The following is a 114,328-nucleotide window of genomic DNA, read 5'->3' as shown; positions in this document are numbered from 1 at the left end:
AGCTTGAGAATGACGTGCAATATTTGTTAGCCCCTCACTTATAATGTGTTTGGCATGTTCTACAAACATGGGAGACAAAGGCATAATAGCGTCTGCCGTTAGTACACAGTTTATCCCCGTTGTTGACCTGAAACGCTGAACCTCTTTCTCCACACTTTCTATAAATCCTATTTCCTCACCTGATTGTGTACGTAAGTCATCTATTGCACTACGGGCATCGGCTAATGCCATACGTGCTCTTTCCATTGCCTGTTGGACAATCTCTTGGCTTCTTTTAACATTTTCATTACTCAAATGTGCATTAATCGCTTCAAGTTGCATAATGAGACCTGCTAATCCTTGAGCTAATGTATCATGTAAATCACGCGCCATTCGTTGACGTTCATTCGTAAGAGTCAGCTGCTCAACTTTTTGATGCGCAAGCTCTAGTTCATGAAGAGATGTTTGGATACGAACTCTAGCCTGTACTTGCCTAAAAAACATAACAGCATATCCTACTATACTTATTATGAGAGGAATCATGATTATTAAATAGATAACTAATAAATGCAAATGCCCCATTAGAATAGTAGCAAGGCACATTAAAAGGATACAGAATAAGGAAACCATTACTACTTTACTTATTTGATAATAAATTCCTACGCTTTGTCCTATCAAAAGTGAATATAGTCCAATGAGTGTTGGTTGAAAACCATCGGGCATTATAAGACCGCAAAGAAAGGCTAAACCTCCTTGAACAAGGATGTAAATCCATGGCCTAAACATTTTAAAAACATTAATAAATGAATTTAATACAAAATATAGAGAAAAAAGAAACGTAAATAACAAGCTATTTAACAACAGGGGATGATCTAATGTTTGAAGTATCATCGTAGCTGAGTATGTTAATAGCAACCATGTAAAGATGGGTAGTCTACCTGCAAGCGATTGTTCTGAATCATAAGGGATTTTAGATACGGGTGGTGTATGTAAAGAGTCCATTTTTCCCATTACTTAACCTCCTTTTCAGTTGTTTAAAATTAGGGTTTTCTTTTGATATATACATTTACACTTATCTAATAGTAAATGCCAATTAATTTTAATGCAATTTTGTATTACAAAACTTCTATACTGACCAATCAAAAGTTGTTATCGAAGAAAGGGAGATTGAAGAAATTATTTTTTCATCAAGAAGATAGCAATAATCGGGAAAACTTTAGAGTTTTTATTGAATAAAGAACGTTTGTTCTTGTATAATAGGGAACAAACGTTCTTTTTATAAGGAGTATTTTCAATGAATGATGGGTAACTACCAAACAGAGTCATTATTTGTATCGACATGAAAGCGTTCTTTGCTTCGGTTTCCTCTGTCATATGAGGGTTAGATCCGCTGAAGACAAAGCTTGCAGTTGTAGGAGATATTAAACGTCGGGATCTGTTGTGTTGGCTGCCGCACCTTTATTAAAGAAAGAAGGGATCAAAACAGGAAGTCGTCTTTTCGACATTCCTAAAAGGAAAGATATCCATGTAGTGAATCCAGCCATGGAGAGGTATATCAAGGCTTCGGACTATATTTCGAGTTTGGTGTTACAGTATGTGGCTCCTGAAGATTTTCATGCGTATAGCATTGATGAGTTGTTTATTGATGCGACAGCTTCTTTGCATTTATTCGCTGAAACACCAGAAGAATTAGCTCATAAAATCATTAATGAGATTTATCGCAAAACACGGCTGACAGCTACCGCAGGAATCGGCCCTAATCTCTTACTGGCTAAGGTTAGCTTAGAACATGAGACCAAGAATAGCCCAACAAGGGTTGCGTATTGGCGATATGAGGATATTCCCTTTAAGTTGTGGTCCATTCATCCGATGAAGGATTTCTGGGGAATCTCGTCAGCTACGGAAAGACGCCTAAACCGTTTAGGCATTCATCCCATAAAAGAACTCGCTCTTTCTTCGAAGGAAATCTTACAAAAAGAATTTGGCATCATGGGGGAAGAATTGCACCAACATGCGAATGGGGTTGATTTTAGTCGCATTTCAGATGTGTACATTCCTAGTTCTCATTCCTTTGGAAAAAGTCAAATTCTATTTCGGGATTATACAAACCGAAAAGAAGTGAAGTTATTGTTGTTAGAACTTTTGGACAATGTGTGTTTTCGTTTACGCATGCATCAAGTGGTGGCTCAAACGGTCCATTTATCGATTGGCTACAGCAAACAAGCAGGTGGAGGCTTCTCAAGACAAAAGAAAATGGGACGAGCTTCGAACTTAAGCCAGGATATCTTTCCATATTGTTTAAACATTTTACATACATTTGATAAGGGCATGCCTATTCCTTCTATTGGGATTTCACTATCGAACACAAGTATTCAAGAAGAAGAGCAAATGAGCTTATTTGAGGATATTGATCAGCGTGAAAGAGCCTATGCTCTTGCGAAAACGATTGATGAAATCCGGATGCGTTATGGAAAGAATAGTTTACTACGGGCTTCAAGCTACCTGGATCACTCAACAGCTCGTTATCGAAATGGCTTAATTGGAGGTCATAAAAAGTAAGGAGGATGATAATATGAAAAAATGGCGCCCGCCCATTTGCCAGTATGCCAGAGCAACACATTGGATTACAGGAAGTCATAAACAAGCAACTGGAAGCAGCTAAGCCTTTTAACAGAAGAGAAAATGGAACAGATTAATTTCACCTTAATTGAAGCCTTACATACAAATAAACAAGTGTACCTTACATATTATAAGCAAGGCCAATGCATAACAGAGACAGGGTTCATTCAGCTTGTTGATTCGCTGGGGGGAACTATTTATTTTCATTGATGACGTATTTGAATTTAAAAATAAAATGATATTGAGTGAACCTATTGGTATTGGATTCATGTAAAATTAGAGTAGAATGAAAAACTGTACCGTTCAAAATATTTTTATTCTAGGAGGAAATGGCATGGAAGTTTTGGCAGAATATTTGGCGCATATTGATAACCCTAACCACCGCGACCGAACAGAGGAAGTTTTGGCCTGGGTTGCTACTAATTTTCCGAATTTAAAACCGCAAATTAAGTGGAATACACCAATGTTTACCGATCACGATACATTTATCATTGGCTTTTCCACAGCCAAGCATCATTTGAGCGTTTCACCTGAAGAAGTAGGTATTGCTCAGTTTGCTGATGACATTGCCCAGGCTGAATACAGCGCTACAAAAGGCTTGTTCCGAATTCCATGGACTGATTCGGTAAACTATGAATTACTTAAGAAAATGATCGAGTTCAATATTTTAGATAAAAAAGACTGTTCAACTTTTTGGCGAAGATAAAAAAACAAATGAGGAAGAGTAAACTGATGCCCAAGTAGCTTAGAAATCGTAAGGTGAAGTAGAAGCCCGATTAAAAGGAAAAAGTGCTCCAATTTATGAGTGGTAGAGGAGGAGAGTGTAAAATGATGAATTTCGAAATGGTTATGAAAGAACTTGAAGCACTCGGTACGGAACGAGCTAAAAAGACTTACATAAACAATGGTGCACACGAGCCACTTTTTGGAGTGGCGACGGGCAAAATGAAGCCCATTGCAAAGAAAATCAAAAAAAACCAGCCTTTAGCCGATCAGCTTTATGCCTCTGGTAACTACGATGCTATGTATTTTGCTGGTGTCATTGCAGACCCAACAAGGATGACCGAGGAGAATTTCGAGCGTTGGATAGATGCAGCGTATTTTTACATGCTGTCTGATTATGTAGTTGCAGTAACTTTGGCGGAAACCGATTTTGCGCAAGTTGTTGCTGATAAATGGATTGCAAGCGGTCAAGAACTTAAAATGTCAGCGGGCTGGAGCTGTTACTGTTGGCTTTTGGGTAATCGTCCGGATGATGAATTTAGTACAACTAAAATTTCCAATATGCTTGACCAAGTGGAAAATACGATTCACGCTTCTCCAAATCGAACGAAATCAGCTATGAATAATTTTATCTATACAGTCGGAATCTCATATTTGCCACTTCATGATAAGGCGATTGAAATTGCAAAGGCAGTAGGTCCAGTGGAAGTTAAGAGGGACAAGAAAAAAAGTAGTATTCTTCTTGCTTCTGAAACTATTCAAAAGGAGATAGATAGAGGTCGGATTGGTTTCAAACGCAAATACGTAAGGTGTTAGCATAATTTGTAGTGTCGCTACACTAACTGAGACAAGGTGATAAAGTATTCGGATGATTAATAATAGCCTAAGAAAGAATAATATGCCAAGGGCTTCACGTTATTCTGATCATTCAACACCTTGTTATCGAAACGGTATTGTAAGAGGTTATAAAGCCTAACGGAGAAGATTTTATGGGCAGTATTAAAAAAACGTTAGAAATGACTCCCTTCACTTCCTGCATAAGGAAATGAGGGAGTGCCTTATAAAAAGCTTTCACATTACTAATTATGACCAACTATTGGGTGTGGTACATAGGGCTCTTCAAGAAACGCAATTTCTTCAGGTGCCAGCTTAATCGATAAAGCACCTACAGCATCTTCAAGATGTGATAGTTTCGTAGCACCAATTATAGGAGCTGCTACTAGTTCTTTCTGTAGTAACCAGGCAAGTGCGATGTGTGTACGAGGAATACCATGTTTTTCTGCGATGAATGCTACTCGTTCCACAACCAATCGATCTGCGTCCGCAGTCGCATCGTATTTAGATTTTTGAATTTGATCTGTCTCGGAACGATGTGTTATTACTGACCAGTCACGTGTTAATCTTCCTGATGCGAGAGGGCTATATGGGGTGACGCCAATTTTCTCTTCCTTACAAAGGGGTAACATTTCTCGTTCCTCTTCACGGTATAGTAGATTTAAATGGTTCTGCATGGACACAAACTTAGTCCAACCATTTTTTTCAGCCACATGTAATGCCTTTTGGAACTGCCAAGCGTACATGGCAGAAGCACCAATATATCTTGCTTTTCCGGCCTTCACTACGTCATGTAATGCTTCCATCGTTTCTTCAATAGGGGTATTGTAATCCCAACGATGAATGATATAAAGATCTACATAATCAGTTTCCAACCTCTTAAGACTCTTATCGATTTCACTTATAATTGCTTTTCGGGAAAGACCAGAGCCGTTTGGACCTCGATGCATTTGTCCGTGTACTTTAGTTGCTATTACAACCTCATCACGATTAGCATAATCCTTAAGAGCTCGTCCAAGATATTCCTCGCTTGTACCCAGTGAGTATACATTTGCTGTATCAAAAAAATTAATCCCTAAGTCGAGGGCTTTTTTTATAACTGGGCGAGAGTCCTCTTCATTAAGCACCCATTGATGAAGCCATTTGTTAGCATCCCCAAAACCCATACATCCAAGACAAAGTCGAGATACATCTAAGCCTGTATTACCAAGTTTTACATATTCCATTTAACTGCTCCCTCTCTCTTAGTTATTTGTCACATTTATCGTGACTTATTTACAATTAATTATGTCATAAATAATAAAGAAACCCTTAGCACATTACTACCAAGTTTTTGCCTAATCCTCTCAAATCCTCTTACTCAATCAATGGATATCAGATATAATGAACCGAAAATGAGGAAAAGGAGAATCAGTTATGACTAAGAAATTCTACAAACAGCAATATGAGCTTGCTAAACTCATTGAACGCCTTTCAAAGCAGGACGGTGTTCACTCTACCACTATTCCATCTTTATTTCTCATCCGTGAATCCATTATTACTGAACCAATTTCAAGAGTTAACGAGCCATCTTTTTGCATGATACTCCAAGGAGAGAAGGAAGTATTAGTGGGAGAGGAACGTTTTTTATACGGGCCTGGTCATTATATTGTGGCATCCGTTGATTTGCCAGTTACAGGTCAAGTCATTAAAGCCTCAGCTGTGTCCCCATATTTAGCCATCAAATTTGAATTTACCTCTAGTCAAATTTTAGAGGTTTTAAATGGCACAGGTATTAAAACGGGGCAGGGAAAGAGCTCAAAACGAGCTATGTATATTAGCAAAGTAGAGCCATCTTTGTTGGACGCAGTAGTAAGGTTAGCATCTTTGCTAGACACTCCAAAACATATCCCTGTTCTTGCTCCATTATTAAAAAAAGAAATTCTTTATTGGATTTTGCAAGGTCCACATGGCGAAGCGCTTGAACAAATGGCAATAGAAGGTAGCAATGCCTCTAGAATAAGAGAGGTTATAGATCATATCATCAATAATTATGAAGAGTCTTTTCGTATTGAAGAGCTTGCTGAAATAGCGAATATGAGTGTTTCATCACTACACCGACATTTTAAAGAGGTGACAGCAATGAGTCCTATTCAGTTTCAAAAACAACTGAGGTTGCAGGAAGCGAGGCGCTTGTTATTAGCAGAGTCAACAGATATAGCTTATGTCGCGTTCAAGGTGGGATACGAAAGTCAATCGCAATTCAGTCGAGAATATTCCCGAATGTTTGGCTTACCACCCAGAGTAGATATAAGCCGAATGAGAGAAAACTACGTTTAAATGAAGAAGGATTGTAGGTTGCGTATTGGATCTTTTGTGCAAAATTAGTTCTAAACTTTTACTACTCATTAATTTATAATAAAAAGGGGAAAATCACGTCTTATTTTTTCCTTCATTGGAGTATATTGGAGATATAATGCGTAGATAATCTAAAATTAGTTTTCTTGGGGGAGAAACAACGATGAATCCTACATACAACCATTTAAAAGATACAAAAAAAGAAGAAGGACAAAAAGAGGTACTTGAAAGAAGCCTTGAAGCTCATAGAAATAGAAGATGGGTAATCAACGCCGTTTACGCTATGTTCCTACTTATAGTCATACTGTGTTTCTATTTTCACGTACGACAAGCTGCAATTATTACTGTAATCTTATTTTGCATATGTACAACTAGCGAAATACTATATAGAGCGTTAGATAAAAAAATAGAGCTACGCTTAAAACGGGTTAAACAGGAGAAGAGAAAGAGCATATTTAAAGGAAATAAGTCCTAACAGCTTTTCTACAGGTTTCAGATGTTTTTTCACATAGAAATGAAAAGGAAAGAAGGGTATGAATGCCTCATCTCTTAAGCTATATTTTTAGACGAAATCTAAAGATAAAAGAGGTAGCCTTGTGCGCAGAATAAAGAGAAAAAGCAGTCCTTTAAATGTATAAGGACTGCTTTTCTAATTGTGATAATAAGTGTCATAGATAATGTTGAAAGTACTTCCATTAAAATAACACAACGTTTAGCATTTAATTTACTCCTTTTGTTCAAAACCCGTTTATTTAACGCTTAATAATCCGCCAAGATAAGCTTACCTTAGTTTTTAAAATCCTCTTTCTCTTTCTGTTCCTACATGCAATTGTTCTTCTTTTAGCTCGTTACGATCTTCTGCACTTGTTGGTACATTTTTTCCATGTTCACGATGTTCTCCATATAATGATTTCTCATAAATGGAGTCGCCTTTCTCAAAAGGAGAGTCCTCTCTCTTTTCTAAGAAAGAATTTGTTTTTCTGTCGCTATTAGCTCTTACTAACAATAACACTTTTCCTTCTTGCAGATCATCTGCATAAGGCTCGGCTTGAGTAACAGGAACGCCTAAGTTAATTAAACGTCTTTCTACTTTTTCTTTATCTCTATGATTACCTTTATGCTGCTCTGGGGAAAACACATGTTTAATCTTATCCATAATCGATTCATCTTGACGGCTCTGTTTCGTTGTTTCAACCTTTTTTACGTCAATTCCTTCTTTGCTTTCTACTTCTAAATAATCCTCTTCGTCTATGTCTTTACTTGTTACTAAAGAAAGGTCCTCCTCTTGAAATCCCTGTGTTTTTAAATTTTGAATAGCTGTGATAACAGCTTCTTCATTTTCATACGCGCCTATCACGTTCTTTGTCATGAGTAGTTCCTCCTTTTATTATAGAGAATGTTTTATATGAATCGATTCATTTATGTTATTTTTAATACCACAATTCCTTTTTCTGAAACGTTCAAAAAATTAATTAATTGGTGTTTAAATGGAAATGAGCTGGGAATATAATTCACAAGTTAAAAAAATTAAGGAGGAATCAAGCATGGAAAAGAATAAACAAAATGAAAAAATGAGTAGAGAGGAAGCTGGACGAAAAGGTGGAGAAACTACTTCGAAAAATCATGACAAGGAATTTTTCCAAGAGATTGGAGAAAAGGGTGGAAAAGCTACATCTAAGAATCATAACAAAGAGTTTTTTCAGGAAATTGGTGAAAAAGGCGGAAAAGCTTCCAGCAAAAATTCTAACAATTAATCAGTCTGCAAAGAAAGTTTATCTAGGTGCTGCTTTGTACGCATAATTTCTGCAAATACAAATGATGACAAGGAGGAATTGGGCCATGACCAAAAAATTAGCCATGCATGAGACGTTAGAAGTTCATGAAATCTTAACGCTCAAGACGTCGTGTGTAACGAAAGGGACAGCTATGCTGGAATTAGTAGAGGATAAAAACTTAAAAAAGATTCTTGAAGAGGATGTCCAAACATCTACTGAAGCAATTAATGAATTACAAAAAATCTTAAAAAAAGCTCAGTAAATAGGAGGAAACGAAGAATGGCTACTAAAAGTACTCTTACTAAAACATTAGATGATCTTACTATTGCAACAGATTTATTACTATCGGCTAAAAACGGTGTACGAACATATGCAGTAGCGCTTACGGAAACTGCAACACCAGAAGTGCGCAAGGTATTGAAAAAGCAATTAGATGAGACTATTGAACTTCATGGGAAAATTGCTCAATATATGATTGATAATGAAATGTACCATGCCTATGATGTTGAAGAACAAGTAAATCACGATTTGAAAAAGGCAGATAAAGCATTAGATTTAGCGAAAGGTTAAAAATACTCTCCCAGTAATGGGAGAGTATTTTTTACGTAAGATCCAATTTGACATTGAATTTTCTATTGATAGAAGGTTGATATATAAAATCAAAAGCCGGCTTTATAGCCTATAACTAGAGCTATGCCTTTCAAAAACGAGAAAAATCATTAGTTACTGTTTATTTCGTTAGGACTAACACATTTCTAGTCGTTGAAGTGAGCGCGTGAAGCAAATTTATTGTTACTTTTATGATTTATTTTCAAGATGTATTCTTTTCTCACCTAATTAATGACCGAATAATTGCTTCTTAAATAGAGAAAAATAAGAAAAAAAGAGGTGCGACATGAAAGAAAAAAAAGAACCACAATTCAGAAGTGGTGAGCTAGAAAATGCGAAACTGAAAGGCTATTATGGAATGGATCCTGAAACTAGTCTTCAATCTGTTAATTTTGCCACGACAGAGAACCCATACTTAAATGAGCATTACCAGGAAGATTCTAAAGAAAATGAATAAACGTTAAAGAAAATAAGTGGGCTTTATTTCTTTTCTGGAGTTACACATTTTTATTAAGTTGACAATAGAAGAAGATGCAGATATCGTGTTTCAATTTTCCTTATTGTAACTTCTGCACCATTCTTACTCAACACATAGACACTATAAAAAGCCACTTGTTTAAAACAAGTGGCTTTTTGCTACGTTGAATACATTACATCATTCACGTATTACTCTATTACTCCCATCACTATTATATAGTTGATTAAGAATACAATATTAGCCCTCTATATTTTATAACCTTGTTTGCTCAACTAGACATCTTCTTCGTTATTCATATGGGCATATGTTATTTTTATTTAAAAATAGAACTTTAAACAAAAAAAGGGATGACAGCTTTAACTGTCATCCCTTTTCCTACACATGGCAAGTGTATAGATTTTATAACAAGGAAATGAAACATGTAATTTCACTTTTTACAGCGTAATTGTTTCTTCCTTTTATTATAGTTATGGGTTAAGAAACTATACATCCATCATTTACCATGTATACACCTCTCCTATAATAGGAAACTTAAAAGAAACAAGGAGGTGACACAACATGGCAAACAACAAAAGCAGCAACAACAACGAATTATTAGTATACGGGGCTGAACAAGCAATCGATCAAATGAAATATGAAATCGCGAGCGAATTTGGTGTAAACCTTGGTGCTGACACAACTGCACGTGCAAACGGATCAGTAGGTGGCGAAATCACAAAGCGTCTTGTACAAATGGCTGAGCAACAACTTGGCGGCGGACGTTTCTAAGACAACTTTATAACGTGATGGCTAAAGGAAGAATGGGAAACCATTCTTCCTTTTTTCCATGAGTGAAAAAACTTAACCATTCTGGCTTATGGTCTTGTTTTCCAGAGAATCTCATTCTTCTGTAATTGATACGCGTAGAGTCTTACAAGCTGTTAATGGGAGATAAACACTCTTCCACATCGTTTTTCGGCGAATTAACTAGTGGAGAAACAGGGTATGACTTCATTTTTTCTGCTGGAAAAGGAATAAGCAATGATTTAAGATATTCTGTATCATTCATTTTCGCATCTATCCATAAATCATATGCATCTTCTTCAAGAATCACAGGCATTCTATTGTGAACTTCTTGGGTCATTTCATTGGGAATTGTGGTTATAATTGTGCAAGAATAAAGAGGTTCACCATCTTTATCCCACTGATCCCAAAGTCCAGCAAACGCAAACGGTCTATCATCTTTCATCATAAAGCGAAAAGGCTGCTTTTTCTTCTCTTCTTTTTTCCATTCATAAAATCCATCTGATAAAATTAGACATCTTTTACGTTTAAAAGGGGTCTTAAAACTTGGCTTTTCATCGATACCTTCAGCACGTGCATTGATCATCTTATATCCAATTTTGATATCATTAGACCAGTAAGGCACTAATCCCCACTTCATCATTGTTCCAATTCTTTTTTCTCCATCAGATCCTATAGTTAAAATTTGTTGGGAGGGAGCTACATTAAACCTCGGATTAATCGTTATTTCATTGCTCCATTCAAAGTTAAACTGTTCTTGAAGAACGGATATATCTGTCGCTAAAGAGAATCTTCCACACATATTCTCACCTCTTATTTGTTTTACAAGCGTCTTTGGCAAACGAAATTTCCGTAGGCTGTTCTAATGAAAAAAGAAAGCTGCTTATATGAAAGCAATATACCCGTTTTCCTCTTAAATATGTACTGAAAGAACTTTATACGAGATGTTTTGCTTTCTCTAATGGTATCGTTACTCTACTGGACATCCCCCGATTTCTAATCTATTTCATTAGTTGTATCAATTTAAACGGGATAATATATAATCATACTTAATCTAGTTAATGTTTTTCCCCGATTATAATAAGAATGAGCTCTATCAGCTTTGAACCTAATAGCGTTTCCACTCTTTACTGTATATTCGTTGCTATTTACACGTATAGTGAGTTCTCCTTCAAAGACAGTTATGAACTCTTCCGTTCCTTCTCTATGCGAATTAGCCTCTACAGATCCTCCTTCTTCTATCTCTATAGAATAAACTTCAAAGCGTCTATCGTCCTCAAAAGGAAAATAAGGATAAACCCGATATTTCCCGTTGTCTTCAGATAATATTTGAATTTCATCTTTTGAAATGACTTTTGTATCCGGCTGCGGATCATCTATTAATGAAGTAAAGGGGATTTTTAATCCATTGGCTATTTTCCAAATGGTTGTAATTGTAGGGCTTGATTCTCCTCTTTCAATTTGTCCAATCATAGTCTTGCTTACTCCAGTTAATTCTGAGACTCTTTCGAGACTTAATTTTTTACTTTCTCTAAATCCCTTCAAATTTTTAGCGATAATAAGATTTATGTCCTCCATAATTACACTCCTAAAGCTATGTACAATATAACGACTGTGTTGTAAAATAAAAAACACGACGTTATATTGTCCTTTTCGAACATTATAATATACATATTAGAGGAGGTTCAAATATGCCAGTATTATCATTCTTGCTATATGTCTTTGTAACCAGTTTTACCCCTGGTCCTAATAATATTATGGCCATGTTATTCGCTAACAAATATGGTTTGAAAAAGACATTAAAGTTTTGTGTAGGAGTAGGGGCAGGTTTCCTTATAGTCATGTTGTTGTGTAGTTATCTTAATCTTTTGCTCAAAAATTTCATACCACAAATTGAATTCTTTATGACTATCCTAGGGGCAGGTTATATGATGTATCTAGCGATAAAAATTATTCGTAGTAGAGGTGATAAGGAAAATAACAATGAGGACCGGAACAACAGTTTTTTCATGGGGATGCTTTTACAATTTATAAATCCAAAAGGCATTTTATATGGTATAACAGCTATAGCAACCTTCATCCTTCCATATCACAATTCAAACTTTAGTTTACTAATGTATTCGCTATTTCTAGCTTTTATTGGCTTTATGAGTACGTTTTGTTGGAGTTTATTTGGTTCATTTTTTCAAAAATTCCTCTCAAAGTATAGAAATCAATTTAATATAGTTATGGCTTTATTATTAATGTATAGTGCAGTCTCAATTCTTATAAAATAAGTTTCTGATTTATATTAAAAATAAAGTTTAATCTTGGAAGAATTTTAACGTTGTAAATGTCTATTTCGTTAAAGAGTCAGGGTTACGCAAAATAATAACACCCTATCGGTCGTTATAGCGTACATTTTGTGCTTTATTATAATTCTAGTAGGAGAGAAGAGGGGTTCCTTTTCTTTTTTATTTTTCAAGTAAACGGGGCAAGCTTACTGCAGTAGCTACATAGTATCTAAAGGATTTTGACTTCATTACCTAATTGGTATCTATTTGGTAGCATAATACATTAACATTTGTATAATTAAAGCCACCCTGAAAGGGTGGCTTTTTAGAAGAATTTTAGGTTTTTAAGTCCAAATAATAGGTTAATATTGACTTATAGAGCGACTGAAGAGTGTAGAAATATGCATAGCTCTCAGTGAATTAAAGTGAAATTATTTATTTAACCTTGTTGATTTAGAAGTGAACTGCTCTTTATTTTTAAACATGTTAACTCCATAACCTGCAAGACCTCCTATAAGTGCAGGGAATATCCAGCCTAATCCAATATGGTAAAGAGGAAGGTAGTAAGCAAATAATTGATCAATACCAGGGATGTGTAAGCCAAAATCATTTAATCCATCTACTAGGCTTACAACGAATGTTAAGAATAGGCTACCCTGGTATACTTCAGCATGTCCTTTAAATAAAGAATGAAAGAAAGTCAAAAAGATTAGAACAATTGCTAATGGATAGAGAACTGTTAAAACAGGTACTGAAAAAGAAATTAATTGATTTAATCCAACGTTTGCGATGATTGCGCTAAATACAGATAAGCTAATCGCAATTTTCTTATAAGAAATAGACGGTAATAATTTATGGAAATAAGAAGAGCATGAAGTAATAAGCCCTACGCTAGTTGTCAGACAAGCTACTGTGATCATTAAGCCTAGTAGTACTCCGCCATATTCTCCAAAATAATAATCAGATACTTTTGCTAGCACCGCACCTCCGTTATCTAAATGTCCAAGCTTTTCTACACTTGAAGCGCCCATATATGAAAGGGCAGAATAGATAGTTGCGAGAATAACAGCGGCAATTCCCGTAGCTTTTAGGCAAACAGTTATAATTTGTTTCTTTGTTTTAGCGCCTTTCTCTTTAATTGCATTAATAATAATAATTCCGAAAACGAAAGATGCAAGAGTATCCATTGTTAGGTATCCTTCTTGAAATCCATTAAAAAAAGAGTTTGTCATATATTTTTCTGTAGGTGCTTGAAATTTTCCAATAGGATGAATAAAAGCTACTAGAACTAGAATTCCAATGAATGTTAATTTAATTGGTGTTAAGAATTTTCCGACAATATCGACAATTTTCGCCGGATTGAGAGAAAAAAAGCATGTAATACTGAAAAATATAATGGTAAATACGAGTAAAGCTATAGAACTAGAGCCTTCAGAAATAAAAGGTTTAAGTCCGATTTCAAAAGAGACGTTACCTGTTCGTGGGATAGCAAATAAAGGCCCAATAGCTAGATAAAGAACAGTTGTAAATAATAAACCAAAGATAGGATGTACGCGACTTGCTAATGATTGTAAATCTTCCTTTCCGGAAAATCCAAAAGCTAGTACACCAAGTAAGGGTAAACCTACTCCAGTAACTAAAAAACCTGCATTTGCTGACCAGATATTTACTCCAGCTGACTGACCAAGCATAGCGGGGAATATTAAATTTCCAGCTCCAAAAAATAATGCAAATAACATTAAACCAATGATTACTACAAAGGAAAACGGTACTTTGTTTGACACGGTGAAACCCCCATTAATAATATTCTTTGTAAAAAATTAAATTTTCAGACATCTTACATTACAAATAACTTATCTTTTTTTGTATTATAAACAGTCAAATTACATATTTCAATATAAAAAATAAACTTTTTTGAAAAAATTTAAAAAATTATTAATTTTCCGTTCGTTACCCATTATTAAAATAAAGATAATATTACAAACCAAGATTTTTATTCAAAACGCGTACATTAAGTATTTCGATAACAAAAATTTTAAATAAAATCATAAATCGTATTCAAAACGCGTATATTATCCTTTTAATTGATTTGATTGAATAATATGTAAGTAAGTCAAGAAAGTTTATAAATATAGTAATGCGAAACTTATAAAGCTTTTTAATGTGAACTAAACATCTAAAGAAGATCTATATATAATTTCTATAAAAAAGATTACAAAAGAAAAAGATTCCCTTTCTCTTTTTTTATTTAATCTTGTTTCTTTCCTTTCTAGAACTTGAAACATACAATTTACAATGCTGCTGTGATGGATTCTTGATATTTATACTTCGATTTGTTGTCTAGCTTATAAGATATAAGGCCAACGAGGCCAATTAAGGTGACTTAACACTAAAATTTTTTCAATTTACTATAGAAAAGCATAAAAGCATAAAAACAAACAAGCGTTAATTGGCTTCATTGCTAGAAATTTATTTAAGACTTATAATCTCTTAATAATAGAAAGGAGAAAAATTTTATGAACCATTTTAAGTATTACATATTTTTGTTAGTAGGTACGTTTATTATTGCTTTATCCTTTACTTTATTACAAAATCCCAATCAAATTGCCTCTGGCGGTTTGACAGGTGCAGCTCTTATTCTTGGTTCCATATTTCATGTCCCTACAGTTATTGTTTTATGGGTAATCACGTTGGTTTTATTGGTGACATGTTGTTCTTTTTTAGGCGTGCGGTCTATTATAAAGTCGGTGATTGGTTCTTTATCAATTCCCTTTTTTGTTTACCTCACGAGTGAATTACCTCCCCTTACAAACGATCCTCTATTAGCCTCTATATACGGTGGAGTAGGGGTGGGAATAGGATTAGGTTTGGTATTTAGAGTGGGTGGGAATACCGGTGGCTTTACTTTAATTGCTCAGATTTTACATAAGCTGAAATCCGTTAAGCACAGTAAATCCATATTGATTATGGATGCAACTGTGATGATTGCAGGAGGACTTATTTTTTCGCCTGAAAAAGCCTTGTACGCTCTAATTGGAGCATTTTTGACGCGAAAGACGATGGATATTATTTATGGGAAAAGTAAAGAATTCAAAGTAGCATATATCATATCGTCTAAGGAATTTGAAGGAAGAATATCCGAGTCTGTCCTGCATGAATTAGATAGAGGTCTAACAAAATTATCGGGAGCAGGAGGTTATACAAACAATGAAAGAATTATTATGATGACGGTCCTAGATTCCTTAAGAATAAATGACCTTAGATCTATGGTACAAAAAATTGACCCTGGTGCGTTTATCATTTTTTGTGAGGCGAATGAGGTGTTTGGTGAAGGATTTACTCAACCTTTTCAGCCTGCCTCTAGTAAAAAAACGATTTCTTCTAGTACCATTTAGAATGGAGAAAGCCTATATGTGTCGAAGTTATACTAAATAGAAGAAAATCGTCAAAAAGAAGCCTTTGCAGAAACAGCAGAGGCTTTAGTACTATACTTGAGCAGGAAGCCCATTTATAATCTGTTTTTGCACATTAGTATTAAGCATCAGGACATGTTTTTACCGAGATTATAAAAGAAGATTTTGGTGTTAAGTTTATATAAAATTTATTTCTTCACAACATCATGATCGATTTAACGAATTTGATTTTCGAGAAGCAGAATCCCTCTCAAAAAGCGAATACCCGCTAAATAAAAAGAGAGCAGCATTTGACCAAAATATAGGAAAGAAGCCAATGATGGACCCAAGGGAACCAAATAAAATTGGAACAAAAAATTGTACCGATATCGGTTCATAACTAAATTGTCTTGTGTAAGGTATAAATATTTATTTTCAATTTGAGGTAATACGCTTGTCGGAGTCGCTGCTAGCTCCTTCATAACAAAACGGTACATTAACCATCTTTTTGAATGGTTTACAATCAATTAAAGGAAAAGGTTTTCCTTAAAATGATTAATTTTATAAGAAATAAAATTAATCTGTGTTTAAAAGTGAACCAATATACTGATGGTTAATCAGCGGTTATAAGTATTTATTTACTGTTAAATAAGGATTTTTATATTTAAATTAGAAAAATGTTGACTTTGTTATAAAAAGCTAATTATAATAAAAAACATAAGGAAAACGTTTTCTTTTTATTTTTATATTTTTATTTCTGAATATTCTAATTAAATTCTTGAAAGGTAGTGATCAATAATGAAAAAAGTTAAAGTTGGAATCGTCGGATTAGGGAGATTGGGAAGAAAACATGCAGAAAATTTAGCATTTCGAATCCCAAATTGTGAATTACTGGCCGTTTGCAGTGTGATCAAAGAAGAGGCTGAACAGGTACAGGAAGAATGGGGAGTTAAATACGCCTATACTAATTATGACGATATGATACAGAACAAAGAGCTAGATGCCATTCTTATTGCTTCGCCGTCGGGTTTTCATTGTGAACAAATTGAAAAGGCCTTAAATGCTAATCTACATGTTTTTAGTGAAAAGCCTCTTGGTTTGTATCTAGAAGAAGCGTTACAAGTACAAGAAGTGGTTGACAAACATACGGATAAGATTTTTATGGTTGGCTTTATGCGAAGATATGATAAATCGTATGCATACGCGAAAAAACAAATTGAAGAAGGGAAAATAGGAGATCCCGTTTTGATTCGTTGCTATGGTCTTGATCCTACAAAAGCAATTGATGGGTTCATGACATTTGCTAAGAACAATTATAGTGGCGGTCTATTCCTAGACATGGCTATCCATGATTTGGATTTAGCTAGATGGTACTTAAATTCAGAAGCTAAACAAGTGTGGGCTATTGGCGGATCTTATGGTTATCCTGAAATTAAAGAATTAAATGACGCGGAGACGGGTGCTGCCTTAGTGAAATTTGAAAATGACACAATGGGTATTTTTGTTGCGGGCCGTAACTGTGCGCACGGCTATCATATTGAAACTGAAATTATTGGTACAAAAGGAACCTTAAGAATTGGAACAATCCCAGAAAAGAATATGGTAACTGTATTTGATGAAAATGGAGCAATAAAAGAATGTTCAGATGGATTCTTAGAGCGATTTGAGCAGGCATATTTAAGTGAAGTTGAAGAGTTTATCTCTTGTATTAGAGAAAATAGACAACCAAACGTCACAGTAGAAGATGGAGTATTATCCACTGCTTTAGGCTACGCTTGCAAAGAATCATTTGAAACAGGAGAACTCGTTTCAGTACAGTCGCCTTATAAAATTGTGCCATCATCTTTATAATTGAATAGCCATACTGTTACCTATTGGGGCACTAGTATGTGTTTCCCGGAGTCCTTCTAAATAATAGGAAATTGGTTCTTTTAATATTGTAAGCGTTATCTAACGTTGGTTTTCTACTAATTTTATAAGCTCGTAAACATTACTTTTTATGTTTAATAGGAGTAGGAGGAGAATGGATGTACATAGAGACAAAAGGGAAGAAACAGGACCCTAAAAGAATGGTTAGGAAAATTGCCTTTATCTCCACATTCGGTGGTCTGCTCTTTGGATATGATACTGGCGTTATAAATGGGGCATTACCGTATATGTCAGAAGCAAACCAGCTTGATTTAAATCCGTTTGCACAGGGACTCGTCGCTAGTTCCCTTTTATTGGGTGCAGCTTTTGGTGCATTATTTGGCGGACGTTTATCAGATTATAACGGTCGTCGCAAAAACATCTTATATCTAGCGCTGCTATTTTTTATAGCAACTCTTGGATGCACCTTTGCTCCAAACACTACGTTAATGGTCATTTGTCGGTTCGTTTTAGGAGTTGCTGTGGGTGGTGCATCTGTAACTGTCCCAACTTTTCTAGCTGAAATGTCACCAGCTGAAACAAGAGGACAGATTGTTACACAAAATGAATTAATGATTGTTACAGGGCAGTTTTTAGCTTTTACGTGCAATGCAATCTTGGGCAATGTATTAGGGGATGTAGGGCATGTCTGGAGATTCATGTTAGTTATTGCGTCATTACCAGCTGTTGTATTATGGTTTGGAATGTTAATCGTTCCAGAGAGTCCTCGTTGGCTTGCATCAAAAGGCAGAATAGGTGATGCCTTAAGAGTGCTTAAACAAATCCGGGAGGAAAATCAGGCAAATATAGAACTGAAGGAAATTAAATCGTCAGTTGACGAAGAGTCCAAATTAGAAAAGTCTAGTTTTAAAGATTTGTCTATTCCTTGGGTGCGCCGCATTTTATTTTTAGGAATTGGAATTGCTATCGTTAATCAAATTAACGGTGTGAACGCAATTATGTACTATGGAACAGAAATACTTAAGAATACGGGATGGGGAACCAAAGCAGCGTTAATTGGAAACATTGCTAATGGTGTTATTTCGGTAGTTGCGATGCTGGTTGGAATCTGGTTGCTTGGTAGAGTGAGAAGACGGCCAATGTTGATTATCGGTTTATGCGGTACTACCACGTCTCTTTTTCTCATTGGTTTTTTCTCTTTTATTCTCAATGGTTCCGCGGCACTTCCTTACATCGTTCTCTCTTTAACGGTTGTGTTTTTAGCTTTCATGCAAGGGGCCATAGGACCTGTAACATGGTTAACACTGGCGGAAATATTTCCGTTAAGGATGCGTGGTCTTGGTATGGGTTTTAGTGTATTTTGGATGTGGATTGTTAATTTCTTAATCAGTTTGTCGTTCCCTGTGTTACTTAGCACTATAGGCTTATCTACTACTTTTTTGGTATTTGGCGTATTAGGATTAGTAGCAATCGCATTCGTGAATAGGTATTTACCAGAAACGAAAGGAAAATCACTTGAAGAACTGGAATACTATTTCCGTTCCTATGATGATCAAGAATTAGAGAGCAAACAGGCAAGATAATTTCTTAAGGATCACTCTTTAATATGTATAAAAATTATAAATGACGGACGGATAATGGCAGACAGCTTTGCTTTAGGCAAAGCTGTCTATTTATTAAAGGGTATAATTTATATGCTATAATAAATAAAATTAATCTATTGTAATACATACCTATTTACAAACTAAATATCTGATTGAAAGGAGGAATTTTATGAAAATAACTATTCGCAGTGTGGCTCAAGAAGCAGGTGTTTCCATAGCAACGGTTTCAAAAGTCATCAACCATACAGGAAAGATTAGTGAAAAGACTAAAAAGAAAGTACTAGTCGCAATGGAGAAACTTAATTATAAGCCTGATGCAGCTGCCGCTTCTTTAAGAGGGAAGCGAACAAAATTGATAGGCTTGCTTGTTCCGGATATATCTAACCCTTTTTACTCTGAAATTGCGAGAAGTATTGAAGATCGCAGTCATGAAATAGGATTAAACGTTATGATGTGCAATACAGATAACGATGTAAAAAAGGAAAAGACATACCTATCTTTGTTGACTAGTCAAAGAGTAGATGGCGTAGTGGTTGCCTCAGCTTTTAGAAGTACACATTTACTTGAAGAGATGATAAATAAGGGAGTACCTAGTGTCTTGATAGCTTCAGAAATACCTAGCTTGTCTATGAATACCGTAACAGTTGATGATTATAAAGGTGGATACTTAGCTACTTCATATTTATTATCTTTAGGACATAAGAAAATTGGGATTATTTCAGAAGATGTGCGAAGTAATACACCACGTTTAGCAGCATACAGAGATACAATTCAAGAAGCAAGTCTTCCTATAAGAGATGAATACATAATAAAAACAGAAGCTACCATCCAAAAAGGATATGAGAGTGCCAAGCAGCTTCTTTCATTGGACGACAAACCTACTGCTATCTTTGCTTGTAATGACTTATTAGCAGCTGGTGTCATACAGGCTGCAAAAGAAGCAAATCTAAATCTTCCAGAGGATTTATCAATTGTGGGATTTGATAATACTGTGCTGTCTACTACCACTTCTCCCATGCTTACTACGGTTTCTCAACCTATAAAAGAGATGGGGGCAAAAGTAGTTGATCTATTAATTCAAGAAATGGAGGATTCTAAGCCTTATAAAGAACGCTTGCTTCTATCTCCTGAGCTAGTTATTAGACAATCAACTGCTTATCTTTAATCAAAGTACTTTTCTAATGTAAAATTACTCTCTAGAACCACAAATGTTTCTGTTTCCTTTGAATCATTATCTTATGGTACTCAACTCAAGCGTTTAGCGGATAAGTAACAATGGTCATTTTTTCTTTTTTTAAATACGTCATAAATCTTATATATACTGAAAAGACCTTATTAACAAATTAATTAAGGTCTTTTTATCTTTATTGCTTTTATATTCAACCAATTGCATCGTGGGTATCAATCCCTTTTTATGGGCTAATATAAAATTTCTATTAATGTATAGAGTATTTCTATAATCGATCCTTCAAAACAAAACCTATAATAAAGAAAAATAGCTCAAATAAATTAATTCTCTAAAGAGCAGGATTGGCTAAAATATTTTATTTAAAATAACTTTAAAGTGGTGAAGAAAATGCCAAAAGTAGTAGGGATTATAGGTGGAATGGGTCCATTAGCAACCGTAGATTTAATGAAAAAAGTAGTTTCTTATACACCCGCAACAAAAGATCAAGATCATATCCATGTCATTGCTGACAGTTTTTCTCAAATACCAGATCGAACAACAGCAATTTTAGGAAAAGGTATAGATCCTTCTCCATATATGATCCAGTCAGCGCAACGTTTAGAGAAAGCGGGCGCAGATTTTCTGGTAATTGCATGTAATACAGCTCATTTCTTCTTTGAAGCAGTAAAAGAATCTGTTCGTATTCCAATCCTACATATGCCTGTAGAAACAGCTAAATATCTAAAAGAAAATCATTTAAAAAAAATAGGCTTGTTAGCTACGGATGGAACGATTAATACAAAATTGTATCAACATAGTTGCCAGAACTTTGATATAGAAGTTCTGGAGCCAGATAAGGTCATACAAAAAGAAGTGATGGAAGGGATATATGCTATTAAGGGTGGAAAAGCAGCAAAAGGGTTTCTGAGCCTTTCCACAGTTGCTAACAAGTTGATCGAAGAGGGAGCAGAGGCGATTATAGCAGGTTGTACGGAAATTCCTCTTGTACTTAAATCATCTGATGAAATGATTATTATTGATCCAACGGAAATTTTAGCTAAAACCATCATTAAAACAGCTAATGAGGCAAGTAATAGGATTCAATTAGTGTAATATTTAAAATGGCTTCCTCTCTTTCTTTTAAGTCCTGCATAGGAAAGGGTTATAGTAGATAAAAATAATGATGAACGAAACTAAGGAGCAGTTAAAGATGAATATTGAAAATATTGAGGCTTTCATCTATGTGTGTCAACTAGGTAGTTTCAATAAAGCAGCAGAAGCTCTTTATTTAACTCAACCCTCTGTAACAGCACGGATTCAGTCTCTAGAACGTGAAATTAACATAAAGCTTTTTCATCGAAACGGAAATAAGATTTCTTTGACTGAAAAAGGGGAGTATTTTTTTCCACACGCACAAAAAATTCTTCAGTCTTATCAGGAAGCAAAGTATGGTTTGCAGCAAGTGAATATCCCTTATGAGTTGGTGATTGGAAGTGCTTCGTCAATCTCTAATAATATGCTTCCAGATATTTTGCCAGCATTTATTTCAGAATTTAAGGACGTTCGAATAAAGATTTTAACAGGCCATTCTAAAGACATTTTACACAAGGTGATTAATGAAGAGGTGGATTTTGGTATTGTGCGAACAGAAACCCATCCTCAAGTAGAATCAATTCGTCTTTATAATGATCCTATCAGTCTTTTTGTTCCTAAGAACCATGCTTTTTTAAAAGAAGAGAGTGTAACAGTTGAAGATGTCAGTAAGCAGCCACTTATCTTTTTTGATTATGAATCGATAGATTGGCTTGCCATTCATCGCTTATTCTTAAATAAGGGATTAAATCCAAATGTATATTTAGAAGTGGATAATATGGAAACAGCCAAGAATCTTGTACTCCAAGGCGTAGGCATCTGCTTTTTACCTGAGCATTGTGTCAAAAAGGAATTAAAAAATGAAGAGTTATTCCGAGTAGAAATGACTCCTCCTGTGAAAACAAACATTAGCATTGATTTCATTTATTTAAAAGGGAAACCTACATCTGTTTTCATGGATTTCTTAAAAGATAAAATGTTTGAACAGCACTAAACCCATTTGTACTTAATGGGTTTAGTGTTTTTTATGTAGAAAATAATTACTTTATCTAAATACCATTAATATCTTCTATAACCTTATAGCTTTCTTCTATAACTCAACTTGCTAAAAGGAATTTATAATAATTACATTGGATAATTAAATTTAAAGAAAATTATAATTATTAACTTTGGAAGTATCCAATATTCATCATAAATATTATCAACACTAAAAGAAGGGGTTGACCAATAGTTATATCCATACTGGAAATTATTGTTGCTAGTTAAACGGTAAGTTAAGTGATAAGTTTTATGGTGAAAGTCCTTGCTTCATCAAGAAAAAGAAAAATGAAAGGGGTTTCATTTATGAGAAAGTTTGGATTAGCTACACAGATATTTATTGGGCTTGCTTTAGGTATTATCGTAGGTGCAGTTTTCTATGGTAATGAAACAGCAATGTCTATCCTTCAACCAATGGGTGATATCTTTCTTCATTTAATCAAAATGATTGTTATTCCAATTGTTGTAGCCGCCCTTGTGGTATCAATAGCAGGTGTAGGTGATATTAAAAAACTAGGAAAACTAGGTGGGAAAACGATTCTTTATTTTGAAATCGTTACTACAATTGCATTAGCTATTGGTTTACTTGCTGCCAATATATTTCATCCAGGTACTGGGATTGATATGGGGAATCTGGAAAAAGGTAATATCTCGACATATGAGGAAACAGCTAAAGCAAGTGAAAGTGGTAGTATTGCTGATAAATTTGTTCATATCATACCAAGTAACATCTTTCAATCGATGGCAGAGGGTGATCTACTTGCTATAGTCTTTTTTTCTGTACTGTTTGGAGTAGCTATTGCAGTTATCGGAGAAAAAGGAAAGCCTGTGTTGAGTTTCTTTGATGGTGTATTAGAAGCCATGTTCTGGATGACAAACTTAGTTATGAAGTTTGCTCCGTTTGGTGTATTTGCATTAATTGGTGTGAACGTAGCAAAGTTTGGAATTGGTTCATTAATACCTTTAGGGAAACTGGTATTAGTTATATATGCTACAATGTTTTTCTTTGTATTTATTGTACTAGGAATTATTGCGAAATTTGCTGGTATAAACATATTTACCCTTATGAAAATTTTAAAAGATGAGCTAATTTTGGCTTTTACAACTGCAAGCTCAGAATCAGTATTACCAAGGTTAATGGCTAAAATGGAGAAGTTCGGATGTCCAAAGGCTGTTACTTCCTTCGTTATTCCTACAGGTTACACTTTTAACCTTGATGGATCGTCTATTTATCAAGCAATTGCTGCAGTCTTTATTGCTCAAATGTACGGCATTCATTTATCTATTGCAGAACAGATTACACTTTTACTCGTATTGATGTTGACTTCTAAGGGAATGGCAGGCGTTACAGGTGCTTCGTTTGTGGTGGTGTTGACAACACTCAGCTCAATGGGTCTTCCATTAGAAGGCATGGCCTTCATTGCAGGTATCGATCGCATCTTAGATATGCTTCGTACATCTGTAAATGTAATAGGAAATGCATTAGCTACTATTGTAATGTCCAAATGGGAAGGCGAGTTTGATCAAGAAAAGGCAGAACGTTATGCAGCATCTATAAAACAATCTGATGTCGCATAACTAGTAATAATGACTAACAAATAGGAGGAAACATCGTGGTGAATACTGAAGTAAAAGAACAACAAGATGTACGGATTGAAAAAGATTTTTTAGGTGCAAAGCAAGTTCCAAATGAAGCATATTATGGAATACAAACACTACGTGCGGTTGAGAATTTTCCAATAACAGGCTACAGAGTGCACGAAGAGCTTATTAAAGCTTTAGCCATTGTAAAGAAAGCTGCAGCTCTTGCTAATATGGATGTGAAACGTTTGTATGAAGGACTAGGAAATGTAATTATCAAAGCTGCGGATGAAATCATTGAAGGAAAAAGAAATGATGAGTTCATCGTTGACCCTATTCAAGGTGGAGCCGGTACATCAATGAATATGAATATAAATGAAATGATTGCTAATCGGGCTCTTGAGTTACTTGGACATGAAAAAGGATCATATGTGCATCTAAGCCCAAATAGTCATGTAAATATGTCGCAATCTACAAATGATGTATTCCCGACTGCGATTCATATAGCAACGCTCAATTTACTAGAAAAGCTAGTAAAAACCATGAGCGAGATGAAATCTGTATTTCAAAAAAAAGCCCAACAATTTGACCATATTATAAAAATGGGTCGTACTCACTTACAAGATGCTGTTCCAATCAGACTCGGTCAAGAGTTTGAGGCATATAGTCGTGTTTTAGAGCGTGATATAAGACGTATCAAGCAATCGCGTGAGCATTTATACGAGATAAATATGGGAGCAACAGCCGTAGGAACTGGGTTAAATGCTGATCCTCGTTATATCGAAAACGTTGTGAGACATCTAGCTCATATTAGCGAGTTACCATTGCATGGTGCGGATCATCTTGTAGATGCTACCCAAAATACAGATGCTTATACAGAAGTCTCTGCTGCCTTAAAAGTTTGTATGATTAATATGTCTAAAATCGCAAATGATATTCGATTAATGGCATCAGGTCCTCGTGCGGGATTAGCTGAACTTATATTACCAGCTCGTCAACCTGGTTCATCTATTATGCCTGGAAAGGTCAATCCAGTTATGCCTGAAATGATTAATCAAGTGGCTTTTCAAGTAATAGGTAACGATCATACAATATGTCTAGCTTCAGAAGCAGGGCAGCTTGAGCTAAATGTAATGGAGCCTGTTCTCGTGTTTAACCTACTTCAGTCAATCAGCATTATGAATAACGCATTTCATGTTTTTACAGAACATTGCTTAGAAGGCATCGAAGCAAATGAAGAACGCTTAAAAGAATACGTAGAAAAAAGTGTAGGGATTATTACAGCGGTAAATCCACATATCGGATATGAAGTAGCAGCACGAATAGCTAGAGAAGCTATATTAAATGGAAGGTCGGTACGAGAACTATGTTTGCAATATGACGTATTGACCGAGGAGGAACTTGAATTAATTTTAAATCCGTATGAGATGACGAATCCGGGTATATCTGGAAGCTCTCTTTTTGATAGAATTTAATTTAGAAAAATCCCTCCATGTTTAATTCATTTTATGGAACTTCCGAAACTGTTAATTAAGTGGCGTCATAGAGAGGTAGATCCATGAGAAGATTAACTTGTACGATGGTTATTATTACTTAAAGCATCTAAAGATGAAGAAATCACTCAGGTATTGCAGGAGTTGTGATGCAAGAAAATTAAGTACTAAAAAAGCGATAGACGAATGGAAATGTGTGAGTCAAGATTCAGAACAAGATGAAGAGCTGAGAATCTTGGGAAAATAGAAGGAGAAAAGATTGGCGAGAAAGGAGGAGGAGAAGAAGCCATTAAAGCTATGGCAATTAGAATGGTTCAAGAGGGTGTAGCTAACCAGACAATAAGTAAATTGACAAGCTTCGACATCAATAAATAGAAAAAAGAGCCTTATCTTTAAGATACGGTTCTTTTTTTTAAACATGGCAAATGTTTAATTTTTATACAAGGAAATGAAACATGTAATTTCACTTTTTACAGCGTAATTGTTTCTTCCTTTTATTATAGTTATGGGTTAAGAAACTATACATCCATCATTTACCATGTATACACCTCTCCTATAATAGGAAACTTAAAAGAAACAAGGAGGTGACACAACATGGCAAACAACAAAAGCAGCAACAACAACGAATTATTAGTATACGGGGCTGAACAAGCAATCGATCAAATGAAATATGAAATCGCGAGCGAATTTGGTGTAAACCTTGGTGCTGACACAACTGCACGTGCAAACGGATCAGTAGGTGGCGAAATCACAAAGCGTCTTGTACAAATGGCTGAGCAACAACTTGGCGGCGGACGTTTCTAAGACAACTTTATAATGATGGCTGAAGGAAGAATGGACTCCATTCTTCCTTTTTCTGTTCCTAATCTTTTTATCTTTATAATAACTTAAAGCATCCATGATAATGGTTATTTAAAATTAGGAAAAGAATTATACCTTAGCTGATTTTATATTTTTAGAAGTTATAAAAGGAATAACTATACATCTTACATCATTATTAACTCCTTACCTACTGAAGTAAAGGTTCTTTTTTATTCTTTGAGTGGAAAGGCAAGCTTACTGCAGTAGCTACATAGCATCTAAAAAATCCAACTTGATTCAATAATCAGTACCTGCTTACAATATTATGGTTAAACATGGATGGTTAGAAAACTAACCTGAAGCGATTGACAGAGGGTCCCTGGCAAAAGAATCAAAGAACTGAGATGAGGATGGTGAGATGTTCTACCGTACATTATCTTTTCTTTTAAATATTAGATAGAGTCAGTTGAAAAGTCCTTTCAAAACTTCATCAAGTAATCACACATATTGGAACATCTTTTGATTTCTCGCCTAGTTCATGAAAAATACAGGTATAGCATAACTTATCTATTTGTTTAATATATTCTCGTCTTATTACAGCTAAAAACATTTCGTGGTTTATATAAGTATTTTAAAAAATATTTTATTAAAAATGGGTTTTAAAAGCTGAGGGAAGACTGGGAAACCATTCTCGCTTATAGTCTTGTTTGGTAGAGAACTTCCTCCTTGTACTTAATTGATACGCGTAGAGTCTTACGAGCTGCTAATGGGAGATAGACACTCTTCAACATCATTTTTCGGCGAATTAACTAGTGTAGAAACAGCATATGACTTCATTTTTTCTGCCGGAAAAGGAATAAGCAATGATTTAAGATCTGAGTTCGTGTATATATAGATTTGAATTCATAGTGTGAGAGATAAATTATGAAAAGTTCAATATTATTGAATATATTTACCAGTAAAGGGAAAAAGATTAAAGTGATTATTCGAAGGAGGTTTTCATTTTGGCAGAGAATAAAGATGTCAATGCTTCAAACAAAGATGATATGAAACGTGAAACACTGACTACACGTCAGGGACACCCTGTAAGAGATAACCAAAACATTCGTACAATTGGAAATCGAGGTCCAGCAACACTTGAAAATTATCACTTTATCGAAAAGATTTCTCATTTTGATCGAGAAGAAGTTCCGGAGCGAGTCGTACACGCACGAGGATCTGGAGCATTTGGCTATTTTGAAACATATGGGAAAGTCGGGGATGAACCAGTAGAGAAGTATACTCGTGCGAAAGTATTTTCAGGTGCCGGCAAGAAAACACCTTTGATGGTTCGTTTCTCTACAGTTGCCGGAGCAAAAGATTCTCCGGAAACAGCTCGGGATCCACGTGGATTTGCGGTAAAAATGTATACGGAAGAGGGAAATTGGGACTTGGTTGGGAACAATCTAAAGATTTTCTTTATTCGTGATGCAATGAAATTTCCTGATATGATTCATGCGTTTAAAGCAGATCCAGCTTCAAACGTGCCAAATCCTGAAAGAATGTTTGACTTTGTTTCGCGTACACCTGAAGCTACTCATATGATTACATTTTTATTCTCTCCATGGGGGATTCCAGCGACATATCGTCACATGCAGGGATCTGGTGTAAACACCTATAAATGGGTGAACGATAAAGGTGAAGCTGTGCTAGTGAAATATCACTGGGAACCGAAGCAGGGAATTCGGAACTTAACACAAGAAGAGGCAAATACGATACAAGCAAAAAACGTGGGGCATGCAACACAAGATTTATACGAAGCAATTGAAAGCGGAGATTATCCAGAATGGGAGCTCTTCGTACAGATTATGGAGGATGATTACCATCCAGAGCTTGATTTTGATCCCCTCGATGATACGAAACTTTGGCCGGAAGATAAGTTTCCATGGTTGGCAGTCGGGCGTATGGTTCTAGATCGTAATCCAAAGGATTTCCATGCAGAAATCGAACAAGCTGCCTTCGGTACAGGAGTTCTTGTGGATGGAATGGACTTCTCAGACGATAAAATGCTACAAGGTCGTACGTTTTCTTACTCAGATACGCAGCGCTACCGTGTAGGTGCGAACTATTTAAAATTACCTGTGAATGCACCAAAAGTGCCTATTCATACGAACCAGCAGCGCGGTCAAATGGATACTCGTGATCCAAAAGAATCTGGTGATAATCCACATATTAACTATGAGCCTTCAATGCTTGGTGGCTTTCAGGAAGAAAGTAAGAAAGACCGTGTTCCACATCAGCCAATGTATAATGCGGCCGCAATGAGTGCGCCAATTGATCGTCCTAACAACTATGGTCAAGCAGGTCACACGTACCGTAGTTTTGAAGATTGGGAGCGTGATGAGTTGATTAAAAATCTATCTGATGCACTTGCGATTTGTGATAAACAGATCCAAGAAACGATGATTTCTCATTTTACGCAAGCTGATGAAGAATATGGCCGCCGTGTGAAGGAAGGTATTGAAAAGAAACTACATGAAATGCAGGATATGAAAACTGCAAACGAGCTGCCTGGTCGTGAGGCAGGGCAATCAAAATATGGGCAAGGTACATTAGCTGCAAATGAAGCAACAAAAGATGCTGTAAAGAAAAGTCACGAAGTCGATCCTTATTAATCGAATTGCTCCATTAAAAATGGGGAGATGACGGACGGATATAGCGTAATTTTAAGGGGATATCTTGCCTAAAACTACATCATTTCAGAGATTATTCCAGTAGATACCTCTCCTAATTGATAGGAGAGGTATCTTTTACTTTACTTTTTAGTGCTTTCTACAGACATCCTGAGCAATTTTAATTATTCTTTTTCAGCTATGGTAAAGTATTGGACGTTTCTCTTAACAATGACTAAATCATTTGCTAAATCTAATACTTTACTTTTATCTTCAAACCTGTACTGTATGTAGTTCTTTGCACGAATAAGTGATTTAGCCTCAACTAAATGACCTACTTCACCATTAATTAGATGAAATGTTATTTCATATTTTTTCATAAGAAAACACCTCCATATTATTAACTTTTACTATTACTTAATTTCTGATACCGTTTCTTTTAACTGTTGATTCAAAATTTAGTTTACAAAAGGAGTTATTTTTTGTTCTATTAGGACGAACACCACAAAAAGCATTTCTCTTGATAGAGAAATGCTTTTTGTTTGAAGATTTTTTGAATGGTAGCATGAATTAACGTTTTAAAAAATAAATCAATTTCACATCGATTGAAGCACTGCATACCAATAGAAAAGTTAATCTTACATACTATAAGCAAGGACGTATATAACAGAAATAGAGTTCATTCAGGTTTTACGTTCTTCGAATTATAAACAAAGAGAGTGATTTAATCATGTAAATAGTAAACATTCATGATAAAGACTTATTTACCTAAAGTTTTTTAGAAGCAACATCGTCAAAATTTTATACTTCTACCTTGTGAAAGAACTGAGGTAAATGTTCTTTATGAGCTTCTAGCATCTCATCCACAATTTTTTTTGCAATTGTATCAGAAGGAGTAAGGGGATTAATGGTTAAAGCAAGAATCGCTTTATTATAATCTCCTGTAACTGCAGCTTCTGCTGAGATTCTTTCAAATGATTTAATTTGTTGTACTAATCCTCGAACTTGCACTGGGAGATCTCCTATTACAATTGGCTTAGGGCCATCTTTTGTAATGATACAACTTACTTCTACTGCGGAGTCATTTGGAATGCTGGCGATAGCACCATTATTTCTTGTATTAACTGGCTGGATATCTCTTTTATCTGTGTAGATAGAAGTAATCAAACGAACAGCGGCATCTGAGTAATATGCTCCGCCTCGTTTTTCTAGCTGAGGTGGTTTAATAGCTAAATTTGGGTCTTTATATAGCTCAAATAACTCTTCTTCTAGCTTTTGAACAACTTCAGCACGAGTGCCTTCTGCTTGTGAATTCTTTAAATCCTTTTCAATCATATCGTTCGTTTTGTAATAATACATATGGTAAGGACATGTGAGAACATTAAGTGATTTGATAAACTCTGGTTCCCAACCTAAACCTTCAACATTTTTTACGAAGCTACTATTAGCTGGGTCTGTTAATAAATCGATGACTTTGTCTTTAACACTTTGACCGTCTACATACACATCTAAACCATAGACCATATGATTTAGCCCAGCAAAGTCGATGCGAATACGAGAGTGATCGACATCTAATAACTTTGCAATTCCCATTTCCATCCCGATTGGAACATTACATAATCCCACAACTTTCTTGATATTGGAGTACCGCAATACTGCTTCAGTCACCATACCAGCAGGATTTGTAAAGTTAATTAACCATGCATTAGGGCATAATTCTTCTATATCCTTGCAGATGTCTAAAATAACTGGTATTGTACGTAATCCTTTGAATAATCCCCCGGGACCATTTGTTTCTTGTCCAAGAACGCCATATTTTAGAGGAATTCTTTCGTCTTTTGCGCGAGCCTCAAGTAACCCTACACGAAATTGGGTTGTGACAAAATCAGCGTCTTTCAACGCTTTTTTTCTATCAAGGGTTAAATGAACGTCAATTGGAAGACCTGCTTTTTCAATCATACGCTTTGCCAGGTTTCCTACAATCTCTAACTTTTCTTTTCCTGCTTCAATATCTACTAACCATAGTTCACTTACTGGTAATTCATTATATCGCTTGATAAAACCTTCTACTAATTCAGGTGTATAACTGGATCCTCCACCAATCGTTACAATTTTAATACCTTTCGTCATAACCTTAAGCACCTCCATATAATGTACCAATATTCTTTTGTTCGTTATCCGAATAAACGGAGTAAGCGTTTGAAATAGAAATATTCGTTTAATCTAACGTCCCTTAGCTTTCTTAATCTATAAAGGAGTAGAAGAGAGATTAAACTTTATAAGACGATTCTATCTATACGGAGTAAAGGCGTAAATACATCAAGCACATTTAGGTTTTTATCACATGAGAAGGAATTTGTTACATACATGTAACGTCTTGTTTCACTAATTAGATATAGTAACATGCCTAAAAAAGAGTAAAATAAAAGAAAGAAATATCTTTTTTAATTGAGGGAGAGTTATACATGTTTACAGCTGAAATGATTGCTTCGTTAAATGAATTAGAAACATCTTTATATAATTACATTTGTGAAAATGAGGAAAAAGTGGCTTATATGCGCATCCGTGAACTCGCAGATGAGACTCATGTATCCACTTCTACCATTTTACGCTTTTGTAGGAAATTGAATTGCGAGGGATTCTCGGAGTTTAAAACGAAGCTTAAATTACATCTCGAAGAAATTAAAAAGACAACTATAAAAAGTGTTGAACATTCTGTATTAGAATTTTTCGAAAGAATATCACAGGGCAATATAAATGAAAATATTAAAAAGGCTGCACACTTAGTAGCAGAATCCAATAATGTACTCTTTATAGGTACAGGAAGCTCAGGGATTATGGCTGAATATGGAGCACGATATTTTTCAAGCGTAGGTAAATTTTCAATGTATATAAATGATCCGTACTTCCCTATTCATGCAAAGCTCCTCTCCAACAGTGTGGCGGTAGCTCTGTCTGTATCTGGGGAAACTCCTGCTATTATTACGCATATTAACCGATTAAAAGAGCAAGGAATTAAGGTTATTAGTATTACCAATAGTAAATACTCAACTATTTCTAAGATATCTAATATAAATATCCCGTATTATGTAACAGAAGAGAGGTTTGAAACTTCCCTTGGAAGAAATGCACGTTATGAAACGGAGGAGCAATTTAAATATTCAGATATAACTACACAAGTCCCCGTTGTCTATATCTTGGAATCCATAGCTCGTGAAGTATATAAGATGGATATTTGAAAAAAATTGATTCCTATTTTAGTGAATTTCTTTTGATATAAAGTCTCCAATTTTATTATTTGTATAGTCTCAAATAGTAGTTCTGCCACTTAAACTAAAAAGAAAATTTAGTTCAAAATACATTCAAAGATAAGCCTATCGAAAATTTGAGGAAGCAGGATTGGTTATATTCATACAGCGAAAAAGGAACGTTTATAAATGCCGAATATAAGGGAAATGGAAGGGAAGGTCATCATGGATTTTTAGATTGGCAATTATCTGCTCAGGATTATTTACCCCGATCTCAGTTTGCTTAATTTCATCAGGTTTCTGAAAGATTAACACTAAAATTAAAAAGGGATTAAAAAGTGAAAAAGGCCTTTATATTAAAGGTCTTTTTCAGTAACAGTAATTGGCATTATAATAGCTAACTTTAGATAGCAAGAAAACCGAAGTTTCTCCAGCATTGAAATTTGCATAAAATGATTCGTTATAAATAAAAATAAAGTTAACTTCCTGAGAGAGCGTTTCTCTGCATATTTGTATTGATTACACATGCATATTAGGGTGGTGGAATAATTCACCAATTGATAACTTCCTTTTTATTCAATTATATTTTCACTTGTGCTGTAGGTACTATCTTACTTATTGATTATACATTTCATGTAGAATGATAAAACAACTATACCGAAGATTTGTTGATTACTTAAAATGAAATTGAATTTTTGCCTCAATATCTTCTGTTTACGAAGTAACACCGCAAATATATTTAAAATTATATTAATGGGAGCATTAGCATGTCTAAATTTCCTATATTTTTGCTGTTTTGATCTCTTATTTCTTTAAGTTTACTGATATTTTTAATATAGATCTTTTGATTAGATAGCTCAATCAATTTTTCTTTACTCCATTTTTGAATAATCTTATTTACAGTAATACGAGAAGTACCAACATAACGGGCAAAGGAGGTTTGATTAAAGGGAAATTCCTCATTTTCTTTCACGAGCTTTAATAAATAATGGGCCATCTGTTGCTCAACGGGGAGATTAAGAAAAGTAATGATTTCTGCTAGTAGTCTAAACTTATAGAGAAGAGAATTTGTAAAGAGAATTACTGCTTTAGGTTCCTCCTCATATATTTTTAACATTACTTCATTAGTAAAATAATATAAAACGGATGGAGTTATAGTTATTGCAGTTGTTAAATAAGGCTCTTTATTAATACCATTTTCACCTAATAACATGCCCTCAGGTACATAATTAACCGTACGTTCTGCTCCTTTCTCAGTCAAGAGAGTAATCTTTACACTTCCTTTATCTAAATAATAAAATCCTTTACCATCTTCTCCTTGATAATAGATAGTAGTGTTTTCTTCTAATTTTATCATCTGTCCATACTTTAAAAAAGGACGCCATATGTATCGAAGGTTTACCATTTAATCACCTTTCTATAAAAGTGTATTTTAAACTTGTAGAAACATTTCATACACGAAGCATTATTGAACCTTTATTTTGATAACGTGACCACAGCGTTTATCAATGAAAGAGATAATTTTTTAACAGATCCGGGTTCCTAATTAGAAATCTTTTATTTTTACTATCTATTAGTTTTTTTTCTTTCCATTTTTTTAATGTTTTATAAACTGTAACTCTTGTTAAACCGGTACACGTTGCTAAGTCCTTTTGTGTTAAAGGAATTTCATAATTTTTAAAGTCATGATAGATGTTTAAGAGCACAGTGGCGATTTGTTGTTCCGTAGTTAATGTATGTAAGTTAATTTGTTCGGCTAGGATATGCATTTTTTGAATAATACTCTTTGTAATAAGGTTTAGTATGGGCGGGTGGAGAGTTATAAGCGTTTTGAAATCGTTATAACTAAAATAATATAGTACGGAATCTTTTACCGTAGTAGCGGTAGTGAAATGAGCTTGTTGGTCCATTGCTTGAACTCCCAACAATTGACCTGGCAATACAATGTTTAACACACGTTCTTTCCCTAAGGGGATAGAGGTATGGACTTTAATTAATCCACTGTCCAAGTAATAAAATCCTTTTCCTATGTCTCCTTGTTCATATACCACATTTTTTTGTTTTATATATTGCCTTTTTCCGTACATTAAGTAGTTTTTGAAATTATTTTCGTGATTGAAGAGAATAGCCATGATACTCACTCCTTAAACAAAATATAAGATACGCTTAAAAAATTGAAAAGACAATTGAAAGATCAAGTAACACACTATAGAGTGGGGCATTTTATTTACTTTGATATAAAAAACAAAAATAAGTAAGCGCTTACAATAATGTGCGCTTTATTTCATCTATTTTTTAAAAAGCCAATATTTTTATAAAAACGTTAAGCTCTTTACAATATCTTAAAGCGAAAGATGCTTAAATGCAATAATATAAATTTCTTATTCTTATTCGAGTTACTTTTTCTATTCCAAAAATAAAAAACTCCAAAAAAATGTTAACCAGACTACACCCCTGAAAAAAATCAAATACTATAATTCAATTAATTACTATTAAACCTTAAGGGGATGAACAAATATGGGGATTCGTACAGGTGCTCAATATATTCATGCACTAAAATCACGCCAGCCAGAAATTTGGTTAGGGGGAAGAAAAATTACGAATGTATTTGAAGAAAAGGTATTTCAACAACCTATTTTAGAAATTGCTAAGTTGTACGATATGCAGCATGACCCGGCTTACCAAGAGAAAATTACTCATATTTGCGAAGAAACAGGAGAGAGAATATCAAATGCTTTCTTAATTCCTAAAAGTTACGAAGATTTAGTAGCTCGCCGAGAAGTGTTTGAAGCATTTGCAAAAGCTACCTTTGGGCTGATGGGACGAACACCGGATTTCTTAAATGTTGTGGTCACTTCTTTATTTCATAATGCTAGTTTCCTAGATAATTACAATGAACAGTGGGGCAAAAATATAAGAAATTATTACCGTTATATTCGTGATAATGACTTGTTTTTAACTCATGCTATTATCAACCCGCAGAATGACCGAAGTAAAGCCTCACATGAACAGCAAGATCTCTTTACTCATTTAGGTGCTGTCAAAGAAACACCAGATGGACTCGTTGTAAAGGGGGCTAAAATGCTAGCCACACTCTCACCTATTACCGATGAAGTTATTGTTTATTCGTTCCCAGGGTTTAAACCTGGAGATGAACGTTATGCACTTGCTTTCGCGCTGCCAATCGATACACCGGGACTTCGAATTCTTTGCCGAGAAGCTATGCAAGACGGAACGAGATCCGTGTTTGATCATCCACTAGCCTCTCGATTTGAAGAGATGGATGCCGTATTGATTTTTAATGATGTGCTGATTCCTTGGAACCGAGTGTTTTTATATAACAATATTGAAGCTGCGAATCTTCTTTACCCTAAAACAGGAATCGCTCAACAGCCCGCACATCAATCTGGTGTAAGAGGATTAATCAAACTTCAATTTGCAACGGAAGTAGCTTGTAAAGTAGCTGATGCAATCGGTGTAGACGGATATCTAAACGTTCAAGAGAGCTTAGGGGAATTGATACAGTCCGTAGAATCCATTAGAGCTTTGCTTCGAACATCAGAGTATGAGTATACGATTAACGACAAAGGAGAAGCTCTTCCAAATGAAACAGCTTTAGAAACAATTCGTGGATTGCTTCCTAAAATGTACCCTCGTGCTATTGAAGTCATGCAAACAATTGGTGCAGGCGGTTTGCTTATGTCTCCTACAGGAGCCGATTTTGAAAATCTTGAATTAAGAGAGGATTTAGATCGTTATTATGGAGGCCGAGAAGGGGTACCTGCTATAGATCGTGTTCAATTATTTAAATTAGCATGGGACTTGTGTGGAGAAGCATTTGGCCAAAGGTTACTTCAATACGAGCGATACTATACAGGGGATCCAATCCGTAAAAGAGCTATTTTCTACAATAGCTATAAGCGCAGCCATTCATTTGCAATGGTAGATGCTGCATTAAATACAGGAGCTAAGAAGGAAGAAGTAACAAATAGCTGATACCCACACTTCTTTTATCTAAAAATGAACTCCTTTAATAGATATAGAAACTAGGTTCGTCACGTTCTTAATAAGGGAGGTGTAAAGTTGCAGAGGTATGAGGATGGAATATTAACTTTACCAGCATCAGTAATAGCTATAGGTGCATTTGATGGGGTGCATCAAGGACATCAAGCAGTAATTAATCGAGCTGTAACTCGAAGTAAAGCTTTAAAAGTACCTAGTGTTGTTTATACTTTTGATCCTCCTCCTCGTTTTCATTTCCAAAGAGATCAAGTGTTAACGCCTATTGATCAAAAGGTAAATCTGATAGCTCGGTTAGGGGTAGACTACGTAGTTATTATCCATTTTGATGAGTTATACGCTAAGCGCCCATCAATCGATTTTATCAATAACTTAAAAAAGCTTAATCCATCGGAGATCATAGTAGGTAACGATTTTCGTTTCGGGCGAAATAGAGAAGGAGATATTAAGCTGCTGGCAAAGCACTTTCTAGTTGATATCATTCCACCTGTCTGTTGTGCAGAGGGAACAAGAATCTCTTCTACTAGAATTCGCCAGTTACTCCAGCAAGGCGCAATTGAACAATCAAATGATTTATTAGGCTGGTCTTTACAAAAGGAATATGTATAAAAAAATTAGTGTTTAAAGGTAAGTATGAGACTTCTTTAAAAGGAGGAAAGTGGAAATGAAATTATTAGGCATATCAGGCACGATTATAGGTTCTAAAACAAGCGTTGTTGTTCAACAAGTACTTGAAGAAGCTAAATTGCAGCATCCAGATATCGAAATTGAATTTTTAGATTTACGAGATTATAATATCCAATTTTGTGATGGTCGCGATCCCTCTACTTATTCAGAAGATACTAAAAAAGTCATTGGGGTTATCTCTAGTGCTGATTTTTATGTAATTGGTTCACCTATCTTCCAAGGGTCAATCACTGGTGCTCTTAAGAATGTATTTGATTTAATACATCCCCAAGTTTTCCGAAATAAAGTAATGGGGTTCATCGCCACAGGCGGGACTTATCAGCATTATTTAGTGATTGAAAATCAGTTAAAGCCTATTGCGGGTTACTTTCGCGCTTTTGTGGCACCAAGTTATGTATACGCTCATACCACTCACTTTAATCAAAAGAATGAGGTAGGAGATCCAGAAGTGTTAGATCGCATTAAGAATTTAGCAAATGAAGTCGTCTACATGCAGAAAAAATTAAAAGTAAGCGAGCTGGAAATCCTTAATTAATAACATTTTAAGGTTTCAGTATTTTCAAGTGCATTAAAAATAACTTTTATTTTTTGAAAATTAAAATTTTTAAAAGGAGCTTATCTCAATGACAAATACCATTCAATCATCTAAACCATTAAATCTTTGGAAGTTTATCGAAGAGCATAAAGACCAATTGAAACCACCTGTAAACAATAAAGTGGTATGGAAAGACTCAGAATTGATGTTCATGATTTTGGGCGGACCAAATAAACGCCGTGACTTCCACGTAGATCCTTCTGAAGAGATCTTTTATCAATTAAAGGGTGATTGCTATGTTGAAATCATTAATGAAGAAGGCAAGCGCGAAGTTGTAACAGTGAAAGAAGGAGAAGTGTATTTACTTCCTCCAAACGTTCCGCATTCTCCACACCGTGTAGCAGATACAATCGGTATTGTTATCGAGCGAAACAGAAGTGAAGGGGAGTTAGAAGACTTTGTATGGTTCTGTGATGAATGTGATGCGGAGATGCATCGTGTGAAAGTTCAGCTAACCAATATTGAAATTCAAGTAAAAGAAGCCATTCAGGAGTTCAACAGCAGTTTAGAATTACGCACATGTAAAAAGTGTAATCATGTCATGGCACCGGAAGCGAGTGAATGGAAATGCGAATAGATTTTCATACACATATCATTCCAGAAAGTTTCCCTGATTTTGCTCAAAAATATGGTGGTGAACGTTGGCCAGTGCTAGAACGTACATGTACATGCGGCGCCTCGATTATGGTTGGAGGGAAAAATTTCAGAGACGTAACAGACCAAGTATGGAGCCCTGAAAAACGTATAGCTGACATGGATAAAGAAGGAGTAGATATTCAAGTGTTATCTCCTATCCCTGTTACTTTCTCTTATTGGGCTCAGCCCGAACATGCATTAGAAATGGCTAAAATCCAAAATGATTTTATTGCAGAAACAGTTGCTAAGTACCCTGATCGCTTTGTTGGGTTAGGGACGGTTCCTATGCAAGATGGACCTACGGCTATTAAAGAAATGGAACGGTGCATAAATGAATTAAAACTGCATGGAATTGAGATTGGGACAAACGTCAATGGTCAAAATTTAGACCATCCATCTTTCATTGAGTTTTTTCAAATGGCTGAAAGGTGGGAAGTGCCAATTTTCATTCACCCGTGGGAAACGTTAGGCCGTGATCGAATGCCAAATCATAACTTTATGTATACCGTAGGAATGCCAAGTGAAACAGCACTAGCTGCCGCAACTCTTCTATGGAGTGGCATTATGGAGAAATTCCCTAAATTAAAAGTCTGTTTTGCACATGGAGGAGGATCTTTCCCTTATATTCTTCCTAGATTAGATAAAGGGTGGGAAGTATGGCCGCACCTCAGACTGACAACACATCCTCCTAGTTACTATGCAAAGCAATTTTATTTTGATTCGTTAAACTACGATCCACTAAACATAAAGTACATGATTGAACGTTTTGGACATGAAAAAGTCTTTATGGGGTCGGATTATCCATTTTTACTACGTGAAGTTGTTCCCGGAAAAGTTCTCGATGAAACGCTGGATTTAACTGAACAACAAAGGTTAGATATGTTAGGTGGAAATGCCGCGAAGTTTTTAAACATTGAGCAAGAGAAAAGGAGTGACATTTATGCCAACAGTACAAACACCAGAGAATAGATTACAAGAACTTGGCTTAACACTGTCAGAGGTTCGTCCTTCAGTAGGAAACTACGTCAGCTGTGTACGAACAGGTAATTTATTGTTTACTGCTGGCCAAGGTGTAGATCAATATCACGGCAAGTTAGGTAAGGATTTAACAATTGAAGAAGGGTATAAGGCCTCTCAACAATCCATGTTGAATTTATTGAGTGCGGTAAGTTATGAGTTAGACGGGTTAAGCAAAGTGAAACGTGTCGTTAAAATTCTTGGTTTTGTAAATAGTACAGAGGACTTTACGGACCAGCCTAAAGTAATGGATGGCGCTTCAGACTTACTCGTAAAAGTATTTGGGGATAAAGGAAAACACGGCCGTTCAGCTGTAGGAATGGCCCAGCTCCCCAATAACACAGCTGTAGAGATTGAAATGGTTTTAGAGATTGAGGATGAGGAGGATATCCGATGAATAAAGAGGCAGTTATTGAAAAAATGACAGTAAAAGATGCAAAGCTTTTTATTAATGGAGAACATGTAGATGCTCTATCCGGTCAAACCTTTGATACCTTTAATCCAGCAACGAACGAGAAATTAGCTTCTGTAGCTAATGGCGGCACAGAAGATGCAAAGCGCGCTATCGACGCAGCTCAACGTGCATTTGAAAGCGGTATTTGGAGCAAGATGTCTGTTGAAGAGCGCTCTGCCATCCTTTGTAAAATGGCTGACTTAATTATGGAGAAAGTAGATGAACTTGCTTATTTAGAAACTCTAGATGTAGGAAAACCTATTAAAGAAAGTCGAGAGTTTGATATTCCAAGAGCAGCTCAAAACTTCCGTTTTTTTGCTGAGATGGCTAAATACATGGTGCATGAGCATTATGAAAAATATAATGTTATGTCCTATGCTAAATATTCACCAGCAGGAGTTACAAGCCTCATTATCCCTTGGAATCTACCTTTTATGCAGATGACATGGAAAGCTTCAGCTGCTTTGGCATCTGGTAATACAGTGGTTATCAAGCCCGCTTCTTATACACCATTAAGTGCAGTGATGCTTGGAGAAATTGCTAATGAGGCTGGCTTGCCTCCCGGTGTGCTAAATATTATTACGGGTCCAGGGAATACGGTAGGGACTACTATGTCTACTCACCCATCCGTTCGTCGTATTTCATTTGTAGGGGAAAGTAATACAGGAAAAACGGTCATGCGAAATGCAGCAGAAAACCTAATTCCTGTTTCGCTAGAACTTGGAGGCAAATCAGCCAATATTGTATTTGAAGATGCAGATTTAGATGAAGCAGTAAAAGGATCTATCGAAGCAATCTATCGGAATCAAGGAGAGATATGCTTAGCAGGTTCTCGTTTACTTGTACAAGAAAGCATTTATGAGCAATTTCTTGAAAAGTTCACAGCAGAGGTAAAAAATATTAAAGTAGGCGATCCTCTAAGTGAAGAGACAAACATGGGAGCACTTGTATCACAGAGTCACTTAGAAACGGTCGATGAATATGTCCGAATTGGTTTGGCGGAGGGAGCTAAGCTAGCATGTGGAGGAAAAAGAGTAGAAGGTTTAGAAACAGGAAACTTTTATGAGCCGACTGTTCTTTATGACGTAGATAACAAAATGCGTGTAGCTCAAGAAGAAATTTTTGGTCCTGTACTTGTTGTCATTCCATTTAAAACAGAAGAGGAAGCGATTCAAATTGCTAATGATTCTATTTATGGATTAGCAGGGGTCGTTTGGACAAATGATTTACGAAGAGCACAAAGAGTTGCTTCTCAAGTTACTGCTGGATTGCTATGGATCAATTGCTGGTATATCCGTGATTTAAGAACACCATTTGGTGGAGCAAAAGCAAGTGGAATTGGTCGTGAAGGCGGCCGACACAGCTTTGAATTTTATACAGAAGCTAAAACAATTACGATGAAACTTTAACTCTATATTTAGAAGTAACTAACTAGACTTTACTCTAACAACCGCCATTCTAAAGAGTTTCATCATTCTTTTATATGTATAGAACTTTAGTTTAAACACATAACTTACTTCTTTCTCCTGTTGAGTTATGTTGTATCAAAAAAAGAGGTGGTTAACGGATGCGTACACTCGTTAGTGAGCTTGCAGAAGAACTTTTAGAAGCAGAAAAGACTAATCAGCCAATTTCTCCCATTACAGAACGACATGCTTCCTTATCAGTAACTGATTCTTATTATATTCAATTAGAGATTGTAAAAAGAAAGCTGGAAGAAGGAAAAAAAATTATTGGTAAAAAAGTTGGTCTAACAAGTAAAGCAATGCAAGATATGTTAGGAGTTAGTGAGCCTGATTATGGACACTTATTTGATGATATGAAGGTAACTGATAATGAAACAATTAACATTAATTCAATGGTGGCTCCAAAAATTGAAGCGGAAATTGGATTTATTCTAGAGGAAGATTTAAAAGGGCCAAACGTTACCTACTTAGATGTCTTAATGGCAACAAAGTACGTGGTGCCGACCATTGAAGTAATTGATAGTCGTATTGCCGATTGGAAAATCAAATTAGTGGATACAGTTGCAGACAATGGCTCCTCTGCCAAAGTAGTAGTAGGGAATAAATATTCCACAATTGAGCAGGCCGATTTACGTACAACTAGTATGATCCTCTACAAAAATAAAGAGCTTGTTGCAACAGGAGCTGGAGCAGCTGCCCTTGGACATCCAGCACATGCGGTTGCATGGCTAGCAAATAAGCTATCTGATTTCGATATTTGTCTAAAAGCGGGCGAATTAATCTTACCAGGCGCTCTATCTGCAGCAGTACAAGTCACGAGTGGGGATGTAGTAAAAGCAGAATTTGGCTCTCTTGGTTCAGTATCTGTACGTTTTGAATAATATCGAAAAGAAGGTGAAGAGGGTTGGAGAAAGTAAAAGCAGCCATTATTGGCTCAGGAAATATCGGAACAGATTTGATGTATAAGCTTCATCGTAGCGAATTTATTGAGTTAACAGCTGTTCTCGGAATTGATCCGGAGTCGGATGGTTTAAAGAAAGCGAGAGAAGAAGGATATAAAACATATAGCAATGGAATAAAAGCTCTTACTGAAAATCCAGACCTGGCGGAAATTGTTTTTGATGCGACATCAGCCCAGGCTCACGTTAGACATGCAACGGTTTTAAAGGACTTAGGGAAAATGGTTATCGACTTAACTCCTGCTGCTAAAGGACCTTTTGTGTGTCCTCCTGTCAATCTTGGAGAAAATCTTGAATCAGAAAATGTAAACATGATTACGTGCGGTGGCCAAGCGACTATCCCTATTATTTATGCAATCAATCAAGTGGCAGATGTAACATATGGGGAAATTGTGGCTACTATTTCTAGCCTAAGTGCTGGGCCAGGAACACGAGCAAATATTGACGAGTTTACTGTTACCACAAGGAAAGCTATCGAAAAAGTAGGAGGAGCAGACTGCGGAAAAGCTATTATTCTCTTAAATCCAGCTGATCCACCTATCTTAATGCGCGATACAATTTATTGTAAAGTGAAAAATATGGATAAAGAAGCTATTCACAAGGCTATCAAGGATATGGTCAAGAAGGTACAAGAATATGTACCAGGCTATAATTTAAAGCAAGAACCATTATTTGATAATAATCAAGTAACAGTCTTTTTAGAGGTAACTGGAGCTGGAGATTATTTTCCTTCTTATGCCGGTAACTTAGATATTATGACGGCTGCTGCAGCGAAGGTTGCAGAAGATTATGCTCGCTATAAACTCGAAGAAAGCTTATATGGAGGAATAAAGAAAGAGAGGGCTATGACGAATGAAACGTAATAGTGATAAGCCTATTAAGATTACAGAGGTCAGCCTCAGAGATGGGAGTCACGTAGTCAAACATCAATTCACTGAAGCCCAAGTAAAAAGTGTAACGAGAGCGCTGGATGATGCAGGGATGCACTATATAGAGGTCAGTCATGGGGATGGGTTAGGAGGCTCGACTCTACAATACGGAAAGTCCCTTGTTGACGAAATGAAATTAATCGAGGCTGCGGTAGAAGAAGCTAAACAAGCCACCGTTGCTGTTCTTTTAATTCCGGGAATTGGAACAGTACATGAGCTAAGGCAAGCAAATAGCCTTGGGGCAGGCTTGGTTCGAGTAGCTACACATGTGACGGAAGCAGATGTTTCTGCTCAGCACATTGAATATGCTCGGAAACTAGGGATGGAAACTTTTAGTTTTCTAATGATGGCCCATTCAGCGCCCGTAGAAAAGCTTGTGGAGCAAGCAAAGTTAATGGAAAGGTATGGTGCACAAGGGGTTTACATAACTGATTCAGCAGGAGCCCTTTTGCCTCATGAAGTTCGTGAACGTGTTAGAGCACTCCGTCAGTCTCTTCAAGTTGAAGTGGGTTTTCATGCTCATAATAACCTTTCGTTAGCTATTGCAAATACGCTTGTTGCTATTGAAGAAGGCGCCACGAGAATAGACGGAAGTGTTCGTTGTTTAGGGGCCGGAGCAGGTAATACTCAAACTGAAGCACTAATAGCCGTGTTAAACCGTTTAGGAATAGATGTAGGTATTGATCTGTATAAAATAATGGACCTGGCTGAAGAAGTAGTAGGACCTATTCTGCCGGGCTCTCAAGAGATTCGAAAGGGCAGCCTCGCAATGGGTTATGCAGGCGTGTATTCCAGTTTCTTACTTCATGCAGAGCATGCTGCAAAGCGTTTTAATTTGGATTCACGTGATATTCTACTTGAACTTGGTAAAAGAAAAGTAGTCGGCGGGCAAGAAGATATGATTCTAGACGTGGCTGCTGAGTTAGCTCAAAGAAAGGTGGAAATGTGATAATGCCTTTAACGAAAAGTGGAAATTTAGAAATTGTTGACTATCTTCTATCTGCAGAAAGAGAAGGGTATGAAGTAACAAGAGTGACGGAACGCTATCCTGATTTGACAATTGATGACGCTTACACCTTGCAAAAACAATTGATTGAACGAAAAGTACAAGACGGTGTAAAACGAGTAGGTGTAAAACTTGGTTTAACAAGTAAAGCTAAGCAGGAAATGATGGGGGTACATGAAGCGATTTATGGATACCTAACAAACGACATGCTAGGACTTGAATGGGAACCAATAGTATTTAATCAACTGATCCATCCAAAAGCTGAGCCTGAAATTGCTTTTCTAATGGGGGAAGACCTCTGTGGAACCAATCTAACTGAAGAAGATGTTTTAAAAGCAGTAAAATATGTGGCACCAGCTCTTGAAATTATCGACAGTCGTTACTTGGATTTTAAATTTACTCTTCCTGATGTAGTAGCTGACAACTGTTCGTCTTCACGTTTCATTGTAGGGAGCAATTGGATAAAGCCTGACCAAGTGAATCTAGCTAATATCGGAATGGTGATGTCTAAAAACGGAGAGGTTGCTACGGTAGGGGCAGGTGCTGCCGTGCTAGGACACCCCGCTAAAGCTGTCGCCTGGGCGGTTAATAAACTAGGTGAACATAAAGAAGGATTGAGAAAAGGAGATATCGTATTAACTGGGGCAGTATCTGAAGCAATTTCTTTTAGGGCAGGGGATAGTATTCATGCACAGTTTGCTAATTTAGGAAGTGTATCATTCAGTTGCAGCTAACTAGAATTTTTTAATAATTATTTTGTTTTTAAAATAGAAATAAAGACCTTTTGTTATATAGAAAACATTAAGGGAAGGCGATAGTATGCCGATTGTACAAGTTCACCTTCTGGAAGGAAGAGAAGAAAAAGATATTAAAAACATGTTATTAGAAGTAACCGAAGCAATTTCCAACAGTCTTCACGTTGAAAAGGAGAGAGTAAGGATCATTGTCAACGAGGTCCCATCTTCACACTGGGGGATTGCAGGAGTATCGAAAAAAGAAATAGATATAGATAAGGTTAATAAAAAATGAGTTAAAAAAATTTGATTAGCTATAATAAAAGAGTGGTATGTTTATATACCACTCTTTTTTGTATACATCGGAAACTATCTAAGGAAAAAGATTCGTCCTTTCAATAGTCGATTTAAGTTAGTTGATTTTTTTTAGCAATGCGCGCACAGGACTCCCATCAGCTTCAACTAAAGGAAGGGGAATTGCTATTAGTTCATAGTCTCCTGAAGGGATTTTATCGAGTATAACACCTTCTAAAATATGAATTTCGTGGTATGCAAGTTCATGGTGAGCAGCTAGTTCTTTACTGTCCAGTGGATCTACTGAAGGTAAATCAATTCCTAGTAGGCGAATTCCAAGCTTAGCAAGGTAAGGAGCTAAGTTTGGTTCAATATAAGGGATGGTTTCAGGGAAAACACCTCGGTCTTGCCACGCTTCTGTTCGAATCAATAAGCGTGTAACACCTTTTAAATCAATATCTGACAATTCATTTATTCCAATGCTCTTATTAGCTGGGATATAGACAACTTTTGTACGTCCAATATATAAATCTAAGTCTAAATCTATAACCTTTTTTCCATTATTATCGAAATGAAAAGGTGCATCGATATGAGTACCGGTATGTATACTCATTGTTATTTTTCCAACATTTACGGAACCGGTCTCTTCTTTACTCCAACTCACTTCATAAGAAAAGGGAGTATCACCAGGCCATCCTGCTATTTTTTCGTCTAGAGGTTGTGAAATATCAATCCATCTGCTCATTTTTACTACCTCTCTATCTTTTTATAGAATATTTATAACTTAGTTCGCAGGCTCCATAATTCTGGGAAGAAGTGCTGATCCAGAGCTCTCTTTAAGTAATTCACTCCAGAAGATCCCCCTGTACCTTGTTTGTTCCCAATAATTCTTTCTACTGTACTCATATGACTAAATCGCCACATTTGTTGTTGATTTCCAATATCGACTAATTTTTCTGCTAATTCGTATAAGTCCCAATACTGATCTACATTCCGATATACAGTTAGCCACGCATCCTCTACACTGGCATTCGGTTCATAAGGCTGTGAACAATCTCTTTGTAAGATTTCTTGATCTATAGGCAATCCGCGTTTCATAAGAGCATTAATAGCAGCATCATAGATACTAGGCTCATGAAGAGCCGTTTGCATTTGGTTATACAAATCTGTATCATGTTGGTAAACAGATAGTGTATGAACATTTTTATTTCCTAGAGCAAATTCTATTAGGCGATTCTGATAAGATTGAAATCCAGAAGATTGACCTAATTTATCCCTAAATTCCATGTACTCTGCTGGTGTTAATGTAGAGAGAACACTCCAAGATTGAATTAATTGCTGCTGAATTCTTGAAACACGTGATAACATTTTAAAAGAAGGTTCCAGGTTATTAGCACGAATGCACTGAATAGCAGCTGTTACCTCATGTAGAATTAATTTCATCCATAGTTCACTAGCTTGATGGATGACAATAAACAGCATTTCATCATGGTGATTAGAAAGTCTATGCTGACTAGATAATATTTTATCAAGGTGCAGGTAATCTCCATACGACATAGCTCTCTGAAAGTCCGTTTGAAGTTCTTTCTCTAGTTCAATTGCATTTGGTTCCTTGTTATTTGTCGTTTTCATTTTGTATCCCCCTTATTTTTATGTAAAACAATTTTTTAATGACGAGCGTTAACGTAATTCCTCTAATTCCTCTTTCAAGTTGCTATTAGTCATATCTTCTACAAAGTGAGGGTTAACTTTTTTTCTCTTAGAAATAAAGTAAACAATTGATAAGAATGCTAACCAAGGAATTCCAAACTGAAGCATAATTTTAAAATCTGTAAACCAAGTTGTAATCATCAAACCGAGTAATAAGATAGCTCCTAAAATCGTTAAATATGGGAACCCAAGCATTTTTACTGGTAATTTCCTTCCACCTGATTTCTCCCATTTTTTTCGAAAGTATAGGTGAGAAACAAATATCATAAGCCATGTGAACATAGCTCCAAACATTGAAATGCCCATCATAAAGGCATACGAAGAGTTGGGGAGCAATCCATTAACTGCTGCAGCAAGAAAGATTCCCAACGTTGATACAGCAAGGGCCCGTAGCGGTACACCTTTCTTGCTTAGTCTCCCTAAAAAAGTTGGTGCATGTTTACTTTGAGAGAGTGAGAACATCATACGTGTTGAAGCATATAACTGACTATTCATAGCTGATAAAGCAGCCGTTAAAATAATAAAATTCATGATTCCAGAGGCAGCCGGGATATTCAGAATTTCCATTACTTTCACAAATGGACTTTTATCAACTTGAGCTAACTTCCACGGAACAATCATTAACATGATGCCTATAGTCAAAACGTAAAAAGTAGTTAAACGAAACACAGTTGCTTTTAAAGCCTTCGGAACGGCTATATCAGGCTCTTTTGCTTCTCCTGCTGTAACTGCAATCATTTCTGTTCCTAAGAAACTAAAGAGGGAAATAAAGACAGATACCCACATTCCCCACCACCCGAAAGGAAGGAATCCACCATCATTTACAAAATTACCTGTACCCATATTAGGACGTGTATCTGTTCCAAATAGAACATAGGACCCTAAAAGAATAAAGCCCACAATTGCACTAATTTTTATCATAGAAAACCAATACTCAAAAGTAGCAAACGTATTAACACTAGTTGCATTTACATAGATTAGTATAGTAGCAAACACTAAAATCCAGACAATACCCGGAACGCTTGGAAACCAGTACTTCATATACACGGCTATTGCACTTACTTCTACTCCCACAGCGAGAACGTTGGCTATCCAATATGAATAGCGAACCAAAAAACCTGCCATGGGGTGTACATATTTTTCAGAAATCGTTCCAAACGATCCAGAAGTAGGGTGAGCAACAGTCATTTCTGCCAAACACCCCATTAAAAGTAATACAACAAAAGCTCCTAAGGCATAACTAACCAATACACTAGGTCCAGCTGTTTGAATCGCAAGTCCACTGCCTAAGAATAGTCCAGTGCCAATTGCACAGCCCATTGAAATCATTGTCAATTGACTTGTTTTTAAATTTCGTTTTAATCCCTTTTCTGCTTCATCCTTGTTTGGCAATTGAGTATTGTGGGTTTTCATATTTCATCTCCCTCATAGTTTCAAAATAATGTTTTGGTTGCATATCTAAATATTTTTACGTTTTATAAATAGCCCACTCAAAATTTAGAAAGCGCTTACTTTATTGCTAAAAAAACAAGCAGTTTAGGTTTTATGCCACTACTTCACGTTCATTTTTAAATTTTTCATACTCTTTATCATTCATAATTTTCTTTAGAGTTTGTACTACTTCCCAGACTTCTGTATAAGAAGTGTAAAGGGCAACAGGAGCAAGACGAATAATATTTGGAGCACGAAAATCTGGAATGATACCATTCTCTTTTAATGCTTTACAAATGCGCGCTGCTTCCTTATGTTCAAGACTTACGTGGCCTCCACGCCTTTTATCGTCTTTAGGGCTTCCAAGGGTAAAATTGAAGCCACTCAGCTCTTCTTCTAATAAATACATTAAATAATGATTGATTTTAAGAGATTTAACTCGAATATTACTTATACCAGCCTCAGTGAAAATTTCTAGCGATCCAATTAAAGGCGCAAGACTTAAAACATGGGGTGTTCCAATTTGATAAGCACCGGCTGAATCAGCAGGTGTTAATGTGTGCTCCATATCAAACTGCTTTTCTTTTTTTGAACTAAACCAGCCTGCTAAACCAGGTGCTGTTCCAAAATGTTTTTTATTTACATATAAACCGCCTACACAGCCAGGTCCACCGTTTAAGTGCTTATAATTACACCAATATGCAAAGTCAACATCCCATTTACTAAATGAGTGAGGAATCGCACCAATAGAGTGGCAACCATCAAATCCAATCAAAATTCCACGTTTGTGTGCTTCAGCCGTCAATCGTTCCATATCTAATATTTGGCCACTACGATAGAGTACAGTTGGTAAGATAATTAAAGCAATCTCATCCGTCATAGCCTCAATAATATCATCTTCTTCCAAAAAACGACCATCGCGGCTTTTTACACGTATAAGATGAGTATCTGGGCTGTATCCATGGATTCGCAGCTGACTTTGAAGCGCATAAATATCAGATGGAAAGGTCAATTCATCAGCTAAGATCTTTGTGCGTGTTCCTTTTGGGTTGTAGAAAGTAGCTACAAGCTGATGAAGATTAACAGTTGTCGAACCAGTTATAATGACTTCTTCACTGGAAGCCCCAACTAATGGCGCGCTCATTTCACCTAATTTTTCGGACAAAGAAAACCATGGGTGTTTCCCCTGAGTCCATCCATCGATTCCTTGTTCTTTCCAATCATTTAAAACTTCTATAAGTCTGTGTTCAGCTCTTTTAGAAAGAAGTCCCAATGAGTTTCCATCCATATATATTGAATGAGGCTTTAAATAAAATTCATCCCGAAAACTTGAAAGTGAGTCTTCTTGATCTAACTGTTTTGCATACTCTAATGTGGGTTTAAAGGTATTTAATTGCATAATTTTCCTCCTCTGCATTACTTAATATGTATCCTAGAAGAATCGTAACAAAGAATATGACACAGTGTCAATAATATAATTTTGAAAATTTAAAAAATAATTTTTGTAATAAATTCTCTTAATTTCTTTTAGTTTTGTGAAAACTTCTATATCCTAGAGATTAAAACGGATAGGGAGGACTGAACCTTAATGAATGAAAATAAAATTGCAGATAAACGACATTTACGTTCAATAAAGACTCGACAAAAATTATTAGAAGCTGCAAGAGAAGTGTTTATACAAGAAGGTTTTCACAAAGCAACTATCACTCAAATAATAAAAAGGGCAAGGGTTGGGTATGGTACTGCATATGTTCATTTCGAAGGAAAAGAAGACTTTTTAGTCGTATTAATGGAGAATGTTATGGAGAAATTTTATGAAATTGCCGAGGCTGAATTTTTACCCGCATCTATAAATGAAGCAGAAGAAATGATTCATAAACAAACAAATGAGTTTTTAAAAATGGCTGAGGATGAACGGAAAATGTTGCAAGTGTTTGAGCAGGCTATTGGCATTTCTCCTCTCGTTTCAGAGAAATGGAAGGACATTCGTGAAAAGTTTATTCAACGAATTTCACAAGACATTGCCTATGCGCAACGCAATGGATTAGCACGTAAAGAATTACATAACGAGCTAGTAGCAAGAGGTTGGTTTTTTACTAATGAAATGTACCTTTGGGAAATTGTTCGTAATGAATATGAGCACCCTGTAGAACAGATTGCTAAGAATATCGCGTCTATTTATATTAAAGGACTCTATTTATAAATTTGATGCACATATTGCAGTTGTTTGAAACAAGTATATAATATCCCATTAATATTCAACTTTATGAAGCTAATCCAAATAGTTGATGAATGAATTTGCCTTGATTTTAGACAGGGGGATTCAAAAAATATTTCCTCATTACTTAACGATTATCTAATGTGGTGTACTTTCTTTTTTATTTTAATTCTGTTTTCATAATAGAACCCAAATTCTCTTTAGCTTGGTGCCTCTTTTGCACATAAGTCTTCCTCACTCTATAAAAGAAATCTCAGTTCAAGTCATAAATTTGAACTGAGGTTTCTTATTATCCTCGAAAGATTGAACTTACTTTTTATTTACTTGACGTCCACTTTTTTTCTGGCTCTGGGAACTTGTGTTGCCAATTTGAAATTCATTACCTAATTCAACATCATTTCTTTTATCTTGCTTCTCTATTTGCTCTCTTGTCTGATTCTTTTTCTGTATCCCTTGTTCTGACATTACTTATCTCATCTCGCTTTCATCTAGTATTGTTTTTAATATGTACAACTACAAGAAAAAAACATATAAATTAAATAAATAATTTGTTAGTTGCTTTTGAATCAAAGCCCTATTTACCACTAGGCTAACCCCAGCATATAAACAACTGAGCACATTTTACATTACTGCCTACTCCTCACCTAATGCAGTAATTTTACTTTTTCAGTTTTAGGATGGACAGACAAACTTTATGGGAGTATTTTGATGTTGGAATAAGCGAGAATAGTATTGTGAAAAGGACACATAATTAGTAAAACAGTTACTGTTTTTTAATGTGTCAAGAGATGAAGATTTTACTCATTTTTGGAGGAAGTTGTAATGGAGAAAGATCAAACTTTGAAAAATGCGATGAATGAATGGGCACGTGTAACTCAGGACCCAGAAATGTTAATGACTTATGAAGTAAACCAGGAATTCCAAGTAGATGAAAAATTGACATTAAAAAAAGCTGAAAAACAAGGGGGAAAAAGAGCTGTTAAGAGAGTAGCGTTAAGAATGCTAGAAAAAGGTATGGATAACCAAACAATATCTGAATTAACGGAGCTTACAGAAGAAGAGATTGAACGGATTCGTGAATAACGAATGTAAACCGAGGATAGGAAGGAATATATCCAAAACAAAGATTTTATGTTGTTACGATTAAAAAAGGGCTACCTCAAAATAGGAAAGTGGCAGCTTGCTCTACTCAAGCGAAAAATTGAATACATTGGTTCAGTTAAAACAACTAAATTATTTTAACATGTATAAAATTTTTAATAAAACGCTATCATTTCCAGTTTTATTAGCTAATTTCCTCTGCTAAAATGGAATCATAGGGATGAAGATAGAAGGGTAGATGAGGCACATGAGTACGAGTTTATTGATAACTTTAGGGGTTATATTTTTGACAACAATAGCTATTGCCATTTTAATTAAGATTCCAGAAGAAGATTACACTGAATAATAAAATAAAAAGCTATCTCAAATAATGAAGGAGATAGCTTTTTTAGTAAGTAATGATTAACTTACTAACCGACTGGTAAATTATTTTCTCGATTCTATATCTAATAAAGAGGCATTATTTCAAGTAGCAAAATAAATTGTTTGACTACAAGGTAAATAATAAATGGATCTTTTACAAATAAAATATTTTCAACGTTATTTTCATATGTAAGATAAAAGGGTCTTTTTCCTGGCTTACATTGTTCTTTTTCAATTTGAACTATATACGATAAAATCCACTACTATTAAGTGTTTTAGTCCATGTATCTAACCTTTTATTTTTATCCTCTGAAATTAATTTTATATGTAATATATCTGACTCTCTTATCCCTAAGATATTCATCTCTTCTCTTAATGTCATTCTTTTTTTTATTTTGATGGTTCGCTCACTTCCATCTACCAAGGTGTAAACTCTGATTTTATTCATGTAACCGCTCTCCCTTTAATCAACTCATCAGTAAATGACACAATGATTTTATGAAATTATAGATTTTACCACAACAAAAAACAAGCCTCACTACTATGTTTCTGATTTTTATTCTTCTTCATGTTCTAAATATCATTTTCCTGATTCTGAAGGAACAAAAATAATGAAACAACTCTTCCTCAACGGCCTTTTTATTTAAATAATTATAATCCCTTCCCGTTATGCTTTCTCTTTATATCTAGTCCATTTTCTTTAAGGGAACCTGTACAAAGATCGATCCACTCACCATAACTATTTTGCGATTCTTCAAGTTCTTGTTGAAGACTTTTGGACAAGGGAAAGGGTTCTATCTCAAGATTTTCGCCACACTCATAACACCATATAGGATCACCATGAAAATCAACATAATTTATATAAATTATGCTGAAATTCGTTTGTATTAAATAAACTAGTTGGAGACATTGAATACCGCCTGCTTTATGCTTTATATACTACACTAAAAGTTTTGCAAATCCTTTAATAAATTTTATTCATTTATCAAAATTTCCTTTACTACTTAATGTCTCATTTAAAAAATTAAAATTGATTTTATATAGAGGAATTAGATGTATAAAAATTAATTAAAAACAAATACTGTCACTGTCATAAATAAAAAGGAGGCTAGATAAAGGTGGATGCACAAAGAGCACAAGAAATTGCCGATTCAATGGACATGGCCAAAGTAATATATAATGGGAAAAGTATTTACATTGAGCATGTAGACCAACAAAATGGAGTAGCTACAATTCATAACCTGGATGAACCAAATAATAAGCAAAGTGTTTCTATATCTGAACTAACAGAACAATAATTTACTCTTAGAATAAAAAAGCCGTTTTACTTAGGCTTTTTTTATTTCCCCCCATTTTTATGTATAGAGGATGGGAAGAAAAAATAAAGACATCAGAAAAGCTCTCATTAATGGGAGCTTTTCTGATGTGTGTGGTTTCTACATATATTCGATAAAAGATGAAACATGTGGAAATATAAAATACCCTATAATCTTATATTTTGTCCAGATTAAAAGATGGCAAAATAAAAAGCTACCTTGGGTGCGATAGGTTTTTCTATTTTGGGCTGTATATAGTACACACTCTTAGTTAAAATAATATCTCTTATAAGAATCAAATACAAAAAGAACCCTTGCGGCAGTAGGGGCAGATTCAGGATTCAGCTAAGGGTTCTTTTGTTTACTATGCAGCTTTTTATCCAAAACAACCACCCAAAACACAAAAAAAGCACTCACCAAAGTGAGTGCTTTCTCCTTAAATAAACAATCCAACCATAATACCTGTTAAAATAGAGCCCATTGTTGCGACTAACAGCATTTTTAAGCCGAACTTTGCAACGCGTGAAGCTTGTTCGCCATTGATTGCTTGGATGGTACCAAGGACAATCCCGATTGAGCTGAAGTTCGCAAATGAAATTAAGTAAGCTGATACGATACCAATTGTTTTTTCAGAAAGGTGAGGCATCATTTTTTGGAAGTCAAGCATGGCAACGAATTCGTTTGCTACTACTTTTGTTCCCATAACGCCGCCGGCTCTCATTAATTCATCTGCCGGAATACCCATGATAAAGGCAATTGGGTAGAAGATATAGCCTAAAATATCTTGAACGGTTAATCCGATTATGCCGTTTAATACGTAGTTCACTAATGCTAAAAGACCAACGTACGTCACAAGCATAGCTGCTACGATTAACGCAACGCGTCCGCCGTCTAGTGCTCCGTCACCGATTGCTTCAAACAGCGTACCTTGCTTAGCAGGCGCTTTGATATCGACTTCGTTTTCATCTTCCACTTTTACAGGTGCAACAATAGAAGAAACAATCAAACCAGAGAATACGTTTAGCGGAAGGGCAATTAATACGTATTCAGCCGGAATCATCTGCATGTACGCCCCTAGAATCGAACAAGAAACGGATACTAAAGATGTTGTTGTGACGATAAATAAGCGGTTTGGCGTTAAGCCTGCAATGTGATTTTTAACCGCGATTAACGCCGTTGTATCACCAAAAATCATCGCATTCACAGCTGTGAAGCTTTCAATTTGGGGAAGTCCGGTAATTTTTGAAACAAGTCCTCCGATATATTTAATCCCAAGGGGTAAAATACGAGAGTAGTTTAAAATACTTAATAATGCTGAAACGAATACAATCATAACTAACGTTTGGATAAAGAAAATGCCTTTTCCTGCAAGATCTCCAAACACGAACGAAATTCCGTCGTTACCAAATGATAAGATCTTTGTAAATACACTCGTAATAAAGTCAAGCACCTTGCGACCAATTGATGTATTCATCATAAAAGCAGAGATGGCGAGCTGAATGACAAGCATAACTGCGATACCTTTGTAGTTGATAAGTTTCTTGTCGTTTGACATTAGGAAAGCAACTGCTAAGACAATTACAATTCCGATAATTCCCATTAAAATTGACATTTACTTTTCTCCTTACATGTACTCTATATTTATAAAAGAGGGACGTGCATAGAAATGACTATGTAAATCGGCCTCTATTTTATATGAAAATCAGGACTTTCACGCTAGTATTAGTAAAAATGGGCAAAATTTTTTAGGCCATTTTAAAAAAATGACGTAATTGTAAAATAATATTTACTATGTGCTATTATGTAAAAAAACATGCAGATCTGACATAATAACTTATATTTCGACAGCTTCTACTATCTTAAATCATTTTGAACAAAAGAAAAAGAGGAAATGAAGATATTTTTAATATAATTGTGAAATATTTTTTAAACTTTCATGATATTGCCAAGATTTTAGTGGAATACACGAAAAATAAGAGGTTCATCTTTAAAATGTGGTAAAATATGACGTAATTAGTAAGGGAAAACGGGGAAGGGAGAGGAATGAATGAATCAACGTAAAATTATTCATTTAGCAACCGGCATGCCTGAACAAATGGCATATAGTCCGGATAAAGAAATGCGCACAGGCATATGCAAGAAACAAGTAGACGAAACCTTTTTAGCAAAAGAAGGGTTTCAAGGTGACGGCGTAGCGAACTTAAAGTATCACGGCGGACCGGATCGTGCGGTCTGCGTGTATCCGTATGAGCACTATAAAAAATGGAACGAAGAGTTTGATATGGAGCTGCCGATGTCTGCGTTTGGAGAAAATCTGGTTGTCGCAGGCATGGTTGAAAAAGAGGTATGCATTGGAGACATTTACCAAGTGGGAGACGCCGTTATTCAAGTTACGCAAGGACGAAATCCATGTGACACGATTACAAAGCGAACGGGCGTTAAAGGGCTTTTAAAACGAATGATTGAAACAAGCTATACCGGCTATCTTTGCCGCGTGCTGCAAGAAGGTACCATCACGCAGGACACGGAAGTGAAATTGATTCAAGCTCATCCAAACCAAGTATCCGTTTGGTTCACGCTTGATTTATATTTCCATCGCTCAAAAGATGTAGAAGGGATGAAGCGGGCCTTAGAAGTGGCTGAGCTTGCCGAGGACTGGAAGCATAAATTTCAAACGCGCATTGAAAAGGCGCCTTCAGCAGCGCAGTGATAAAAAGTAAATGCCCTCTAATCGTTAGATACGTTCTAACGATTAGAGGGCATTTTTTTCTTAGAAACGTCCGTATCCTAAGAAATGATCTTGATAGTAAGAAACATTTAAGTCAGCTACAGCTACACCGTGTGAACCAGCATGAATCATTTGGCCGTTTCCGATGTAGATTCCCATGTGAGATGGACCGCTTGTATATGTGTTTTGGAAGAATACTAGATCGCCTGGTTGTGGAGACGAAATTTTTGTCGCCATGTTCCAGTAGCTTGCTACGCTAGTACGTGAAATGCTGTGACCGCTATGGTTGAACACGTACGCGATAAAGCCTGAGCAGTCAAAACCGCTTGGTGTGTTTCCTGCCCATTGGTAAGGTGATCCTACTAAACTACGTGCAACACTTACTGTGCTTCCAGAAGCCGTGCTTGTTGTTGGCGCCGGTGCTGGTGTGCTTGTTTCTTGTGCTGCAGATGTAGACGCAGCTGCTGTAGAAGTAGAAGGAGTTGATGTGCTTACACCTTTTACTTGGCTTGTTGTGTTTGGCTTACCTGATGCAATTGTTACATAGCTTGAGCTTTTTGAAATCCATTTGTTTGGTGCGATTTCAACTAAGCCGTTTGCTTCTTTTAAAATAGCAAACTCTTGGCCTTGTGTTGCAGTTCCAACCACTGGAGATGAAAAGCTAGCTCCTTGACGAATATTTAACGCACTTACGTTTACGATGACTTTTTGATTAGTAGTGGTTGTTGCTTGTTGTTGAGGTACGCTTGTTGGCGTTACCTTTTCTTGTACGGGTGCTGGTGCAGCGCCTCCGTCATTTGCACTTGCTGAAGTTGTGCTAAATGTTAGGGCAGCGGGAACAAGTAATGCTGCTAACCCCATATTCATAACTGTACGATTTGCTTTCTTTAGCATGTTCTTTCTCCCTTTCCATAACTTGTTTTATTCACAACTGTGAGTCTATCAATCCTGACAGGAAAAGTAAACATCTAATTCCAAATTACGACATTTTGTAACATAGTTTTAATATTAAAGGGCGATATAAGTAGAATTGTCACCCTCTCTGTAATAATTCTGACAATTTGTCTAGGTAGAAATGTTTAGGAGATTCATAGATTTATTAGAAAATATGTAAGTTGTATGGAATTTTTCTATTTTTACGTTAAAAAAGGAGGGGAAATTAAAAAACAGCGGCTATTTAACTGCTGTTTCTAGTGGGTATAGTTCGATAGTAATATAGTTTACTGTTTCATTAAACGAATAACAGGGTACAAATTTCAACTAATGTATATGAAGAGAATATCAAACCTAAATAAAAAAACCGTATTCGCAACTCGAATACGGTTTTTCGTTTATTCAGCAACTTCTCCTTCATTTGCTTTTAGTTTTTCATAAAACACGCCAAGCGAAGTCGTTACATACGGAACAAGCCATAATAACCCGATGCCAAGCGTAATCAAGCTTAAAATTCCCCACCCAATAAAGCTTAAAAGGAGTAAAAAGTAGGTCCATTTATAGCCGTTCATTAATCGTCTGCTTTCAGTAATAGACTGGTTGACCGAATAATTTGGGTTATCGCGGAATACGTAGTAAGCCTGTGAATACGCAAGACTTTTGATGATGCCTGGAATGATTAATAAAATACTCCATAATACGGTATAAATAATGGTTAGCAAGTAAAGCCCGAGTGTTCTAAAATATAATCTTGCAGATGAAAACGAATCAAACACATTTCCTACACGGACGCTTTCTCCTCTCACTAAACGCAGCAGTACCCAGTAGTAAGAAAAGAAGAGCGGTACGAGCAGCAGAGATACAATATTTGACAAGGTAGACTGCGAGTATTCGGCTTCGGACCCGCTTGGAAATCCGTTGATCAAAAGGTCAATAAGTGCTGGAATACCGGCAGCAATTAGGTACGTAACGAACGTAAGCAGTACGGCAAATCCCCAGCGGTTTTTCAGCGCTGCGAGTGCACCTCGCTTCACTTCTTTTATTCTCATAACGTGATGTCCCCCTCTAGATGAGTTTATACAGAGAATTTAACCTGTACATTAGTCAATATATTAGCGATTTTTGAATATATGAATGCTTGCACCAATAAGTTGTATAAAGATTTTTTATAACCTTGAAATTTGTGGAAAGTTCTCGAAAATGGAATTATAAGGATATTTTGGTCGGAAGGAGAAATGGAAATGACACTTGTGTATTTGCTGATTCTGGCAGCTGTTTATATCTTTCTGGACTTTTGCCTACGAAAAAAGCTAAATACAAACGTTAAAAAAAGCTATTAGAGAAGTTTTAAAGGAAGGCGTCCGCTTTTTATTACAATCGAAATAGTGATGCTTGCTTCGTTTTTAGTTTTGGTCTTTGTCATACCTCCAGCTTACACCTCCTTTTTTATGTTTCTTTTCTTGTTTCTCCTATATGTGCTTGGAGGGTTTGAAGAATGGAAGTTTGAAAGAAATCAAAAAGAGCACTACCACTCGTGGTTTGGTGCAACTTTTTTCTTATTCGGGACGCTTATATTACTGATAACAGATATGTAAAACAAGATTGAGGCATAATGAGGCATAACGAAATGAACCGCGGTTGATTTCCGTGCAAGACTTCGCTTTCCGCGGGCGGCCGGTGAGCCTCCTCGTCGCGTCCGCTCCTGCGGGGTCTCACCTATGCAGCTTTTCACGCAGTAGTCTTCGGCTTGCCCTCCAGAAATAAATATATACATAAAATCTACGTTCACCATTAGCGTGAAAAAATCCGAACGAGTTTGATTCTCCATCAAGAATCAAGCTCGTTCGGATTTTCCTTCAACGAAACTACTTTTGTCACGACCTCATTTTTTACGTAAAGTATTGGACGATGGTGCCTTTATTCTCCTCTACGTTAACACGGGCATATGCGCCGTTAATAAGCGTGAGCTGAGGAGGGAGGTGCGCGCAGTCGATATCATAAACAACAGGAATATGTAAGTCAGAGGCAAGGTCATGATACACATCTTCAGCACTATAGAAATCAACGGATTCATTAGCGCTGCTTCTTCCGAATAAAATACCCGAACAGTTGTCAAACCAGCCCGCTAGCTTGAGATGAAGGAGTGAACGGCGAAGGTCAGCAGTTGTCAGCTCTCAGTTGTCGAAGTACCAAATGACCGGTTCTGAAGGAATATATTTTTCTCGAAAAGCCTTTTTCCTCCATCCGTTCACACGATAAAGAAAACATGGAATGAAGAGGTTCGGGTATACCAGAAGACGGTGCCGTTACGCCAATAGTAGGGGGGGATGCAAGAAAAGGATAGGTAATCATAGCGGCCTCCTTCAAAGGTCTTAGCTTATTTTACCAATGAGAAGAGTCGTGAAGAAGCTTATTTTTAGTTTAATTTAGAAATATTGGTAGGTTTTGCAAAAAATGCGTATTAATAGATGTAAAAGCAAGCGGAAAGGGGCAATACCATGGAAGATGACTGGATTGTTACGTGTATATTGCGTAAAAAAGAAAAAGGGCTGGAGCTGTTAATTGATCAGTACGGAGGGTTAATCACGTCTATTATACGCAAGTATTTAGGCACGCTGAAAAGCTATGAAGAAGAATGTGTAAACGACGTGTTAATAGCGGTTTGGCATCATATTCATCGCTTTGATTCGGAGAAAAATACGTTTGAAAATTGGGTGGCGGCTGTTGCGAAGTACAAAGCGATTGACTACCAGCGCAAATACATAAAAACGCAGCGCGAAGCGGAAAGTAGTGAAGTAGAAGGAGTTCATAACGTTCAAGCAAACGACGTGGAAGAACTACTGTGTCACTTAAATGAAGGAGATCGCGAGCTGTTTAAAGCGTATTGCTTACAAGAAGTTGAGCTAAAACAAATTGCTCAAAAGCAGCAGACAAGCATCAGCAATTTATATAACCGGCTGTCACATGGACGAAAAAAGCTTGACGACGGGCAGGTGCTGCTTGGGCTAACGATTGGCGCAGATGAATTTAGAAGAACCGCACTAGGTCTTAACCGTGACCCGCCAATTCGACTGGGAGAGCTGCGCGTGAAAATTGGCAAGATGTCGTTTTTTGATTCAGCTTCAAGCATTACAAATGAAATCATCAAAAACAAAGACGGAAGCTGGAGCTATTTGTACGCATTAAAATTAACGCAAGCAGACACGGACGGAGACGGGAAAATCGATGTTCATGGCTACAACGTGCTAGATCATATAGATCCAAACAAAACTATCAAATTAACGCTCAGTTCACAAGCCTCGAGTTTAAAAAGAATCCAGCTCATCCTAAAAGCGGGGACCACCGGGATTCTTACGGAGAAATTAAAGGCAATTGGACCATACACACCAGCGTAAACGGCTCTAAAATTATAGCTGATACTAAAGTGTATCCGTTAAATAAAGAAATTCCGATTAAACTGCACTATACGTTTACAGCATCAAAAGGAAATGCGCAAACTGGGGCACAAATCGGTGTTAATGTTAAAGGTCAAATGGAAGAGACCTGTTTGAAAGCGGAAGCGGAGGAGGAACAAATACAGTGCTAGAAATGGACGAGGAGTATCGGAATGATAAAGAAGTGACTATGCTTCAGTTCGTTCCGTATGTAAGTGATCACGAAAAAGACTGGTCAAAGGACTTAACCTCGGACACCTTTAATTTAAAAGTAAATAACAAAGCACAAAAATAAAAAACAGATGCCTGCTACGCAGCGGGCATCTGTTTTTTATCAAACATCCATTTTATTTAACAAGCGAAGAAACATCTGTAATTCTTCATCCGTAAAATGTCCAAGCTTTTCACCATATTCTTTGGTGAGTACTTTTTCCATTTCTTCTGCAAACGCTTTTCCTTTATCTGTAACCGATAAGTAGACAACGCGGCGGTCTTTTTGACTGCGTACGCGCGTGACGAATTCTCGCTCCATCAGCCGGTCGCTGATGCACGTCATGCTGCTGTTTGAGATGTGCATATGCTCTGCAATCTCAGAAACAATATGCTCGCCTTCTTTATACAGCAGGTGAAGCGCTAAAAATTCATTTAAAGGAATATATGATTTTAAAGTGGGAATAACAGACATCTGCATTTTTTTTGTTTGGTTTCGCATAGTTGAAACCACATCTTGTATAAGTTCATCGCGTGTATTCATAGAGGTTGTGTGCTCCTTTTTCCGTTCAAACAATTCTTTTTCTCTTCTATTGTACCATATTGTTCATTAAGAGAAGGGGCAGGTTTTTTAGAAGGGAAAAGAGAAGTAGTACATATCTGTTGCGATAGAAAGGGGCTTGAGTGATGGAAAAGGTAATTGAATTTAAAACGACGCTTCTTCCTTTTGATGGAGCAAAAAAGCTTGTGAACGCAAACAATTCTGAAAGTGACTTATTATACAGAGAATATTATGATCTCGGAGACGGCAAGCAGCTGTGCACGCTTGTGTTTGAACGCTATTTCTTTCGCACCGGCGGTAGAGGATCATTGACGATCATTTTAGAAAACGTGTCCGGTCCAAACAAAGTAAAGTGTATTCCTTCAAGAAGCACAGAAGGTATGTTAAATATTGACTGGGGAGCAAGCAAAGATTTTGTACGGTGGGTAGAAAATGCACTGTCGTCGTACATGCTAGAAGAACCGCAGAGATAAAGGCAAGGCTGGAGAAGTAAAAAGCTTCTTCAGCTTTTTTTGTGAAGGGAATGACGAGTAAAGGGATGAAAAAATGTGAAAACTACTGTGGAAATAAGAACTTTATGTGGACAATGAGCATTTCTTCTCTTTTTATCTGATAAATGGGTATAATATGAAATTGCAGGAAAGCTTCAAACTTACATAACAAAGGAGAACATAATGAAAAAACTCAGCATCGTATTATTTGTTTTAATTATAGCTATGGTAGGCTGTTCAAAAGGAAATGATTCAAGTTCAAAGGAAGTAAAAGGAACAATTGAAGTACCTCAGTCGATTCAACCAAATGAAAAAGTGAAGCTTGAAGTCCTTGTGACACAAGGAGATAAAAAAGTTGAAAACGCCGATGATGTACAGTTTCAAGTTGAAAAAGAAGGCTATATCAATCAAGAAATGACAAAAGCACCGCACGAAGGAAAAGGCGTATACAGCACGGACTATACGTTTAAAGAAGACGGCGAATATACGATTACGGCTCACGTTACGGTAGATGGTAACATGAAAATGTTCACGAAAAAAGTGATGGTAGGCAAGCCTAAAGAGTAAAGCTTACAGTTGAAGAAGCGGCTTATATAGCCGTTGTTAAAAGAGAATGCTTCGTGCATTCTCTTTTTTTATAAATTAAAAGTAGCTGAAAATCAGCTGTAAGTTCCTCTAGACTAAAAAAGTTTCCTATGGTAAACTTTCAATATCATTATAATTAAAAACTAAAAATTAAAAATAATTAATGCTGACATGTTCATTTTTTTGCATAAACAGAATAGCCTATTACAAATCAACGAACTTATCTTTTGTATTTTTTTACCTTAAAAGTTGGTCTTAGGAAAAAATATAACCTCAGATAAAAAAATGAGAAGGGATGAAAAATAGATGGTTAGTACAAAAACCTATCCGTTGTCTACATTTACAACAGGTGAAACCGTACAGCTAGAGCGAATTGAAATCGAAGGTACGTTAAAGCGCCGTTTGTTAGATTTAGGGTTTATTCCAGGAGCAATAATCAAAGTGCTTCAAAAAAGTCCGTTAGGAGATCCTGTTGCTTATCAAGTAAGCCATACGACTATTGGGCTTAGAAGGGAAGAAAGCTCAAAAATGTATGTTAAAAAAGTGGGTGACGACGTTGGATAAGTATCGTATCGCATTAGCAGGTAATCCAAATACAGGAAAGAGTACGTTATTTAACAGCTTAACCGGCCTCAAGCAGCATACAGGAAACTGGACGGGGAAAACAGTAGCCAAAGCAGAAGGGACATTTGAACATCATCATCAGCTCTATACCATTGTCGATTTGCCAGGAACGTATTCACTGTATTCAAATTCAGCAGACGAAGAAGTAGCGCGTGATTATATTTTATTTGAAAGACCGGATGTTACGGTTGTTGTTGTGGATGCAACGGCGATGGAACGAAATCTCAACTTAGCGCTGCAGGTGATGGAGATGACTGAAAACGTCGTGATTTGCGTGAACTTAATGGATGAAGCGAAGAAAAAAGGAATTGTAATTAATGAAAAAAAGCTAGCCGAATCGTTAGGCGTACCGGTCGTTCCAATATCAGCCCGTAATAAAAAAGGAATTACGAATTTGCTAGACGCGATTGAACAAGTCGTACGCGGGCAATTAAAGCTTAATCCGTACCAGGTGCAGTACACAAAAGAAATTGAAGCGTCACTAAAGGAGCTAGAGCCTCAAGTCGCCTCTATTGTTGGAAATCAATTTCCTTTGCGCTGGATTGCTTTGCGGGTCCTTGATGGAGACACGTCGTTTTTAGAAACTATTCAACAGCGTCAGCAAAAAGATATCAGTCACACAGAAAGGAGGAACAGCGCATATGGGAAATCCGTTAACTCCTGAAAACTCATTAGCGATGGAACAGCTAACTCGCTATGCGCAGCAGGCAAAAGAAAAAGATCATCGTTCGAATATGGTCGCAAGTATTTATCAGGCGTCACAGCAAATATGTAAAAATTCAGTTGTGTACGAAGACCGCTCAAAACTTCAGCGCACAGAAAAGCTAGATAAAGTTTTTACCTCGCCAATCTGGGGATTTCCGATTATGCTTGGCATTTTATCGGTCATCTTTTATATCACAATAGCAGGCGCAAACGTTCCTTCCGGGTTAATCGCACAAGGTTTTGGCTGGGCAGAAGGATATTTAACAGCTTTCTTTCAAGCTATGCATGCACCAGAATGGCTGCACGGGATTCTTGTATTAGGACTATTTCGGGGCACAGGATGGGTCATTAGCGTGATGCTGCCTCCGATGGCAATCTTTTTCCCTGTTTTTGCGCTTTTAGAAAACTACGGCTACTTGCCTCGCGTAGCGTTTAATATGGATCGTTTGTTTAAACGAGCAGGCGCACACGGCAAACAGTCGCTAACGATGGCGATGGGGTTTGGATGTAACGCCGCAGCGATTATGTCGACGCGTATTATTGAATCGCCGCGTGAACGCATGATGGCGATTTTAACGAATAATTTTGTTCCGTGTAACGGCAGATGGCCTACGTTGATTTTGTTAGCTTCTTTATTTATGGCGACCGGCTTTACAGGGAGTGCTAAAACCTTTGTAACAGCGCTTGTTGTAGTGGGAACAGTGTTATTTGGAATCGTCGTGACGCTGTTGGTATCGTGGGCACTGTCTAAAACGGCACTGCGCGGGGTGCCAACACACTATACACTAGAGCTTCCGCCTTACCGCAAGCCGAAATTTGTTGATACAATCGTGCGTGCGACGTTGGATAAATCGCTATACGTGTTAAAACGCGCCATTATTGTAGCAGCGCCTGCAGCGGTGTTAACGTGGGTATTAGCCAATATCTATATTGGTGATACAAGTATTTTAATGCACTTTATTCAGTTTCTTGATCCTTTTGCTCAGCTGCTAGGATTAGACGGTTATATACTAGCTGCATTTATTATTGGGTTGCCGGCTAATGAAATTGTCGTGCCGGTTCTATTAATGGCGTATTTATCAACAGGTTCATTAATTGAAATTGAAGATGTGACCAGACTAAAGCAGATTTTCCTTGATTACCACTGGACGTGGCTAACAGCTCTTAACATGATGTTGTTTTCGCTCCTGCATTTTCCGTGCGGAACGACGCTTGTTAATATTTATAAAGAAACCAAAAATGCAAAGTGGACGTTTCTAGCTTTTGCGATCCCAACAGCAATTGCGATTGGCGTTACGTTTACTGTTGCTCAAGTGGTAAAAGCGTTTAACCTTATTTAAATGTGAAGTGTATATTAAAAAAAGTGCAGGGCTTTGCAAAGAGCCCTGCACTTTTTTTATGGGTACTTAATCAGATGAATAGAATAGGTTGAAATTAATTGCTATTTGTTAGGGTGAATAGTAATTTATATGACATAGATTCACTTCACGTACAAAAGAGATTAATAGACAAAACGCGCAGATAGAATGCTAAAAGGAGGCTGACCGTGGGGGTGTTTTTCAATAAAATAGATTCCAAAAAAACTAGTAAGTATCAAACAAAATTATATTTCGGTTTCACCATCGTTATCATACTGAATCTGATTAACAGCTGGTTTCCCGACTGGTTTTGGCTTTATGTGACGACAAGCAGCGCTCTTATACTATTAGTAGTACTACTGCTAACAACACCTAAACAAGATTCTAATGGAGAGTGGAAGCAGCTAGAAATAGACAAAGATGAGGCTTTTGAAAACAAAGTCAATCTGATGCTTATGAATGGCCGAAGCGACGTGGAAGCTATTAAATACATACGAAAACAAAAAAATCTTGGTTTGCTTCATGCGAAGCAGTATCTTGATCGTATCAAAGAATCAAAGAAATAATAAAAGCGATCTCTGCTTGTCAGAGGTCGCTTTTTGATAGGTAGTTTACTTTTTCTCGCCAATCGTTACTTTTTTCGTAAACATTTTCATGTCGCCTTTTATCGTAACGTGAGCGGTAATCGTATATTCGCCGTCCTCTTTAAACTTATAGCCGGTGCTGTATGCGCCGTTACCTTCGTGTTTTGCATCAATCATTTCTTGATTAATATAGCCTTCTTTTTCAACTTGAATCTGTACAGCGTCTGCATTTTCTATCTTTTTGTCCCCTTGTGTAACGAGCACGTTAATAGATGTTTTTTCGTTTGCTTTAATGGTTTGAGGCACTACAATTGTTCCTTTAACTTCCTGTGACTTTTGCTCATTTCCTTTTGAACAGCCGACCACGGCAATGACTAAAATGAGCAGCAGCATGCTAAGCTTTTTCATAAATATCTCCTTTTTTATCTTATATCCTGTTAGTAAATAAATTTCCCTATAAAACTTTATCACTGAAATCATAAAATAAAATCATCACAATGAGTGATTTTTACGAGATTTTCTGCAAGAGAATTGAACATTTTGTTATAAAAAATAGTTTGCTATTACAACACGAGGAGAGGCGCTTTACAGCGCTGTGTCTTGAGCTTAGGATTAAACATAATAAGCTAGTAAAAGGAGAGAGAAATATGCTTACACTTTATGATGAGCTGTATGGAAAATTCGAAGCAGACGGCGTTCTTTTAGAGCTGATTCAAAGTGATCCCGTACAGCGTTTAAAAGGAATTTACCAAGGCGGAGCGAGCCGGTTTGTAAATGAAAAATGGAATACTACACGATACGATCATTCCATTGGCGTAATGATGCTTGTACACAGGCTTGGCGGGTCTTTGGAAGAGCAAGTAGCGGCTTTATTACATGATGTGTCGCATACGGCATTTTCTCATGTGATTGACTATGTTCTTGAACAAAAAGAAGAAAATTATCATGAAATGATTTACGAAAAAATAGTGGCTGAGTCGTCTATTCCTCATATTTTAAAGAGCGCTGGTTTAAACTGGCGAAATATCTTACTTGCTGAAAGCCGCTGGACGCTTCTTGAACAGAAAGCTCCGCTCCTATGTGCTGATCGCGTGGATTATACGCTGCGGGATTTATACGTGTGCGGAGAGATTACTTTACAAGAAGTACATGCCTTTTTAGATCAGCTTGTTGTATTTAAAGGACAAATGGTCTGCAGCAATCTATCAGCTGCAGAGTGGTTTTTGGCTGCTTATTATAAAGAAGTGATTGGCTTTTTTATGAACCCGCTTAATATGTTTGGAAACCATCAGCTTACAGAAGTCATCAAACTCGCTTTGCAAAAAGATATAGTATCTATGGAAGATTTTTTGAAGCAGGATGAAGATTTGATGCGTTTGCTGAAAAACTCCGGAGATAGAAGTATTGAAGCAATGTTAGCTACTCTTTTTAACAGCAAAGTAGAAACAGGCACTGCTTCTTGTCATAGTGTTCACCAAACGACAAAAATGCGCTGGGTTGATCCTCTTGTTGTTGTTTCAGAACAAGTCGTTCCTGTATCCAAGCTATCTATTACTGCTAAAAGAGTAATAGAAGAAGCAAAACAAACGATAGAAAAAGGGGTATATATTAACATTCACGCTTCGTTGTGAAGGTTGCGCTGCTGTTTACATAGATAAGGGGATGCAATTAGTATGCATCCCCTTATACCATAAGCAGCTTTTTAGATCCTTAAAGGAAGACTTGTCTCAACGAACTTCGTCGCGCTTCGCGTTCAACTCTTTAATGGTTTCTCCTTCAACTAACACGGGCTGATAGTAAGTTTCATTTGGCAGCTCTTTTTTGCCCTGCAGCTTTTTAATGATCCAATCCGCTGCATCGTGTCCCATTTGTTCCTGCGGATGCGTTAAAGTTGTTAAATTAATCGTTGCATTTTTAGCGATGTAGGAATTATCTTGACCAATAATTGACAACTTGTCCGGAATGGAAATACCAAGCTGTCTGCATACATTTACGACTTCTAATCCCACTTCATCGTTATAGCAGACAAGGGCCGTCATTTCGTCTTTGTTTTCAGTGAGAAACGTTTTTAAATTAGCATACAAATCGAGCTTTGTTTCGGTGTTAAAAGACAAAATATGTTCGGGCTGAAAGCGGAGCTTTGCTTCACCAAGCGCTTTTATATATCCTTTCATTCGGTACTTTCCCTGAAGATCATCCATTTTTGCAATGAGACCAATTTGTGTATGTCCTTTTGAAATTAATTCATTTGTGGCAAGGTAGCTTGACTGAACGTCGTCTAGACAAAAAAATGGAACGTCCAATTCTTCGTAGTAGGCGTTAATCATCGTAAACGGAACATCTTGTTCTTTGAATGATAAATAATAAGAGATGTTTGGATTGTACAAATTGCTTTTTGTAGGTTCAACAATTAGACCATCCACTCCGTAGGAAAGCATCATTTCCAACGCTTTTTTTTCTTGTTCTACATCATTATTCGTGCTCGCCAGCAGCAGCGAATAATTATCTTTATTTAATCTGCTTTCAATTCCGCGAATGATAGAAGGGAAAATATAGTCAGAAATGTACGTGGTAATAACGCCGATCGTTTTGTTTGCAGAAGCCCCGCTAGTTTTGGATTGATACTGATTGCTTACATAGGTGCCAGATCCTTTTTCGCTTCTTAAAAATCCTTCATTCGACAGCTCCAAAATCGCTTTTCGAACCGTATGTCTGCTGACGTTATACATTTCTTGCATGATCGATTCAGTAGGGATTTGTTCGCCCATACTGTAATCGCCTGAAAGAATTTTACTTTTTATATCCTCAATAATCACCTGATATTTTGGCTTCATGTTTTCACTTCTTTCGTAGTTGTATACATTCAACTTTTTTTGTGTGTATAATTTGTATGGACATATTTTATCATGAACGTGAATAAATGAAAAGATTTCTCTGGTTTTTAATTGAAAGCAGAATGATTTAACGATTGAATACACATTGTTTAAAAGTTTAAAGAGGAAAAGGCAGGGATTTTTAAATACTTGTGTGCATATATAATTTTATTGTTGACAAATGTACGTACAAATAAATATACTTAGGTTGTTAACAAATTCAAACAGCGTTACATAAAACGGAAAGCGCTTCCTTGCTGCTATAGGTATCTTTGGCTATCAGAAAGGAGATTAACGTGAAAACAACTCAAGAAAGCATAAAACAAGCAATTGCTAAAGGAAAAACTTCACTTGGAATTGAACTCGGATCTACCCGTATCAAAGCGGTGCTGATTGACGAAAGCTTTGAAACAATCGCATCAGGCAGTTATGAATGGGAAAATCTCTTAGAAGACGGTTTTTGGACGTACAACTTAATCGATATTATTACAGGTTTGCAAATTGCTTATCGTGAAATGAAGCAAGAAGTTGAACGAAGCTATGGACTAACCATTCGAACAATTGGCTCCATCGGCGTTTCAGCTATGATGCACGGATATATGGCGTTTGATAAAACGGGGGAGCTGCTTGTTCCGTTTCGAACGTGGCGTAATGCCACAACAAGCGCAGCGGCAAGAAAATTAACTGAACATTTCCAATTTAATATTCCTGAACGGTGGAGCATCGCGCATCTGTATCAGGCAATTATAAATCAAGAAAAACATCTGCCGCGCGTTGATTACATTACAACGTTGGCGGGCTATATTCACTGGCTGCTAACGGGCAGTAAGGCGCTTGGTATTGGAGATGCTTCGGGGATGTTTCCAATTGATGAACGCACGCAAAATTACAGTGAAGATATGATGAAGCAGTTTGATGAACTCATTTCTCATGAAGGGTATCCGTGGAAACTAACAGATATTCTGCCTTCAGTCCATACCTCAGGCGAGCAAGCAGGCACGTTAACAGCGATAGGTGCTAGTATTCTAGATCAATCTAAAAATTTACAGCCCGGCATTCCGTTTTGTCCTCCAGAAGGAGATGCGGGAACTGGAATGGTTGCAACAAATAGCGTAAGAAAGCGCACGGGAAATGTTTCGGTAGGAACTTCCGTTTTTGCGATGATTGTATTAGACAAAAAGCTTTCAAAAGTCTATCCAGAAATCGATTTGGTTACTACGCCAAACGGCAGTCCAGTTGGAATGGTTCATGCGAATAACTGCTCAAGCGACTTGAATGCCTGGCTCGGATTATTTCGTGAATTTTCGGAGGCTATGGGGCAAAAAGTAGAGTCGGATAAATTATTTGAAGTGATGTTAAATAAAGCGTTAGAAGCTGATCCTGACGGAGGGGGCTTGCTTAGCTACGGCTATTTCTCAGGCGAAAATATTACAGGAGTAGAAAGTGGCCGTCCATTATTTGTCCGTTCAGCAAAAAGTAATTTTAATCTAGCAAACTTTATGCGAACGCATCTTTTTACAGCTTTTGGTGCATTAAAAATGGGAATGGATCTTTTAGTAAAAGAAGAAAACGTAAAGATTCACAGTATTTTAGCGCATGGGGGGTTATTTAAAACTCCGGTAGTTGGTCAAAAAATGATGGCAGCTGCAATCAACACGCCGGTTTCCGTAATGGACACAGCAGGAGAAGGAGGAGCGTGGGGAATGGCTATTCTTTCTTCTTATATGCTTAATAAAAGTGAGAATGAAAGTTTAGAAGATTTCTTGGATGACAAAGTCTTTAAAGAAGTGACCGCACAGGAAATCTACCCTGACGAACTCGATGTGAAAGGGTTTGAAGCATTTATCAAAAGATACAAAAAAGGGTTAGTGATTGAAAAAGCAGCTGCAGAGCATCACAGCGAAGAACGGGAGGAGTTAATGTGCTAGACAAATTAAAAGAAGAAGTATTTCAAGCAAACGTCGATTTGCCAAAACACGGACTAGTAAAGTACACGTGGGGAAATGTAAGTGCGATTGATCGAGACAGCGGTTTGTTTGTGATTAAACCAAGCGGCGTTACGTATGAAAAAATGACAGCCAAAGATATGGTAGTCGTCGATTTAGATGGCCGAGTTGTAGAAGGCGAGCTCAATCCTTCCTCTGATACACTGACGCACGCCGTACTGTACAAACATTATCCGCAAATCGGCGGTATCGCCCATACGCATTCAACGTGGGCGACCATTTGGGCTCAAGCAGGACTCGATGTGCAAGCATTGGGAACCACTCATGCCGATACCTTCTATGGTTCCGTACCGTGCGCGCGCTTTTTGACAGAAAAAGAAGTGAATGACGGATATGAAGTGGAGACCGGCAAGGTGATCATTGAAACGTTTGAAGAGCGCGGTTTAGATGTGTTAGCGGTTCCTGGTATTTTACTTCAGGGGCACGGGCCGTTTACGTGGGGAAAAGATGCCAAAACGGCTGTAATGAACAGCGTAGTACTAGACGAAGTATCAAAGATGAATTTCTTTACACAAAAATTAAATGGGATGGCTGAAGAGCTGCCTCAGCGTATTTTAGATAAACATTATTTACGAAAACACGGAAAAAACGCGTATTACGGGCAAGGACAGTAAAAGAATTACATACAGAAAAGGGGATTATCATGTTAAAAACTACTCAAAAAGAATTTTGGTTTATTGTTGGTTCACAGCACCTTTATGGAAAAGAAGCACTCGCAGAAGTAAAAGCACACGCGCAAACCATGACTGATGCTTTAAATGAAAGCGGTGTCTTACTTTATCCGCTCGTACTGCAGGATTTAGCTGTTAATGCTGATACAATTACAAACATGATGAAGGAAGTTAATTACCGAGATGAAGTTGCCGGCGTAATTACGTGGATGCATACGTTCTCGCCTGCAAAAATGTGGATCCGCGGCACCAAGTTATTACAAAAACCTCTGCTTCATTTAGCAACACAATTTAATGAAAGCATTCCTTGGGAAACGATTGACATGGATTTTATGAACTTAAATCAATCCGCTCATGGTGATCGTGAATACGGTTTTATCAACGCGCGTTTGAACAAGCAAAATAAGATTGTAGTAGGCTACTGGGAGCGTCCCGAAGTACAGCAGCAAATTGCACAATGGATGGATGTAGCCGCCGCTTATAACGAAAGCTTCAATATTAAAGTTGCGCGTTTCGGTGACAATATGCGCAACGTTGGAGTAACGGAAGGAGATAAAATTGAAGCGCAAATTCAATTTGGCTGGACGGTTGACTACTTCGGAATTGGTGATCTTGTTCAATATGTAAATGCCGTTACGGAAGAAGAAATCAATGATTTATTTGCTGAATATGCAGATGCGTATGAATTTGTCTACGGTGATTATCGTGTAGAAGACTGGGAGTCTAGCGTAAAAGTACAGGCAAGCTATGAAATTGCGATTAAACGTTTTCTAGATGAAGGCGGCTACAGCGCCTTTACCACTAACTTTGAAGATCTATACGGCATGAAACAGCTTCCTGGTCTAGCCGTACAGCGCTTGATGGCACAGGGATACGGCTTTGCTGGTGAAGGAGACTGGAAAACAGCCGCGCTTGACCGCTTACTCAAAGTGATGAGCCATAACCAGTCAACGGGCTTTATGGAAGACTACACGTATGAATTAGCTCCCGGTCGCGAGTCAGTGCTTCAATCTCACATGCTTGAAGTAGACCCGACGCTAGCGACAAACAAGCCAAAACTAATCGTTTCTCCGCTAGGAATCGGCAACCGCGAAGACCCGGCCCGCTTAGTATTTGATGGTAAACAAGGAGAAGGAGTAGTGGTTTCTATGGCTGACTTTGGCACTCATTACAAGCTGTTAATTAATGAAGTGTCCGCATTTGAGCCGGAAGTTCCAGCTCCAAACCTTCCGGTAGCGCGCGTGCTTTGGAACATTAAGCCGAACTTCCAAGACGGTGTTAAAGCGTGGATTGAAAACGGAGGCGGTCACCATACGGTTCTTTCATTAAATTTAACAACGGATCAAATTGTGAGCTATGCAAAGCTTGTTAATTTAGAGTACGTCATTATTAAGTAAGCATTCACATTTCTGAGGGAGCGCTGCTTCCTTGGAAATATGATATAGCTTTCACTAGGCAAGTAGTGAAAGAAAGTCAATTTTAAGAAAGAATGAAAGCGTTTTAAAACAGTGTAGTAGGTAGCAAAACTAAGACAATAAAAAGGGGATATATGATCATGAGTAAAGTATCAAGTAAGTTTATCTTCTTCTTCGGCTCATTTGCCGGTATTTTATTCGGTTATGATATTGGGATTATTGCTGGTGCAGAAGGTCATATCCGTGAAGCGTTTCATTTAAGTCCACTGTGGCTGGGAATTGTGGTTTCGTCTTTAATGGGCGGAGCAATTATCGGTTCCATTTTAAGCGGTTTATTAGGAGATAAGTTTGGACGAAGAAAGTTAATTTTAATTTCTTCTATTATCTTTTTGTTAGGCTCAATCGGTTCAGCGATTGCACCAGAGGAAATTACATTAACGATTGCTCGCGTCTTTTTAGGTACAGCGGTAGGGACGGCTTCTTCTTTAGTTCCTGCCTATATGTCAGAAATCGCGCCTGCCAATATTCGCGGGAAGCTTTCAGGTTTGAATCAGCTAATGATTGTAATTGGACTATTATTAAGCTATATCGTAGCGTTTATTTTTGAGCCGATTCCAAACAGCTGGCGACTCATGCTTGGAAGTGCCGGTATTTTTGCGGTCGTATTATGCATCGGTATGATCAAACTTCCAGAGTCGCCTCGCTACTTAATTAAAAACGGAATGGCAGATAAAGCGCGTGAAGTGTTGCGTACGCTTCGCCGGTCAACAGCTGAAGTGGAAGCTGAAGTGTCTGAAATTGAAAGTGTAGCTGTTCATGAACAATCAGGCATTAAACAGCTGTTTCATAAAAAGTTTCGTTTAGCTTTAATTATCGGTATCGGAATGGCAACTTTCCAGCAAATTCAAGGCTCAAACTCAATTGTTTATTATGCGACAAGCATTGCCCGTCAAGTTGGTTTAGCTCCGCAGGTAGCTGCTGGTTTTACGGTCATTGTTGGGGTAATCTTCGTCGTGACAACCCTTATTTTTCTGCAGTTTGTTGATAAATTCAACCGCCGTACCATTCTTACGATTGGCGGTGCGGGTATGGCAATTTCATTTTTTACACCGGCTATTCTAGGAGTAGTGGGAGTCAATGAAGCCATAGTTAACTGGGTTACGCTAATTGCACTTTGCTGCTTTATTCTTTGCTACGCGTTTTCTTGGGCACCGCTTACGTGGATCATTGTAGGAGAAATCTTCCCGCTTTCTGTACGCGGAATTGGTGCTGGGATTTCATCTGCTTTTAACTGGACAGGATCACTGGCAGTTGGGCTTATATTCCCTATTTTAGCTGACCAGTTTAGCTTAGGCGTGATCTTTTCAACTTTTGGGATTATTTGTGTACTCGGATTACTTTTTATACGTTTTGTAGTTGTTGAAACAAAAGGGCGAAGCCTAGAGCAAATTGAAACGGACATGGCAGCTCACTCTGAAAGAAAGCCATTGAGTCAAGTTGAGCGTAATAAATACGTTTGAGGGTCGTAAACGTTTTAAACAAAAGAATCCTTTGCTATCTCAGCAAAGGATTCTTTTTTTACGTAATGTGAATGATTCATAGATACGATAAAGGTATCTTTTTTTAAAAGTCTTTCTGTGATTTACAGTAAGACTTTTGGCATATTCTACATAATTATTGGAGAACCCTTGTAGCAGAAGGCTTGGTCAAACGTTATAATAGAGAATGAATGATGATATGTTCTCTATATTTGTCATATATTTGTATTACATATGTAATTGAAGGAAAACATTCACTTGATATACTGTTTAATGACTTAACTTTATCTGAAAACTTACCGTGAACCTACTATTCGTAGAGAGGTAGAACATATACAGCAAATGGAGGAGCTATCATGGCAAACGAAAAGATGCAAGAGGGGCTTGATCGTTTTATCAAGGAAGATTTAAATGACCTTTTAGGTAGACTGTTCCCCTTAATGGACCGGGAGTGTGCCGAGGAAAAGAGAAAGCTTATCGAAACGGCGGTAGAGTATATTTATTCTTCAGGATACCATCAAGGAGCAAAAGATTTAATTGAAACACATCGAAAAGACGGTTACAAATTGTTAAGGGAAAAGTTAGCGTCAGCGCCTCCTGAAAACTGATTTTTTTAAAAAAATTTTGACAACGTAAATGTAAGGTGTTAAGATAACTCTAAATTCAAAACATTATAAACAATTAAAACTCTTATTGAGAGAGGCGGAGGGACTGGCCCTGCGAAGCCCGGCAACCATTTAACGATTTTGTTGAAAAGGTGCTAAATCCTGCAAAGCGTACAGCTTTGAAAAATAAGAGAGGATTTCATAGATACTATGCCTCTCTATTATGAATAGAGAGGCTTTTTATTTTATGTGAGGATGTTTTGAATACGACAATTTTATAAAAATGCATCAGGTGCTGTGTAACGAATGTGCGCAGCTTAAAAGGGAAGACCGGTGAAAATCCGGCGCGGTCCCGCCACTGTAATGGGGAGCAACTTATTAACCACTGTTTCATTCTGAAATGGGAAGGGATAGGAAGCGATGAACCTAAGTCAGGAGACCTGCCTGTTGTATGCACTTAAGCTCTACGGGATATAGAGAGGAGTGAGGAATACGTGTTGAGAAAAACAGGCTATCTCAACTCTAGTTAAGTATGCGTATCATCTCTCTTTTTATTTCGAAAAGAGAGATTTTTTAGTTTAGCGAAAAAAAAAGAAGCTACAGGGAGTGGAAAAAATGAGCAGTGTAAAAAGTTCAAACTTAGGTTATCCAAGAATTGGTGAAAAACGTGAATGGAAAAAAGCGCTTGAGCAGTTTTGGGCAGGAAAGCTAGAAAAAGACGTATTTTTGCAGGAAATTGAGGCTCTTCGTCTAGGGCATCTAAAAAAACAGCGTGATGCAGGAATTGAACTGATTCCAGTCGGCGATTTTAGCTTATACGACCATGTGTTAGATACAGCCGCCATGTTTGGTCTGGTGCCAAAGCGCTTTGATTACGACGGAGGAGCGGTATCGCTTGAAACGTATTTTGACATCGCACGAGGAACAAAAGGTGCAGTAGCATCTACCATGACAAAATGGTTTAATACAAATTATCACTATATCGTACCGGAGCTTGACGAATGTAAGCCGGCTCTTGTAGAAAATCGCCCGCTTCAGTTTTACAAAGAAGCAAAACAAAAGCTAAATATCAAAGGTAAGCCCGTTATTTTAGGCCCAGTGACATTTGTAAAGCTGTCAAAAGGATATAAAGAAAGTGAGTTTAAACAAGTGGTAGAGCAATTTGTTCCGCTTTATGCGACTATTTTAAACGAGCTGGAGTCAGAAGGCGTCGAGTGGGTACAGATGGATGAACCGGTTTTATCTACAACACTATCAAAGGAAGACCTCGCGCTGTACAAAGAAGTCTATCAAGCTTTGAATGAAGCAGCACCCGGTGTAAAAGTTATATTGCAAACGTACTTTGACAGCGTTGATCACTACAAAGAAGTTATTTCTCTTCCTGTTCAAGGAATTGGTTTAGACTTTGTGCATGACCGCGGAGAAAATCTAACTGCATTTAATAAATATGGTTTTCCAAGTGATAAAGTACTTGCGGCAGGGGTTATTGACGGACGAAACATTTGGCGTGAGAATTTGGATGAACAGCTTTTAACCCTTAGTGAAATTGAAGAAGCCGTATCAAAAGACCGTCTGATCCTGCAGCCTTCATCGAGCCTATTACATGTTCCTGTCACGGTGAAAAGCGAAGAAACGATTGACTCAGTTCTAAAGAACGCGCTGTCCTTTGCAGATGAAAAGCTGAAAGAAATTACGCTTTTAACAAAAGCGGTGCAGCAAGGAAAAGAAACAATAGAAGAAGAGATAAGTGTAAGCACACAGGCCATTCAAGCATTAAATCGATCATCTTTTCGAAATCATCAGGAGGTACAGGAAGCGCTGAAACAGCTGCATAGCTATAAAGCGGAGCGTCAAGCACCGTTTGACGTACGTCAGCGTATTCAAAAAGAGGATTTTCAACTGCCGCTTCTTCCAACCACAACGATTGGAAGCTTTCCGCAAACAAAAGAAGTGCGCCAAGAGCGTCTAAAATGGCGTAAAGGAGAACTAACAGACGAAGCGTATGAAGCGTACATTAACGATGAAATAAAAAAATGGATTGAAATTCAAGAAGACATCGGCTTAGATGTACTTGTGCACGGGGAGTTTGAGCGAACGGACATGGTTGAATACTTCGGCGAGAAATTAGGAGGCTTTCAGTTTACTAAGTTTGGCTGGGTGCAATCATACGGTTCTCGCTGCGTGAAGCCGCCGCTTATTTACGGAGATGTATCGTATCAGCAGGCGATGACGATAAAAGAAACGGTCTACGCACAGTCTTTAACAAATAAGCCGGTTAAAGGAATGCTGACGGGTCCGATTACGATTTTAAACTGGTCGTTTGTGCGTGATGATATCCCGCGCTACGATGTGGCGAATCAAATCGCGCTTGCTCTTAGAAAAGAAGTGGAAGCACTCGAGAGTCATGGCATCTCTATGATTCAAGTAGATGAACCGGCGCTTCGTGAAGGACTGCCGTTAAAAAGAGAAAACTGGGAAGACTACTTGAGCGCTGCGGTGTATGCGTTCAAACTAGCGACGGTATCCGTGCAAAATGATACGCAAATTCATACGCATATGTGCTATTCGGAATTCGAAGAGATTATTGATGCCATCAAAGCGCTTGATGCCGACGTGATTTCCATTGAAACGTCTAAAAGCCACGGTGAACTAATTTATGCGTTTGAAGAACATACGTACAATCGAGGAATTGGACTTGGTGTGTATGATATCCACAGTCCGCGCGTACCGAAGCTTGAAGAGCTGACGCGAAACATCGACCGCGCCCTAAAGGTACTTGATCCTACATTATTTTGGATTAATCCCGACTGCGGCCTTAAAACAAGAGGAATCAGTGAGACGGTTGAAGCTCTAAAAGTCATGGTTGAGTCTGCAAAACAAACAAGACAAAATCTATTACAAAACGTTCAATCATAAAGGTTTACAAAACAAGCAGTGCAGCGTTTACACTGCTTGTTTTAATGGGATTTAAAAAGTCCAAAAATATCCATTGACACTTCCCGTACATTTTTGTATCTTTTTAAAGGTGTTTTTAAAATCAGGGAGGTACAACATGAGTAACAACAGCACGCAGCACGTTAAAATTGTAACAGCGGATCCATCAGCGCTAGGTCTATTCGGGCTTGCCATGGTGACACTTGTTGCATCGTTTCAAAAGCTTGGGGTAACCGACGGTGTTTCATTGGTATTACCATGGGCGATTTTTTTAGGCGGAATAGGGCAGTTAATCGCGTCTATTCAAGATTTCAAACATAATAATACCTTCGGCGCAACTGCTTTTGGTGCCTTCGGGTTATTTTGGTTAGGTGTAGCTATGACATGGCTTATTCAGCTTGGAGCATTTGGGGAAGCGCTCGCAAAAGAAGCAGATCCAAAGCAGCTCGCATTTGCTTTTGTAGGCTACTTGATTTTCAGCGTTTTTATGACAGTTGGAGCAATGGGCACTCATAAAGTATTATTTATTATTTTTGTGTTAATTGATTTTTTATTCATTGGATTATCGCTAAGTACATTTGGTGTGGCATTTGAATATACGCACTTACTAGCAGCAGTATCAGAGCTATTAATTGCTCTGTTTTCATTCTATGGATCTGCGGCGGCTGTATTAAATACTCACTATGGTCAAGTTGTGCTTCCAGTGGGCAAGCCGTTTGGTGCATTTACAAAATAATCAAGACTATCATTAAGAAGCGAAGTAGGATTGAATTCTGTATCTTTCAGAGGTCAATCCTTTTTTGTTTGTGCGTTTTTATATATAGTAGAAAGAGATAGTTATAAATGAAAGGAAACGTTCCAATGATTATAAGACAAGTGCAAGAAAAGGACTTACAACAATTAATAACGTTAGAAAACAAAGGCTTTACACCCGAGGAAGCTGCTTCAAAAGACGCGTTTATCACGCGAATCCAAACCATTCCTGATACGTTTATCATTGCCGAAGAAAATGAAGAAATGATTGGGTATGTGAACGGTCCCGTTATTTCAGCTCCGTTTATCACAGATGATTTGTTTGAAAAAACGATTTCCAACCCTGAGACAGGCGGTCATCAAAGTATTTTAGGGATTGTCATAAATCCAGAGCATCACCACAAAGGAATTGCGAGTATGCTTCTAGGAGAGTTTGAGAAACAAGCGCGGAACAAACAGCGCTTAACGGTTACCTTAACGTGCAAAGAAGAATTGATTCCTTTTTACGAAAAAAACGGGTATGTCAATCAAGGAGCTGCAGAGTCTCAGCATGCAGGCGTGCAGTGGTTTAATATGAGTAAAAAGCTTTAATGTTACTAGTATAGATTGCTTGTTACACCGCTGTTGATTTCCGTGCCAGACTTCGCTTTCCGCGGGCAGCCGGTGAGCCTTTCCCGCAGGAGTCTTCGCCTTGCCCTCCAATCATCAGCTAGAAGCAACGAACTAGATTAAGCCTACATTTACCATAGCAATAAAAAAATTCGAACGAGTTTGATTCTTAATCAGACTCGTTCGAATTGTCCTTCAACTAACCTACTTTTGTCCCAGCCTCTATTTCAGGTATGTAAGAAACATTAGTTTGTCAAACATATTTGACAGTAACAAGGAAGATAATATAAGATATGGATGTAAAAAGTTTTTTACATTTTAGAGATGAGTGATGAATGGTGGAAAACCGAATTAAAGAACTGCGTAAAATCAAACGAATGTCTCAGGATGAACTGGCAAAAGTATGCGGCGTATCAAGACAAACGATTAATGCAATTGAAAACAATAAGTATGATCCAAGCTTAACGCTCGCTTTTCAACTGGCCGAAGAGCTGGGAGCAACGGTAGATGAGCTGTTTTTATTTCATAAATCATAATCTAGTTAAAAAGAAGAAGGTAATGGGAAGCGGCAATCTTACTAGTAGATGTTTTGACACTTCTGTTTTATAAGCGAAAAGTACATAAGTAAGTAGAAGATTAATAATACTTCTATCCCTTCATATAAAAAAGAATTTAAAGAGCGATGGTGATGAGACGAATGGAAAATCGAGCTGTAGGAGTAGCTCTTACAAGCATGGGAATGTTACTGCTGATGGTAACGTTAATACTTCCTGTTCCGGGATTAATCTATAGCTTGCTTGTAGGAAGCAGCATTCTACTAAAGGGATGCGGAACGGGAGTAATAAAAAGATGTATCACCTAAAAGCAGGAGGCTGTACAATATAAAGCATCATAGATGCAAAGTGATGTAGAAAAGGAGGCTTCTTGTGAAAAAAAGAGCAGTTATTATATGCATACTTCTATTTGTCGTAGCATTTTACTTTACATATACAGGGAAAACCTATCAGTTAAAAGATTTAATAAAAGTAGACGAAGCAAACGTTACACGTATTGAAGTTGATATGGACGAAGGAAAACGTGTAGTAGATGATAAAAAGGATATGAAAGAGATTGTACATTCTTTGTCACAGGTGGAAGTGAAAAAAAGCAGGGAACAAGATCCAAAGTTTGATCAGGCTTACTGGGTAAAAATTGCTGAAAACGGAAAAGATGCATACGGCTTAACTATTTACGATCATAATTACATAAAAGCATTTAATTTTAAAAATAAAAAACAGGATACGTATACGATCGTTAAAGACCAAAAAATAGATCTTAAAACGCTACTTTCAACTAAGTAAACCTGCTTCTTATTGTTATATTGGCAGGGGTAAGCATCATAAGTTTCTCTCAAGCCTAATAAAAAAGACAGCATCGGCTGTCTTTTTTTATTGAAATAATAGATTGAAAATTATGACTATTTAAAACGGAATTAGTCCTTGCCTATATAATTAATAAATGATTGTATTAGGTCAATATCAGGGTTAACCAATAGTGCTGGAAGAAGGCCGAATGTTAATAGTACGAGAACGTTTGATCCAATAAAGATGCGAAGTGCTTTTTTGATTTTCATGATATTTCCTCCCTTTGTTATATTTTCGTATAAAAAGAGAAAAAAATCAATAGAAATGTGACGAAACTGTGAACTTTTTGTCTGAAAGTTTCAAATAGATTCTAAAAACCCCTCTTTGTACTAGACAGAGAGGGGGCATTACAAGCCGTAAAGTATGTAGAAAAATTAAAAGTACATGCGCAAATTCCCAATGAATCGGTAGAGAAAGCAGCATGAAAAGCCAATCAATATACATCCAGCCGCTACAGAAACCCATTTAATATAAAGCTGATTCAGCACTTTTCTCGTGCCAGAAATAATTGTCATTAAGCCTAAGTCATGAATTAAAATCCCCGTTAATATTCCTGCGGGAAAAGCGGAACAGGTGAGACCCTGCAGGAGCGGAAGCAACGAGGAGGCTCACCGGACGCCCGCGGAAAGCGAAGTCTTGCACGAAAATCAACAGCGGTGTAACAAGCAGTTCAGCTCATCTCTCCAATTTGTCGTCTTTAGATGGAATGGACTTAGTTAGGTCTCAACCTTTTCACCATTTTAAACGCTTTCTTGTACAGTGGCTGATGGTCTTTTAAACGCAACAACAAACCACACAATATTCGTGATCAGTAAACCTAAACAAGAAATCACTACACCTATGATTGAAGGTAAGTTTCCCGAGAAATCTTCCAATCCAAATAAAAACAGAGCGGGCATCAGCAATAGAGTACTAGCAGCGATTAAAAGTCCGATGCTGCAAAAAGCAGTCATCACAAATTTTATGAAATTGACTCCTGACATATAAAAAGCTAAAGGCAACAAATATAAAAACAGAACCATGCCAAGAGATAACCACAGCCCCACTGAACCGAACGTATTAACGTTTGGGCCTGAATCTGCTAGAGGAGAAAGCGAACCAAGAACCAAGATAAAGCAGAAAAATAGTGCAGAAAGTAAAGTGGTGATTACCACACTATTTTTTGTTGTAGAATTACGCACTGTTTTTAACCTCCTTTCCTACTAAAAAAGTATATGGATTAATTTTATAATTAAAAGTTCGATAAAACACCATTTTTTTACAAAAAACTGTTTAATAGGTTGGATAATAATGAAAAGTAGATGGGTTGAGATAATACACGTGAACATATTTTTTGTGGGGACCCGGATAGTGGGTTTGATGCCAGTACTGTGTAAGAAGCGTTTGAATAGGATGCGAATGAGGAGCCTCCCCGTAATGTCCGTAGTAGATACCGCTTCCTGCATAAGGAGAATACATAAAATCACCTGCCTGCTTAAATGAATGTGTTACACGGTATGTTTTTATAGTGATTAAAGTTCTTCTACAAAGTAAAAAGGGCACAAATAGGTCGTTTGCTATATGAATGTGTATATACAGTAAAAAAGACCTCTGAGAGAAAGAGATCTTTAGCTAAGCATCTGCATGTTCTTCATTTAGACGCCTTTGAAAATCCAAAAAACGAGTTCCTTGGAACGCCAGTATTCCTTCGTCTCCTTCTGCAAGCATGCCGTATTCACGGCCTGAAACAATAAATTCAGAGCGATCGGTGCTTTCAAACTCAAAGGTTACGTAGTAGGTTGTAGATGTGTGTGAATGATGATGTTTATGAGCGTGACTGTTGTGGCGGTGGACGTTTGTCCGTTTGCCCGTAATTTTTGCTTTTACAGATAGACGAGGAGACTGCTCATTCTTACTCCACGTACTAATTCCTTTAAAAATAGAAAATAGAAAAATACCAATAATAATAACAGAAAACAGCATAACAAACGTAGGTATTCCGTTAAATAACGCATCGTCTGGAAAAAAAGAGCCTCCATTCAAGTCATCGGACGCATCACCTTCAAAAACAATTTCATCTCCGGACGGATCATCTTCAAATATAATTTCATCATCAAACATTCGTATTCCCCCTTACTTATAAAGACGATTCGTGGATGGAAAAAGTTTCATCTTTGTAGTAGGCTTATGATAGGACAGCTAGTTCTTATTCATACATATGGGTTAACAAGGAAAAGGAGAGATAAACATGGGGAAATACAAAGTTGTTATGTCTGGAAAGACGTGGCCAAATGCTTACGAGAAGCTAGCGGAGCACTGCGATATTCAAATATGGGAAGGAGAAGGGAAGATTCCACAAGAAACGCTGCGCGACTGGCTTCGTGATGCCGACGGTTTTTTTAATATCGGCCACATCACAGTAGATGAAAAGTTGTTAGAAGCAGCGCCGAGCCTGCGCGTTATTTCTCAATCAGGCGTGGGGTATGACAGTGTAGATGTCGAAGCATGTACGAAAAAAGGCGTGCCTTTTAGCAATACGCCAGGCGTGTTAGTAGAAGCGACGGCTGATTTAACGTTTGGTTTATTACTTTCTGCGGCTCGCCGTATTCATGAAGGCTATGAAAAAGTGAAACAAGGAAACTGGGAAACGGTATTTGGCGTCGATTTATTTGGAAAAACGCTTGGTATTGTTGGAATGGGCGATATTGGAAGCGCTGTTGCAAGACGAGCAAAAGCATCTGGCATGAACATTGTGTACCATAACCGAAGCCGCAAGCATGAAGCCGAAAAAGAGCTTGATGCCGTATACCTTTCGTTTGAAGAACTGCTTCACACAGCTGACTGTATTGTATGCTTAGTACCGCTTTCAAACGAAAGCAAAGGCATGTTTGGAGAAGCGGAATTTAAAGCAATGAAAAATAGCGCGTATTTTGTGAACGCAGCGCGCGGAGGATTAGTGGATACAGAAGCATTATACGAAGCGCTGAAAAATGAAGAAATTGCGTACGCAGCACTAGATGTAACAGACCCAGAACCGCTTCCGGCAGATCATAAGCTGCTGCAGCTTTCAAATGTGTTAGTAACACCTCATATTGGAAGTGCTACGTACGAAACGCGCAATCGCATGGCAGATTTAGCCGTCGAAAACTTACTTTTAGGTCTTGAGAAAAAGCCTTTAGTGACGTGTGTGAATGAAGAAGTGAATTACAAGTAAGGAGCGCAGCGCGTGGCTATTCTTTTAGCTGCGCTGTGCCGCTTATTTACTGAATGACAATTTAAAAACGCTTGGCATTTGCCAAGCGTTTTTTTAATGTGCTTCTAGCTGTGTTTCTAACACTTTTTCAATAACGGAAGCTACTCCGTTTTCATCGTTCGTTAATGTAACATCATCAGCTAGCGCTTTGATTTCCGCGTGCGCATTTGCCATGGCAATACCTTTTCCAGCCGTTTGCAGCATCGATACGTCGTTAAAGCTGTCTCCAATGGCAATGGCATCATGAAGAGAGCCGCCAAGCTCTCTTACAACGTATGTTAATGCGTTTCCTTTTGACGCATCCTTGTGTTCAAGTTCAAAGTTATGATCAGCGGAAGAAACAAGCGTCATGTCGTGCTGCTTGCTAAAATGATTCCAGCCTTTTTTTCGTTTTTCATCATCAAATGAAAAAGCTAGTACGTTATAAAGCTCTGCATTTGTATTTAAAATATCTTCATAGGATGCCACAAAGGCAAATCCCGTTTGGCTGTATTGCTTAGCTGCCGCGTGATGAAGCTTTTCTTCGTCCACGTTTTTATTGGCGCTTTTTACCCGATCAATTTCAATGGCCAGCAGCTCACGGCCCGAGTTTGGCGTATAAATCGCATGTTCGGCAAACACTTCATAATAAAATTCGTTTGCATCTAGCCACTGAAGCGCTTCTTTTACGTGATGTGCATCAATCGGGACAGAATGTCTTAGCTGTCCGTTCGGGTCATGAATAGTAGCTCCGTTTGCGGCAATCACCCAAACGTCTGAAAGCTCGGCTTTTTTTAATATTTCCTGCACGTCGAAATAAGCGCGTCCTGTGGCAACTACGACTTCAACTCCGTGTTTTTGCGCTTTTTTAATGGCTTCTGCATTGATCCTGCTAATTTCACTGTTGCTGTTTAAAAGCGTTCCATCCAAGTCTGTAAAAATCATCTTCATATAACATCTCTCCTTGACTATTTTTACTTGTTTTTACGTGTTTTATCTTGTTTATCCTACAATAAACGAAAAAACAATGATAATCAAGCGTTTTTACATTGTTTTTACAAAAGAAACAAGTATAATAAAGTAAAAAGCAGAAAGAAAACAGGTGAACAAGCAATGTTGAAACAAGAAAGACGCAAACAAATTATGAATTTGCTTGAAAAAGAAGGGCGAATTGTTGCTACTACGCTTAGCCAAACGCTGAATGTTTCAGAAGATACAATCCGCAGAGATCTGCGGGAAATGGACGCGCTTGGTCTGCTGCAGCGCGTACACGGAGGAGCGCTTCCGCGTTCAACGTCTGCGGTTGATTACAAAGAGCGAAAACATGAATTGATGGATGTTAAGCATTCACTTGCTGTAGCGGCGCTTCCGTTAATTAAGGACGGGCAAGTGCTGCTGATGGACGGAAGTACAACAAATATTCAGCTCGTCAAAGCTTTTCCAAAGAATTTAAACGTTACGGTCATTACAAACAGTCCGCTAATTACCATTGCACTAGCGGAACATGCTTTTGTAGAAGTTGTTTCTCTTGGGGGAACGTTTCGAAAAGAATCCATGGTCACGGTAGGACAAAGCGTGGTTGATATGCTTAAGCAAATTCGAGCGGACCTTTGTTTTTTAGGCGTATACGCAATCGATCCTAAAATCGGTATGAGCATTCCTTTGCTTGAAGAAATGCACATCAAAAGTCAAATGATAAAAAGCGCGAGTGAAGTAGCCGCTATTGTGACAGCTAAAAAACTCAATACATCTTCAACGTACACGTTCAGCTCAGCCAACTCGCTAGATTGGCTGATTACAGAAGAGCATGTGAACGAAACCGTGTTAAATGCTTACCGCGACATTGGCATCGAAGTTATTACAAACAAATAGTAGTTTCGGTAAGGAGGTATATGGTAATGTAGAATAAAAAGGAGCTTAACCGATGAGTGAACAAGTAGATGTTGCGCATGAATTAGCGAAGCTTCAGCAAAGAGTCGAACACTTAGAGGAGAGAGTGAAAAAAGCAGAGTCCAAGCAAGGTCCTTTGCGGTCATTAGGGGAAGCCATACGATCGATTTTAACTGGACTATTCATTGTAGGACCTTTAGCGTCAATCATTATGGGCGTTCTATTGGCAATAGTAGAAAAATGAAAAAGGTTGAGACATAACTAAATCAATATAATCTAAAGGCGAACAAATTGGATAAATGATCTAGTATGTTCGCTTGTTACACCGCTGTTGATTTCCGTGCAAGACTTCGCTTTCCGCGGGCGGCTGGTGAGCTTCCTCGTCGCTTCCGCTCCTGCGGGGTCTCACCTATTCTGCTTTTTCCGTAGGAGTCTTCGCCTTGCTCTCCAATCAACAACTAGAAGCAACTACATATATGAAACCTACGTTCACCATGCCAATAAAAAATCCGAACGAGTTCGATTCTCGATCAAGAATCAAATTTGTTCGGATCTTCCTTTGACTAAGATACTTTTGTCCCAGTCTCTTTTTATTACTTTTCTTCTGAATCAGAACGAAACTTTGTGCTGACAAAAATGATAATGGCTAACAGGATAACAATTGGCAGCCAAATAATTTCAAATTTATAAGCAGGCTCTGCAAGTGCCGCGATCACAGCGCCAAAGCAGTAAAATACAAGAGACAGCGCGCGAAGAATTCCATCGGCTGTAAACGTTTTGCGGTAGCGAGGGCTGCGCAAACGCGCCGTTACGTCTTCAAAGAAATTAGCAAGCGTCCCTGTTAATACGGTTGTTGAAATTCCAGCTACGCCAAGCTTTCGAGCAGCCGTTGTTTGAAGTCCCATTGCTGAGCTTAATAAGAAAATAAACAGGTAAGTTAAGGGTAAAGAAGGAGAAAACGAAGATAAAAGTGCAAAAACAAGTAAAATTAATCCTTCTACTCCAAGTGCGATGGTTACGGCTTTAGGCCAAAACATTTTTTCTTTATTGCCAACAAGAATTGCAGCTCCTACAACTCCTACAATAAAACCTCCTAAAGCTGTTAGGGAATGAAAAACAGTTGTTCCAAGCGAGTTTCCGATTGCTAATCCAAGCAGTACGATGTTTCCGGTCATATTTGCCGTAAAGATATGGCCAAGGCTTAAGTAGCCAATCACATCTACAATACCCGCTGTTACGCAAAGAACTAGCAAAATAATGTTTCGATAAGTAGCATTCGTCACGGTAAGTCATCCTTTCTTTTATACCAACTAACTAGTTTACCGTGAAGAAAAAAATCTGTCCAGAGAGTTGTCTTACAAATCCTTAAGCGTGTCCCATCCAAAAGCTACTTCAGATAAAGGCTTTCCATCAATAATCACTTCAGCTCGATCGATTCTTTTTCCGCCAAGCGCTTCGTAAAAATGACAGGCACTGTTTTGTTCAAAAGCCCATGTGAGCATGGCATGTACGTTTTGTTTTACCAACTCTTGCGCTACTTCGTGCATAAGCGCTTTTCCAATTCCTTTTCGCTGATGCTCTGCTAGTAAATACATTGCAGACAGTTCTCCGGTATAGGAAGGATACTTGTTGGTTCTTTCTTTACCATAAGAAGCAAAGCCGACAATTTGACCGTTTTCTTCTGCAACGAAAACAGAATTTGATTCCAACTGCTTTTTCCAGAGAGCTTTTCGCTTTTCAGCATTTAAAGAGTCTAAAAAAGAATCTGGTACAAGTCCTTTATAAGTCGATTTCCAGCTCTTGACGTGTACGTTCGCAATGCCTGCTTCGTCACCGAGTCTGGCGTGACGTATCATATGCTCACCTCGTTTTTTCTATATTTTAACATAATTTTAAAGTGAGCATCCCCGTTTTTTCTTTTTCTTTGTATATATACAGTAGACGTTTTATATGACAAAGGAGATAACGTGATGAGTAAATTATTATTAAAAGATCAGCCGTTAATTGTACTGCCGGCGCTTGCAGTTAAAGTAGGAGTGAACGGAGCGCTGTTTCTTCAGCAGCTTCACTATTGGCTTGAAAAAAGCGTTAATGTGCAGGACGGATACACATGGGTTTACAATACAAATCAGCAGTGGCTGCAGCAGTTTCCTTTTTGGTCGCTTTCAACGATTCAACGCATTATTTCGAAGCTTGAGAAAGAAGGTTTGATTATAAAAGGAAAGTACAATCGCTCTAAATTTAACAACACGGTCTGGTACCGGATTGATTACGAAAAATTAGAAGAGCTTATGCCAAGCGATGAGTTTGAAGAACTCGAAGACGTCAATTTGACAGAAGGGAATAGTCAAATTAAAGCAGCGGAGACAGTCACAGTGACGGCTTCATTAACAGAGACTACAGCAGAAAATACAAATCAAATAAAAAGAGAAGAAGACGCGCACGACGTATATGTACAAACGTTAGAAGCAGCTTTTATCGCTAGAAGAAACCGAGGATTGTACCCTTCGGCGAATGATTTGAAGCATATGTACGAAGTCGCAAAAAGCGAAATACCCATAGAAACTGCGCTATCTGCACTGCATGAAGCTTTCGATCACTACGCGCCTAAATACAGCGGTGATACCATTCGAGCATTCGCCTACATTAAACAGCATCTTTTTCATAAGCATTATCTAACATCACAGCGAGCGCTTGCCAATCAACAGAGTGAAAAGCCGCTTTCACATGTCAATAAAAAGCGTGTTGTTCGCAAGGAAATGACGCCGGATTGGCTAAGGGAAAATGAGGAGACCGAGCCTTCAGCTCCTGTTTTTAAAGATGATGCTCATTTTGAAGAAGAAAAGAAAAAGCTTGCTGAAAGTCTTCGCGAGCTGGAGCAGGAATTAAAAAATAATTGAAAATACCACTGGACTTTTATAAGATAAAAGATAGTAAACCTTTTGAAAGCGAAAGGTTTACTAGGTAAAAGAAAAGCCGCTCTTAAAGAAGGTGCGCCATAAACATGATAAAATTTTTGCTTTTGCTGTTCATGCCAACAATCTTTGTTTTTTTCGGTTTGTGGCTTATCCAAAATGTGTTGGTAACATTTATTTGCTTCTACGGCTGGATGTTTATGATTTTATATGCAAATAATAAAATTAACGTAAAATTAGTGACTGCGAAAAAATCTCTGTATGTGGGAACTCTTAGCGGAGTTCTATGTGCCGCTGCTATAGTTGGAAGCAGCCTGCTTTTTTCTGGTAAAATCTTTCATGCAGAAGATATGCAAGCGGTTTTGCAAATATGGGGATTTAGCGGGTGGAAAGTTACCATTTTAGCCGTCATTTTGATTTTTATTAATCCTGTTTTAGAAGAAATATATTGGCGGGTGTATATACAAAATAAAGTGAAAAAGCATGTATCCTTCCTCGCTTCAAGTATTGTTACATCAAGCTTTTATACGCTTTATCACATATTGATTATCCTCCCTGTTTTTGTTTTTCCGTTTAATTGGATATCAATAGCGGGCGTCTTTTCAGCAGGTCTGATGTGGGCGTATATAAGAGAGCGGTATAGCGTCGAAGCGAGTATCATCAGCCATGTATTAGCGGATGCGGCAATTATGATTATATATGGATTATATGTAAGATGATGGTATTATGTCAAAAAAACATGAATCGTTATTCATTTATAACTTGTTTTCATGGTATAATAACAATAATAGTAAAATTTTATCAACACATTTGAATTGAAATAATGTATACTTGTAATACAAAGATTGAAGCGTTTACATAAATCGGAATACACACAGTTATACTGGAGCCGATGAACACTAAAAAGAGAGAGAGATAATTACTTGGAGGAGGAATAGAAGTATGTTTGTACCTATTGAGCGTAAAAAAGTGTCTAGTCAAGTGCTTGATCAATTAAAAAAGATGATTAAAGAGAAAACGTTCCCGCCAGAGTCTCGTTTGCCGTCGGAACATGAATTGTCAAAAATGTTTGGAGTTAGCCGTGCGCCAATTCGTGAAGCGCTAAGCGTTCTTTCTGCCAGCGGATTGATTGAATCAAGACAAGGCGGAGGAAGCTACGTAAAGCGTGTAAACTTAGTTGGCATGCTTGATCCAATGACATTTGAAATGGTTGAAGCGGATCAGGTTCTTGAACTGATTGAAATGCGTATTATCATTGAGTCGCAAGCTGCAAGCTTAGCTGCGCTTCGCCGTACAGATGAAGAACTTATTGAAATTAAAGAATCGTTAGAAGCGTTTAAAAAGACGGTTCATAACAGTGAAGAAATTGGACATGAAGCGGACTATCGTTTTCACCATGATATTGTAAAAGCTGCCCATAATTCATTCCTTCTTCATGCCGTAGAAGATTTAGGCCATTTATATCGAAAAGCGCTTGCTTATTCGTTAAATAAAAGCCAAAAAGAAAATCGCAAGCAAACGGATGCTGACCATGAGCGCATTTTTGAAGCAATTAAAAATGGAGAGCCAGAAGAAGCAGCAGAAGCGGTTCGTGATCACTTAGAGCACGTTCGCCAGAAAGTAATGGTATCTCAATAATAAAAAAAACGATAGCCCTTGTGGTTATCGTTTTTTTTATATGTGTTAGTTATAAAAAAAATCACAAATCATATTCTAATGAATATGGTTTGTGATTTTTTTGTAAAGATATTTAAAAATATGTTAATTTTTAGTAAAATAAACTTAATTTTATAAAACTACATCATGGATTTAAATGGAATTTTATCGCTTTATTTAATTATCTTTTGATGTAAATGAAAGGAGGTGAATTCATTGCATATTGTCGCTTTAGAAAAAGCATGTCATGCAGAACTTCAAGCAGTAGGTTCAAAAGCTTATAATCTTTCGAAAATGATTCAACACATTTCTCATATTCCTAAAGGATTTGTCTTAACATCTCACGCATTACATTTCTTTTTAACGTTTAACCAAATAGAGATAAAAGTAGAAGAAAGCAATGTCATAGAAAAGAAGATTCAGAGCGGCATGTTTCCTTTAGCACTACAAAAAGAAATTGTTTCTTCATATACCGATGTTCAAGGTGCAGGTATAAAGGCTGTAGCCGTAAGGTCTTCTTCTGCACTTGAAGATTTAGAGGATGCTTCTTTTGCCGGACAGTATGAAACGGTATTAAATGTAAGAAATATAGAAGAACTGTTGACAAGTATAAAAACATGCTGGGCTTCTTACTTTTCATCCGTGGTTCAGGCGTATGCCGAAGATAAAGAAATTTCGCTTTCTAATCCACAGATGGGTGTCCTTGTACAAGGAATGGTTGAGGCGGATGTATCCGGTGTGATTTTTAGCGTAAACCCTATTACAGAAAGTAAAGAGGAAGTTGTCATTAATGTGACGTACGGCTTAGGAGAGGGAATTGTATCAGGTGCTATTACGCCTGATTTGTTTGTTATTCATAAAAAGACAAGAAATATAATGAAAGAACTAGGGTTAAAAGAGTATAAGCTAGTGTCAGGTTTTACAGGAATAACAAAAGCTGTAACAACAGATAAAGAAAAAAATGAATTTTCTATATCAGATGAAACAGCATTACAGCTGCTTCATTTAACGAATCAAGTAGAGCAGTATTGTCGTTATGCTGTAGACATTGAATTTGCCATAAAAAATGAAAATATTTATTTGCTTCAAGTGAGACCAGTTACTGCCTAATGAAGATGAAAGGGGAAATCCAATGAACGTATTATCTGCATTTCAAAACGACTTATTTTTAAGTGAGGAAGAAAAACAAACGGGATTTTGGGTACAGGACAACTTACATATCGCGCATGTGCTAAGTCCTTTATATGCTTCCTTTCAGCTTCCTGCAATGACTTATGGGACGAAGTACGGTTTTGAAACGTTAAAACTGCCTATCTATCAATTTGTAGTGAAATTAGCTGATGGGAAAATGTATCAACAAAACATTCCGTTTCCAGGTGACGTAAATGATCGCCTAAAAGAGCACCAAGAAGCAGTTAAGCCGCTGTTACCTCGACTTAAACCTAGACTATACGAGTACGTTGATGAGGTGTTTTTACCTTTTTACAGGGAAGTAAAAAGAAATGCAGAACGTCCTTTATCTTTAAAAGAAGCAGAAGAAAAAGTAAAAGAACTGCATGATTTTTATAAAAAAGCTTGGCAGCTTCACTTTGAAATCATTATGCCGAGAAATGATTTAGGGATGGTTTTAGAAGAATTATATGGAGCCTTGACCGGAAACACGAATACGGCTTATGTGTATGATTTGTTGGAAGGCGTGATGAACAAGTCACTTGAAACCGATCAAGCGCTGTGGCAATTAACAGACACAGTCAAACGTTCGGATCAATTAAAACAAGCTTTTATGGAACAGAATTCAGAAGAGATAAAAGCAAGTCTATTAGGCATATCCCAAGGCAGAGAATTTTTAAAAGAGCTACAAAGCTTTTTGAATGAGTACGGCTATCGTTCTGCAAATTCGCATGAGTTTATTGATGAGACGTGGGTAGAGAACCCTTTACATGCGCTGTCGATTATTGCTGGCTATGTGCGTAAAGACTACGACTTCAAGAAAAATTATGAAGACGTCGTAAAAAAGAGAGAAGAAAACTATCGTGATGTACTCGCAAAAATGCCGGAATGCCAAGAAAAAGAGCAGTTTAAGCTGTTTTATGGATGGGCTTTGGACGCATGGGGATTAGATGAAGATCATCATTTTTATATTGATGCGATGCTCCCTGCTACAGCAAGGCTGTTTTTGCTAAATGTAGGAACTCTTTTAGTTAATCACCGAGTAATTCATCAGCCTCAAGATATCTTTCATTTCTATTATGATGAATTGCTAGAAGTATTAAAAACGCCCGTGGCATCTCATGAACTTATCATTAATAGAAAGCAAGAGTTTGAAGAAAATCGTCATAAAAAAACGCCGCCTGCCTACGGAACGCCTCCTCAAGCAGAAGAAGATCCTTTGCTAGAGCGGGTATTCGGGAAAATGGGACCTCCAGAAGTAGATGAAAATCAAAAAACCTTTAAAGGAAGTGCCGCTTCAAGAGGTGTTTATACAGGAACGGTAAAAAATATTACAGATCCAAGTCAATTTTCTAAGCTTGAACAAGGAGATATTCTTGTGTGTGAAACAACAGCACCCGCTTGGACCACATTATTTTCTCTAGCTGGAGCAATTGTAACCAATGCAGGGGGAATTTTATCTCATGCAGGAACAGTGGCTCGTGAATATAAACTTCCAGCGGTTCTCGGCACAAAAGTAGCCACGGATCTACTAAAAGACGGAGATGTTATTACCGTAGACGGAACTAACGGAGTGGTGACGATTGAACAGCAGTAAATCGTCCTGGATTATATTTTCTATTTTAACGGGAACTTTTTTAATTCCTGTTAATTCCACTATGATTGCAGTAGGCTTACCGTCTATTGCCAAAGCGCTTCATCTTTCCATCGTACATGTATCAGTAGTGGTAACTATCTATTTAATTGTGATGGCAGTTGCTCAGCCTATCGCGGGGAAACTTGGTGATTTATACAGAAATAAGACTATGTTTGTGGCAGGAATGGTTATTTTTCTAGTAGGATCGACCGCCTGTGTGTTTTCATATAACCTACTTTCGCTCACAGTCTTTCGCACGCTGCAAGCATTAGGAGGTGCATTAGCCACACCTAACGCAACAGCCATTATGAGACACAGTTTACCAAAAGAAAAGCTTGGAAGAACGCTGGGGCTGTTTGGATTATCAATGGGGCTGGGAGCAGCCGTAGGACCTGTGTTAGGGGCTTTTTTAATCAAATATCTTGGATGGACGTCAATTTTTTGGTTTAACGTTCCTTTTGCTGTTCTATCGTTGATTTGTTCATTTATATATGTGCCGTCTACCGTAAAGCAACAAGCAAAAACGCTGGATATAGGAGGCGCTTTTTTGCTTGGAGTAAGTATGACAAGTTTTACCCTAATGCTGACGCACCGTGACTTGTTTAATGCTTGGACTATTTTCATATGCATAGCATCGGTCATTCTTTTCATTGTGCTAGAACGCAAGGTTCAAGAGCCGCTGATTGATTTTAAGCTTTTTAAGGTTCGCACCTTTTTCTCCTCAAACCTTTCTATTCTATGCAGTAATTTTATGATGTATAGTACCATTTTGTTTATCCCGCTTTTGCTAGAGAAGCAGTATGATATTCGCTTAATTGGTTTGCTTCTTTTCTTTTTTTCATTAGCGATGTCTATTTCTTCTTGGCTAGGAGGGCTGTTAGCGGAGAGGGTAGGAAAAGAACACCCGATACGCTTATCGTTTCTTATTTCATTCCTTGCGGCGATGCTTTATTTCCATTTAGCGAATGCATCCATTTCTTATATAATTGTGTCTTTAATAATAGGAGGCGTTGGAGCAGGAATCGGTGTTTCATCTATGCAGGCTATGAATATTCAATCTGTCAAAAAGGAGCAATCAGGCACTGCGTCCGGTATTTATTCCACTTTTCGTTATATTGGAGGGATGTTAGCTTCAGCTGCGGTGAGCTTGTTAGTAGGTACTACTGGTCTATTGGTAGTTCTATGTATAGCTGGAATAGCAGGATTCCTTGTTTCGCTGGTTGGAAAAGAAAAAGAAAAGCATTCTTACTTGTCTAAAGACGCTTTTTAACTATTAACAAAAAAAGAATAGCCATCGGAGAAGCATACATTCGTGTTATTGTACGTGCTGGAAATGATAATGTGCTTGTCCGGCAGCTATTCTGTTTTTAAGTTATTGCTCTTTTTTCTATTTTACACACCCACTTGTAATACTGCACCACCATCCAAAACAAAACTGGATTTAAGAAAAGCGAATACCACCATGTCCACCATCCATAGTGAAAATACCCCCAAGGAGCAGGAAGAAGAGCTATCATTTCGTAAAGTAAAACAGCAGCCGACCAAACGAAGATATAGACAGCTTTTTTGATGAATGTTCCGGTGAAAGGATAGTAGATAAGAAAAAGCATGTTCACCGGCGGAATGAGAACGGTATAGGCAAAAAAACCTTGCCAGTCTGTATCAGGTGTAAAATACCAGTAGCCGTGAAACTTGAAATTAATAAAGACGTCAAAGATATGCTGAGCAGCAATGGTGAACATCCAAATGTGAACAATTTGATTTGCCGTTAAGCGCTTATTTGTTTTAAAGGCAAGAACGTTAAATAACAAAATAGAAAGAACTAATCCAATCATAGTGGTTCTCCTTTTGGCTTCTTGCCTATATTGTATAATTTTAGGAGATTAAAACCAATAGAGAAATGAAAATACGATGAATTCTCTGCGGTCTTTTTCATAGTGGCAGATGGTAAATTCTTTCGATTTCTTAAAAAGGTGATCACGAGCAAAAGAGCAGGTATGACGATTTGAACCGGAAAATGTAAAGTAAATGGACCGATTTTTAACCCTTCATAGACATGTTCAAAATAGTTTTGAGCAAGAGACAACGAATAAAACAAAACGACTAAGCCAATGGAAAATACTAGCGGTGACGGGTTTTTAAGCTTAAACACGTGAGAAAGGCCCAGCACAGCGGCATAGAAAAACAGACCGATTTTAAAGAACCTTCCAATGATTAAAGTGAAAACGTTCGTAAATAAATAGGGATATTTTGTTAAAAATTAAATGTGTTAGCCGAAGATATAAAAGAGAAGGACATAAAAGGAGAGAGCGTCTTGGATTTATTTGAAGTTATATTAAGTATACATATTGGGCTCGGCATGATTTGTTTGCTTTCAGGAGCGGTGTCTATGCTAGTGCCTAAGACAAAAGGAGGGCATACAAAATGGGGAGAAGTGTATCATGGTGCTTATGCAGCCCTAGCCGCTACCGCTATCATTCTATCAATTTGGAAATGGAATGAAATTGCTTATTTATTTTATATCGCGGTGTTTTCATATGGATTAGCGATGTATGGCTATACAGCACGTAAGAGAAAATGGAAAAGCTGGCTTCAACACCATATTCGCGGTATGCTGGGGTCTTATATCGGAGCGGTTACCGCACTTCTTGTGAATATTGGAGACAGTATTCCGCTGTTAAATAAGCTTCCGGCTCTTTCTTACTGGTTTTTGCCAACGATTATTGGCAGCCCGCTTATTTACATGGTCGGAAGACGCTTTAGAAAAAAACCTTCAGTTTCTAAAAAAATATCATACTAGCCTAAAAGCCTTTTCCCTGTAAAAGGCTTTTTCTATGGCGAACATTTGTGCTATGCTAGAGAAGCAAGGAGGATACAGCATGAAAGAAAACCATGAGTTTACCATACATACGAATAAAGAAAAGCTTGATATAGATGTCGTTTACTCGTACCTTCATCATGAATCGTACTGGGCAAAAGGAATTCCGTTTCACCTTGTTCAAACGTCCATCGAACACTCCGTTTGTTTTGGTGTGTATGATGCTTGTGATAAACAAGTAGGGTTCGGACGGATTATTTCTGATTTTGCGACGTTTGCTTATTTGGCGGATGTGTTTATTCTTCCGCATGCAAGAGGCAATGGACTTGGAAAAGCGCTGGTACAAGAAATGATTCGCTATAAGCCGATTCAAAACGTACGAAAAATTCTATTGGCGACAAAAGACGCTCACGGCTTGTATAGTCAGTACGGATTCAAAGAAGTCAAAAATAAGCAGCTGTTTATGCAAATCTTTAAAAAAGGCCTGTACGAGCGAGCGCTTCATTTAGAAGAAAATAAAATGGTACCGGGAAAAGAGGGATAGATATGGCTGAAGAGTTACGTAAAAGCGTGTTTAATGAAGAATTGATTACGCACTTGAGTGACGCTTTTTCACGTGAAATGAGCTCATTTGATAAAAAAGCGTTTCATGAGCTGGTTTTTCAACAAGATTGGGAAGACTTAGCTCTTAAGCAGCGCATGAGAAGAATTACACTTTCCATGTATGAAGTGCTGCCAGCGGATTATGAAGAAGCACTTCATATTTTATATAAAGCAGCTCCAACGGTAGGAGGACTTCAAGGCACTATTTTTCCAGATTACGTTGAACTTTACGGATTGAACGCTTGGGAAGCTTCAATGAAAGCACTCGCTTTTTTTACGCCGTTTTCCACGTCAGAATTTGCGGTGCGTCCGTTTTTAATTCAAGATAAAAATCGAATGCTTGAGCAAATGATTGAGTGGGCGGGGAATCAAAACCACCATATTCGAAGGTTAGCAAGCGAAGGGAGTCGTCCTAGACTTCCATGGGGACAATCAGTACCTGAGTTAAAGCAGGAACCGAAGCAAACGCTGCCAATTTTAGAACAGTTAAAATGCGATGAATCGCTATATGTCCGCAAAAGCGTAGCCAATCATTTAAATGATATTTCATACATAGACAAACATTGGATGCTTGATGTTGTGAAAAGGTGGCACGGTGAAGACGTTAAAACCGACTGGATTGTCAAACATGCGTGTCGTTCACTGCTCAAAAAAGGAGATCCTGAAGCTCTGTCTCTTTTTGGCTATGGAGATGACCCGGGAGTGAATGTCGCACGGCTTAGCTTGCAGCCACATACTATTACGATTGGTGATAGCATTGACTTTTCCTTTGAATTATCGGTAGAAAAAAACATGCCGCTTCGAATAGAGTATGGAATTCATTACGTAAAAGCCAAAGGAAACCGCACTCAAAAAGTGTTCATGTTAAAAAATGTTCAAGGGAAAGCAGGCCAAACGCTTACAGTCACAAAAAAGCATGCGTTTAAAGATTTAAGTACCAGAAAACATTATAGAGGTATGCATACCCTTTCTGTTATTGTAAACGGAGTGGTAAAAGCAGAAGCGGACTTTGTTATAGAGTAGAGGCTGGGACAAAAGTATTTTAGTTAAATTTAAACACGAACTATCTATCGAAAATTGATTAATAGTTCGTGTTTTTTTATTATCATGGTGAATGTAGGTTTCATGTATGCAGTTGCTTCTAGCTGTTGATTGGAATTGGAGGGCAAGGCGAAGACTCCTGCGGGAAAAGCAGAACAGATGAGGCCCCGCAGGAGCGCAAGCGACGAGAAGGCTCATCGGCCGCCCGCGGAAAGCGAAGCCTTGCACGGAAATCAACAGCGGTGGAACAAGCAGTCCAGACCATTTATCCTGACTGTTTATCTTCACATTGGATTGATTTCGTTATGTCTCAATCACTTTTTTATAGAACTGCACTCGTCTCATACACTAAAAATAGTCAAAAAGGTTCAGCTTCCTTATCTTGAAGTTATTTCCTTAAACGGTATAATTATTTATGTAACATTTTAAATATTTAAAAAATTTAAAATGTCTAATCAAGGGGACGGGGAGGAGTAAATGAATGGAAAAAACTGTGAAACAGACAACCGTGCCGGCTCTTTTGTCGATTGGATTATTGCTGTCGCCGCTTGCGGTACAAGCTGATGTGCCTTATTACGGAAAAGACTATAACCAGCCCGAAAAAATTAAAGCGCTTTACCCGGAAATAAAGGTGGATGAAGCAACGCCCGCGTTTATGAAAGGACAAGATGCATTTACGACTCAAGAAGAAATGATGAGCTATGTCCAAAAACTTGCTCATAAAAGTCCGTACGTAAAGCTTAAGATTATCGGAAAGTCACAGCAAGGGCGTGAAATTCCGGCTCTGTACTTTTCGAAGGAAAAGAAATTTGCGGATGGAAAGACATCCAAAAAGCCAACGATTTGGCTTCAAAGTCAAATTCATGGTAATGAACCGGCAAGCGGCGAATCGGTACTAGCCGTGGCGACGCGTTTGACAGAAGACTTTGGAAAAGATGTGCTAAATAAAGTGAACATTGTGATTGTGCCGCGCATTAATCCAGACGGATCTTATGCATTCAAGCGTCAGCTGGCAAATAATTTAGATGGAAACCGTGACTACATAAAGCTTGAAAGTCCGGAAGTGCAGAGCATACGAGCTGAATTTAACCGCTTTTCACCAGAAGTGGTCATCGACGCTCATGAATATACGCCTTACAACAGCGGATTTAAAAATATTGGTAAAGAAGGCGTGTGGAAGTATCACGATATTTTACTGCAGTCCGGGCGAAACTTAAATATTCCGCAGAACATTCGCGACGTGTCTGATGAACTGTTTGTGAACAGCACGCTTCAGGCAATTGAAAAGCAAGGATATTCAGGAGAGGTATACTATACGTCTCAAGTGAATAAACAAGGGCAGCTTGAAGTGGAAGAAGGCTCAGTTGAACCGCGGATCGGCCGAAACTCATTAGGCTTGTATCCATCGTTTTCGTTTTTAGTCGAAAGCAGGGGAATCGGCATTGGACGAGAAGATTTTCCGCGGCGAGTGAGTGCGCAAATTGCTACGCAAGAAAAGCTGATTACGCAAACAGCCGCTAATGCCAAACAAATTAAAGCGCTGATTGCAAAAGAAAAAGCGGCACTTGTCAAAAAAGGAAAAAATGCAAATGACCATGACCAAATTGTTGTCAACAGTGAAAATAAAAAAATACCAAACTCCACACTAGAAATGGTCGATGTGGAAAGTGCGTCTGTTAAAGAAATTCCCGTGACGTACTACAGTGCAAAAGAAGCAACACCGACGCTTGTCCGCGAACGTCCGACTGCTTATATTTTAAAACCAGGACATGAAGATGTAGCAGCAAGGCTGCAGGGACAAGGAGTAAAAGGCTTCAAATTAACGAAAGAAACGGCTCTTTCAGTAGAAGCGTATAACGTCAGCAGCCGCATAGAAAATGAAGCCTACGAAAACAAGCCAAATGTGGACGTGCAAACAATCGTCAAGTCAAAAACAGTAACGTTCCCAAAAGGAAGCTACGTCTTTTTAACATCTCAGCCGCAAAACAATTTATTGTCACTATCACTTGAACCGGAATCTGTGGACAGCTTCACGACGTTTGGGTATTTGCCTTCAGAAGTAGGACAAGAGCTTGATGTTTACCGGTTTACACGTTTAATTGAAAAATCACCTTTGCAAAAAGAATCCCATAAATAATAAAAAAGCGTGGAGCTTGGCTTCACGCTTTTTTATATTGGGCTGCTTAAGAAGAAACCCACTCTCCGCCGTTTACATGAAGGGTTTGCCCTGTGACAAACCGTGAGTCGTCGCTCGCGAGATACACGTAGGTCGGAGCAAGTTCAAACGGCTGTCCTTGGCGTTCCATCGGATTATCCACTTGCGTTACTTGATCAGCTGAAAAGCTTGCTGGAATGAGCGGTGTCCAAATACGGCCTGGAGCTACGGCGTTCACGCGAATGCCGTCTTTAATCACACTATTGGAAAGCGCACGAGTGAAACCGACGATGGCTCCTTTGGTTGCCGTATAGTCAATTAATTGCTCATAGCCTTTATATGTCACAATTGAAGCGGTATTGATAATCGAGCTGCCAGCTTTTAAATGCGGCAGAGCGGCTCTCGTCGTATAAAAATGCGAGTAGATATTCACTTTGAACGTATGATCAAACTGTTCATCAGTGATATCTAAAAGGCTCAGCTGTTGAAACTGAACCCCTACGTTATTGCACAAAACATCAAGCTGACCGAACGTTTCCACTGTTTTTTCTACGATGTCTTTGCAGTGCTTTTTTTCCCGCACGTCGCCGGGAAGCAGCACACATTTTTGACTCAGTTCTTCAATGCGTGCTTTCGTACGATTTGCGTCTTCATGTTCATCTAAATAAGCAATGGCAATGTTTGCTCCTTCTTTAGCGAAGGCAATTGCAGCGGCAGCTCCGATTCCGCTGTCACCGCCTGTAATGAGAGCAACCTTTCCTTTTAATTTGCCGCTGCCTTTGTAATGCGGATTTTCGATAATGGGACGCGGAACCATCAAACTTTCTAATCCAGGCTGGCGAAGCTGCCGCTGTTCAGGAACCGTAATCGGCACGTCTTCATAGCGCGTGATTTTTCCATAATTGGGGTGCATCGGATAGCCTTGCTTGTCTTTATAGAACTCATCGTTTGGACACATAAAAGAACCTCCTCAAAAAGCATCACTCTTTCACTCTATGACATAGATCTATCTCTCATGCATACGTATAAAGAGTGTAGAATGCGAGAAAGAAGGGGAGTTCATGCGATATTACTACAGCGAAGAAGTGAAGCTATTGCTAATGGACGGATCAAATCAGACGGTGGAAGTAACCTATAACTCTGACGCTCAACTATTTATACTGCCGCTTTTGGGGCCTCGTCCGCCTTTTTATGTAAACCCTCGCTATGAGAAGTATCTGCCTGTTTTATAGCGAAGCGAGCCCTTCTGGATGAAGGGCTTTTGAAATTGGTTTTTCTTTTATTTTCCTCGGGAATGCTCGCGTGACTGCTGTCGATTTCTTCTTCTTCGGGAGAAAAAATAAATAAAAAAACCGACTAATACGAGAAGAGTAATAAGAAGAACACTTGTAGGAAAGTAAAGAGAGCCTATGTGAATTCCCAAATAGTTTAACATTGTTATAACTTCCTTTCTTGATAAAAAAATGTTTTATTTTACTAAATACCCCTATAAGCTACTAAAAAACGTTCGAGTTAGTTTAGTAGGGAATGGACTGCTTTTGTGTACCAATCACCACGATACGCCCCCGTTTCATCTCTTCTTTATACGAGTCTGCTTCTTGGTTAGACAAGCCGAGAGAAGCCATTTTTGAAAGCAGCTCATCTTCTCTTCAAAGAAGCATATTTACCGCTGTTTCAAAAATCCCTTGCTCCGCCGTTCTGTATCTTTTGGTATGTGTTGCATCCGTTAAATCATGAGACCATTCTTTATCATAGGCCAGCAGATAAATGTCTTCACTTGTAAATCCTTTCTTTAAAAAATAGTCGATGATGCAGGTTGCCTCCTCTCGATTTGCTGCTACTTGAATGTGTTTCATAGACAAAAAAACCTCCTAGCAAACCTCCTAGCAAAAAGATATTTCTGAAATGCATCTTCTACTTATCATGTAACCTTTGTTTCCAACTTTAAACTTGTTTTCTATCAATTTTCCAAGGTAACAAAAGAATATATAAACATAATAAATTTTTTAAAAAGATGTTTGAACTTCAAAACAGAAGGCTAAACGTAGACTATACTAAAAAGTTCCATCAAAAAAATAGGAGGAGATTAAAATGAATTTACAAGAACAACAAACCCAAGGTCAGCCCGAGCAAACGCAAGACCGTCAGCCTGGTATCGAAAGCGAGATGAATCCTCTCCCTATTTATGAGGATGACAATTACATTGGTACAGGAAAATTAAAAGGAAAAGTAGCGTTAGTTACCGGCGGAGACAGCGGAATTGGAAGAGCTGTATCCATTGCTTATGCGAAAGAAGGAGCAGACGTAGCCATCGTTTACTTAAACGAACATAGCGACGCGGAAGAAACAAAAGCCCGCATTGAAGAAGAAGGTGTAAGATGTCTGCTGATTGCAGGAGACGTAGGAGACGAATCGTTCTGTAATGAAGCGGTGGAAAAAACGGTGAGCGAGCTAGGAAAGCTTGACATTCTTGTGAACAATGCAGGAGAACAGCATCCAAAAGAAAGCATTAAAGAAATTACAAGTGAACAGCTTGAACGAACGTTCAAAACGAACTTTTATTCCTACTTTTATTTTACGAAAAAAGCGCTTGATTACTTAGGAAAAGGCAGTGCAATTATTAATACAACGTCGATTAATCCCTACCGTGGAAATCCTCAGCTGATTGATTATACGGCGACAAAAGGAGCAATCAATGGCTTCACGCGCAGTATGGCGCAAGCGCTTGTTAAAGACGGCATTCGCGTTAACGCCGTAGCGCCGGGCCCAATCTGGACACCGCTTATTCCGTCTACTTTCTCAGGCGATAAAGTAGGAGAATTCGGTACAGATACGCCGATGGGCAGACCTGGACACCCTGTAGAACACGTCGGCTGCTATGTACTATTAGCATCTAATGATTCATCTTATATGACGGGGCAAACGCTTCATGTCAACGGCGGGGACTTTATGAACACATAATTGCTTCACCTATAATAAAGGAGGAGAAAAGATGGGAGAATGCTCGAAAAGATCTATTTCAAATACACCAAAAAAAAGAGACGAAACGGAACAGCGTGTAACTGATCAAGACGAAACGTTATTTGAGCGTTTCAAAGAAGAAGAAACGGTGGACCCTATGCCAATGGAAGACATAGGACTTGAACAAAAAGAAGAGAAAAATAAAAAGAAAACGAAGAATGAATCGGGTTCTGAACGTATTCATCATAGAAAATAAAAAACAGCCTTCTCGGGCTGTTTTTTTGTTAGTATCACACTATTAATAAGTATTAGAAGCAATGACAATTTTTGAATCATCTTCTAATGCTTGAGCGAGATTTGATTTAATTCGTATATGATCAAATTTCAGTCCAAGCTGCATTGCAGTAGTAGCTAATTCAGGACGAATGCCCGATAAAATTGATTTAACGCCAATTAAATCAAGTGCATCTATCAGCTGAAACAGCTCGTGTGCGACCATTGTATCGATCACCACAACTCCTGATAAATCAATATACAAATGAGAGATTTGCTTCTCTGCACATTGTTTTAACGTGCTTTCTAAAATCATTTTCGCTCTTGCCGTATCAATATCACCAACTAATGGTAGAAGAGCCACGTCTTTTTTAATCACAATAACAGGTGAACTTAATTCATGAATCATTTCCTGCTGAGAGCGGAGGCGGTTTGATGCGTATTCCTGCGCTTCAGTGATGAATTTTAAAATAATAATATCAAATACTCTTACTACTTTTTCATTCCACATATCGAGATGCTGCTGAGTCGCGTCTTCATGAAGTTCTGCAAATCGGCGAATATAATCACAATATTGTTTGCGGACGTTCATAAATTCTTTAATAATACTTTGAATGGGTGTTCTGAGATGCTGTTGGTCTTTGGCAACTTTATTTAGCCACGTGTTAAAAGATTCAAAAAAGCTTTTTTCGTCTTCTATAAAGATGTTGCTAATATATAAATGAAATTCATAGTTTTGCGCTTTTAAGCGTTTAATGACGTCGGGGTCACTAGAGGTGTATACGCCTTCAGAAGAATTTTTGTCCAAAGACTCATACCATTCTTCTGTCATATTTGGTGCATTTTCTAGCAGATAAGAACGTAAAGCGATATCTTTCTTCACTGTTATTCTCCTCTCAAACTGATAAAGCATCGCGCATGTGCACAACGTATTTATTATAGCACCTTTTTTATAAAGATAGATATGAAATGTATGTTTATTTTGCGTGTTAGGTTTTAAGTGATTGTATATAGGGAAAAATTCTAATAAAAGGGGAAAGAGGGAAAGTATGAATACCGTGACGAACGATCATTGGAAATGGTATCAGTTTGATTTAGAAGAAGCAGATGAAATAGCTGATGTCATCAAACATTATCAGTATCCAAGAAATGAATGGTTTTGCCATCAGCTGCAAAAGAAAAATTCTAACCATATTCAAGTAGATATAATAGGAGAAAGTGAGCTCATTTATGGTTCACTCATTTATCATAAAGAGTCGTTTGATCAAAAAAATTACGATTCGTTTCATTTTTATATCACCGAGGAGTTTATTATAACGGCGGGAATTGATTTGGAAATCCTACAAGATACTCATCATGAACAAATGATTGAACGCATGAAGCATTCTTCTAATACGGCAGAAAGCTTTTTTATTCTTTTAGGCGAAATTATGAAAAAGCACTTGAATGGATTTGATCAGTTTGAAAGTCATTTCAGAGAGCTTCTGTGGGAAGTGCGTCATAACAACAACACGAATGTGTTAGATGATATTCATAAAGCGCGGTATGACCTGCTTATATGGACAAATTTAATCAGCTCTATTCGAGAAGTGACAATGGGGATAGAAGAAGCGTTTCACAAAAAAATTAACCAAACGGTTGAATATGAGCGAATGTGTAAAAAAATTGAAATCGGTCTAACACTGATTGAACAGTACCAAAAAGAATTTGACGCGTTAATTAAATTAGAAGAAGTTGTGTCTACTCATAGAGGAAATGAGATTATGAAAGCTTTAACACTGCTAACTGCCATCAGTACCCCTTTAACAGCTTTTGGGGCACTGTGGGGAATGAACTTTAAAGGGATGCCCGAGCTTGACTGGAAGTTTGGCTATGTCTATGCGCTTATTTTAATTGTTCTTTCGACCGTTGCCATTTATCTTTATTTAAAAATGAAAGGCTGGACGGGTGACCTGTTAAAAGGAAGAAAAAAGAATTCATTTTTCAAATAGAAAAACCGCTTATAAAAGCGGCTTTTTTATTGCGTGTCATCCGCGCCTCCACGTCGCAGGTTCACCTGAACGAAGGCATCTTGGAAATAAATCATTTTCTTTTAGCTTTACTTGATTGCCATTTTCGTCCGTATAGCGTCCGGTTTGCGGAACAAGTTCTCCTGTTGAAAAGGCATCATCTACAGGTTTCCACGTCGTGGATTCACGCGTGTGAGGACATGGTGTAAAAAGGTCATCTTTTTGAAAAAGCTTAATTTCACCTTCTTCGCAAATGTAAGCACCGGATTCTGGTACAGCTTCACTCGTTCGATAAACGTTCTGTACAATTTTCACGCGCACCCAACCTTTCGTTTTCCATCAGTTGTATTTTAGTGTTCCAGTCGTGGCATCCATGTACGTACGGTCTTCTATGATATCTGACTCATCTAGCTTTCTAAATGGGGCACAGTAGCATACAACACCCGTCTCGATTTCAATTTCTTGAAATCCGTACGTACGGCAAAGGTATTCACCAACATCTACCGGAGCTGGATGCGCATCCAACTCATCTAATGCTTCGTTGAACATCTCTAAAAATTCTTTTTTCGAAAACTTTCTTGTATGATGCAGTGTGACTGGGTCCCCAGAGTCTGTTCCTTGTGCTAAAGCATAAAAATACATCATCTTCACTCCTCGTATATATATAGTCGTACTTTTTCTGAAATATATAAACAATGATTGTTAGTAAGTAAATTCCCTTAAATAAACGAAATAAACGCATCTGGAAGAAAACGGTTTCTTTTTTATCGTGATCTTAGCAAGAATTTAGGGCTATCAGCGTTTGATAGCAAGCTGCAACAGGATGGTAATCGGTTTTAGGCGCCGGGCTTTTTGTCGAGCTGTAGCGTTCATTTTGCTGATTCAACAGCTGATACCAGCCTCCATATGTGTGATCGATAAAATGTTTTTGACAGTAGGAAAACAGCGCGTCGTATGCTTTCCAATATCCGCTGTCTCCGGTTTTAACGCCAAGCAGAGAAGCCGCAGAAATGGCTTCAGCCATCACCCAGTAGTTTTTATCCCTATCAATGACCTCTTCCTGAGGGGACAGTGCAAAGTAAAGACCTCCGTTCTCAGCATCCCAACCTCGGTTCCAGCCCTTATCAAATAAATATTTTGCACGCTCTGTCATCCAGTTTTCCGAACGGTGCCGGTCAAGCCATAAAAGCAGCTTGCTCCATTCAAACTGATGTCCTGGTATAAAGCCGTACGGGCGAAATTCATCTTTTGTATTGTTTTTATTGTAGTTCCAATCCGGCTGCCAGTCTGTATCATAGTGCTCCCAAATCATGCCGCCAGACCGTTCAGCAAGCCGCTGGGTAACACCTTTTGCAAGCGTGTACGCCCGGTCTAAGTATTTTTTATCTCTGGTGGCTTCAAACACAGAAAGCATCGCTTCACACATATGCATATTTGCATTTTGTCCGCGATATAAAGAAGAAGCTGACCACGACACGTCCCATTCGTCTCGGTAAAAGCCGTGCACGTCTTCCCAAAAGTACTCTTCCATCACGTCATATATTTGTTCCATGGTTTCTTTTGCTTCTTGAATGCCGGCTTGATACGCGATGGAAGAAGCTAAAAGAGCAAAAGCGTGTCCGTATGCTTGTTTGGAATCATCGTTGACTTTTCCGTCATCGGCTACTTCAAAAAAGTACCCGCCGTGATCTTTGTCATAGTGGTTGGTTTGTAAAAAACGAATGCCGTGCCAAGCTGCTTCTTTGCACCACTCAGGTCCGTCTAAAAGAGCACCTATACTAAAAATATAAATAAAGCGCGCCGTGCTCACCAAGTGCTTTGAGTGCGTGTTGTTAACGGTGCCGTCGTCATAGAATTCATGGATATACCCGCCGTTTTTCTGGTCGATGCAAGCGAGGTAGTAAAAATGAAGAGTATCAAAAATATGCTGTTTTAATATATGAGGTTCTCGAAATGCGGTTGAGGAAAAATCCGTTGTCGTGTCCATTTTATCACCATCTCAATCTTTGTTTTTAGTTATTTTTTACCCTAAGCAGTTGGAAATAAACGTAAGGGTTTTTTGCTGTTTCTGCTCTATTATTCTATTTTTGTTGAAAATGTATCAGTTTGGAAACAAGTTTAATATAACTTTGAAATGATTATCCGGTATTCTAAAAGTACGTGCTAGTTGGAACGAAGGAATGGTACAAAGACTCTAGACGTCGAATGATTTTATTTAATGTTGTTTGTTTAAGGTTTAGCTTAAACATCGGATCCCGTTTTTACTTAACCTATTAAACTAGCAGCATGTATTTCTATTATATTTTGCAAATGAGGTATAAAAAATGACAGAAGTGTACAAACACACATTTTACAAAAAGTTAATGGTAACAGGCCTTGTTTTTACACTTGTAGGAGCAGGAACTCTAGGTCTTCATTCTTCAAAATTGATGAGTGAGCCGGCTGTAGCAAGCGCAGCGGCGGAAACGTATACAACAACGGCGAATTTAAACATTCGAAGCGGCCCATCCACGTCGAACACGATTGTTGCAACAGTCAAACAAGGCACGCAGCTAACGGTAGTGGGACAAGCATCAAGCGGCTGGCTGAAAGTAAGCTATCAAGGCAAGACGGGTTACGTAAGCACGCAGTACGTAAAGGAATCAACAGGTTCTTCTGAAACGGCTCCAGCATCTTCTGTGTATGTGGCGACAGCGAATTTAAATGTTCGAACAGCTCCTTCAACTGCTGATGCCATTATGGCAACACTTAAAGCCGGAACACAGCTGGACGTAATGGCTAAAGTGGCAAATGGCTGGGTGAAAATTACCTATCAAGGTAAGGTTGGCTATGTAAGCGGTCAATATGTACGAGCATTAGCGGGCATGAAAGTGGTTTCGAACCCTGAAAGCATACAAGTTGTCGTGAATAAACAAAACAAGCTTCCGGAGAATTATGTTCCGAAAGATTTAGTATATACAACGATTCCATTTACATTCAAAGAACAAACGGAAAAGAAAAAAATGCGAAGTGAAGCAGCTGCTGCTATTGCACAGTTATTTGCGGGTGCCAAAAAACAAGGTGTTACGCTTCTTGGCGTATCGGCTTACCGTTCACATGCAACGCAAAGCGTATGTCCAAAGAGACGGTTATGATAAAGCGGCAACTTACAGCGCATTGCCAGGCACGAGTGAACATGAGACGGGCCTTGGAACTGATGTAACAAAAGGAGATGGTACATGTGCCGCTCAAGACTGCTTTGGCGGAACAAAAGAGGCAAATTGGCTGGATGCTCACGCAACGGAATATGGATTTATTATTCGATATCCAAAAGGGAAAGATGCGGTAACCAGCTATAAATATGAGCCGTGGCATTTACGATATGTAGGCAAATCAGTGGCGCAGGCGATTAAAAGTAAAGGAATCACGCTTGAAGAATATTACGGCATCAAGTAATGGAAAAGGGATAAGTCTTCACGAAATGACTTTGATCTGAGAAGAAACGATCGTAAAGTGTAGAACTAAAATCAATTATGTATGAAAGAAGCTACCCCGTTTCATTAGCATTGGAGCGAGGTAGTTTCTTGTTTGAGAAAGTACTCAAGAGTTAGTTTGTTATGGATATCTATAATTGTGAATTATATCACAAACTTTCTGGGATGTTAAGCAAAAATAAAGCACATCATTTTAGAAATTGTTTTGTCGGATAGAGCAGGATACAGAAATAAAGTTGTTGTATAAATAGAAAGGAAATGGTAACATAAAAAGGAACATACGTTCTGTTTCGTGTTAGTTTTAAACAGCTAACTAAAATGTAAAAAGAGGTGCTCAGTATGATTTTAGGAATCCACCCTTATTTAGTTTTGAATGGGAATGGTCAAGAAGCAGTTAAATTTTATGAAGATGCGTTAGATGCACAAGTGATTAGTGTTCAAACTTTCGGAGAAATGCCCAAAAACCCAGAGTCTCCTATTCCAACAGAAGCCAAAGACCGCATATTAAATGCACATTTAAAAGTTGGCAATACTGACCTGATGTTTTCTGATACGTTTCCAGGTCAGCCTTATCAGCTTGGATCACAAGTCACTTTGGCCATCACGGTAAGTCATGCGGAAAAATCGAAAGAAATATTCGCAAAGCTTCAAGAAGGTGGCGAAGTAATGATGCCGCTTCAAGAAACTTTCTGGAGCCCGTTATATGGACAAGTAACAGACAAATTCGGGGTAACTTGGCAAGTTTCGACGCAAGCGGACAGCGATAGCTGATAGCAAGCGTTCTTCTGACTCAAGATAACTTTAGAAGAAGATGAGTAGTGAATATTTTGCCTGATAGTTGCAGTCCCAAATAGAAAACGATCTGTTATACAGCTCATCAGGATAGCAGGCCTTATCAGCAAAAATAACTAGCTCAAACCATATTCCTCCAAAAAAACACGGCTATTTATTATGATGTAACAGTAGTATAGTTTGATGAAAAGTTCAGAAATTTCAAATAAAGTAATAGCTGTGTTTGTCAAAGAAATAAAGGAGGATGGTTTTTGATGAAGAAAGTCTTCAATATCGGAGTTCTCTTTTTGCTGATTTTTGGTTTATTTCTTGGCGTTGGACCTACGGGTAAGGCATCTGCATTATCGTATGATGGTTCAAATCCGTACACAACAGGATGTGCAAGCAAGAGCCCCATTACTTATGAAACGAAGTATATTTATAAAAGCGGTGTAAAAATCGGCTATGTGCAGTTAAAAGGAAGCGCTTATTGCCATACAGCATGGGGATATGTGAAATTTTATAATAACTCCCCTTACAACGGGTATGCAAACGTCGGAACGTACAGATATGAAGGATCTTCGAGTTCTTCTAATGCTAGAACATTCTGTAACAGTTCCGGTGGAAACGGCATGGTAAACAAGGGAGAAACGTCATGTTATACAAGTCAATTATGGGATAAAGACCCGTACAATTCCTTAGCCGTTGTATTTGTTTATAGTTCAGATGGAAAGGTTATTGCTCAAGCGCAGACCGGCCGGCATTAATAGAAAGAATATAAATGAACACCTCTTAGAAATAAAAATCTAAGAGGTGCTTTTGTGTTCAAAGAGATTGATAGGAGAATCTACCTGTAATTTTGTGCATATAGAGCAATGGTATGCAAATAACCATTCTCTCAATTTACAGGGTATACTTTTATAGCGCTGGGTCCTTTAGCTCCTTCTTGGATTTCATACTCTACTTTCTGTCCTTCTGATAGACTTTTATATTCATCACGCTCAACCGCATTGGAGTGAACGAACACTTCTTTTGATCCATCCTCGGGTGTGATAAATCCTGACCCTTTTGATTTGTTGAATGATGTAACGGTTCCTTTACGTTTATTCATTTAACATTCCTCCTCATAAGTATAAAAATAGATTAATAGTAGTTTTTTACCCAGACGATAAAAGTTCAATCCTTTCTATGTTGTTTATACCTATTAGAAGAGTACCTATAACGGTAAATAGCGCTGGCTTCACAATTTTTTCATTTCGGTTATATTTTTGTATTGTCTGTGATATAACTATTGTTATAAAATGTAAGCGTTAATTTACTGACTAAAGGAGATAAAGAAAAAGATGAGGGATGAGTTGTTATATATTGGGAAGAAAATTATCGAAAATAAACGGGAATTAGCGATACAATTTTCTGATCTGATGGACTCCGAATATAAGCGTAAGCTTGTTTACCAAGAAGAAGGCCAAGTTTTACAATGGAGAGCAGAACTCATTGAGTATTTAGGCGAGTCGCTATTTGAAGAGGAGTCAGTCGTTTTAAAGAAAATCGTCCAGTGGGGTACAGATATAGGGAAAGTAGCTGTGGAGAACGGACTTTCTTTGAGTCAAGCGTTAAAATCGCTAGCTCTTTTTCGAACAGTGATATGGGGTGTTTTTACAGAAGAGCTGCAGCAAAAGCAGTTTGCTCCTATTACGATGCTTGATGTAAGTAAAAAAATTGATCCTATGCTTGATCAGCTTAATCATATCTTTGTTGATATTTATGAAGTGCATAATACAGATACAATAAAACGCGCTTATGCAGCGCTAGAAGAATTGTCCGTTCCAATCGTTCCTCTTTCTGAAGGAATCGCTGTGATGCCTATCGTTGGACAAATTGATACGCATCGTTCACAGCTTATTATGGAAACGGCTTTAGAAAAAAGTGCTCAGCTGCAGCTGCGTTATTTAATATTTGATATTTCAGGTGTTCTTATCGTAGATACGATGGTAGCGGACAATATTTTTCAAATTGTAAAAGCCTTACAGCTTATCGGCACTAAAACGATGATTACAGGAATACGTCCGGAAATCGCGCAAACCGTTGTTGATTTAGGCGTTGATTTTGGAACGATAAAAACAAGAGCGACGTTAGAAAAAGGTCTTGAAGAAATAGGTTTTAGTAAACTGCCAGAAAATCCACAAAGAAAACAAAACAAATGGCGTTATCAATAAATGAAAAACAAGAGGACGGGACAAAAGTATCTTAGTTGAAGTGAAATCCGAACTATTAATCTGATTGATGGTTCGGATTTTTTGTTGTTGTGATGAACGTAGGTTTCATGTGTTTAACTGCCTCTAGCTGTTGATTGGAGGGCAAGACGAAGACTCCTGCGGGAAAAGCACAAGCGACGAGGAGGCTCATCGGCTGCCCGCGGAAAGCGAAGCCTTGCACGGAAATCAGCAGCGGTGTAACAAGTGATCCATACTAGCTCATGTATCCCATTTGTTCGTCTTTAGATGGAATTAATTTGGTTATGTCTCACTCTCTTGTTTTTTTGTGTCTAAGAGGTAAAAAGCCGGCTTCGATTGTGAAAAATTCAGGCATAAGTCACATGTTACATTTCCTTCAAAAATGGGTAATGGTAAATGGAAACATTTCAAGCGATTTTTAACGTAGCTAGTCGTCTAACATCAATTAATTGTCAATTTAGAATAACATAAATTATTTAAATACTTAGACAAACAAAAGATGAAAATATATACTTATTAGTGTTGTCACAAAAAGATAAAGGGGAGAAATAAGGATGGATATCAAACGTCAAAACGTTGATTTTGGTAACTCAATTTTTCAAACGCTAGTGGATGGTTATTACTATGAAATTCCTACAAACGTAGTAGAAATAACAAAAGATCAGGCGGAAGGTCATTTTCCTTCAAGTGTACATGAACCGGAACTACTTCTTCAAAATTTATTGATTTCTACAACAATTGAAGGCGTAGAAAAATATTATTTAGTAGGAGATGCAGCAGAGAAACACGTGCTAGGCAATATCCATATTAATAAGTTACATAATAAAACTGAATCTGATATACCTTATGTCATGTTCTTAGCTTCAGTTGCTTATTACAACATACTGAAAGGAAAAGACAAAGAAGATAGTCTTGTGAAGATCAATTACTTCTCGACTATGCTTCCGATTTGGCTGCTTAAGAAAACAAATAAGTTCAGTGAAATGCAGCATAAGATGGCCGAACGTTTTCAAGGAGAGCATACGGTTACAGTATTGACTCCTGGATTGGAAAAAACGGTCACTGTGAACGTTGAAACGAGTAAATGCCGTATCGAAAGCGAAGTTGCTCGCTGGGCAATCAAAAAAGATTTTGAATTACAGGATAGAGAAGAAGCAAATGCATTCAAAAATTTTGAAACATTAATTGTCGATTTGGGCGGAGGTACGGTTGATCTTGCACTGCTTCCTGCAGGACTTCAAGCACCTAAAAGCAGAAATTCGCTGAAGTGTCTTACTGACATTTCATATTTGAAGCATATTGAAAAGCTAAGAAATGAAAAACTGCTTGAGTATTTTGATGATGTTCGTTCATTAGAAGAATTTATTATTGCAAATATCCAAAAAGCAAAAATGGAGCAAAGAGACGGTAATAGCGGGAAAAAAGTAGATCTTACGGAGCCTATTCACGCTTCGCTTAGGGAATATACGCAAATTTTATTAACGAAAGTTGAAAATCTATTTCCGTCGCCAAAAGACAAAGTCTATAAATATATTTATATCGGAGGACTGGCTCCTATCCTTAAACAGTTTATTCAAGAGCAGATTGATAACATGTACGGAGAAGAAATCAGAGAAGAAAATCATCTTTTCTTGCCAGATACACGAAAATTAAATTTATACGGTCTTGAGATCTTAAGCAGACATGAAACAAACGCAGTTCACGTTTAAAAAGGGGGAGCCTAAATGAGTCATCAACACACTCGCCTTAAGGAAGCATTAGACGATTGGTACGGTCAGCTAAGCTCCCAAATGGCTGCACCATTTTACTTACTATCAAATGCGTTTTTGACAGCTGGCAATCTATCAGCAGGTATGATAGAAGTAAGGAAACAGACTGTAAATAATGAAGATGAACGTGCAGGTTTTACGATTGAAACCTCTGACATTCCGTCAGAAGTGTCTTCATTTCTGAAGCAAAAACAGCAGGTAAATGAGCTGCAGGACTATATAGTAAGGCTGATACAGCAAGACTTGCAAAAAAAGAGCAAAGAAGATGAAGTAGAAACGTTAGTTCATTCACTTCGAAAAGAGCTGTTAGGCGAGATTGCCTTACTAAAAAAAGAATTGAATTCACGTCTTGCTGCAAGCCGCCAAGAATATGAGTCTGCGCAGGCAAATGAACTGCAGGATTATGTAGCAAAGCTTGTGAAACAAAACGGGCAGAAAGACAGTCAGAAAGAAGAATTTCAAACGTTATTTCATTCGTTGAGAAACGAGCTTCTAGGGGAAATTAATTTGCTTAAAAAAGAGCTTGGCTCTGCTTCAGCTCCTTCATATAAGCAGCTGAAACCCGTTAAGAATGAGGAAGAAGAAACATTTAAAGAAGGTCAGTTAATTAAAAGTGAAAAAGTGACCGGAACCATTCAAGAAGAAATTGATGTAGATTTCTAAACAGAAAGTAGAGGCGTGATATGCCTCTACTTTTATTTGTTTTCTATTTAAAATGAGGCTGGGGCAAAAGTGTTTTAGTTAAAGAAAGATCCGAACGATGAACCTAGATTCTTGATGGAAAATCAAACTCGTTGGGATTTTTTCATTAGTAGGGTGAACGTAGGTTTCAGGTGTTTAGTTGCTTCTAGCTGTTGAGTGGAGGGCAAAGCGAAGAACCCTGCGGGAAAAGCGGAACAGTTGAGACCCCGCAGGAGCGTAAGCGACGAGAAGGCTCACCGGCCGCCCGCGGAAATCAGCAGCGGGCCAATGTAAAAGCTTTAGCGTATGAATCATAAAGCTCTTTTGTTTCTTTTTTGCTTTTTTCTAAAGTATAAGCAAACGTCAAATGTAGCAATGGTACAGATACTGGACTTTATCATAAACCAAAATAATGCTTCGTTTATGCCAAATCCACCAATCGAAACTTTCAGTTCATTGAGCTGTCTGAGAATTAAATTTATGTCGTTTTCATAGGCCACAGTAAAAGATTTAATCATAAGCATCGTCATAATCACTGCTTCTACAGATATATATATAATTTTTCTTACTAGTTTAAGAGAAGGGTTTATGTTTGATTTAGGGATTTTATAAAATAATTTCATCGTCTGTTTGCCTTTCATTTATTTTAATCTATTTAAAAAGATTATTTTATTCTATAATTCTTTCTCTGGCAATAAAACCCTTTATGTCTCTTTTAAGTATAGCAAGTTTAAAAAAGCTGGCTAGAAAAGGTATTA

At 37.6% G+C, this 114,328-nt stretch carries 123 protein-coding genes, 4 pseudogenes and 2 riboswitches (1 of these 129 running past the window's edge); of the genes and pseudogenes, 86 read left to right on the top strand and 41 right to left on the bottom strand.

From position 1 onward, the window contains the following. A protein-coding gene (locus tag ACLHDF_RS02280; protein WP_413917415.1) for a sensor histidine kinase crosses the window boundary here: on the bottom strand, positions 1-990 show its 5' portion. Its footprint begins 231 nt before the window's first position; only the first 990 of its 1,221 coding nucleotides appear in the window; the start codon lies at positions 988-990; its stop codon lies off the left edge, out of view. Between the two features lie 379 nt (positions 991-1,369). Here ACLHDF_RS02280 and ACLHDF_RS02275 point away from each other — a divergent pair. From ACLHDF_RS02275 to ACLHDF_RS02260, 4 genes and pseudogenes are all read left to right on the top strand, one after another. Beyond that, positions 1,370-2,538 (top strand): annotated as a pseudogene (locus tag ACLHDF_RS02275) (DNA polymerase thumb domain-containing protein). Positions 2,539-2,661: 123 nt separating this feature from the next. Then, complete coding sequence (locus tag ACLHDF_RS02270) at positions 2,662-2,808, top strand: YolD-like family protein (RefSeq protein ID WP_413917414.1); 147 nt, start codon at positions 2,662-2,664, stop codon at positions 2,806-2,808. A 124-nt stretch (positions 2,809-2,932) separates the two neighbouring features. Continuing rightward, a complete protein-coding gene (locus ACLHDF_RS02265; protein ID WP_413917413.1) occupies positions 2,933-3,304 on the top strand; it encodes an iron chaperone in 372 nt (123 codons plus the stop codon). 125 nt (positions 3,305-3,429) lie between these two features. Continuing rightward, positions 3,430-4,137, top strand: a complete 708-nt coding sequence (locus tag ACLHDF_RS02260; RefSeq protein WP_413918247.1) for a DNA alkylation repair protein — start codon at positions 3,430-3,432, stop codon at positions 4,135-4,137. Between the two features lie 263 nt (positions 4,138-4,400). Here the strand turns inward: ACLHDF_RS02260 and ACLHDF_RS02255 are convergent, their stop codons facing one another. Further along, positions 4,401-5,381 carry an aldo/keto reductase gene (locus ACLHDF_RS02255; RefSeq protein ID WP_413917412.1) on the bottom strand — a complete coding sequence of 327 codons (981 nt, stop codon included), beginning with the start codon at positions 5,379-5,381 and terminating at the stop codon, positions 4,401-4,403. 190 nt (positions 5,382-5,571) lie between these two features. Between ACLHDF_RS02255 and ACLHDF_RS02250 the strand changes: the two genes are divergently transcribed. Together ACLHDF_RS02250 and ACLHDF_RS02245 are read left to right on the top strand one after the other, a co-directional pair. Then, complete coding sequence (locus ACLHDF_RS02250) at positions 5,572-6,474, top strand: AraC family transcriptional regulator N-terminal domain-containing protein (protein WP_413917411.1); 903 nt, start codon at positions 5,572-5,574, stop codon at positions 6,472-6,474. 181 nt (positions 6,475-6,655) lie between these two features. After that, the gene (locus tag ACLHDF_RS02245) at positions 6,656-6,967 is read left to right on the top strand and encodes a hypothetical protein (protein WP_413917410.1); all 312 of its coding nucleotides are present in this window, start codon (positions 6,656-6,658) and stop codon (positions 6,965-6,967) included. Between the two features lie 318 nt (positions 6,968-7,285). Here the strand turns inward: ACLHDF_RS02245 and ACLHDF_RS02240 are convergent, their stop codons facing one another. Then, positions 7,286-7,861, bottom strand: coding sequence for a general stress protein (locus ACLHDF_RS02240; RefSeq protein WP_413917409.1), 576 nt, complete (start codon positions 7,859-7,861; stop codon positions 7,286-7,288). 175 nt (positions 7,862-8,036) lie between these two features. On the opposite strand from ACLHDF_RS02240, the pseudogene gsiB reads away from it, so the two are divergent. From gsiB to ACLHDF_RS02215, 5 genes and pseudogenes are all read left to right on the top strand, one after another. After that, a pseudogene (gene gsiB / locus ACLHDF_RS02235) lies at positions 8,037-8,234 on the top strand (glucose starvation-inducible protein GsiB); the annotation flags it as partial. Between the two features lie 97 nt (positions 8,235-8,331). Beyond that, positions 8,332-8,529 (top strand): spore coat protein, encoded by a 198-nt coding sequence (locus ACLHDF_RS02230; RefSeq protein WP_413917408.1) that lies wholly within the window; start codon positions 8,332-8,334, stop codon positions 8,527-8,529. Positions 8,530-8,546: 17 nt separating this feature from the next. Beyond that, the gene (locus ACLHDF_RS02225) at positions 8,547-8,837 is read left to right on the top strand and encodes a spore coat protein (protein WP_413917407.1); all 291 of its coding nucleotides are present in this window, start codon (positions 8,547-8,549) and stop codon (positions 8,835-8,837) included. Positions 8,838-9,162: 325 nt separating this feature from the next. After that, positions 9,163-9,333, top strand: a complete 171-nt coding sequence (locus ACLHDF_RS02220) for a hypothetical protein (protein WP_413917406.1) — start codon at positions 9,163-9,165, stop codon at positions 9,331-9,333. 579 nt (positions 9,334-9,912) lie between these two features. After that, positions 9,913-10,122, top strand: a complete 210-nt coding sequence (locus ACLHDF_RS02215; protein WP_013084404.1) for an alpha/beta-type small acid-soluble spore protein — start codon at positions 9,913-9,915, stop codon at positions 10,120-10,122. A gap of 142 nt (positions 10,123-10,264) precedes the next feature. Here ACLHDF_RS02215 and ACLHDF_RS02210 read toward each other — a convergent pair whose 3' ends face one another. Both ACLHDF_RS02210 and ACLHDF_RS02205 read right to left on the bottom strand, forming a co-directional pair. After that, positions 10,265-10,939 (bottom strand): SOS response-associated peptidase, encoded by a 675-nt coding sequence (locus tag ACLHDF_RS02210; protein ID WP_413917405.1) that lies wholly within the window; start codon positions 10,937-10,939, stop codon positions 10,265-10,267. A gap of 221 nt (positions 10,940-11,160) precedes the next feature. After that, positions 11,161-11,715, bottom strand: coding sequence for a helix-turn-helix domain-containing protein (locus ACLHDF_RS02205; protein WP_413917404.1), 555 nt, complete (start codon positions 11,713-11,715; stop codon positions 11,161-11,163). A 113-nt stretch (positions 11,716-11,828) separates the two neighbouring features. On the opposite strand from ACLHDF_RS02205, the gene ACLHDF_RS02200 reads away from it, so the two are divergent. Next, positions 11,829-12,413 (top strand): LysE family transporter, encoded by a 585-nt coding sequence (locus ACLHDF_RS02200; RefSeq protein ID WP_413917403.1) that lies wholly within the window; start codon positions 11,829-11,831, stop codon positions 12,411-12,413. 428 nt (positions 12,414-12,841) lie between these two features. Here ACLHDF_RS02200 and brnQ read toward each other — a convergent pair whose 3' ends face one another. Further along, positions 12,842-14,194 carry a branched-chain amino acid transport system II carrier protein gene (gene brnQ, locus ACLHDF_RS02195; protein WP_413917402.1) on the bottom strand — a complete coding sequence of 451 codons (1,353 nt, stop codon included), beginning with the start codon at positions 14,192-14,194 and terminating at the stop codon, positions 12,842-12,844. A 732-nt stretch (positions 14,195-14,926) separates the two neighbouring features. Here brnQ and ACLHDF_RS02190 point away from each other — a divergent pair. The 10 genes from ACLHDF_RS02190 to ACLHDF_RS02145 all read left to right on the top strand — a co-directional run bounded on the left by ACLHDF_RS02190 (position 14,927) and on the right by ACLHDF_RS02145 (position 29,102). After that, positions 14,927-15,805 (top strand): YitT family protein, encoded by an 879-nt coding sequence (locus ACLHDF_RS02190; protein ID WP_413917401.1) that lies wholly within the window; start codon positions 14,927-14,929, stop codon positions 15,803-15,805. 795 nt (positions 15,806-16,600) lie between these two features. Continuing rightward, positions 16,601-17,653, top strand: coding sequence for a Gfo/Idh/MocA family oxidoreductase (locus ACLHDF_RS02185; RefSeq protein ID WP_413917400.1), 1,053 nt, complete (start codon positions 16,601-16,603; stop codon positions 17,651-17,653). Between the two features lie 176 nt (positions 17,654-17,829). Then, positions 17,830-19,254 (top strand): sugar porter family MFS transporter, encoded by a 1,425-nt coding sequence (locus ACLHDF_RS02180; RefSeq protein ID WP_413917399.1) that lies wholly within the window; start codon positions 17,830-17,832, stop codon positions 19,252-19,254. 190 nt (positions 19,255-19,444) lie between these two features. Continuing rightward, positions 19,445-20,440: a LacI family DNA-binding transcriptional regulator gene (locus ACLHDF_RS02175; RefSeq protein ID WP_413917398.1), complete on the top strand. Its 996-nt coding sequence runs from the start codon at positions 19,445-19,447 to the stop codon at positions 20,438-20,440. A gap of 411 nt (positions 20,441-20,851) precedes the next feature. Further along, a complete protein-coding gene (locus ACLHDF_RS02170) occupies positions 20,852-21,556 on the top strand; it encodes an aspartate/glutamate racemase family protein (protein WP_413917397.1) in 705 nt (234 codons plus the stop codon). 97 nt (positions 21,557-21,653) lie between these two features. Next, positions 21,654-22,529, top strand: a complete 876-nt coding sequence (locus ACLHDF_RS02165; protein WP_413917396.1) for a LysR family transcriptional regulator — start codon at positions 21,654-21,656, stop codon at positions 22,527-22,529. Positions 22,530-22,879: 350 nt separating this feature from the next. Further along, on the top strand, positions 22,880-24,151 hold the full coding sequence (locus ACLHDF_RS02160) for a cation:dicarboxylate symporter family transporter (RefSeq protein ID WP_413917395.1): 1,272 nt from the start codon (positions 22,880-22,882) through the stop codon (positions 24,149-24,151). A 38-nt stretch (positions 24,152-24,189) separates the two neighbouring features. Then, positions 24,190-25,629 (top strand): aspartate ammonia-lyase, encoded by a 1,440-nt coding sequence (gene aspA, locus ACLHDF_RS02155; RefSeq protein WP_413918246.1) that lies wholly within the window; start codon positions 24,190-24,192, stop codon positions 25,627-25,629. A 612-nt stretch (positions 25,630-26,241) separates the two neighbouring features. Next, the gene (locus ACLHDF_RS02150) at positions 26,242-26,451 is read left to right on the top strand and encodes an alpha/beta-type small acid-soluble spore protein (protein ID WP_013084404.1); all 210 of its coding nucleotides are present in this window, start codon (positions 26,242-26,244) and stop codon (positions 26,449-26,451) included. Positions 26,452-27,452: 1,001 nt separating this feature from the next. Beyond that, a complete protein-coding gene (locus ACLHDF_RS02145; protein WP_413917394.1) occupies positions 27,453-29,102 on the top strand; it encodes a catalase in 1,650 nt (549 codons plus the stop codon). Between the two features lie 182 nt (positions 29,103-29,284). Here the strand turns inward: ACLHDF_RS02145 and ACLHDF_RS02140 are convergent, their stop codons facing one another. Both ACLHDF_RS02140 and ACLHDF_RS02135 read right to left on the bottom strand, forming a co-directional pair. Next, positions 29,285-29,479, bottom strand: a complete 195-nt coding sequence (locus ACLHDF_RS02140) for a hypothetical protein (protein WP_413917393.1) — start codon at positions 29,477-29,479, stop codon at positions 29,285-29,287. Between the two features lie 421 nt (positions 29,480-29,900). Next, the gene (locus ACLHDF_RS02135) at positions 29,901-31,229 is read right to left on the bottom strand and encodes a 6-phospho-beta-glucosidase (RefSeq protein WP_413917392.1); all 1,329 of its coding nucleotides are present in this window, start codon (positions 31,227-31,229) and stop codon (positions 29,901-29,903) included. A 335-nt stretch (positions 31,230-31,564) separates the two neighbouring features. Here ACLHDF_RS02135 and ACLHDF_RS02130 point away from each other — a divergent pair, with 335 nt between their 5' ends. After that, entirely contained in the window at positions 31,565-32,338 is a 774-nt protein-coding gene (locus ACLHDF_RS02130; protein WP_413917391.1) for a MurR/RpiR family transcriptional regulator, read from the top strand. A 754-nt stretch (positions 32,339-33,092) separates the two neighbouring features. Here the strand turns inward: ACLHDF_RS02130 and ACLHDF_RS02125 are convergent. Both ACLHDF_RS02125 and ACLHDF_RS02120 read right to left on the bottom strand, forming a co-directional pair. After that, complete coding sequence (locus ACLHDF_RS02125; RefSeq protein ID WP_413917390.1) at positions 33,093-33,752, bottom strand: Crp/Fnr family transcriptional regulator; 660 nt, start codon at positions 33,750-33,752, stop codon at positions 33,093-33,095. A 100-nt stretch (positions 33,753-33,852) separates the two neighbouring features. Beyond that, positions 33,853-34,482 carry a Crp/Fnr family transcriptional regulator gene (locus ACLHDF_RS02120; RefSeq protein ID WP_413918245.1) on the bottom strand — a complete coding sequence of 210 codons (630 nt, stop codon included), beginning with the start codon at positions 34,480-34,482 and terminating at the stop codon, positions 33,853-33,855. 382 nt (positions 34,483-34,864) lie between these two features. Here ACLHDF_RS02120 and ACLHDF_RS02115 point away from each other — a divergent pair, with 382 nt between their 5' ends. From ACLHDF_RS02115 to ACLHDF_RS02060, 12 genes are all read left to right on the top strand, one after another. Next, complete coding sequence (locus tag ACLHDF_RS02115) at positions 34,865-36,343, top strand: 4-hydroxyphenylacetate 3-hydroxylase family protein (RefSeq protein ID WP_413917389.1); 1,479 nt, start codon at positions 34,865-34,867, stop codon at positions 36,341-36,343. A gap of 87 nt (positions 36,344-36,430) precedes the next feature. Continuing rightward, positions 36,431-36,976, top strand: coding sequence for an FAD synthetase (locus tag ACLHDF_RS02110; protein WP_413917388.1), 546 nt, complete (start codon positions 36,431-36,433; stop codon positions 36,974-36,976). 55 nt (positions 36,977-37,031) lie between these two features. Next, positions 37,032-37,589, top strand: coding sequence for an NADPH-dependent FMN reductase (locus ACLHDF_RS02105; RefSeq protein ID WP_413917387.1), 558 nt, complete (start codon positions 37,032-37,034; stop codon positions 37,587-37,589). 88 nt (positions 37,590-37,677) lie between these two features. Then, complete coding sequence (locus ACLHDF_RS02100) at positions 37,678-38,226, top strand: 3-hydroxyanthranilate 3,4-dioxygenase (protein WP_413917386.1); 549 nt, start codon at positions 37,678-37,680, stop codon at positions 38,224-38,226. Further along, positions 38,211-39,254 carry an amidohydrolase family protein gene (locus ACLHDF_RS02095; RefSeq protein ID WP_413917385.1) on the top strand — a complete coding sequence of 348 codons (1,044 nt, stop codon included), beginning with the start codon at positions 38,211-38,213 and terminating at the stop codon, positions 39,252-39,254. Before ACLHDF_RS02100 ends, ACLHDF_RS02095 begins: the two co-directional genes overlap by 16 nt. After that, a complete protein-coding gene (locus ACLHDF_RS02090; protein WP_413917384.1) occupies positions 39,226-39,699 on the top strand; it encodes a RidA family protein in 474 nt (157 codons plus the stop codon). The genes ACLHDF_RS02095 and ACLHDF_RS02090 overlap by 29 nt, the downstream gene beginning before the upstream one ends. Then, on the top strand, positions 39,696-41,165 hold the full coding sequence (locus ACLHDF_RS02085) for an aldehyde dehydrogenase (RefSeq protein ID WP_413917383.1): 1,470 nt from the start codon (positions 39,696-39,698) through the stop codon (positions 41,163-41,165). The genes ACLHDF_RS02090 and ACLHDF_RS02085 overlap by 4 nt, the downstream gene beginning before the upstream one ends. A gap of 158 nt (positions 41,166-41,323) precedes the next feature. After that, positions 41,324-42,103: a 2-keto-4-pentenoate hydratase gene (locus tag ACLHDF_RS02080; protein WP_413917382.1), complete on the top strand. Its 780-nt coding sequence runs from the start codon at positions 41,324-41,326 to the stop codon at positions 42,101-42,103. Between the two features lie 23 nt (positions 42,104-42,126). Then, positions 42,127-43,044: an acetaldehyde dehydrogenase (acetylating) gene (locus tag ACLHDF_RS02075; RefSeq protein ID WP_413917381.1), complete on the top strand. Its 918-nt coding sequence runs from the start codon at positions 42,127-42,129 to the stop codon at positions 43,042-43,044. Further along, a complete protein-coding gene (gene dmpG / locus ACLHDF_RS02070) occupies positions 43,034-44,059 on the top strand; it encodes a 4-hydroxy-2-oxovalerate aldolase (protein ID WP_413917380.1) in 1,026 nt (341 codons plus the stop codon). The genes ACLHDF_RS02075 and dmpG overlap by 11 nt, the downstream gene beginning before the upstream one ends. A gap of 2 nt (positions 44,060-44,061) precedes the next feature. Further along, positions 44,062-44,850, top strand: coding sequence for a 2-keto-4-pentenoate hydratase (locus ACLHDF_RS02065; RefSeq protein ID WP_413917379.1), 789 nt, complete (start codon positions 44,062-44,064; stop codon positions 44,848-44,850). 85 nt (positions 44,851-44,935) lie between these two features. Then, complete coding sequence (locus ACLHDF_RS02060; RefSeq protein WP_413917378.1) at positions 44,936-45,145, top strand: 4-oxalocrotonate tautomerase; 210 nt, start codon at positions 44,936-44,938, stop codon at positions 45,143-45,145. 117 nt (positions 45,146-45,262) lie between these two features. On the opposite strand, the gene kynB is transcribed toward ACLHDF_RS02060, so the two are convergent. From kynB to kynU, 4 genes are all read right to left on the bottom strand, one after another. Then, a complete protein-coding gene (gene kynB / locus ACLHDF_RS02055; RefSeq protein ID WP_413917377.1) occupies positions 45,263-45,889 on the bottom strand; it encodes an arylformamidase in 627 nt (208 codons plus the stop codon). A gap of 32 nt (positions 45,890-45,921) precedes the next feature. Next, positions 45,922-46,776, bottom strand: coding sequence for a tryptophan 2,3-dioxygenase (gene kynA / locus ACLHDF_RS02050; RefSeq protein WP_413917376.1), 855 nt, complete (start codon positions 46,774-46,776; stop codon positions 45,922-45,924). A gap of 48 nt (positions 46,777-46,824) precedes the next feature. Continuing rightward, on the bottom strand, positions 46,825-48,267 hold the full coding sequence (locus tag ACLHDF_RS02045; RefSeq protein WP_413917375.1) for an amino acid permease: 1,443 nt from the start codon (positions 48,265-48,267) through the stop codon (positions 46,825-46,827). 130 nt (positions 48,268-48,397) lie between these two features. Further along, positions 48,398-49,684, bottom strand: coding sequence for a kynureninase (gene kynU / locus ACLHDF_RS02040; protein WP_413917374.1), 1,287 nt, complete (start codon positions 49,682-49,684; stop codon positions 48,398-48,400). Positions 49,685-49,873: 189 nt separating this feature from the next. Between kynU and ACLHDF_RS02035 the strand changes: the two genes are divergently transcribed. Continuing rightward, on the top strand, positions 49,874-50,488 hold the full coding sequence (locus ACLHDF_RS02035) for a TetR/AcrR family transcriptional regulator (protein WP_413917373.1): 615 nt from the start codon (positions 49,874-49,876) through the stop codon (positions 50,486-50,488). A gap of 324 nt (positions 50,489-50,812) precedes the next feature. Here ACLHDF_RS02035 and ACLHDF_RS02030 read toward each other — a convergent pair whose 3' ends face one another. Then, on the bottom strand, positions 50,813-50,968 hold the full coding sequence (locus tag ACLHDF_RS02030) for a hypothetical protein (protein WP_413917372.1): 156 nt from the start codon (positions 50,966-50,968) through the stop codon (positions 50,813-50,815). 357 nt (positions 50,969-51,325) lie between these two features. On the opposite strand from ACLHDF_RS02030, the gene ACLHDF_RS02025 reads away from it, so the two are divergent. Continuing rightward, the gene (locus ACLHDF_RS02025) at positions 51,326-51,586 is read left to right on the top strand and encodes a hypothetical protein (RefSeq protein ID WP_413917371.1); all 261 of its coding nucleotides are present in this window, start codon (positions 51,326-51,328) and stop codon (positions 51,584-51,586) included. 622 nt (positions 51,587-52,208) lie between these two features. Here the strand turns inward: ACLHDF_RS02025 and ACLHDF_RS02020 are convergent. Beyond that, on the bottom strand, positions 52,209-52,415 hold the full coding sequence (locus ACLHDF_RS02020) for a hypothetical protein (RefSeq protein WP_413917370.1): 207 nt from the start codon (positions 52,413-52,415) through the stop codon (positions 52,209-52,211). A 670-nt stretch (positions 52,416-53,085) separates the two neighbouring features. On the opposite strand from ACLHDF_RS02020, the gene ACLHDF_RS02015 reads away from it, so the two are divergent. Beyond that, complete coding sequence (locus ACLHDF_RS02015) at positions 53,086-53,265, top strand: small acid-soluble spore protein H (RefSeq protein WP_413917369.1); 180 nt, start codon at positions 53,086-53,088, stop codon at positions 53,263-53,265. A gap of 454 nt (positions 53,266-53,719) precedes the next feature. Here ACLHDF_RS02015 and ACLHDF_RS02010 read toward each other — a convergent pair whose 3' ends face one another. Next, complete coding sequence (locus tag ACLHDF_RS02010; protein ID WP_413917368.1) at positions 53,720-54,895, bottom strand: NupC/NupG family nucleoside CNT transporter; 1,176 nt, start codon at positions 54,893-54,895, stop codon at positions 53,720-53,722. 435 nt (positions 54,896-55,330) lie between these two features. On the opposite strand from ACLHDF_RS02010, the gene ACLHDF_RS02005 reads away from it, so the two are divergent. Continuing rightward, the gene (locus ACLHDF_RS02005; protein WP_413917367.1) at positions 55,331-55,993 is read left to right on the top strand and encodes an MOSC domain-containing protein; all 663 of its coding nucleotides are present in this window, start codon (positions 55,331-55,333) and stop codon (positions 55,991-55,993) included. Positions 55,994-56,053: 60 nt separating this feature from the next. On the opposite strand, the gene ACLHDF_RS02000 is transcribed toward ACLHDF_RS02005, so the two are convergent. After that, the gene (locus tag ACLHDF_RS02000) at positions 56,054-56,905 is read right to left on the bottom strand and encodes a C40 family peptidase (protein WP_413917366.1); all 852 of its coding nucleotides are present in this window, start codon (positions 56,903-56,905) and stop codon (positions 56,054-56,056) included. Between the two features lie 437 nt (positions 56,906-57,342). Next, the gene (locus ACLHDF_RS01995; protein ID WP_413917365.1) at positions 57,343-57,993 is read right to left on the bottom strand and encodes a DUF975 family protein; all 651 of its coding nucleotides are present in this window, start codon (positions 57,991-57,993) and stop codon (positions 57,343-57,345) included. 339 nt (positions 57,994-58,332) lie between these two features. Here ACLHDF_RS01995 and ACLHDF_RS01990 point away from each other — a divergent pair, with 339 nt between their 5' ends. Further along, positions 58,333-58,539 (top strand): DUF4181 domain-containing protein, encoded by a 207-nt coding sequence (locus ACLHDF_RS01990; RefSeq protein WP_413917364.1) that lies wholly within the window; start codon positions 58,333-58,335, stop codon positions 58,537-58,539. Here the strand turns inward: ACLHDF_RS01990 and ACLHDF_RS01985 are convergent. Further along, positions 58,470-58,772 (bottom strand): hypothetical protein, encoded by a 303-nt coding sequence (locus ACLHDF_RS01985; protein WP_413917363.1) that lies wholly within the window; start codon positions 58,770-58,772, stop codon positions 58,470-58,472. The two genes, ACLHDF_RS01990 and ACLHDF_RS01985, sit on opposite strands and share 70 nt — an antisense overlap. 61 nt (positions 58,773-58,833) lie before the next feature. Further along, positions 58,834-59,178, bottom strand: a pseudogene (locus tag ACLHDF_RS01980) (LD-carboxypeptidase); the annotation flags it as partial. A gap of 264 nt (positions 59,179-59,442) precedes the next feature. Between ACLHDF_RS01980 and ACLHDF_RS01975 the strand changes: the two are divergent. From ACLHDF_RS01975 to ACLHDF_RS01965, 3 genes are read left to right on the top strand one after another with little or no spacing between them, the layout of a single operon-like run. Further along, the gene (locus ACLHDF_RS01975; RefSeq protein ID WP_413917362.1) at positions 59,443-60,339 is read left to right on the top strand and encodes a sigma-70 family RNA polymerase sigma factor; all 897 of its coding nucleotides are present in this window, start codon (positions 59,443-59,445) and stop codon (positions 60,337-60,339) included. 29 nt (positions 60,340-60,368) lie between these two features. Continuing rightward, positions 60,369-60,530: a hypothetical protein gene (locus ACLHDF_RS01970; protein ID WP_413917361.1), complete on the top strand. Its 162-nt coding sequence runs from the start codon at positions 60,369-60,371 to the stop codon at positions 60,528-60,530. Further along, the gene (locus ACLHDF_RS01965; RefSeq protein ID WP_413917360.1) at positions 60,524-60,673 is read left to right on the top strand and encodes a hypothetical protein; all 150 of its coding nucleotides are present in this window, start codon (positions 60,524-60,526) and stop codon (positions 60,671-60,673) included. The genes ACLHDF_RS01970 and ACLHDF_RS01965 overlap by 7 nt, the downstream gene beginning before the upstream one ends. 39 nt (positions 60,674-60,712) lie before the next feature. On the opposite strand, the gene ACLHDF_RS01960 is transcribed toward ACLHDF_RS01965, so the two are convergent. Then, positions 60,713-61,132 (bottom strand): MarR family winged helix-turn-helix transcriptional regulator, encoded by a 420-nt coding sequence (locus ACLHDF_RS01960; RefSeq protein WP_413917359.1) that lies wholly within the window; start codon positions 61,130-61,132, stop codon positions 60,713-60,715. Between the two features lie 143 nt (positions 61,133-61,275). Between ACLHDF_RS01960 and ACLHDF_RS01955 the strand changes: the two genes are divergently transcribed. The 6 genes from ACLHDF_RS01955 (at position 61,276) to ACLHDF_RS01930 (ending at position 65,479) form a co-directional block, all read left to right on the top strand. After that, the gene (locus tag ACLHDF_RS01955) at positions 61,276-61,623 is read left to right on the top strand and encodes a DUF6054 family protein (RefSeq protein ID WP_413917358.1); all 348 of its coding nucleotides are present in this window, start codon (positions 61,276-61,278) and stop codon (positions 61,621-61,623) included. Positions 61,624-61,824: 201 nt separating this feature from the next. Beyond that, complete coding sequence (locus tag ACLHDF_RS01950; RefSeq protein ID WP_413917357.1) at positions 61,825-62,208, top strand: FixH family protein; 384 nt, start codon at positions 61,825-61,827, stop codon at positions 62,206-62,208. Positions 62,209-62,532: 324 nt separating this feature from the next. Then, entirely contained in the window at positions 62,533-62,790 is a 258-nt protein-coding gene (locus tag ACLHDF_RS01945; RefSeq protein ID WP_413917356.1) for a FeoA family protein, read from the top strand. Continuing rightward, the gene (locus ACLHDF_RS01940) at positions 62,783-63,514 is read left to right on the top strand and encodes a FeoB small GTPase domain-containing protein (protein WP_413917355.1); all 732 of its coding nucleotides are present in this window, start codon (positions 62,783-62,785) and stop codon (positions 63,512-63,514) included. The genes ACLHDF_RS01945 and ACLHDF_RS01940 overlap by 8 nt, the downstream gene beginning before the upstream one ends. A gap of 13 nt (positions 63,515-63,527) precedes the next feature. Beyond that, positions 63,528-64,895: a nucleoside recognition domain-containing protein gene (locus ACLHDF_RS01935; protein ID WP_413918244.1), complete on the top strand. Its 1,368-nt coding sequence runs from the start codon at positions 63,528-63,530 to the stop codon at positions 64,893-64,895. Positions 64,896-65,101: 206 nt separating this feature from the next. Next, positions 65,102-65,479, top strand: a complete 378-nt coding sequence (locus tag ACLHDF_RS01930) for a hypothetical protein (RefSeq protein WP_413917354.1) — start codon at positions 65,102-65,104, stop codon at positions 65,477-65,479. Between the two features lie 45 nt (positions 65,480-65,524). Here ACLHDF_RS01930 and ACLHDF_RS01925 read toward each other — a convergent pair whose 3' ends face one another. Then, entirely contained in the window at positions 65,525-65,905 is a 381-nt protein-coding gene (locus ACLHDF_RS01925; protein WP_413917353.1) for a FixH family protein, read from the bottom strand. A 239-nt stretch (positions 65,906-66,144) separates the two neighbouring features. On the opposite strand from ACLHDF_RS01925, the gene ACLHDF_RS01920 reads away from it, so the two are divergent. Then, positions 66,145-67,128 carry an HD domain-containing protein gene (locus ACLHDF_RS01920; protein WP_413917352.1) on the top strand — a complete coding sequence of 328 codons (984 nt, stop codon included), beginning with the start codon at positions 66,145-66,147 and terminating at the stop codon, positions 67,126-67,128. A 96-nt stretch (positions 67,129-67,224) separates the two neighbouring features. Here ACLHDF_RS01920 and ACLHDF_RS01915 read toward each other — a convergent pair whose 3' ends face one another. Beyond that, positions 67,225-68,331, bottom strand: a complete 1,107-nt coding sequence (locus ACLHDF_RS01915) for a GntR family transcriptional regulator (RefSeq protein ID WP_413917351.1) — start codon at positions 68,329-68,331, stop codon at positions 67,225-67,227. Positions 68,332-68,666: 335 nt separating this feature from the next. Here ACLHDF_RS01915 and ACLHDF_RS01910 point away from each other — a divergent pair, with 335 nt between their 5' ends. From ACLHDF_RS01910 to ACLHDF_RS01860, 11 genes are all read left to right on the top strand, one after another. Beyond that, the gene (locus tag ACLHDF_RS01910; protein ID WP_413917350.1) at positions 68,667-70,298 is read left to right on the top strand and encodes a xylulokinase; all 1,632 of its coding nucleotides are present in this window, start codon (positions 68,667-68,669) and stop codon (positions 70,296-70,298) included. Continuing rightward, positions 70,292-70,990: an L-ribulose-5-phosphate 4-epimerase gene (locus tag ACLHDF_RS01905; protein ID WP_413917349.1), complete on the top strand. Its 699-nt coding sequence runs from the start codon at positions 70,292-70,294 to the stop codon at positions 70,988-70,990. The genes ACLHDF_RS01910 and ACLHDF_RS01905 overlap by 7 nt, the downstream gene beginning before the upstream one ends. Before the next feature lie 29 nt (positions 70,991-71,019). Next, positions 71,020-72,444, top strand: a complete 1,425-nt coding sequence (gene araA, locus ACLHDF_RS01900) for an L-arabinose isomerase (protein WP_413917348.1) — start codon at positions 71,020-71,022, stop codon at positions 72,442-72,444. Between the two features lie 158 nt (positions 72,445-72,602). Further along, positions 72,603-73,982 (top strand): sugar porter family MFS transporter, encoded by a 1,380-nt coding sequence (locus ACLHDF_RS01895; protein WP_413917347.1) that lies wholly within the window; start codon positions 72,603-72,605, stop codon positions 73,980-73,982. Positions 73,983-74,356: 374 nt separating this feature from the next. Further along, complete coding sequence (locus ACLHDF_RS01890) at positions 74,357-74,608, top strand: hypothetical protein (protein ID WP_413917346.1); 252 nt, start codon at positions 74,357-74,359, stop codon at positions 74,606-74,608. A 79-nt stretch (positions 74,609-74,687) separates the two neighbouring features. Then, positions 74,688-74,798: riboswitch (SAM riboswitch) on the top strand. A gap of 80 nt (positions 74,799-74,878) precedes the next feature. Then, positions 74,879-75,068: riboswitch (cobalamin riboswitch) on the top strand. 152 nt (positions 75,069-75,220) lie between these two features. Next, on the top strand, positions 75,221-77,521 hold the full coding sequence (metE, locus tag ACLHDF_RS01885; protein ID WP_413917345.1) for a 5-methyltetrahydropteroyltriglutamate--homocysteine S-methyltransferase: 2,301 nt from the start codon (positions 75,221-75,223) through the stop codon (positions 77,519-77,521). Between the two features lie 136 nt (positions 77,522-77,657). Beyond that, entirely contained in the window at positions 77,658-78,275 is a 618-nt protein-coding gene (locus ACLHDF_RS01880; protein WP_413917344.1) for an acetate uptake transporter, read from the top strand. A 107-nt stretch (positions 78,276-78,382) separates the two neighbouring features. After that, positions 78,383-78,883 carry a GNAT family N-acetyltransferase gene (locus tag ACLHDF_RS01875; RefSeq protein WP_413917343.1) on the top strand — a complete coding sequence of 167 codons (501 nt, stop codon included), beginning with the start codon at positions 78,383-78,385 and terminating at the stop codon, positions 78,881-78,883. Between the two features lie 353 nt (positions 78,884-79,236). Continuing rightward, a complete protein-coding gene (locus ACLHDF_RS01870; protein ID WP_057244142.1) occupies positions 79,237-79,437 on the top strand; it encodes a helix-turn-helix transcriptional regulator in 201 nt (66 codons plus the stop codon). Between the two features lie 161 nt (positions 79,438-79,598). Further along, a complete protein-coding gene (locus ACLHDF_RS01865) occupies positions 79,599-79,763 on the top strand; it encodes a hypothetical protein (protein WP_413917342.1) in 165 nt (54 codons plus the stop codon). 64 nt (positions 79,764-79,827) lie between these two features. Then, positions 79,828-80,241, top strand: a complete 414-nt coding sequence (locus tag ACLHDF_RS01860; protein WP_413917341.1) for a DUF5301 domain-containing protein — start codon at positions 79,828-79,830, stop codon at positions 80,239-80,241. Between the two features lie 131 nt (positions 80,242-80,372). On the opposite strand, the gene ACLHDF_RS01855 is transcribed toward ACLHDF_RS01860, so the two are convergent. The 4 genes from ACLHDF_RS01855 to ACLHDF_RS01840 all read right to left on the bottom strand — a co-directional run bounded on the left by ACLHDF_RS01855 (position 80,373) and on the right by ACLHDF_RS01840 (position 82,404). Beyond that, positions 80,373-80,513, bottom strand: coding sequence for a hypothetical protein (locus ACLHDF_RS01855; protein ID WP_013058226.1), 141 nt, complete (start codon positions 80,511-80,513; stop codon positions 80,373-80,375). A 531-nt stretch (positions 80,514-81,044) separates the two neighbouring features. Then, positions 81,045-81,485, bottom strand: coding sequence for a DUF5391 family protein (locus tag ACLHDF_RS01850; RefSeq protein ID WP_413917340.1), 441 nt, complete (start codon positions 81,483-81,485; stop codon positions 81,045-81,047). A 91-nt stretch (positions 81,486-81,576) separates the two neighbouring features. After that, positions 81,577-81,762, bottom strand: a complete 186-nt coding sequence (locus ACLHDF_RS01845) for a hypothetical protein (protein ID WP_413917339.1) — start codon at positions 81,760-81,762, stop codon at positions 81,577-81,579. Positions 81,763-81,915: 153 nt separating this feature from the next. Continuing rightward, on the bottom strand, positions 81,916-82,404 hold the full coding sequence (locus tag ACLHDF_RS01840) for a DUF2500 domain-containing protein (RefSeq protein WP_413917338.1): 489 nt from the start codon (positions 82,402-82,404) through the stop codon (positions 81,916-81,918). 127 nt (positions 82,405-82,531) lie between these two features. Between ACLHDF_RS01840 and ACLHDF_RS01835 the strand changes: the two genes are divergently transcribed. Then, on the top strand, positions 82,532-83,497 hold the full coding sequence (locus ACLHDF_RS01835; protein ID WP_413917337.1) for a 2-hydroxyacid dehydrogenase: 966 nt from the start codon (positions 82,532-82,534) through the stop codon (positions 83,495-83,497). A gap of 93 nt (positions 83,498-83,590) precedes the next feature. On the opposite strand, the gene ACLHDF_RS01830 is transcribed toward ACLHDF_RS01835, so the two are convergent. Next, the gene (locus ACLHDF_RS01830; protein ID WP_413917336.1) at positions 83,591-84,466 is read right to left on the bottom strand and encodes a Cof-type HAD-IIB family hydrolase; all 876 of its coding nucleotides are present in this window, start codon (positions 84,464-84,466) and stop codon (positions 83,591-83,593) included. A 162-nt stretch (positions 84,467-84,628) separates the two neighbouring features. Between ACLHDF_RS01830 and ACLHDF_RS01825 the strand changes: the two genes are divergently transcribed. Beyond that, entirely contained in the window at positions 84,629-85,387 is a 759-nt protein-coding gene (locus ACLHDF_RS01825) for a DeoR/GlpR family DNA-binding transcription regulator (RefSeq protein ID WP_413917335.1), read from the top strand. Positions 85,388-85,439: 52 nt separating this feature from the next. Beyond that, positions 85,440-85,649 (top strand): hypothetical protein, encoded by a 210-nt coding sequence (locus ACLHDF_RS01820; RefSeq protein WP_413917334.1) that lies wholly within the window; start codon positions 85,440-85,442, stop codon positions 85,647-85,649. A 76-nt stretch (positions 85,650-85,725) separates the two neighbouring features. Here ACLHDF_RS01820 and ACLHDF_RS01815 read toward each other — a convergent pair whose 3' ends face one another. The 3 genes from ACLHDF_RS01815 to ACLHDF_RS01805 all read right to left on the bottom strand — a co-directional run bounded on the left by ACLHDF_RS01815 (position 85,726) and on the right by ACLHDF_RS01805 (position 87,261). Continuing rightward, positions 85,726-85,860, bottom strand: coding sequence for a hypothetical protein (locus tag ACLHDF_RS01815; protein ID WP_413917333.1), 135 nt, complete (start codon positions 85,858-85,860; stop codon positions 85,726-85,728). 138 nt (positions 85,861-85,998) lie between these two features. Then, positions 85,999-86,688: a YoaK family protein gene (locus ACLHDF_RS01810; protein WP_413917332.1), complete on the bottom strand. Its 690-nt coding sequence runs from the start codon at positions 86,686-86,688 to the stop codon at positions 85,999-86,001. Positions 86,689-86,760: 72 nt separating this feature from the next. After that, positions 86,761-87,261, bottom strand: a complete 501-nt coding sequence (locus tag ACLHDF_RS01805; RefSeq protein WP_413917331.1) for an N-acetyltransferase family protein — start codon at positions 87,259-87,261, stop codon at positions 86,761-86,763. A 114-nt stretch (positions 87,262-87,375) separates the two neighbouring features. Here ACLHDF_RS01805 and ACLHDF_RS01800 point away from each other — a divergent pair, with 114 nt between their 5' ends. From ACLHDF_RS01800 to ACLHDF_RS01775, 6 genes are all read left to right on the top strand, one after another. Next, positions 87,376-88,305, top strand: a complete 930-nt coding sequence (locus tag ACLHDF_RS01800) for a hypothetical protein (protein ID WP_413917330.1) — start codon at positions 87,376-87,378, stop codon at positions 88,303-88,305. Positions 88,306-88,409: 104 nt separating this feature from the next. Next, on the top strand, positions 88,410-89,039 hold the full coding sequence (locus tag ACLHDF_RS01795; protein ID WP_413917329.1) for a CPBP family intramembrane glutamic endopeptidase: 630 nt from the start codon (positions 88,410-88,412) through the stop codon (positions 89,037-89,039). 223 nt (positions 89,040-89,262) lie between these two features. Then, complete coding sequence (locus ACLHDF_RS01790; RefSeq protein WP_013058211.1) at positions 89,263-89,958, top strand: FadR/GntR family transcriptional regulator; 696 nt, start codon at positions 89,263-89,265, stop codon at positions 89,956-89,958. A gap of 234 nt (positions 89,959-90,192) precedes the next feature. Next, positions 90,193-91,086, top strand: a complete 894-nt coding sequence (locus ACLHDF_RS01785) for a PEP/pyruvate-binding domain-containing protein (RefSeq protein ID WP_413917328.1) — start codon at positions 90,193-90,195, stop codon at positions 91,084-91,086. A gap of 22 nt (positions 91,087-91,108) precedes the next feature. After that, positions 91,109-92,743 carry a PEP-utilizing enzyme gene (locus ACLHDF_RS01780; protein WP_413917327.1) on the top strand — a complete coding sequence of 545 codons (1,635 nt, stop codon included), beginning with the start codon at positions 91,109-91,111 and terminating at the stop codon, positions 92,741-92,743. Then, positions 92,730-94,052, top strand: a complete 1,323-nt coding sequence (locus tag ACLHDF_RS01775; RefSeq protein ID WP_413917326.1) for an MFS transporter — start codon at positions 92,730-92,732, stop codon at positions 94,050-94,052. The genes ACLHDF_RS01780 and ACLHDF_RS01775 overlap by 14 nt, the downstream gene beginning before the upstream one ends. 97 nt (positions 94,053-94,149) lie before the next feature. Here ACLHDF_RS01775 and ACLHDF_RS01770 read toward each other — a convergent pair whose 3' ends face one another. Next, positions 94,150-94,617, bottom strand: a complete 468-nt coding sequence (locus tag ACLHDF_RS01770) for a hypothetical protein (protein WP_413917325.1) — start codon at positions 94,615-94,617, stop codon at positions 94,150-94,152. Next, positions 94,614-94,997 (bottom strand): GerAB/ArcD/ProY family transporter, encoded by a 384-nt coding sequence (locus ACLHDF_RS01765; RefSeq protein ID WP_413918243.1) that lies wholly within the window; start codon positions 94,995-94,997, stop codon positions 94,614-94,616. Before ACLHDF_RS01765 ends, ACLHDF_RS01770 begins: the two co-directional genes overlap by 4 nt. Before the next feature lie 99 nt (positions 94,998-95,096). Between ACLHDF_RS01765 and ACLHDF_RS01760 the strand changes: the two genes are divergently transcribed. The 5 genes from ACLHDF_RS01760 (at position 95,097) to ACLHDF_RS01740 (ending at position 99,381) form a co-directional block, all read left to right on the top strand. Continuing rightward, a complete protein-coding gene (locus ACLHDF_RS01760; RefSeq protein WP_413917324.1) occupies positions 95,097-95,582 on the top strand; it encodes a DUF2306 domain-containing protein in 486 nt (161 codons plus the stop codon). Between the two features lie 79 nt (positions 95,583-95,661). Beyond that, the gene (locus tag ACLHDF_RS01755; protein ID WP_413917323.1) at positions 95,662-96,144 is read left to right on the top strand and encodes a GNAT family N-acetyltransferase; all 483 of its coding nucleotides are present in this window, start codon (positions 95,662-95,664) and stop codon (positions 96,142-96,144) included. Between the two features lie 2 nt (positions 96,145-96,146). After that, complete coding sequence (locus tag ACLHDF_RS01750; protein WP_413917322.1) at positions 96,147-97,226, top strand: DNA alkylation repair protein; 1,080 nt, start codon at positions 96,147-96,149, stop codon at positions 97,224-97,226. A 125-nt stretch (positions 97,227-97,351) separates the two neighbouring features. Continuing rightward, the gene (locus ACLHDF_RS01745) at positions 97,352-97,630 is read left to right on the top strand and encodes a hypothetical protein (protein WP_413917321.1); all 279 of its coding nucleotides are present in this window, start codon (positions 97,352-97,354) and stop codon (positions 97,628-97,630) included. A 95-nt stretch (positions 97,631-97,725) separates the two neighbouring features. After that, positions 97,726-99,381: a M14 family metallopeptidase gene (locus ACLHDF_RS01740; protein WP_413917320.1), complete on the top strand. Its 1,656-nt coding sequence runs from the start codon at positions 97,726-97,728 to the stop codon at positions 99,379-99,381. A gap of 46 nt (positions 99,382-99,427) precedes the next feature. Here ACLHDF_RS01740 and ACLHDF_RS01735 read toward each other — a convergent pair whose 3' ends face one another. Then, the gene (locus ACLHDF_RS01735) at positions 99,428-100,357 is read right to left on the bottom strand and encodes an SDR family oxidoreductase (protein WP_413917319.1); all 930 of its coding nucleotides are present in this window, start codon (positions 100,355-100,357) and stop codon (positions 99,428-99,430) included. 103 nt (positions 100,358-100,460) lie between these two features. Here ACLHDF_RS01735 and ACLHDF_RS01730 point away from each other — a divergent pair, with 103 nt between their 5' ends. Continuing rightward, positions 100,461-100,631 (top strand): hypothetical protein, encoded by a 171-nt coding sequence (locus tag ACLHDF_RS01730; protein WP_413917318.1) that lies wholly within the window; start codon positions 100,461-100,463, stop codon positions 100,629-100,631. Positions 100,632-101,048: 417 nt separating this feature from the next. Here ACLHDF_RS01730 and ACLHDF_RS01725 read toward each other — a convergent pair whose 3' ends face one another. After that, positions 101,049-101,255 carry a general stress protein gene (locus ACLHDF_RS01725; protein WP_413917317.1) on the bottom strand — a complete coding sequence of 69 codons (207 nt, stop codon included), beginning with the start codon at positions 101,253-101,255 and terminating at the stop codon, positions 101,049-101,051. A 235-nt stretch (positions 101,256-101,490) separates the two neighbouring features. Between ACLHDF_RS01725 and ACLHDF_RS01720 the strand changes: the two genes are divergently transcribed. Further along, entirely contained in the window at positions 101,491-102,360 is an 870-nt protein-coding gene (locus ACLHDF_RS01720; RefSeq protein ID WP_413917316.1) for an SDR family oxidoreductase, read from the top strand. 31 nt (positions 102,361-102,391) lie between these two features. Further along, positions 102,392-102,616 carry a hypothetical protein gene (locus ACLHDF_RS01715; RefSeq protein ID WP_413917315.1) on the top strand — a complete coding sequence of 75 codons (225 nt, stop codon included), beginning with the start codon at positions 102,392-102,394 and terminating at the stop codon, positions 102,614-102,616. 42 nt (positions 102,617-102,658) lie between these two features. Here ACLHDF_RS01715 and ACLHDF_RS01710 read toward each other — a convergent pair whose 3' ends face one another. Beyond that, positions 102,659-103,516, bottom strand: coding sequence for an STAS domain-containing protein (locus ACLHDF_RS01710; protein ID WP_413917314.1), 858 nt, complete (start codon positions 103,514-103,516; stop codon positions 102,659-102,661). Between the two features lie 166 nt (positions 103,517-103,682). Here ACLHDF_RS01710 and ACLHDF_RS01705 point away from each other — a divergent pair, with 166 nt between their 5' ends. Next, the gene (locus tag ACLHDF_RS01705) at positions 103,683-104,624 is read left to right on the top strand and encodes a magnesium transporter CorA family protein (protein WP_413917313.1); all 942 of its coding nucleotides are present in this window, start codon (positions 103,683-103,685) and stop codon (positions 104,622-104,624) included. Positions 104,625-104,660: 36 nt separating this feature from the next. On the opposite strand, the gene ACLHDF_RS01700 is transcribed toward ACLHDF_RS01705, so the two are convergent. The 3 genes from ACLHDF_RS01700 to ACLHDF_RS01690 all read right to left on the bottom strand — a co-directional run bounded on the left by ACLHDF_RS01700 (position 104,661) and on the right by ACLHDF_RS01690 (position 106,629). After that, positions 104,661-104,957: a hypothetical protein gene (locus ACLHDF_RS01700; protein ID WP_413917312.1), complete on the bottom strand. Its 297-nt coding sequence runs from the start codon at positions 104,955-104,957 to the stop codon at positions 104,661-104,663. Between the two features lie 24 nt (positions 104,958-104,981). Further along, on the bottom strand, positions 104,982-105,284 hold the full coding sequence (locus tag ACLHDF_RS01695) for a hypothetical protein (protein WP_413917311.1): 303 nt from the start codon (positions 105,282-105,284) through the stop codon (positions 104,982-104,984). Positions 105,285-105,417: 133 nt separating this feature from the next. Further along, positions 105,418-106,629, bottom strand: a complete 1,212-nt coding sequence (locus ACLHDF_RS01690; protein WP_413917310.1) for an AGE family epimerase/isomerase — start codon at positions 106,627-106,629, stop codon at positions 105,418-105,420. A gap of 337 nt (positions 106,630-106,966) precedes the next feature. Here ACLHDF_RS01690 and ACLHDF_RS01685 point away from each other — a divergent pair. From ACLHDF_RS01685 to ACLHDF_RS01675, 3 genes and pseudogenes are all read left to right on the top strand, one after another. Further along, a pseudogene (locus tag ACLHDF_RS01685) lies at positions 106,967-108,077 on the top strand (D-alanyl-D-alanine carboxypeptidase family protein). Between the two features lie 377 nt (positions 108,078-108,454). Continuing rightward, positions 108,455-108,886, top strand: a complete 432-nt coding sequence (locus ACLHDF_RS01680; RefSeq protein WP_413917309.1) for a VOC family protein — start codon at positions 108,455-108,457, stop codon at positions 108,884-108,886. 275 nt (positions 108,887-109,161) lie between these two features. After that, positions 109,162-109,653, top strand: coding sequence for a DUF2690 domain-containing protein (locus tag ACLHDF_RS01675; RefSeq protein WP_413917308.1), 492 nt, complete (start codon positions 109,162-109,164; stop codon positions 109,651-109,653). Positions 109,654-109,784: 131 nt separating this feature from the next. Here the strand turns inward: ACLHDF_RS01675 and ACLHDF_RS01670 are convergent, their stop codons facing one another. Beyond that, complete coding sequence (locus ACLHDF_RS01670) at positions 109,785-109,997, bottom strand: cold-shock protein (RefSeq protein ID WP_413917307.1); 213 nt, start codon at positions 109,995-109,997, stop codon at positions 109,785-109,787. Between the two features lie 232 nt (positions 109,998-110,229). On the opposite strand from ACLHDF_RS01670, the gene ACLHDF_RS01665 reads away from it, so the two are divergent. The 4 genes from ACLHDF_RS01665 (at position 110,230) to ACLHDF_RS01650 (ending at position 113,887) form a co-directional block, all read left to right on the top strand. After that, positions 110,230-111,102, top strand: coding sequence for an STAS domain-containing protein (locus ACLHDF_RS01665; RefSeq protein ID WP_413917306.1), 873 nt, complete (start codon positions 110,230-110,232; stop codon positions 111,100-111,102). 572 nt (positions 111,103-111,674) lie between these two features. After that, a complete protein-coding gene (locus ACLHDF_RS01660) occupies positions 111,675-112,829 on the top strand; it encodes a hypothetical protein (protein WP_413917305.1) in 1,155 nt (384 codons plus the stop codon). 15 nt (positions 112,830-112,844) lie between these two features. Then, positions 112,845-113,552: a hypothetical protein gene (locus ACLHDF_RS01655; RefSeq protein ID WP_413917304.1), complete on the top strand. Its 708-nt coding sequence runs from the start codon at positions 112,845-112,847 to the stop codon at positions 113,550-113,552. Between the two features lie 191 nt (positions 113,553-113,743). After that, on the top strand, positions 113,744-113,887 hold the full coding sequence (locus tag ACLHDF_RS01650) for a hypothetical protein (RefSeq protein ID WP_413917303.1): 144 nt from the start codon (positions 113,744-113,746) through the stop codon (positions 113,885-113,887). The last annotated feature ends 441 nt before the right edge of the window (positions 113,888-114,328 follow it).

The sequence above is a fragment of the Priestia megaterium genome, from assembly GCF_046599315.1.
GTDB lineage: Bacteria > Bacillota > Bacilli > Bacillales > Bacillaceae_H > Priestia > Priestia megaterium_F.
Note: the sequence above shows the minus strand (reverse complement) of the source record. Positions and strands in the feature narration are given on the sequence as shown.

Coding starts and splice junctions, on each gene's coding strand:
- ACLHDF_RS02270 (WP_413917414.1), top strand. CDS start 2,662: ATGGAACAGATTAATTTCACCTTAATTGAAGCCTTACATACAAATAAA.
- ACLHDF_RS02265 (WP_413917413.1), top strand. CDS start 2,933: ATGGAAGTTTTGGCAGAATATTTGGCGCATATTGATAACCCTAACCAC.
- ACLHDF_RS02260 (WP_413918247.1), top strand. CDS start 3,430: ATGAATTTCGAAATGGTTATGAAAGAACTTGAAGCACTCGGTACGGAA.
- ACLHDF_RS02255 (WP_413917412.1), bottom strand. CDS start 5,381: ATGGAATATGTAAAACTTGGTAATACAGGCTTAGATGTATCTCGACTT.
- ACLHDF_RS02250 (WP_413917411.1), top strand. CDS start 5,572: ATGACTAAGAAATTCTACAAACAGCAATATGAGCTTGCTAAACTCATT.
- ACLHDF_RS02245 (WP_413917410.1), top strand. CDS start 6,656: ATGAATCCTACATACAACCATTTAAAAGATACAAAAAAAGAAGAAGGA.
- ACLHDF_RS02240 (WP_413917409.1), bottom strand. CDS start 7,861: ATGACAAAGAACGTGATAGGCGCGTATGAAAATGAAGAAGCTGTTATC.
- ACLHDF_RS02230 (WP_413917408.1), top strand. CDS start 8,332: ATGACCAAAAAATTAGCCATGCATGAGACGTTAGAAGTTCATGAAATC.
- ACLHDF_RS02225 (WP_413917407.1), top strand. CDS start 8,547: ATGGCTACTAAAAGTACTCTTACTAAAACATTAGATGATCTTACTATT.
- ACLHDF_RS02220 (WP_413917406.1), top strand. CDS start 9,163: ATGAAAGAAAAAAAAGAACCACAATTCAGAAGTGGTGAGCTAGAAAAT.
- ACLHDF_RS02215 (WP_013084404.1), top strand. CDS start 9,913: ATGGCAAACAACAAAAGCAGCAACAACAACGAATTATTAGTATACGGG.
- ACLHDF_RS02210 (WP_413917405.1), bottom strand. CDS start 10,939: ATGTGTGGAAGATTCTCTTTAGCGACAGATATATCCGTTCTTCAAGAA.
- ACLHDF_RS02205 (WP_413917404.1), bottom strand. CDS start 11,715: ATGGAGGACATAAATCTTATTATCGCTAAAAATTTGAAGGGATTTAGA.
- ACLHDF_RS02200 (WP_413917403.1), top strand. CDS start 11,829: ATGCCAGTATTATCATTCTTGCTATATGTCTTTGTAACCAGTTTTACC.
- ACLHDF_RS02190 (WP_413917401.1), top strand. CDS start 14,927: ATGAACCATTTTAAGTATTACATATTTTTGTTAGTAGGTACGTTTATT.
- ACLHDF_RS02185 (WP_413917400.1), top strand. CDS start 16,601: ATGAAAAAAGTTAAAGTTGGAATCGTCGGATTAGGGAGATTGGGAAGA.
- ACLHDF_RS02180 (WP_413917399.1), top strand. CDS start 17,830: ATGTACATAGAGACAAAAGGGAAGAAACAGGACCCTAAAAGAATGGTT.
- ACLHDF_RS02175 (WP_413917398.1), top strand. CDS start 19,445: ATGAAAATAACTATTCGCAGTGTGGCTCAAGAAGCAGGTGTTTCCATA.
- ACLHDF_RS02170 (WP_413917397.1), top strand. CDS start 20,852: ATGCCAAAAGTAGTAGGGATTATAGGTGGAATGGGTCCATTAGCAACC.
- ACLHDF_RS02165 (WP_413917396.1), top strand. CDS start 21,654: ATGAATATTGAAAATATTGAGGCTTTCATCTATGTGTGTCAACTAGGT.
- ACLHDF_RS02160 (WP_413917395.1), top strand. CDS start 22,880: ATGAGAAAGTTTGGATTAGCTACACAGATATTTATTGGGCTTGCTTTA.
- ACLHDF_RS02150 (WP_013084404.1), top strand. CDS start 26,242: ATGGCAAACAACAAAAGCAGCAACAACAACGAATTATTAGTATACGGG.
- ACLHDF_RS02140 (WP_413917393.1), bottom strand. CDS start 29,479: ATGAAAAAATATGAAATAACATTTCATCTAATTAATGGTGAAGTAGGT.
- ACLHDF_RS02135 (WP_413917392.1), bottom strand. CDS start 31,229: ATGACGAAAGGTATTAAAATTGTAACGATTGGTGGAGGATCCAGTTAT.
- ACLHDF_RS02130 (WP_413917391.1), top strand. CDS start 31,565: ATGTTTACAGCTGAAATGATTGCTTCGTTAAATGAATTAGAAACATCT.
- ACLHDF_RS02125 (WP_413917390.1), bottom strand. CDS start 33,752: ATGGTAAACCTTCGATACATATGGCGTCCTTTTTTAAAGTATGGACAG.
- ACLHDF_RS02115 (WP_413917389.1), top strand. CDS start 34,865: ATGGGGATTCGTACAGGTGCTCAATATATTCATGCACTAAAATCACGC.
- ACLHDF_RS02105 (WP_413917387.1), top strand. CDS start 37,032: ATGAAATTATTAGGCATATCAGGCACGATTATAGGTTCTAAAACAAGC.
- ACLHDF_RS02100 (WP_413917386.1), top strand. CDS start 37,678: ATGACAAATACCATTCAATCATCTAAACCATTAAATCTTTGGAAGTTT.
- ACLHDF_RS02095 (WP_413917385.1), top strand. CDS start 38,211: ATGGAAATGCGAATAGATTTTCATACACATATCATTCCAGAAAGTTTC.
- ACLHDF_RS02090 (WP_413917384.1), top strand. CDS start 39,226: ATGCCAACAGTACAAACACCAGAGAATAGATTACAAGAACTTGGCTTA.
- ACLHDF_RS02085 (WP_413917383.1), top strand. CDS start 39,696: ATGAATAAAGAGGCAGTTATTGAAAAAATGACAGTAAAAGATGCAAAG.
- ACLHDF_RS02080 (WP_413917382.1), top strand. CDS start 41,324: ATGCGTACACTCGTTAGTGAGCTTGCAGAAGAACTTTTAGAAGCAGAA.
- dmpG (WP_413917380.1), top strand. CDS start 43,034: ATGAAACGTAATAGTGATAAGCCTATTAAGATTACAGAGGTCAGCCTC.
- ACLHDF_RS02065 (WP_413917379.1), top strand. CDS start 44,062: ATGCCTTTAACGAAAAGTGGAAATTTAGAAATTGTTGACTATCTTCTA.
- ACLHDF_RS02060 (WP_413917378.1), top strand. CDS start 44,936: ATGCCGATTGTACAAGTTCACCTTCTGGAAGGAAGAGAAGAAAAAGAT.
- kynB (WP_413917377.1), bottom strand. CDS start 45,889: ATGAGCAGATGGATTGATATTTCACAACCTCTAGACGAAAAAATAGCA.
- kynA (WP_413917376.1), bottom strand. CDS start 46,776: ATGAAAACGACAAATAACAAGGAACCAAATGCAATTGAACTAGAGAAA.
- ACLHDF_RS02045 (WP_413917375.1), bottom strand. CDS start 48,267: ATGAAAACCCACAATACTCAATTGCCAAACAAGGATGAAGCAGAAAAG.
- kynU (WP_413917374.1), bottom strand. CDS start 49,684: ATGCAATTAAATACCTTTAAACCCACATTAGAGTATGCAAAACAGTTA.
- ACLHDF_RS02035 (WP_413917373.1), top strand. CDS start 49,874: ATGAATGAAAATAAAATTGCAGATAAACGACATTTACGTTCAATAAAG.
- ACLHDF_RS02030 (WP_413917372.1), bottom strand. CDS start 50,968: ATGTCAGAACAAGGGATACAGAAAAAGAATCAGACAAGAGAGCAAATA.
- ACLHDF_RS02025 (WP_413917371.1), top strand. CDS start 51,326: ATGGAGAAAGATCAAACTTTGAAAAATGCGATGAATGAATGGGCACGT.
- ACLHDF_RS02020 (WP_413917370.1), bottom strand. CDS start 52,415: ATGAATAAAATCAGAGTTTACACCTTGGTAGATGGAAGTGAGCGAACC.
- ACLHDF_RS02010 (WP_413917368.1), bottom strand. CDS start 54,895: ATGTCAATTTTAATGGGAATTATCGGAATTGTAATTGTCTTAGCAGTT.
- ACLHDF_RS02005 (WP_413917367.1), top strand. CDS start 55,331: ATGAATCAACGTAAAATTATTCATTTAGCAACCGGCATGCCTGAACAA.
- ACLHDF_RS02000 (WP_413917366.1), bottom strand. CDS start 56,905: ATGCTAAAGAAAGCAAATCGTACAGTTATGAATATGGGGTTAGCAGCA.
- ACLHDF_RS01995 (WP_413917365.1), bottom strand. CDS start 57,993: ATGAGAATAAAAGAAGTGAAGCGAGGTGCACTCGCAGCGCTGAAAAAC.
- ACLHDF_RS01990 (WP_413917364.1), top strand. CDS start 58,333: ATGCTTGCTTCGTTTTTAGTTTTGGTCTTTGTCATACCTCCAGCTTAC.
- ACLHDF_RS01985 (WP_413917363.1), bottom strand. CDS start 58,772: ATGGAGAATCAAACTCGTTCGGATTTTTTCACGCTAATGGTGAACGTA.
- ACLHDF_RS01975 (WP_413917362.1), top strand. CDS start 59,443: ATGGAAGATGACTGGATTGTTACGTGTATATTGCGTAAAAAAGAAAAA.
- ACLHDF_RS01960 (WP_413917359.1), bottom strand. CDS start 61,132: ATGAATACACGCGATGAACTTATACAAGATGTGGTTTCAACTATGCGA.
- ACLHDF_RS01955 (WP_413917358.1), top strand. CDS start 61,276: ATGGAAAAGGTAATTGAATTTAAAACGACGCTTCTTCCTTTTGATGGA.
- ACLHDF_RS01950 (WP_413917357.1), top strand. CDS start 61,825: ATGAAAAAACTCAGCATCGTATTATTTGTTTTAATTATAGCTATGGTA.
- ACLHDF_RS01945 (WP_413917356.1), top strand. CDS start 62,533: ATGGTTAGTACAAAAACCTATCCGTTGTCTACATTTACAACAGGTGAA.
- ACLHDF_RS01935 (WP_413918244.1), top strand. CDS start 63,528: ATGGAACAGCTAACTCGCTATGCGCAGCAGGCAAAAGAAAAAGATCAT.
- ACLHDF_RS01925 (WP_413917353.1), bottom strand. CDS start 65,905: ATGAAAAAGCTTAGCATGCTGCTGCTCATTTTAGTCATTGCCGTGGTC.
- ACLHDF_RS01920 (WP_413917352.1), top strand. CDS start 66,145: ATGCTTACACTTTATGATGAGCTGTATGGAAAATTCGAAGCAGACGGC.
- ACLHDF_RS01915 (WP_413917351.1), bottom strand. CDS start 68,331: ATGAAGCCAAAATATCAGGTGATTATTGAGGATATAAAAAGTAAAATT.
- araA (WP_413917348.1), top strand. CDS start 71,020: ATGTTAAAAACTACTCAAAAAGAATTTTGGTTTATTGTTGGTTCACAG.
- ACLHDF_RS01895 (WP_413917347.1), top strand. CDS start 72,603: ATGAGTAAAGTATCAAGTAAGTTTATCTTCTTCTTCGGCTCATTTGCC.
- ACLHDF_RS01890 (WP_413917346.1), top strand. CDS start 74,357: ATGGCAAACGAAAAGATGCAAGAGGGGCTTGATCGTTTTATCAAGGAA.
- metE (WP_413917345.1), top strand. CDS start 75,221: ATGAGCAGTGTAAAAAGTTCAAACTTAGGTTATCCAAGAATTGGTGAA.
- ACLHDF_RS01880 (WP_413917344.1), top strand. CDS start 77,658: ATGAGTAACAACAGCACGCAGCACGTTAAAATTGTAACAGCGGATCCA.
- ACLHDF_RS01875 (WP_413917343.1), top strand. CDS start 78,383: ATGAAAGGAAACGTTCCAATGATTATAAGACAAGTGCAAGAAAAGGAC.
- ACLHDF_RS01870 (WP_057244142.1), top strand. CDS start 79,237: ATGGTGGAAAACCGAATTAAAGAACTGCGTAAAATCAAACGAATGTCT.
- ACLHDF_RS01865 (WP_413917342.1), top strand. CDS start 79,599: ATGGAAAATCGAGCTGTAGGAGTAGCTCTTACAAGCATGGGAATGTTA.
- ACLHDF_RS01855 (WP_013058226.1), bottom strand. CDS start 80,513: ATGAAAATCAAAAAAGCACTTCGCATCTTTATTGGATCAAACGTTCTC.
- ACLHDF_RS01845 (WP_413917339.1), bottom strand. CDS start 81,762: ATGTATTCTCCTTATGCAGGAAGCGGTATCTACTACGGACATTACGGG.
- ACLHDF_RS01840 (WP_413917338.1), bottom strand. CDS start 82,404: ATGTTTGATGATGAAATTATATTTGAAGATGATCCGTCCGGAGATGAA.
- ACLHDF_RS01835 (WP_413917337.1), top strand. CDS start 82,532: ATGGGGAAATACAAAGTTGTTATGTCTGGAAAGACGTGGCCAAATGCT.
- ACLHDF_RS01830 (WP_413917336.1), bottom strand. CDS start 84,466: ATGAAGATGATTTTTACAGACTTGGATGGAACGCTTTTAAACAGCAAC.
- ACLHDF_RS01825 (WP_413917335.1), top strand. CDS start 84,629: ATGTTGAAACAAGAAAGACGCAAACAAATTATGAATTTGCTTGAAAAA.
- ACLHDF_RS01820 (WP_413917334.1), top strand. CDS start 85,440: ATGAGTGAACAAGTAGATGTTGCGCATGAATTAGCGAAGCTTCAGCAA.
- ACLHDF_RS01805 (WP_413917331.1), bottom strand. CDS start 87,261: ATGATACGTCACGCCAGACTCGGTGACGAAGCAGGCATTGCGAACGTA.
- ACLHDF_RS01800 (WP_413917330.1), top strand. CDS start 87,376: ATGAGTAAATTATTATTAAAAGATCAGCCGTTAATTGTACTGCCGGCG.
- ACLHDF_RS01795 (WP_413917329.1), top strand. CDS start 88,410: ATGATAAAATTTTTGCTTTTGCTGTTCATGCCAACAATCTTTGTTTTT.
- ACLHDF_RS01790 (WP_013058211.1), top strand. CDS start 89,263: ATGTTTGTACCTATTGAGCGTAAAAAAGTGTCTAGTCAAGTGCTTGAT.
- ACLHDF_RS01780 (WP_413917327.1), top strand. CDS start 91,109: ATGAACGTATTATCTGCATTTCAAAACGACTTATTTTTAAGTGAGGAA.
- ACLHDF_RS01770 (WP_413917325.1), bottom strand. CDS start 94,617: ATGATTGGATTAGTTCTTTCTATTTTGTTATTTAACGTTCTTGCCTTT.
- ACLHDF_RS01755 (WP_413917323.1), top strand. CDS start 95,662: ATGAAAGAAAACCATGAGTTTACCATACATACGAATAAAGAAAAGCTT.
- ACLHDF_RS01750 (WP_413917322.1), top strand. CDS start 96,147: ATGGCTGAAGAGTTACGTAAAAGCGTGTTTAATGAAGAATTGATTACG.
- ACLHDF_RS01740 (WP_413917320.1), top strand. CDS start 97,726: ATGGAAAAAACTGTGAAACAGACAACCGTGCCGGCTCTTTTGTCGATT.
- ACLHDF_RS01735 (WP_413917319.1), bottom strand. CDS start 100,357: ATGTGTCCAAACGATGAGTTCTATAAAGACAAGCAAGGCTATCCGATG.
- ACLHDF_RS01730 (WP_413917318.1), top strand. CDS start 100,461: ATGCGATATTACTACAGCGAAGAAGTGAAGCTATTGCTAATGGACGGA.
- ACLHDF_RS01725 (WP_413917317.1), bottom strand. CDS start 101,255: ATGAAACACATTCAAGTAGCAGCAAATCGAGAGGAGGCAACCTGCATC.
- ACLHDF_RS01720 (WP_413917316.1), top strand. CDS start 101,491: ATGAATTTACAAGAACAACAAACCCAAGGTCAGCCCGAGCAAACGCAA.
- ACLHDF_RS01715 (WP_413917315.1), top strand. CDS start 102,392: ATGGGAGAATGCTCGAAAAGATCTATTTCAAATACACCAAAAAAAAGA.
- ACLHDF_RS01705 (WP_413917313.1), top strand. CDS start 103,683: ATGAATACCGTGACGAACGATCATTGGAAATGGTATCAGTTTGATTTA.
- ACLHDF_RS01695 (WP_413917311.1), bottom strand. CDS start 105,284: ATGTATTTTTATGCTTTAGCACAAGGAACAGACTCTGGGGACCCAGTC.
- ACLHDF_RS01690 (WP_413917310.1), bottom strand. CDS start 106,629: ATGGACACGACAACGGATTTTTCCTCAACCGCATTTCGAGAACCTCAT.
- ACLHDF_RS01680 (WP_413917309.1), top strand. CDS start 108,455: ATGATTTTAGGAATCCACCCTTATTTAGTTTTGAATGGGAATGGTCAA.
- ACLHDF_RS01675 (WP_413917308.1), top strand. CDS start 109,162: ATGAAGAAAGTCTTCAATATCGGAGTTCTCTTTTTGCTGATTTTTGGT.
- ACLHDF_RS01670 (WP_413917307.1), bottom strand. CDS start 109,997: ATGAATAAACGTAAAGGAACCGTTACATCATTCAACAAATCAAAAGGG.
- ACLHDF_RS01665 (WP_413917306.1), top strand. CDS start 110,230: ATGAGGGATGAGTTGTTATATATTGGGAAGAAAATTATCGAAAATAAA.
- ACLHDF_RS01660 (WP_413917305.1), top strand. CDS start 111,675: ATGGATATCAAACGTCAAAACGTTGATTTTGGTAACTCAATTTTTCAA.
- ACLHDF_RS01655 (WP_413917304.1), top strand. CDS start 112,845: ATGAGTCATCAACACACTCGCCTTAAGGAAGCATTAGACGATTGGTAC.